The following is a 111,493-nucleotide window of genomic DNA, read 5'->3' on the forward strand; positions in this document are numbered from 1 at the left end:
TCTTGTCCGCCTGGGTGAAAAAGAACCCGCAGACCGTCGCCAGAAACACCCATTTGCCAAAGCCGATCAGCTCGGTCGCCGCCGCCTTTTCCCAGCGAAAACGGTTGCGCTCCCCCGGTAGGTAGCGATCGTTCAGCCAGACTTCGGCCAGTGCGCCCAGCACGCCGGAAATCACCAGCGCCCAGACCGATCCCGTCCACCACGCCAGCGCGATGGCGATCAGCACGCCGATGGCTTGGGTGCCCATGTCCAGCAGCGTCACGCGCCCCAGCATCAGGTGCCGGTTGGCGGTCACCATGCGCGTCGGACGAAAGCCGGTGATCAGCAGCGTCAGCGCGGACACGGGCAGCATCCACAACAGCTCTGGCTGGTCATAGAGCCACGCCATCGGCCACGCCAAGGCACAAGCCACCAGCCACAAGCCCGCCCCGCGCAGCACTTGGATCGTGTAAGCGGTGTTCAGGAAATCGCGGTCATCGCCGCGCTTGCTTTGCAGGATCGCGGGGGTCACGCCCACGTCCGAAAACTGCCCCAGCCCCATGAGGAAAACCTGCACCAAGGCCATCAGGCCAAAGGCTTCGGGGAAGAGCAGGCGCGTGAGGATCAGGTTCGACGCCAGCCGCACCACCTGCCCAAAGCCAAAGCCCCCGACGGTCAGCACCGAAGAGCGCAGCACCCGCGCGCCAAGGCCGCTGCCTTGGAACCTCGCCAGCGCGCTCATCGGCTGCGGCTCCAGCCTTGGGCCTTGTGGCGGGTGAGTTTGGAGGCAATCGCAACGCCGGTGTAGATGGCGAACCCCAGCGGGTCGCGGATTGCGAGGGAGAGTTTCTCGGACACGGGAAAGGGTGCCTTGTCGTCGTTTTTGGGCAAGTCGGGGTAGAGGTGCGCGATCTCATCGACCCCGGCGTCTTGGCGACGGCGCACCTTGATCAGGGCACGCAGCCCCTCGGCGATGGGCCAGTCGTAGGGTGCAGAGACCGAGACCCGTTCGACAGGCGCGAACTGCAACCGAGCAAAGGTATCGTCCGAGATGATCGGCGGGAAATCCCCCCAGCGAGCGCGCCCTGCGGCGTTCATAGCAAAGACCCCGCAGCCCGGAACCCCTTGACGCATAAAGGGAACTTGCCGCCAGATGCGGGCGTAGGCGCGACTGACCCAGCCCTTGGCGGTGATCACCAAAGTGCCGCTGGCATAGCGCGGCTGAGCCACGTCCAAGACCTGCAAAAGCTGCGCCAGCAGCCCCGGCGCGACGGTCACATCGGCGTCGAGATACACCCGCACCCGGCCCGTCGCCGCAGCGTCGCCGGCGTTCAACGCACCGGGCTTGCCGCCCTCCGCCAAGTCCAAAACCACCAGCTCCCATTCACGTGACGTGAATTGCGCGGCAAACGCGCGCGCCACAAGGGCCGTGTCATCGCTGCACCCGTTGGCCACCACGACCACCTGCACGCCGCCCGGCACCGGATCGGACGCCAACAACGCCAAAAGGCAGTCGCCAATCAGCGCCACCTCGTTATTCGCCGGAAGGATCACCGACACGGCCAGCGGCCCCGTCTGCCTGTCAATCGTCATACCCGTACCCATGAGGCCACACATTGGGAAAATCCAGCCTCTTACGCCCTCAAATATCTAGGTTAACTGTGGCCAAACAAGGGAAACCCTAAGAGTATTCCACGACAACTGCCCACTGCTCGGGCAGGGCTGCCAATTTCCAACCTGGGTGTTCCTACGTGTCGCAACCCTTGCGTATCGGATATATCGTTCCGCAGTTTCCGGGACAGACGCATATTTTCTTCTGGCGCGAGATTCAGGCGCTGGAAGCGATGGGCCATTCCGTACACGTGTTTTCCACCCGCAAGCCGCCCGCCGGGCTGATCGCGCACAGCTGGTCCAAGGCGGCGATGCGATCCACGACCTACCTCGGTACGATTGATCCGTTGCATGCGGGTATTGCCTTGGCGCGGTTGACGCCGCAGGGCCTGCCGGGGTGGATGCTGCGCGAAGGCGTGGGCTTTACCAAGGATGCGCTGCTGACGCTGGCCGCCGCCGAAAAGCTGCGCCGCCACGCCAAGCGCCTCAAGCTGGACCATATCCACGCGCATTCCTGCGGTCGGTCGGCCCTAATCGCCGCCTTTGCGCATAAGATGGGCGGGCCGCGCTATTCCATGACGCTGCACGGGCCTTTGTCCGATTACGGCCCCGGCCAGCGGTTCAAATGGGCAAACGCGTCGTTCGCGACGATCATCACGCAGAAAATCCTGGATGAGATTCACCAAGAACTGGCGGGCTCGCTGCCTGACCGTCTGCTGATCCGCCCCATGGGCGTCGATACCGAGGTGATGCGCCGCGACAAACCCTATGAGGCCCCCGAAAAAGGCCGCCCGATCAAGGTCTTTGCCTGCGGACGCCTGAACATCGTCAAAGGTCACCAAGACCTCATGTCCGCCACCCGCCAGCTGATCGACCAAGGCGTCGACGTGCGGGTCGAGATCGCGGGCGAAGACGACGACGGCGGCACCGGCTATCGCAAGGAACTGGAAGAGCACCTGAAAAAGCTGCGCTTGCAGGATCACGTCAAGCTGCTGGGGGCGATTGACGCGGGCGCTGTGCGGCAAAAGCTGCAAGAGGCGCATATCTTTGCGCTGGCCTCGTGGCACGAACCGCTGGGCGTCGCCTATATGGAAGCCATGAGCATGGGCGTGCCGACGATTGGCACCGATGCGGGCGGGGTGCGCGAGCTGATCCAGGACGGCTCGACCGGCTATCTGGTGGAACCGCGCAATCCCGGCATGTTGGCGCGCACGATCCGGACGTTGGCGAATGACCCCGACGCCCTGCTGCGCCTGTCCGCCGCGGGCCGCGCCCACATCGAAGAGCACTTCCGCGCCAGTCTGGGGGCCGAAACGCTGGTGAGTGAGATCCAGCGGCTGCGGGGGTAGGGGGTTATTGGACGGGGCCGGTTGGCAAGGCTGACTAATAGAACCTTGGGACGTTTCCGCTAGCTTTCCTGTTACTCGAAACAGAAAACCAATATGGCTTTCGGTTCGCCACTTATTGCGCGTTTATATCGCCAAGCTTTTCGATTTCGAGTATTCGCTCCGGCTGTGTCGCGAAACGCTCCATCAGACAGCAGTCAGTTCGCAATTTTTCCAAGTCAAATTTCGGATTTGCTATCTTGAATGCCCAAGCATCAAGAAAGGTCCGAGCGATGCCAGGGATTTCCCCCATACCAACAACGTCCAAATAACCGAAGAACGGATGAGCTCCTTGAATGAGCTGTTCGCCACTGAAGTGAACATGAACAAGGACAGGAACAGTCTGCGAACTGAGCAATTCTAACCCCGATTGATCATCAAACAACCGGCGCACTACGTGCTGATCGAACTCAGACCCGTGAGTCAAATAGTGGTCAAAACCATTCACGAGGCCTGATCTGGACAGGCTAGAATGGACTTGCCCTTGCCTTCTGCCTTGCTTTTCTTTCGGACCGACGTCATCGAGAACTTCAAGGAGCATATGCTGAATGGAATTCCATCTTGGATGGTGCGCTAGAATTCTTCTGAGACGCTGTTCTCGGTCACTCGCTACTAATGGGTGGAGCCCCGTATTTTGCACAGAGAAAATTTCCTCGGGCAACAATCTAGTCCCGTGGAACGAGCAAAACTCATGTGCCAAAATCCAGCTATGAATTTCGGTTGAAACGCTCTCGATATCCGAGTGGCGAACTAAGAAATCGCCCGCATCGTCTATATACTCGAATTTGGATGATGCTAGATTTTGCGTGACCTCCTCCCCCAACAGACGAACCACAAGGTCGCTGAAAGAGGCCTCCCAAGTTTCAAATTTATCGAAGTGAACTATCATGTTTTAGGTGATTTAAAGTAATTATTGGCCGCTTTGATTGAATGCCTATTGAGAGGCTTTGGCGCGTGTTTACAAATTCTCTGATCCAATTTTAAACTTCCCTATAGCACCGGAAAACCGGAGCTGCTTCCGGACGTTGCTCCCTTCGCCCCCAAAGCCCCCCTCACAGCCCCCCAGCCGCCACCACAGTCTGCAAGGCATCGCCAAAGACCAGCTCTTCGATGTCGGTCATCACCACCGTGCCGTCTGGGCCTTGGGCGATCAGGCGGCCCTCTTCGCGGCCAAAGGCGTAGGCCGTGCGCGAAAGGGGCAGCACCGCGCGGTCGCGGCCTTCGCCACCCGACAGGATGTCGCCGCCGCCCGAGGACACCAGCGTGTCGTTGCCCGACCCGCCGATCAGCACGTCTTCGGCGCTGGTGCCTTGCAGGCGCTGGTTGCCCCGCCCCGCCACGCGCGTGATGCCGTTGTCAAAGGCCGCAGGGTCGCGGTCTTCCCAGCCATTCGGGCCAGAGGCGTTGAACGCCATCAGCATGTCCCAGCGGGGGTTCTGGTCTTCGAGATAGCGTTTCGCGCCCCACGAGCCCCATTTCGTCGCCGGGGCCACGTCCACGAAGGCGTTGAACAGCGTGCCGCCTGCCTGCGTCCAGCCCGCCAGCAGCAGCTCATACAGCTTGGCCATTTCCGGCGTGTAGTTGAACTGGGTAAAGAAGTCCGACAGCCGTTCGTCGTCCACCTGCGCGCCGTGGCCCGACACATGCGTGCCGCCTTCGTACATCACGAGGTCCAGCCCGTGCCGCCGCGCAACCGCCGCGTGATAGGGGAACACCTCTTGGGTCAACTGCCGGAGCGAGCCTTCTTCGAGCGCAAGGGTCACCGGAGCGATGGCCGCTTCGAACCGCGTTTCCTTGACGAACTCGCGCAGGGCGACCCGTTTAAGCCCCTGCGCCTCGCCCGCCTCAACGGCCAGGGCTTCGGAACGGTCGAGCCAGTCGTTCATCCGCGCGGCCATGTCATCGCCGCCCATTTCATAGCCGAAATAGCCGGTCACCGCGTAGGCATCAAAGCTGTCCTTGGGAGAGCGGCCAAGGCGCAGATAGCCCAGAGGCGACATCAGGATGCTTTCCTCTAGCCCCGGCCAGCCGGAATGGGTGGCGACAACGCGGATCAGCCGATCTGTGTCCGTGCCGTAGACCTCTGTCCAGATGTCCATGACCTGCGCGGCGCGCATCCCGTAGAACTGCATCCAGCCGGTCTGCGAGCTGCCCCAGAGCGCGTCGGCCTGCGCCTCGGCCCATGCGGCCTGCGGAAAGATGCGGTTCCACACCTCGTTCGAGTATTCCACATAGGCGCGCAGGCGCGGGTCGAGGCCCGTTTTTACCAGTTGGGCGAACTGGCGGATGTAATCGTCATCGGCCATGTGGGGCATGTTGAACCACGGGTCCGCGCCGATGGTGTTGGCGAGGCGAATCATCACCTCGGGGGGGACACCCCATTGCACCCAAGTGGCGTCCTCTAGGCGCGGGCGTTCGTCCCATGTGGTGATGGGCGAGCCGTTGGTCAGCATCCAATCCATGAACCGCACAGAGCGCACGTCCTGAATGACCTCGATCCAATCGGGGTTGAACAGCGCGCCGGCCTCATGGAACGGAAGCAAATCCTCGCGCACGATGGTGATGTTGCGGATTGGCTCGGCGGCGTCGATCTCGGTCAGCTTGACGCCGACCAGCCCCTCTTCGCCGCCGGGTTCGTAGAAAAAGCCGATCTCTCCTTCGGTGTAGCGCACCCGCTTGGCACGCCCTTCGAGGCGGATCTTGCCCTTGCCCTCGTAGCGCAGCACGTATTGCCCGCGCAGCGAGTCGGACCCGGCGGGCTGGCCGGTGAGCAACACCGCCTCCAGCGACTCGACCCCTTCGGGGATGGACAGGGGCCAGCCGTTTTCGGACAGGTGCCCCCCGGCGTAGAGTTGTTCGGTGGTAAAGCCGCCCCATTGCCCCGGCAGGTGGCCGACCCAAGGCCGAGACGTCTTGAAGATGTCGATAAAGGGATGCTGCGTCGACCAGTCGGAAATGCCGTTCAGCCCCATCCCAAGCGCGGGAATGCCATCGGGGCGCACCCCGCGCGGCGGCAGGGCGACGGGCTGGCGCTGGGGCAGATCGTCGACTTCGGCCACTTCGGCGGCGATGGCCTCTGGCCCGGCGGCCTTGGCGGCCTTTAGCGCTTTGACCTCAGGCATGGCTTCCCAGATGGCTTGGGCAATCTGCGGGTACTTGGCAACCACGTCAGGGTGCAGGGTGATCGGCGGCTCGAACCCCTCGGGCGGCGGAGCATCAAAGATCGCCGCATAGGTCACCATCGCCGCCAGCAGATACAGCGTCGGCGTCCCGTGGGGGGAGTTATCGACATAAAGCGCCTCTGCGGGCATCCCGTCCAGCACCCCACCAGGGGACATCAGCCCCGACAGGATCGACGCCACCGGGATCAGCTGCACGCCGACCTCGGGGCGCGTGGTGTCCAGCCGGTCGATCACATCCTCGAACCACAGGTGATAGTCCCCGGTGTTGTACAGGTGATAGCGGGCCAGCGCCTCTGGCGAGGGCGGGAATTCGGCGGAAATCCCATCCATCGCGGCCCAGCCTTCGTAGAGGTAAACCTGCGAGTCCGGGCTTTCCTCGGCCAGCCAATCCACCAGACGGGTCATCGCGCCAAGCGGGCTCTCGCCCGTGGGGTTGTCGCCATCATAGGGCACGTCGGGCAGCTGGTACTGGATGAAATTCCCCGGCGTGATCACCACCGCGTCAAAGCCGCCATCGCCAAAGGCGCCCTGCCCCGGCCCCCAGACCCCGCGAATGCCCTCAAAGCCCCAGTTGGCCGAAGGCGGCAACCCGTCCACAAAGTTGCGCAAGAACCCCCACTGGCCATCCAGCCCAAGGGTCTTGCCCGCGCTGCGCGCCATCTGGTTCATCCAATGTGGCACATTGGTGTGGTCCGTCTCTTCGCTGAGATGGTGCACCAAGGAATTGCCAAAGACGTAAACCTTTGCCGCGTCCCGTTCGGCGCACGCCGGAACGGACACCAGCGCCAGCGCCGCCGCGCATAGCCACTTTTGGATCATCACACTGCCCTGTACTTGCCCGCCCGCAATATGCCCCAAAGCGCGCGCGGCGGCAAATCCCTGACGGCGCAGAGCGGCGAAAAAACTCTGATAAAGGTGGGTTTTCATTTACCGAATCCTGCGTATAGTGACGCCCATGTCCATGAGCCAACATATCGCTGACGATGCGCGCCTTTCGGCGTCCGTTGCGCTTGGCCTGACCCTACGCCTAACTCGCCTCTGAGCGCGTCCTGTTCTGGCGCGTGTGCTCAGAGGAGTTGCGATCGCGCCAGATCACCCGCAGTTTTTGAGTTAGGACACCCCATGACACCCGCAGTCTTTGCGTTTTCGCTGGCAAACGCGCCGCCGCGCGCCGTGGCGCTGGAAGCCCGCCTTGCGATGCGCTACCAAGCCGCCAAATCCGTGACCACCGACTTTCCGGGGGCCATCCCCCACACCGCTTTTTCCAAAGGACCGACCCGATGACCGACAGCAACCGCGTCTTGATCTTTGACACCACTTTGCGCGATGGCGAACAGTCGCCCGGCGCCACCATGACCCATGACGAAAAGCTCGAAATCGCCGAGCTGCTGGACGATATGGGCGTCGACATCATCGAAGCGGGCTTTCCCATCGCCTCCGAGGGCGACTTTCGCGCTGTCTCCGAGATCGCCCAGCGGTCCAAGAACGCGGTGATCTGCGGCCTCGCCCGTGCGCAATTTCCCGACATCGACCGCTGCATGGAGGCGATCAAGCACGCCGCCCAACCGCGCATCCACACCTTTATCGGCACCTCGCCGTTGCACCGCGCCATTCCCAACCTGTCCATGGACGAAATGGCCGAGCGTATCCACGACACCGTGACCCACGCGCGCAACCTGACCGACAACGTCCAGTGGTCGCCAATGGATGCGACGCGCACCGAGTGGGACTACCTCTGCCGCGTGATCGAAATCGCCATCAAGGCCGGCGCGACCACGATCAACATCCCCGACACCGTCGGCTACACCGCCCCGCGCGAAAGCGCCGACCTGATCCGCCGCCTGATCGAAACCGTTCCGGGCGCCGATGAGGTGGTCTTTGCCACGCACTGCCACAACGACCTTGGCATGGCGACGGCCAACTCGCTCGCCGCGGTCGAGGCAGGCGCACGCCAGATCGAATGCACCATCAACGGCCTTGGCGAACGCGCGGGCAACACTGCCCTCGAAGAGGTCGTGATGGCCATGAAGGTCCGCCACGACATCATGCCCTTCGACACCGGCATCGACACCCGCAAGATCATGCACATCTCGCGCCGCGTCGCGACCGTGTCGGGCTTTCAGGTCCAGCCGAACAAGGCCATCGTCGGCAAGAACGCCTTTGCCCACGAATCCGGCATCCACCAGGACGGGATGCTGAAAAACGCCGAAACCTTTGAAATCATGCGCCCCGAGGACGTCGGCCTTGCTGGCACCTCGCTGCCCTTGGGCAAACACTCGGGCCGCGCCGCCCTGCGCGCCAAGCTCAAGGACCTCGGCACCGAGGTGGGCGACAACCAGCTCAAGGACATCTTTGTCCGCTTCAAGGATCTCGCCGACCGCAAGAAAGAGGTCTTCGACGACGACATCCTCGCGCTGGTCTCTGCCACCACCGAAGGCGCGGACGCCATCCAACTGGTCAACCTGCGCGTGACCTGCGGCACCGTCCCCGCCGAGGCCGAGATCGAGCTGGAAATCGACGGCAAAGACCAGCAAGCCACCTCCGAAGGCGACGGCCCCGTGGACGCCACCTTCAAGGCGATCCGCGTGCTGCACCCGAACAAGGCGCGCCTGCAACTGTACCAAGTGAACGCCGTCACCGCAGGCACCGACGCGCAGGCCACCGTCTCGGTCCGCCTCGAAGAGGACGGCATGATCGCCACCGGCCAGTCGGCCCACACCGACACCGTGGTCGCCTCGGCGCTGGCCTATATCCAGGCGCTCAACCGCCTCGCCGTCCGCCGCGCCAAGGTCGGCCCCGGCGCCGACAAACGCGAAATCAGCTACAAAGAAATGTAAAACACCAAAACGCCCGGCCCCTTCCAAGGACCGGGCGTTTTCCATCTCAAAGGCGCCGCTCGCGGCTTCTTTTCTTTAAAAATATCCCGGGGGAGCCGCTCTGCGGCGGGGGCAGAGCCCCCTCCCTTTTCAGATGTCTCGCCTCTGGCGAGAAGGCAGCGCCCCCCCCTTTTTTCTACTTAACTCTTCTTCACAAACTTCGTCAGGATCACGATCCGCTGCCCTTCGACCCGGCCAGAGATATGCTCGGCATTGTCCGGCTCCAGGGAAATCTTGCGCACCGCCGTCCCCTGCTTGGCCGTGAACCCGGCGCCTTTTACCGGCAAAGCCTTGATCAACGTCACCGTATCGCCGTTCTGCAACACCGTGCCGTTCACGTCGCGGTGGACGATCTCATCACCCGAAGGCATCCCGGCCTCGGCCCATTCCTGCTCTTCCGGCTCCAGATAGGCCATCTCCAGCACGTCATTGGCCCAGGCCACGTTCAGCCCCTTGAGCAACCGCCAGGCCAAAACCTTTTCCGCAGGCACGGTCGACCAGATCGCTTCGTTCAGGCACTGCCAGTGCGGGCCATCGGTGGGGCCAGCCTCGGCCCCCTCGCGGCACACCGCGCACAGGGCGACCTCATCGTCCTTGGGGGCCACGGCAAAGGGGGTGGCGTCTTCGGCCTTGCACAGCGCGCACTGCGTCATGGGAACTCTCCTACAGGTATCCGGTTACCGCCCTTTAAAGCGCCCCAGCCCCCAGAGTCCATGCGACCCTTAGAACAAAAGCCCGACAACCAAGGGCGCAAGCACCGCCGTCAGCACCGCGTTCAGCCCCATCCCGATGCCGGAAAACGCGCCCGCCGTCTCGTGCACGCGAAAGGCATGGGCGGTGCCGATGCCATGCGCCGCCACCCCCACGGCAAAGCCGCGCGCCCGCCAGTCGGTCACCCCCAGCAGGTTCAGCATCGGCGTCGCCACGATCGCCCCCGTGATTCCCGTCAGGATCACCAAGACCGCGGTCAGGGTCGGCTGCCCGCCAATGGCTTCGGACACGCCCAAGGCCACAGGCGCCGTCGCGGACTTGGGGGCCAAAGACAGCAACGCCTGCCCCCGCACGCCCAAGGCCCAGGCAATCCCCAAGGCCGACAGGATCGCCACCAGCGACCCGGCCAGCAAAGCGGCCAGCATCGGCAACAGGCTCTGCCGCACGCGGGCGAGGTTGAAATACAACGGCAGGGCAAGCCCCACCGTCGCCGGACCCAGCATGAAATGCACGAACTGCGCGCCTTCGAAATAGATGGCATAGGGCGTAGCGGTCACCTTCAGGATCACCGCCAGCAAGATCACCGAGATCAGCACCGGGTTCGCCACCGGATGACGCCCCAAAGCCTCGGCCAGACGGTCGGCGATCACATAGGCCGCCAACGTCAGCGTCAACCAGAGCAAAGGCTCTTGCGCGAGGTACGACCACAGGGCAACGGCCTCAGTCATCGCCCGCCCCCGTCAGCCGCGCCACCAAAAGGAACGCGCCCACCGCCGCCAAGATCGCCAAAACCGTGCTGCCGACCAAGGCCACGGCCAGCCCCGCGCCATAGCTTGCAAAGGTATCCAGATGCGCGACGATGCCCACACCCGCCGGCACGAACAACAGCGACAGATGCGCCAGAAAGCCGGTCACCGTCTCGCGCATGAATTCGGCCAGACGGGGAAACACCAGCAAGGTGCAGAACAGCCCCGCCAGCCCGATCACCGGGCCGGGCACGGACAAGGACAACCCGCGCGCCAAACTCTCACCGAACAGCTGGAACCCCAGCAGAAGGGTCAGAACACGGATCACAGCATGGCCGGAACGACTTGGTCCGGCGGACGGTGACCATCGGCAAAGGTTTTCACGTTGATGATGACCTTTTCGCCCATCTCAAGGCGGCCTTCGTGCGTGGCAGAGCCCATATGCGGCAGCATCACCACGTTGGGCATATTGCGCAGCTCGGGGTTGCCCTGGATGCCGTGCTCATACACGTCCAGACCCGCCCCCGCCAGTTCCCCGGCTTTCAGCATCCGGGTCAGGGCGTTCTCGTCCAAGACCTCACCGCGCGAGGTGTTGATCATGATCGCCGAGGGCTTGAGCAGCCGCAGGCGGCGCGCATTCAGCAGGTGATAGGTGGACGGGGTCGAGGGGCAGTTGACGCTGATGATGTCCATCCGCGCGACCATCTGATCAAGGCTGTCCCAATAGGTGGCGTCCAGCGGTTCCTCCACCTCGGGGCGCAGGCGGCGCCGGTTGTGGTAGTGGATCTGCATCCCAAAGGCCGCAGCGCGTTTCGCCACCGCCTGACCGATCCGGCCCATGCCTAAGATGCCCAGCCGCTTGCCGCCCAGACGTGTGCCCAGCAGCGCGGTGGGCGCGTAGCCTTGCCACTCGCCGTTCTGCATCAGCGACAAGCCCTCTTGGATGCGGCGGGTGACGCCCAGCATCAGGGCCATGACGATCTCGGCGGTGTCCTCGGTCACCACGCCGGGCGTGTTCGACACCAGAATCCCCCGAGAGCGCGCCGTCTGCACGTCGATATGGTCAAAGCCCGCGCCAAAGTTGGCGATCAGCTTGAGGTTCGGCCCCGCCTGCCCGATCAGACCCGCGTCGATGGGGTCCGTCACCGTCGGCACCAGCACGTCGCACTCCTGCACGGCGGCCACCAGTTCGGCGCGGGTCATCGGCGTGTCTTCGTCCCGCAAGGTCACGTCGAACAACTCTTTCAGCCGCGTTTCCACCGGCTCGGGCAGGCGTCGCGTCACAACAACACTCAGACGTTTTGATGGCATCAAGGCTCTCCCGGTCTTTCCCGTTTGGGGCAGTTTCCGCTAGAGTGCGTCAGGACCGGACGGGACACAAGAACCCGGCGGGAGAAAATCAGGCAGGACATCGAGATGATCAGGAAAGCTTTTGCTTTTTCACTGGCCGTGACGCTGGGCGCTGTGACGGGCGCAAAAGCGCAGGAAAAAGGCCCGGTGACCAATTTGCCGCTGCCGCGCTACGTGTCGATGAAAGCGTCCGAAGGCAACGTGCGCCGTGGCCCGTCGCTGACCCACCGCATCGACTGGGTGTTCAAGCGGCGCGACATGCCTTTGGAGATTACCGCAGAACATGGCCACTGGCGGCGCGTGCGCGACCGCGATGGCGCGGGCGGCTGGGTGCATTACTCGCTGCTGTCGGGCGTGCGCACGGTGATCGTGGAACAGGACTTGCTGTCGCTTTATGCCCGCCCCGACCCGGACAGCGCGGTGCAGGCGCGGCTGGAGCTGGGCGTGATCGCGCGGCTGGGCGCCTGCACGCCGGAATGGTGCGAAATCGAGGCCGGCGGCTATGACGGCTGGGCCCCAAAGTCGCGCCTGTGGGGCGTCAAACCGGGCGAGATCCGCGAGTGACGCGGCCCTGACGCGGGCCGCATCGCGTTTCTACGCCGCCTCGTGCAGCAGGATCGCCGCTTCGGATTGCGACAGGTTGCGGCGGGCATAGGCGCCGTAGCTGTGCGGATTTTCCGCCAGATAAGGCAGCTGCTGCAACAAACGCGCGCGGTCGCCATCGGAGACGGTGGACAGCGCAGTGTTCGCCGGGTGAAAGCTCTCTGTCTCCACGCCGTTCGCGAACAGAACCTCGTGCCGCTCCAGCAGCATATGCACGTAAGTGACCTCTTTGACCTGCGTATCAAGGATCACCGAGTGCCCGTTCACCAGATCGCGGGCGGCCACCAAGACTTCGTTGGTGTTGAACAAGGCGCGGGCCACGACGCCGCGCACCACCATGCGATGCTCGGGCGAGACCAGCAGCTCGTCGTCCGGCTCTCCGATGCCAAAGGCCCCGGCGCGGATGCGGATCGGGCGCAGTTTCGGCATGGCAAACAGCCGCGCACCCGTCATCCGGCGCGAGCCGATCCAGCGGATTTCCTGCGCACCGTTGTCCTTGGTCTGGATCTTGTCGCCTTCGCGCAGGTCTTCGATACGGACCTGCCCGCTGGGGGTCAGGATCTGCGTGCCCGGCGTAAAGCAAATGACGCCGCTGGCCTGTTCGCCCGCAGCGGGGGACGCGACCGGATCGAGGTTGTGATGCACGACCCACAGGTCCTTGCCCTGCGGCGGAAGCGCGTCAAGGAACATCAGCAGGGGGCGTTGCCCCGGCCCGACTTCGATCAGTGTCACCGTGTAACTTTGCGACCCGTCGGTCACAACAAAACTGCTGTCTGCCAGAGGGTGTTCAACCTCGACATCCGTAAGAGTGGTTTTATGTGTCACTGCCGCCCCGACCAAGCGCCGCACCATACGTGCCGCCCTGCGCCGGATGTCGGCTTCGCCATCCGCCTGATCAAGCCGCAGGATCGACGACGGACCGTCAACCCGAACCGGCTTGCCGCGCCAGGACCAAGAGGCCCCGACGTTAAGTGCAGACAGGGGTGCGGCCTGAAGACCGTCTATGTCCGTCTGCGCCCAGGAGATGACGAACGTGCCTCGATAGCCCGTTCCCATGCCTGTATGCTCTGCCCTTGTTTTTATTTATTAACCGTACCTTAACAAAGAAAACGCAACTGTGAACAGGCGCTATGCTTTTAAGCGTGAAAAAGTTAACGCCTGTTTTGGCCCTGTGGCGGTTTTGCAACCGCAGGTGGTTCTGATTGGCGTCAGAAGTCCAGCTTCATCCGCACCGAGCCGACAACCTGCCCCTTGGGTTGCGCCTCGAATTCCTTGGACAGGTAGGTGACGCCGTAAAAGACGGTGTTGCGCTCGCCCTGCCAATGGACCCCGGCGCGCAGGCGGGTGCGCGTGTCGGTGGCGGTCACCTTGTTGGCGGGCAACAGCTCGGAGCTGTCCACATAGGCAAAGTCGCCGCCCAGCACGTAGCTGAAGCCTTGGATCGGCTGGGTCACGGTGCGGTAGCGCTGGCCGGTGATGGCATCGCGGACCAACAGCTCGCCCTGCCCGACGCCGCCGATGGTCACATCCGCGCCTACGCGCGCGAGGGTTTCCAGACCCCAGCGGCCTTCGACAAACGGGCGCACCACGGCTTGGCCGCCCAGCGGGATGGTCGTGGCCGCTTCGGTCACCAGCGTGGGATAGAACCCGTCGCCCACCTGATTGTCGGTCACTTGTTTCGACGCGGCGGTCACGCCCAGCCCGTCGTGCAGCGCGGTTTGCAGATCGCTCAGGCCGGTTTGCTGGCCCACGATGGCCAGATCGGCGCCCATCGCCATTTCCACCATGCCGCGCTGGAAATGCGTATGCGCGCCCAGCGTCCAGACCCCCGCATAGGGGCGGTCGGTCGGGTCGGGCGTGCGCAGGTTGGCCGGCGTCACCACCTGCCCGCCGATGCGATATTCCAAGATATCAAAGGGGCGGTCCGGCAGCATCCCGGTCCAGCCGTAGCCCACCACATGAGAGCCCGCCACAGAGCCCGTCTGCCAGCGGTCACTGGCGTCGCCATAAAGGTCGTTGTTCACAATGCGGCCATTGCCGAGCACTTCGCGCCCTTGGGCAGCGGCGTCAGACATGGGGGCGATCATGGCCAAAGCGGCCATGGCGATGACACGGATCATGTGCATCCTCGAAAATTAGCGTGCCCCCCCGGGCGCAGTCCCCCTTACCACGAAAAACGCCGCCCCTGATAGAGGGCGGCGCGTTGTGCTGTCAGCCTGTGGCAGGTTTGCCAGTTTTGCCAGTTTTGGTGTCAGTCGCGGAGATAGCCTTCGCGGCCGATGCTGTCGTAGGCCTCGAACCCCGCACGGCGCGCGTCGCGTTTCGAATAGACGTTGCGCAGGTCGGCCATGCGCGGGGTTTCCATCTTGCGCGCCATCTTTTTCAGGTCGAGCGCGCGGAATTCGTTCCACTCGGTCAGGATCACCAGCAGATCCGCCTTGTGCGCCGCCTTGTAAGGGTCTTCTTCCCAAGACACGCCGGGCAGCAAGTGCTCGCCCTCGCGCTTGCCCTGCGGATCGCAGACGCGGACCTTGGCCCCGCCGCCGACCAGCGCGGGCACAATCGTCAGGGACGGCGCGTCGCGCATGTCGTCGGTGTTGGGCTTAAAGGTCACGCCCAGCACCGCCACGGTCTTGCCGTTGAAAGAGCCGTCACACAGGTCCGTCAGCTTGTCGATCATCCGGCGCTTGACGTCCTCGTTCACCTTGATGACCGTCTCGACGATGGAAATGGGGCTGGCGTGTTCCTGACCGATGCGGGCCAAAGCCTTGGTATCCTTGGGGAAACACGACCCGCCATAGCCGGGACCGGCGTGCAGGAACTTGTTCCCGATGCGCCCGTCCATACCCATCCCCTTGGAGACGGATTTGACATCCGCGCCGACCTTTTCGCACAGCGCCGCGATCTCGTTGATAAAGGTGATCTTGGTCGCGAGGAACGCGTTCGCGGCGTATTTGATCATCTCGGCGGATTCCAGATCGGTGGTCACAATCGGGAAATCACGCAGGTAAAGCGGGCGATAGATGTCTTCCATGACCTGCGCGGCGCGATCGTTCTGCACGCCGACAACCACGCGGTCGGGCTTCATAAAGTCGTCGATCGCCGCGCCTTCGCGCAGGAATTCGGGGTTGCTCGCCACGTCGAATTCCAGCGACGGGTTCGCCTTGGCCACGGTCTGTTTGACCTGACGGTTGGTGCCCACGGGGACGGTGGATTTGGTGACGATCACCAGATAGTCGCTGGCGGCCTTGGCGATTTCCTCGGCGGCGGCCATCACGTAGGTCAGATCGGCGTGACCGTCGCCGCGCCGCGTCGGCGTGCCCACGGCGATAAACACCGCCTGCGCACCGTCAATGGCGCTGGCCAGATCCATGGTGAACGACAGACGCCCCGCCTCGACGTTCTTGGCCATCAAGGCATCCAGCCCCGGCTCGTAGATCGGCACTTGCCCCGCTTCGAGCATCTCGATCTTGCGCGGATCTTTGTCGACGCAGACCACTTCGTGCCCGAAATCGGAAAAACACACCCCAGACACGAGGCCCACATAGCCCGTCCCGATCATCGCGATTTTCATGGAAACTGCCCTTTGTCATCCGGTTTTGGCACCGTCTTTGCCCCCTGCGCCGCGATTGTCAACGAAGCGCGCAACATCGCGGCGACATGTTGCAGACAGGATGACACAGCGCCCATTCCCGAAAAAGGGAAAATGTCCGGATTTTTGGGGGATTTGCCCTGATGGGGGCGGGATCAGCAGCAGGGAAACTTGATCGAGGCGAGCACCTGGGCCTGCTCATCGGTTAGGCGTTTTGGCCAGAGGCGGCGCAAAAGGGCGATCATCGCGCGCCCTCCCGCCGCAGCCGGATCAGGTCCGCCAGAATCGACAGGGCGATTTCGTCGGGCGTGATGGCGTGGATATCGACGCCTGCGGGGGCCTGAACGCGGGCCAGCGCCTCGGGGGCGATCCCCTGCGCCATCAGTTTCTCGGACAGGTTGGCGAACTTGCGGCGAGAGCCGACAAAGGCGATGTGCCGCGCGCCCGAGTCCAGCGCACGGGCCAGCGCCAGCGCATCCCCCGCGCCCTGCGTCGCCACCACCACGAAGGGCGCGCCCTGCCAATGCGGGCCGTCGTCAAAGCCGATCTCGACGTGGTCCACCACCGGCAGGCTTTCGGGGGGCGTGTCCTTGACGCAAACGATCCGTTCGAAATCAAAGCGCTCGGCCAATGCGGCCAAGGCCTGCGCCACCGGCCCCGCGCCGCAGATGATCAGGCGATCCTTGGGCAGGACCGGCTCGATAAAGATGTCCAGCGCGCCTTTGGACGGACAGCCATTGCGGGCAAATTTAACGCCATCGCGTTCATCCCCCGCCGCGACGCCTTCGGCCTGGAGCAGCTCCTCTGGCCGGATCGACAGCAGCTGCGGCTGGCCCTGCCGGATGGCGTCGCGTGCCGCCCGCCCCACCGCGCCGCGCACGCAGCCGCCGCCCAGAAAGCCGACAACGATGGTCCCCTCGGCATCGACCAAGGCCTTGGCCCCCGGTTTCGCCGAGGTCGCCGCCATGGTCCGCACCACCGTCGCCATGACAAAGGCTTCGCCCCGCGCCTGTCGCCGGGTGCTTTCCTGCGCCAGCATCTGATCCATACGCCGCTCCGTCGTGAAATAGCTCATATCGCCCCCAGTTTGTCTTCTAACGCCGCCAGATCGCCCAAGGTGTTCGCCGCCTCGAACAGGTCGAGATAGGGCAAGGCCGCGGCCATCCCGCGCGCCACAGGTTCATACCCGCGCCAACCCTTGAGCGGGTTCAGCCAGACAATCCGGCAGCCGCGTTTGCGCAGGCGGGCCAGCGCCTCGGCCAAGGCTTCGGGCGGGTCGGTGTCGTAGCCGTCGGACAGGATCACCACCACGGATCGCCCATCCACCAGCCGCCGCGCATAGCCGCGCGCAAAGTCCTGCAACGCCCCGCCGATTCTGGACCCGCCGCCGATCCCCTGCGCCAGCAGCGTCACGCGATTGAGCGCGCGCATCGGGTCTTCGTCGCGCAAGGCTTCGGTGATCCGCACGAGGCGGGTGTGAAACAGATAGGCGTCCGAGGCCTCATCCGCCCGCATCAGCCCCGCCAGAAAGGCAAGGAACACGCGGGCATAGACCAGCATCGACCCCGACACATCGCATAGCGCCACGATCCGCACGGGCCGGTCCGGGCGCGTCCGCCGCGCCAGCCTGATAGGCACGCCCCCGGTCGCCACGGCCCGCCGGACCGTGCGCCGATAGTCCACCTGCTGCCCGCGCGTGGCCGCCTTGCGCCGCCGGGACCGCCTGTCGCGCAGCGCCTTTCCCAGCCGAATGGCCACCTGCTCGGCCTCGCGAATGTCTCCGAGATCAACCAGATCGCGCAGGTCTTTCTTCATCAGGTTCCGAATGTCGCTGGCGACCAGCTTGCCGGTGCCGTCGGCCTCGGCCTCTCCGCCGCCGCTGCCATCGGGCGTCTCGATCCGCCCGGCCCCCTCGGCCTGCGCACCCTCGCCCTTGCGGGTCGACCGCATCGTCTCATCCGCCTGCTGGTCGCTGGGCATGACGCGGGACCGCACCCGCCCCTCGGCCAGCCAATAGCTGTCGAACAAATCGTCAAAGCGCGCGACCTCTTCGGCGCTGCCACAGCACACCGCGCGCAACGCTGCCCGCGCCTGCCCGACATCGCTCGCCACCACGCTGCCAAGCGCGCGCATCCCCACGCCCGCCTCTGCCACGCCCAGCGCAAAGCCATTCTCGCGCAAATGCCCGAAAAACCCGGCCACACGCGCCGCTGGCCCCGGATCGCGCGCCGCAAAGCGCGTCACCCGGCTCATGCCGCCTTGCCCGCCAAACGCTGCGCCACCTCGGTCGGCACCGCCGCGCGGTCCCCTTCGGTCTTGAGCAAGGTCGCAAGCGCCGCCGACAGCGCCACAGGGTCCTCGGTCAAATCATTGATCCCCAAACCCGCCAAAGCCGCCGCGAAATCCAGCATCTCGGCCACGCCGGGGGCCTTTTCCAGCTCCTCGCGCCGCAATGCCTGCACAAAGCTCACGATCTGCCCAGCCAACGCGCTTTCGACCCCCGGACAACGCGCCGCCAGGATCGCAAGCTCGGTCCGCCGATCCGGGTACTCCACGTAGGCGTACAAACACCGCCGCCGCAGCGCATCCGACAGATCGCGCGTGCCATTCGCCGTCAGGATCACCAAGGGCCGCGTCACCGCCGCAATGGTCCCGAGCTCCGGCACGGTGATCTGAAACTCCGACAAGACCTCCAGCAAATAGGCCTCAAAAGCCTCATCCGCCCGGTCAATCTCATCAATCAACAAGACCGGAGCCAGCTCCTGCCGGATCGCCCGCAGCAAAGGCCGCTCCAGCAAATACGCCGCCGAGAAAATCTCCTCCTCCGACTTCCCCGCCTGGATCGCCAACAACTGCCGCTGATAGTTCCACTCGTAAATGGCCTGCGCCGCGTCCAGCCCCTCGTAACACTGCAAACGGATCAACTCCGCCCCGCGCCACGCCGCCAAAACCCGCGCCACCTCGGTCTTGCCAACCCCGGCCGCCCCTTCCAGCAACAAAGGCCGCCCAAGGCGCACCGCCAGATGCAAGGCCATGGCCAGGTCGTCCGAAGCCACATACCCCTGCGCCCGCAAACCCTCCTGAAGCTCGACAAACCCCATCTTCTTCTCTTTCCAAATATCCCGGGGGGTCTGGGGGGCAGCGCCCCCCAGCCGGTCGCCTGACAATGTCAGGCGAAATCACCCATGCAGACCAAGCCCATTGGCGATCTTCCAGATGCGCGCATGGTCATGCGGCATATGCGACTGCCGCAGCCCAAACGCCCGGAAGGCATCATGCACCGCGTTCGAGAACGCCGGGACAGAGCCAACATTCGGGCTCTCACCCACGCCCTTCGCGCCAATGGGATGGTGCGGGCTGGGCGTCTCGGTGAAGTCCGTCACATAATGCGGCGTCTCCCAGGCCGTCGGCAGGAAGAAGTCCATCAGCGTCCCGGTCTTGCAGTTGCCCATCTCGTCGTAGGCAATCTCTTGCCCCATGGCGATGGCCAGCCCTTCGGTGACGCCGCCATGGACCTGACCTTCGATCACCATCGGGTTGATCCGCGTGCCGCAATCGTCCAGCGCATAGAACTGGCGGATGCTCCACTCGCCGGTATCCACGTCGATATCCGTCACCGCGATATAGGCTCCAAAGGGATAGGTCATGTTCGGCGGATCATAATAGCTCACCGCTTCCAGACCCGGCTCCACGCCCGGGATCGCTTGGTTATAGGCGGCAAAGGCGATGTCCTTCATGGTCTTGAACCGCTCCGGCGCGCCTTTGACCACAAACCGATCCACGTCCCATTCGACGTCGTCGTCATGCACTTCCAGCAGGTAGGCCGCGATCATCTGGGCCTTGGCGCGGATCTTGCGCCCCGCCATGGCCGTCGCCGCCCCCGCCACCGGGGTTGAGCGCGACCCGTAGGTGCCCAGACCATAGGGCGCGGTGTCGGTGTCGCCTTCTTCAATGGTGATGCTGTCGGCGGGCAGACCAATCTCAGACGCCAGGATCTGCGCAAAGGTGGTCGCGTGACCCTGACCTTGCGAAATCGTCCCCAGCCGCGCAATCGCCGACCCGGTAGGGTGGATGCGGATTTCGCAACTGTCGAACATGCCCATCCCAAGGATATCGCAGTTCTTCACCGGCCCCGCCCCGACAATCTCGGTAAAGTGGCACAGCCCGATCCCCATCAGCTTGCGCGTCTTGCCAGCCTTGAAGTCTTCGACCATCTGCGCTTGCTCGGCGCGCAGCGCGTCATAGCCCACGGTCGCCAGCGCCTTGTCCCACGCGGTGTGGTAATCGCCGCTATCATACTCCCAGCCCAAGGCCGACTGATAGGGGAACTGGTCCTTGTTGATAAAGTTGATGCGCCGCAGCTCTGCCGCGTCCATCCCCAGCTCGATAGCCAAGACCTCGATCATCCGTTCGATGCAATAGGCGGCCTCGGTCACGCGGAAGGAACAGCGATACGCCACGCCCCCCCGGTGCCTTGTTGGTATAGACCCCGTCGACCTGCACATGCGCCACCGGGATGTCATAAGACCCGGTCACGATGTGGAAAAAGCCCGCCGGGAACTTGGTCGGATCGGCGCAGGCGTCAAAGGCCCCGTGGTCGGCGGTCACATGCACGTCCAGCCCGGTGATCTTGCCCTCTTTGGTGGCGGAGATGCGCCCCTTCATCCAGTAATCGCGGGCAAAGGCCGTCGCCATCAGGTTTTCCATCCGGTCTTCGACCCATTTCACCGGCACGCCGGTCACGATGGACGCCACGATGGAGCAGACATAACCGGGGTAGACGCCGACCTTGTTGCCAAACCCGCCGCCAATATCGGGGCTGATCACGCGGATATTGTGCTCTTCGATGCCGGACAGGATCGAGGCGACCGTGCGCACCACATGCGGCGCTTGGAACGTCCCCCAAAGGGTCAACTTGCCATTGACCTTGTCCATGCTCGCCACGCTGCCGCAGGGTTCCAGCGGGCAGGGGTGCGTGCGGTGGTAATAGACCATCTCCTCGGCCACCACCTCGGCTTCGTCAATCGCCTGATGGGTGGCGTCCTTGTCGCCTTCGGTCCAGGTGAAGATGTGGTTGTGATGGGTGCGCGCGCCATGTGCGCCCTCGGTTTCGTCCTTGATGTCCTCGCGCAGAACCACGTCGGATTGCAGCGCCTCAAAGGGGTCAACGAGCACCGCCAGGTCTTCGTATTCCACCTCGACCAGTTCCACCGCGTCGGCGGCGATATAGCGGTCCTTGGCGACGACAAAGGCGACTTCCTGCCCCTGGAACAAGACCTTGCCATCCGCCAAGACCATCTGCTTGTCCCCCGCAAGGGTCGGCATCCAGTGCAGGCCCAGCGGTTCCAGATCCTTGGCGGTCAAGACGGCGATCACACCGGGCAAAGCCATCGCGGCCTCAGTGTTGATACTGACAATACGGGCGTGCGCATAGGGAGAGCGGACAAAATCGCCGTGCAGCATCCCCGGCAGGTTGATGTCGTCGACGTAGTTGCCCTTGCCTTGGGTAAAGCGCGCATCCTCGACCCGCTTGCGCGAGCAGCCCAGACCTTTGAGCGCTTCGCGGCGTTCTTCGCGTTCGTCAATGTCCTTCATTCCGCAGCCTCCATGTTCGAGTGTCCTACCGCTTCGCTACTTGAGGACGTGTTGCCATTCATCTGGTCAGCGGCGGCCAGAATGGATTTCACGATGTTCTGATAGCCGGTGCAGCGACACAGGTTCCCCGCCATGCCAAAGCGCACCTCTTCCTCGGTGGGGTTCGGGTTTTCCTGAAGCAGGCGATGCGCGCGGGTAATCATCCCCGGCGTGCAAAAGCCGCACTGAAGCCCGTGATGCTCTCGGAACATTTCCTGAAGCACATGCAGCCCGTCGGGGTTGCCGAGGCCCTCAATCGTGGTGATCTCGGCCCCGTCCGCCTGCGCGGCCAGAACGGTGCAGGATTTCACCGATTTGCCGTTCATATCGACGGTGCAAGCGCCACAATGCGAGGTTTCGCAGCCCACATGCGGGCCGGTGATGCGCAGACGTTCGCGCAGGACATAGACCAGCAGCTCGCGCGGCTCGGCGGCGACTTCGTGGGTTTCCCCGTTGACGGTCAGCGTGATGATTTGTTTCGCCATTGGCTTTCCTCCCTCAGCCCCGGTCCCACGCGCGGGCAATCGCGCGCCGCAGGATCACCCCGGCCACATGTTTCTTGAACTCGACGGGGCCGCGGTTGTCCTCGCCCGGGTCGATGACGGCCAGCATCTCGGTCACGGCTTTGTCCAGCGCCTCGCCATTACAGGCAGAGCCCACCAGCGCCTCGGCAGAGGCCAGACATTGCACCGGCGTGTCGCTGAGGTTGGTCATGGCGATGGAGGCACCGGTGCAAGCGCCGCCCTCTTTGGTGAGGATCACGGCGGCGGCGGCGGTGGCATAGTCACCGATCTTGCGCTTTTGCTTTTCATAGGCCTGCCCGCCGATGGGGCACTGAAAGCGGATCGCGGTCAGGATTTCATCGTCCTCGCGGGCGGTCATATAAGCCGCCTCAAAGAAATCGCGCGCTGCGACCTCTCGGGTGCCATTCGGCCCGACAAGAGTGAACACCGCGTCCAAAGCCTGCATCAAGCCCGGCATATCGTTGCCCGGATCGCCGTTCGCCACGTTGCCGCCGACGGTGCCCATGTAGCGCACCTGCGGGTCGGCGATCTGCAAAGCGGCCTCGCGCATTATCGGCGCAAAATCGGCCAGCGCGTCGTCGGTGATCAGCTCGTGCTGGGTGGTCATCGCGCCGATGGTCACCGTGTCCCCGTCGATGCAGATGCCCTTGAGCTCGGCAATCGCCTGAAGGTCGATCAGGTGCGGCACCTCGGCCATGCGCAGCTTCATCATGGGGATCAGGCTGTGCCCGCCCGCCACCACGCGCGCCTCGTCGCCGTGTTCGGTCAAGATGGACAGCGCGGCCTGCACGCTGTCTGGCCTGTGATAGTCGAAACCTGCGGGGATCATCCCTCACCTCCCAATATGGACGTCATCGGCCCCCATGTGAGCGGTTACGGCAGCGGCGTGGCGAGGGATTCCTCCTGATATGCTTGGCGCATTTCACGAAATGCGAATGAGCTGCACGAAATGCGCATAGGCGGCGCGCGCTACCTTCACGCGTTGCACGAAGTTTCAGCGCAATCTAAGGGGGAGTTGGTTTGCCCGCCGGTTACATCCCCAGCGCCTCGCGCACATCGCGCAGGCGCGAGCGGCTGACCGGGGCTTTGGGCAGGCTGGCGGTGTTCTCGAAATAACACACACCGTTGTCCTTGCGCCGCTCAAAGCTGGTGACGTGGTCGCGGTTCACCAGATAGCTGCGATGGGTGCGCAAAAAGAGCGGCTTGGGGATGCGCTTGTCCGCCTCGGAGATCGACCACGGGCAAAACAGCCGCTCGGCCCCGGCGTAGAGGATGGTGTAATGCCCCTCGGCGCGAATGGCAGAGACCGCCTCGGCGTCGATGAAATGCGTGCGGGAGTCGGATTCGTAAGGCAGGCGCAGGCCGGGGGATGGCGCGGGCTCCGGAACCGGCGCGGGCTCTGGCGCGGCTTCGGGCGCAGAGCGATCCAGCCGCGTGGCAAAGGTCGCCCCCGACAGCAAGAACGCCCCCGAAAGCACAAAGGCCGAGATGGTGACGCCAAAGGCCAGCACGCCCTTGCTCATCAAGGGCACGATGGTTTCGGGGTCGGGATCGGCGACAAAACCCGTCCCCGCCATGGCGATGAAATGCACCGCGAAAACCGCCGCGCCAAAGGCCAGCGTCCCCAGCAGCAAGTCGCGCCGCGTGCGCTGCCGATAGCTGATCAGGAACGCCGCCACGCTAAAGGCAATGGACAAAGCCAAGGCCACCACAACCCCCAGCGGGCTATAAACGGGCGAGCACAGCTCCATCCCCGACATGCCGATGTAGTGCATCACCGGGATCGCCACCCCGACAATACCCCCGGCCAGGATGATCCGCCCCCGCGTGCGCGTGCCGAAATGCACGATCAACAGCGCCAGCCCCATGAGCAAGATCACCGTCAGCGCGGAAATCAGCGTCACCAGCGGGTCGAAATAAAACGCGATCGGCAGGTCCAGCCCCAGCATCGCAACAAAGTGCATTGACCAGATGCCCCACCCAAGGATCACCGCCGAGACCGAGACCACAACTTTGCGCACCGGCGCGCGCATCCCAGAGGCGCCCTGCGTCAGGGTCAGCCCCGAAAAGGCGGCGATCAGCGCAATCGCCAAAGACGCCAGCGCGTAGAATCCGTTGTGCGAGTAATCCAGCAAGAGGCCTCCCTTCCCCCAGCGGTCAGGGTGACTATACCCAGACCGGCACGGGGGTGTTAGCGGGTTTTTGGGACAGCCGCGTGAAGCTCGCAAGGCAATTGCAACCCTAAGCTGCGCATTTCGGGAAACAAAGCCTCAAAATTGGCGCAATTACCGGGCAGAGTATGGTTAACGCCCTGTTTCCTCAAAGCCGCCCCGCGCGGATGATTACGATTAATGCGCAGATTTTCCTACCAAACCCCGGCATTTGCCCGCAAAACCGCGGTTATGACCGATTTCAGCACTTCACGCTTTGGCCGCGTCCTTGGGCGCTTTACCGGGTTCACGCTTGTGTCCGGCATGGGCTGGGTTTTGGACTTTTGCGTCATGGGCACGCTGGTCCAACTGGGCAGCCCGGTGTTCTACGCCAACCTCGTCGGCGCGTTCTGCGGCGTGACCTTGGTGTATTTCATCGCGGGCTTCAAAATCTTTGAAAAGTCGCGCCCGCAGTCGCACGCCACGCTGCTCAGCTTTTACTGGCTGTGGCACGCCTGCGCGATTGCCGGGTCGTCGGCCTTGATCGCCTATGGCAGCACGTGGCTGATCCATATCGTGCCGGACACCGCCCTGCGGCCTCAGACCTTTGCCGGCCTTGGCGCGAAAATCCTGCTGACGCCGATTTCCATGGTCGGCAATTTCCTGTTCATGCGATTCCTGCTGGAATCGCGCAAACGAGACTAAAGCCATGAGCCGTATCCTCGTCTTTATTCCCGCCTACAACTGCGCGCCGCAGATCACCCGCGTGTTGCGCCAGCTTGACTCCCCCGAGGTCCAAGAGGTCATCGACGGCGTGGTGGTGGTCGACAACCGCTCACCCGATACCACGCGGCAGGCCGCCGCCGAAGGGCTGGCCAAGCTGCCGCTCGACACCGCTTTGCTGCACAATGACGACAACTATGGGCTGGGCGGCTCGCATAAGGTGGCGATCAACTATGCGCGCGAACAGGGGTACGATTTCCTGATCGTGCTGCATGGCGACGACCAAGGCGACATCGCCGATATCGTCCCGCACCTGAAAGCGTCCAAGCAGCTGGACCTTGATTTCTTTATGGGCGCACGGTTCATGAAGGGCTCGCGTCTAGAAGGCTATTCGACCCTGCGCACCGCCGCGAACGAGGTGTTCAACCTGATTTTCTCGTTCATCAGCGGGCGGAGGCTCTATGACCTTGGCTCGGGGCTGAACCTGTTTCGGGTCAGTGCCTTTGACGGCGATTGGCATCTGAAATACGCCGACGACCTGACGTTCAACTACTACCTGATCCTCGGCGTTGTGCGGCGCGGGTGCCGCTTGCGGTTCTTTCCGCTGACGTGGCGCGAGGACGATCAGGTGAGCAACGCCAAACTCTCGCGCATGGGCATCCAGTTGCTGCGGATCATCCTGTTCCGCATGTATCGCCCCAAGGCGTTTTTCGCGAATGATCACCGGGCGACCGCGCGCGACGCCTACCCAAGCACGCGGGTGGTGTGAGCACGCGCACCGGCATAAGGCGCGCCGCGCATATCGCGGTGCTGGCGCTGTCGCTGGGGGCGGCGGTGCTGTGGGTGTTGCCTTTGGTGCCTGACGTTTTCGCAGGCTGGCCGCTGGGCGCTTTGCTGGGGGCTGCGGCGCTGTACCTGCTGGCGCATGGGGTGCGGGCGGTGCGGCTGGCGGTGCTGGCGTCGCGGCTCTTGGCGATCTCGGGGCGCTCGTCCGCCTTGCTGCATTTCATCACCAGCCCCGCCGCGTTGGTCATTCCCTTCAAACTGGGCGAAGCGCTGCGTCTGCATCAACTGTGGTACCTCGGCCAAAGCCTGTCCGGCGCGGTTCTGGTGATCTTGCTGGAAAGGCTGTTCGACGGGGCCATGTTGCTGCTGCTCTTGGCGATTGCCTACCTGACTTACGGCACGCTGGGGACGGCAGCGATTGCACTGGCGGCGATCACCTCTTTGGCGGTCATCACGGCGGTTGTGGTCTTTGTCCTTGGTCCCAGCATCTTTGCCTCGTTGCAACGCTATATGGTGGTGCATCACCGTGACCCGCGCGTGCTGCGCGTTCTGCCGCATATCGACATGATGCGCTGGCTGACCCGCGACGGCGCGGGGATGTTGCGCGACCAAGGCGGCGTGCTGCTGGTGCTGTCCTTGCTGATCTGGCTGCTCGAAGTCGGCGCGGCCACGGCTCTGCTGTCCGGCGCGCCGGGGCTGCGGCTGATCGTCGAGGGCATCTTTAGCGCGGGCGGCGCGGGGCCGACGACCGTCTGGATGGCGCTGGGCGTGCTGGCGCTGGTCGCGGTCTGGCCGCTGGCCCTCTGGCGCTATCAGCCGCGTATCCCTGCGGAACCCTTGCGCTTTCGCCGCGCTGAAAAAGGACGTTTCACCCATGTCGACTGAGCTGATCGTGATCCTTGATGACCGCACCCCGCCCAGCGCATCGGTGCGCGCAGCCTTGGGCGAGGTGCGCTTTTCCGACATCCTGCGCCGTCGCCGCACCATGCGGGCCGAGCTGACGGACCTCGCGCAGGACGCCGGGGCCGAGGCGGTGGTGCATCTAAGCGATGACGAGCAGCGCGACGCCTTGGTCGCGCGCATCCGCGACGCGGGCGAAGGGGTGCTATACCTGCGTCTGCCGCTGTGCCTGCCGCCCACGCAGGCCGAGCCCTTGCGCGTCTTGATCCAAAAGGCGCGTTACGCGCTGGGCACCATGCTCGCCAGCCAGTTGCGCGACGATGAGGCCGCCGCCGTCCTGACCGGCCCCGATGCCATCGCCGTGCTGACCGCCCCCACGCCAGAGGCTCGCCGCGCCATTCTGCTGGGGATGCGCGACGCGCAGGCCAGCATCACCGACCACGCGCAATTCATCGACATTCGCCAGTCGCGCGGGCTGATGTACTACCTTTCCGGCGCGACCGAGCTGCGCCAGTTCAACGCCGCGCACCTCGACGGCACCGTCTTTCACAAGCAATCCGCCGATGTGGCCAAGATGCGCGCCGAGCACGGCTATTTCCACGTCGCCCCGCCCGAGCTGAAACGCTTTCTGCTGCCAACGTTCGGCTTCTGGGAAAAGGGCGATCAGGCCGGTTACCAGATGGAGCATCTGGCCATCCCCGACGCCGCCCTGCAATGGGTGCACCACGCCTTTACCCCCGCCGATTTCGACGCGCTGCTGGCGCAGATGTTCGACTTTCTCGGCACCCGCCCCGCCGCGCAGCCCGCCCCAGACATGGCCCGCGCGCAGATCCTGGACAAGCTGACCACGCGGATGGAGCGGTTCCTGACCCTGCCGCAGGGCCAAAGCTTGAACGCCCTGCTGGCGGCCTCCGGCCCCCAAGGCGACCTGCCGCAGATGATGGCGCGCGCCGTGCCGCTGATCGGGCGCGCCTTGCAGCGGACGCAGCACTTGCCGCAGGTGTTTTCCCACGGCGATCCGTGCTTTTCCAACGTGCTGTATGATCGGCGGATTGGCCTCATGCGCTTGATCGACCCACGCGGGGCTGTCGCCTTTGACGATGCGCTGATGCACCCTCTGTACGATCTGGCCAAGATCAGCCACTCGGTCCTTGGTGGCTATGACTTCGTCAACAACGGGCTGCACCGCGCCTGTCTGGACCGCGACCTGAAACTGCGGCTGGACTGGACGACCCAAGGCCCGCCGGATTGGGCCGGAAGCGCCTTCCGCGCGCATGTGGACAAGGTCGGGTACGACATCAAGGACGTGCGCGCCATCGAGCTGTCGCTGTTCCTGTCGATGCTGCCGCTGCACAGCGACCACCCCGATAAACTGCTGGGCTTTGCGTTGATCGCGGGCCGTATCCTGGAGGATCTGGAATGAAGGGCATCGCCGCGATCACCATGGCGGGCATGGGCAGCCGCTTTACATCGGCAGGCTACACCGTGCCGAAATACGAAATCGAAGCCTTGGGCCGTCCGCTGTTCGACTGGTCGATGATGGCTATGCAGGCCTATCGCGACGCGGGCTATGCCTTTTGGTTCGCCGTGCGCAAAGGGACCGGTGCGCCGGAGTATATCCGCAAACGCTGCGCCGTGCTGGGCATCGAGGTGGGCGAGATCATCGAGATCGACGGGCTCACCGACGGGCAGGCCACCACCGCGCTCATGCTGCTGGAGACCGCGCCGGACGATGTCCCCATGGCGGTGTTCAACATCGACACCTATGTGACCCCCGGCGCCATGACCCCGCCGACCCGCGGCGCAGGGCAGATCCCCTGCTTTCCCGGACCCGGAGAAGGCTGGTCCTTTGCCCGGCTGGATGACGCGGGCCGCGTGGTCGAGCTGCGCGAAAAGGTCCGCATCTCGGATCATGCCACCGTAGGGCTGTACTGGTTCGACTGCGTTGGGGCGTACCGCGATGCCTACGAACGCTACTTTGCCACAGGTGGCGAGGAAAAGGGCGAGCGCTACATCGCGCCGCTGTATAACCAGTTGATCCAAGACGGGGCCGATGTGAGGATCAGCCAACTGGCCTTTGAGGATGTGGGGATGCTGGGCACGCCCGACCAACTGGACGATTTCATCGCGAACCCGCCGCCCTCGGCGCGGGCGCTGGCCAAGTGATCCTGCTGTCCACATACGCCTTGGCGATTCTCTTCGCCGGGTTCGGGGCCTTGGCTTTGTCCGGCGGGCCGCGCAATGGCGCGCCGTTGATCGGGATGGCGGGCTTGGTCGGGGCGGCGCTGCTGATCGCCGCAAGCTGGCTGATGCCTCTGCTGATCTTCGACCACGAGACCTATCTGGGCGACCTCTGGACCGCCTTCGAGGGGGCGAACAAGGCGGCGTCTGGCCTCTCGTCGAGCAGCGACTACGTCTCGCCCATCGGGCCTATGTATGACTGGGTGTTCCGCGCCGCTCTGGCCTTGCGGCCTTTGACCGCGACGACGGTGCCACTGGCGAGCGCTTTGATGGCCTTGGGTGTGATGATCCTCGGGGTCGCGATCCTCTGGCGGCAGGTCAGCCTCGCGGCTTTGGGGATGGTCTTGCTGTTGGCGGTGGCCACGGTGGTCAGCCCGCGCGAAGCCGACACGCTCATCGCGCAGACCTCCATGAGCTGGCTTGCGCCCTATAACCGCTGGGCCTCTGGCCTTGCCGTTGTTCTAACCGTCGCGCTGTGCCTGCCTGCCAAGGGTCGGGGCGTGATCGGCGCGGCGCTGATCGGCGCAGGGATCGCGGGGCTGCTGCTGCTGAAGATCACCTACGGCGCGGCGCTGCTGGGGCTGGTGGTCATCGCGGTGATCCTGCGGACGCTGACCCTGTGGCACTTGGTGATCCTTGTCACCGGGCTGGCGGGGGCCTTGGCCGCAGCGGACGCCATGACCGGGCAAATCGCGCCTTACTTGGGCGATCTGCGCAGCGTTGCGGCGCTCGAGGCGAACGGGCTGCGCCCCATCCAACTGGTGCAGCAACTGGGCGAAGCGGCGCTGTGGGCCGGGGGCGCGATCTTGCTATACGCGGCGCTGTGCGGCGCGACGGGCCAAGCCATGCGCCTGCGCGCGGTGCTGCTGCTGGTGGTCGCGGCGGCCATGGGATGTGCGATCCTGATGCAGAACCACTGGCTCAGCGAAAGCGCGATCTACGCCGCGCTGCCGATCATCGCCGCCGAATGGACCAGCCTTTTGCACTCCGAAGACGACAGCCCCGAGATGCCGACGCCCCTTTGGGCCGGGCTGGCCGGGCTGTGCGTGGCCTTGTCGATGCTCTACCCGATCCGCGACGGCGGCACGGTGCTGGCGCAGGTGGTGCAGGCGCAGCGCTTTGCCCCCGATCCGGCCTTGGCGGGCACACCGCAGGCGGATTTCCTGCTGCACGAACGCTGGCGCTTTGACCCGACGTCCGGTCCGGCGCAGGACTACACCCGGATGATCGAAGCCTATCAGGCGCTTGACACCCTTGGCGCGGGGCTGCCGCAGACCGGGACCACGCTGGCGCTGAACTTTTCCAACCCCTTCCCGATGCTGCTGGGCAAACCGTCCCCCAAACGCGCGCCGATCTGGCTGCACGAGGGGCGGTCCTTCTCGGCGGACAGCTACATCCCGGCGGAAGAGATGTTCGACGGCGTGGATTTCATCGCCGTCGCGGTGGGCGAAGGCAGCGGCGAGGCGCTCTGGCAGATCTATCAGCCCTACATCGAGGCGCACTTTGAACGCGTGACCGAGCTTGACGCCTGGATGATCTGGGCGCGCTAGGCGCTAGTCCATCTTGAGCAGCGCGCGGACTTCCTCGGGCGAGAGCGACGCAAACTCGTCAGGCCGCAAAGCGCGGTCGTCCACATAGAACCCATCCGTCCCGCACCACGGCTTGCCGACGAAAATCTCGTCATAGGGAATGTCGTGCTTGGCCAGCCATTCAAGGATCACCGGCACCGTGTGGGCGGTGATCTTGCCCACGTTGCTTTGATGCGTGCGCATGTTGCGGGCGGTGTGGATGACGATCTCGAAGCCCATCTCTCGGTAAACGCGCAGCTGCGCCACCACGTCTAGGTTCGGCTGCACCGAGGCGTAGTCCCCCGTCCCCGGCACCGTCAACGTGCCGTCCAGATCCATGATGATCCGCTTCATCTGTCACTCCTTTGCGCCCCGCCCGGATCAGACCCCGCCCGGCCCAAGCCCGCAAGTCTGCCCGTTTCTTTCGCGTAACGCTGTGGCATTCGCGCCCCGCCGCCGCGCGGGGTTGTCAAAACCACCCACATGCGGGAAACATCCCCAAAGCCGGAGACACCCATGACCGATCAAAAACACCGCAGCCCGGCCAGTCTGGCCGAGACGGGGCGCACCTTGCCCATCTCGCTGCTGCGCGCCCGCGAAGCGGTGATGGATCAGTTCCGGCCCATGCTCAGCGCCCATGACATCACCGAACAGCAATGGCGGGTGCTGCGTGTCCTGCAAGAGGCGGGCGTCACCGATGCCTCGCACCTCGCGCAGCGGGCCTGCATCCTTGCGCCGTCGCTGACGCGGATGCTCAAGGCGCTGGAGGCGCGCGGGCTGATCACCACCGGGCGCGACCCGCAGGACCGCCGCCGCTGGATCATCGACCTGACCGAGGCGGGCAAGACCTTTATCGCCGGGATCACGCCGCAAAGCCGCAAGATCTATGACCAGATCGAAGAGCGCTACGGCGCCGAGCGGCTGAGCCGCCTGCTGGACGAGCTGGAGGCGCTGCAAGCCGCGCTGCCGCATGGCGGCTGAGACGCCCCGCCGCAAGCGCGACCCCGAGGGCGTCAAGCGCAACATCTTGGCCGTCGCCCATGCCGAATTCGCCGCCAAGGGGCTGTCCGGTGCGCGGATCGAGGACATCGCCGAGCGCACCAACACCTCCAAGCGGATGATCTATTACTACTTTGGCGACAAAGAGGGGCTGTACCTGCGCGTGCTCGAAGCCGCCTATCGCACCGTGCGCGCTGGCGAGGCCGAGCTGCCTTTGGACACCCTGCCGCCCATCGAGGCGCTGGAACGGCTGGTCAGCTACACCTTTGACCACCACGCCCAGAACCCCGAGTTCGTGCGGCTGGTGATGATCGAGAACATCCACAACGCGGCGTTTATCGCCCGCTCCGAGGTGATCCGGCAGACCAACAAGCCGGGGATCGACCGGCTGGACGCTTTGCTGGCGCGCGGCGTCGCGGCGGGTGTCTTTCGCCCCGGAATCACCGCGCTGGATCTGCATTGGAAGATCTCGGCGCTGAGCTTTTACAACGTGTCCAACCGCGCGACGTTCGCCAGCCAATACGGCGCAGAGGTGAACACCCCCGAAGGGCAGGACCGCCTGCGCGCGGGCGTCTGTGACATGGTCCTTGGCGCTGTGCTGACGCCGCAAGCGTGGGCGGCGCGTTAAAGCGGTTTCAGCGCGGGCACCGGCCCGAATTCAGGCTCTGACCCGTCGAAAATCGCCCCCGGCGCGGGGAAGCTGACCGGGCCGTTCGGGCTGTCGACCGTGACGCGGCGCAGGTGCGGATGCGCGCTGAGACCCGCCATGTCGTTGACGGTGGCAAAGGCGATGTTGGCCTTGGCCAGCGCACCCGTCGCCTGTTGCAGGCTGAGCCGCGCAAAGGCCTCGCCCACCCGCGCATCGGTGCGGTCTCGGTTTTCCACGCGCGCGAGGTTGGTGGCAAACTCGGGATCGGTGCCAAGCGCTTCATCCCCGATGAAGTCCCGCGCCAGCACCCGCCATTCGCGGTCGCTCTGAATAGAGATCAAGACCTGCGCGCCGTCCTGCGTGGTGAACACGCCATAGGGCGCAATCGACGGATGGGCGAGACCGACACGGCGCGGCGTCTGCCCGCCTTCGTGGCCCAGCAGCGGCACGGTAAGCCACTCGGCGATCACGTCGAACATCGACACGGTGATGTCCGCGCCCTGCCCGGTGATGCCCCGGCGAATGAGCGCCTCGAGGATGGCGGCGTGGGCGGTGGCCCCGGTGGCGATGTCCACGACGGAAACGCCAACGCGCGACGGTTCGGACGGCCCGCCGGTGATCGAACATAGACCCGATTCCGCCTGAATCAGCAGATCATAGGCTTTGCGGTCGGCCATCGGCCCCGCCGTCCCATAGCCGGAAATCGAGCAGGTGATGAGGCGCGGATTGGCCTTGCGCAGCTCTGCCGGATCGAACCCCAGCTTGGCCAAAGCGCCCGGTTTGAGGTTCTGGATCAGCACGTCGGCCTCTTCGAGCAACGCGGCCAAAGCCGCCTTGCCCGCCTCGGCAGACAGATCCAGCGTCACGGTTTCCTTGCCCCGGTTCAGCCAGACGAAATAGCTTGATTGCCCCTGCGCCACCGCGTCATAGCCACGGGCGAAGTCCCCCTCGGGGCGTTCGATCTTGACCACCCGCGCGCCCGCGTCCGCCAACCTTGCGCTGCAAAACGGCGCGGCGACCGCCTGTTCCACGGCAATGACCGTCAGCCCCTCCAAAGCCTTCATCAGAACGACCTCGGCATCCCGAGCACATGCTCGGCGACGTAGGACAGGATCAGGTTGGTCGAGATCGGCGCGACTTGGTACAGGCGCGTCTCGCGGAACTTGCGTTCCACGTCGTATTCGCAGGCAAAGCCGAAGCCACCGTGGAACTGCAAACAGGCGTTGGCCGCTTCCCAGCTGGCCTTGGCCGCCAGCATCTTGGCCATGTTCGCCTCGGCGCCGCAGGGCTGGCCCGCGTCATACAGGCGGCACGCCTCGTAGCGCATGAGATCGGCGGCGCGCACCTCGATATAGGCTTCGGCGATGGGGAACTGCACGCCCTGGTTCTGCCCGATGGGGCGGCCAAAGACCTCGCGTTCGGACACATAAGCCGTCACCTTGTCGGTGAACCAATAGCCGTCGCCAATGCACTCGGCGGCGATCAAGGCGCGCTCGGCGTTCAGCCCCGTCAGGATGTATTTAAAGCCCTTGCCCTCTTCGCCGATCAGGTTTTCCTGCGGGATTTCAAGGTTGTCAAAGAACAGCTCGTTGGTCTCGTGGTTGACCATATTGGCGATGGGCTTGACGGTCATGCCGCTTTGCATCGCCTCCTTGATGTCCACCAGAAAGATCGACAGCCCCTCGGATTTCTTGGTGCACTCGGCCAAGGGCGTCGTCCGCGCCAGCAGGATCATCAGGTCGGAATGCTGCACCCGGCTGATCCAGACCTTTTGCCCGTTGATGACGTATTTGTCGCCGCGTTTGACGGCGGTGGTTTTCAGCTGCGTGGTGTCGGTGCCGGTGGTCGGCTCTGTCACGCCCATGGATTGCAGGCGCAGCTCGCCGCTGGCCAGCTTGGGGAGGATGCGGGCGCGCTGTTCGTCGGAGCCGTGCCGCACCAGCGTGTTCATATTGTACATCTGCCCGTGGCACGCGCCCGAATTGCCACCCGCGCGGTTGATTTCCTCCATGATGACCGACGCTTCGAGCAGCCCAAGGCCAGAGCCGCCGTATTCCTCGGGGATCAGCGCCGCCATCCAGCCCTCGCGGGTCAGCGCGTCAACGAAGGCTTCGGGGTAGGCGCGGTCTTCGTCGACCTTGCGGTGGTATTCGTCGGGGAATTGCGCACAGAGCGCGCGGATGCCGTCGCGGATGTCTTGGAAATCGGTCTGCATGGGCGGCTCCTGAGTGGTTTATCGAGGGGTAAAGATGCGGGCGGACATGGGTTGGTCAAGCGCATAGCCGCCCTCTAGCGCGCGGGCGGTCTGGGCAAAGCGCTGGTGCAGGGCGTCGCGGTGGGCGGTGATCGCCTCGGCGCGGCTAGGGTCAACCGCCGTCAGCGTGGCGCAAAAGGCGTCGAAATCGGCGTAGCGTTCGGTGCGAGGGTAATCATAGGCCTTGATCAGGCGCAGCGCTTGAACCGCGTCCATGGCATCCTGAGCGGCGTGGCGGATCGCGGTCTCGTCGTCGACCACGGCGATCACGTGGGACAAAGCGCCCTCGGCGCGCGGTTCGATCACGATCAGGCGGCCATGGGGGCGCAGCACGCGGGCGGCCTCGGCCAGAGCGGCGGGCATAGCCGGCACCGGCACGTGATGCAGCGCGTTCACACAGACCGCGTGGTCGAATTGCGCATCATCAAAGGGCATCGCCTCGGCCCCCGCACGGGTGATCCCGGGGTCATCCGGCGCAAAGGGGTCAAGCCCCGTCCACGTCGCGCCAAGCTGCTGAAACCGCGCGGCCAAAGCGCCCTTGCCACAGCCGATGTCAAGGATTTGGGCCCCGGAAAGGTCGCCCAGTTCGTCTGTGATCACATCAAAAGAGGTGCGTGTCGTCATGGGACGTTTGTGGCAACGTCGCGGGCAAAAGGCCAGAGTGCAAGGGCGTAGATTCTGCAACTTTCCCCCAAAGGCCAGCGCCCAACAGACCGTCAAAAGCACGTTGCCTGAGGAACATCCGGCGCGTGCGGGGATGTTTGAACCCTCCAAAAGACGGCATTTCGCTCTTTGTATGACTCCGAAAGCTTTGCGTGCCCACATCCGTCCGCTTAACCCAACAACGCCCCGCCACCGCGCGCTTAAGCAGTCGATTGGCGTCGGGGCAGGCCTTGGACACGCTCGGTTTTTAAAACGTGACTCACCTACCTACACAAAAATCAGTGATTTATGAGTCTACTGAGATGCCGGGCTGACCTGTAGTTCGCGTTTTATACGCTCTGCTTTGCTCTTTTGAAGAACCGGCGTGCCATCTGGATTTACGACTTGATGGGGCGATGCGGCGTACCCAAAGCCCGTTTGATAGGTGCAGGGCGAGTCTGTCAGGACTTTACCATTTGTTCTTGCGGCGAGAATTCCGCATTGGCGAGGGCTGCACGCAGGGCATGCCATTGCTATGGCTTGGCTTGCAAAAAGCGTAGCAAACAGAGCTGTAGTGATTATTCGTGTGAATCGCTGCATCGGATTAACCTTAAATAATCAATTGGAAACAGCGGGTTTCGAGCTGAGTTTTTGTTTGAGAGCTGGGTCGATCTTACGAGCCGCAGTTCCTTCAGAATATGTGCCTTCTTTGCCATTGATAGAGCAATCTACGCCGCCCCAGCCATTGCCAGAGCATGATACACCATCGGCATCGCATGATCTCGAAATGACATGTGATCCATCTTGAGAAAAAATTGTGCAACGTCCTCCCCATGCTTTGCCGTCCTTGGCAAGCGCGAAAGGTGCCGATACGCCTAAAATCAATAGTGTCGTCGTAAGCAGGCTAAATTTCTTAAAGTGTGAAGGAAACATCCAAGACTACCCCTAATGTTACTGTGCGATGTGCCTTTCATTGCGATTAGGTGGGTTTGTTAATGCAATAATTGGCTGAAGGTACACCAACTCTGAACGGCGCATCATGCCACGTAAACGGAGGTATTCCTGACCCTAATTCGTGTCACAAGCGACCTGTCGTTGCAGTGCATCACAAGTTCAGGGGTGGACAAAAAGGTGGATACGCCACCCCCAGAAACCAAAAAAGCCACTAAGGACAATATCCTAGTGGCTTTTCATGGTGCCGCTGAAGGGACTCGAACCCCCGACCCCATCATTACGAATGACGTGCTCTACCAGCTGAGCTACAGCGGCACTCTGGTGGGCGACCCCATAGCACCGGGATCGCCCGAGGAAAAGGCTATTTTTTCGCCTCTTCCACGGTTTCTGCGTCCTCGACGACCACCGCATCTTCGGCCACGGGGGGCTCTGCCGCTGGCTCTTCGGCGGGGACGATGATGTCTGCCTCGGGCGCGGGCTCTTCGGACTTGTCCTCGATGGCCCCGACGATCAGCGGCAGCATGTCCGCGCCGGCGGGCAGGACCACCTCGGACTGCGGCGGGCTCTTCCACGACAGGGTGTCAAAGGCCGAGCAGTTGGTGCACAGCGGCGCCCATTGCGCGTGGATCGTGCCGCATTTCTCGCAGACCCACTGGGGTCCGCGCGGGGCGGTCAGCGCGCGCGCCAGCCAGCCACGGATCACCGTGTCGGACGCGCCTTCGCCCTTTTCGATGGCCGCCATGATCGCCAGAACGCGGGCGTCGGGGTTATCCTCGATCAGATCACCCAGCGACCGGCGCGCCTCGGGGAAGTCCTCGGCGGCGAGGTTGAGTTCCGCCTTGAGCAGCTTGGTCTCGCGGTGATCGGGGTTGATGCGCGTCAGCGGGACAAAGCGTTTGATCCGCTGGTCCGGCGTCTCGTTCGGCTCGATCTCTGCGAAAGCGGCGGCGAGGTCGGGATGCGGCGAGACTTCCCAGGCCTTCTTGATCACGCGCATGGCGTTGCGCTTGCGGTCGCGGGCGATGTAGGCGCGGGCAGCCATGGCGGCGGCGGGCACCAGATCGGGAGAGTTGCGGTTCGCCTCAATCGCGGCATCGGCGGCAGCTTGCGAGGCCTCGTTGTCCGAAATCTCGGCGGCAGCGGACAGCGCCAGAACCGCGTCGCGGCGGCGGTACACATCACGCGGCAGGGTGCCGGTTTTCAGCTTGGTCGCCAAGGTCTTGCGCGCGCCGTCCCACTGGTGCTTTTCGGCTTGCAGACGCAGCAGGGTATCCTGCACCTCGCCATGCTTGGGCTTGATCGCAAAGGCGCGCTCGGCCAGTTGCAGGGCGGTGTCGGTATCACCTGCCTCCAGCTTTTGGTGCATCAACCCGCGCACCCCGACAAAGCGGGTGTCGTCGCGTTTCAGCAGCCGCTTGTAGACCTCTTCGGCCTTTTTGCGGTCGCCGGACGCCTCGGCGGCCTGCGCGGTCAGCAGGTCGGTCAGCTCGGGCTTGTGCAGGTATTTCTCGGCCTTCTGCGCCTTGGCAATGGCCAGACGCCCTTCGCCAGAGGCCAGCGCCATCATACCTTCGGACAGCGCCTTGTAGCCCTTTTGCTCGCGGTTGCGGTCGAAATAGCGGCTCAGCGCGGTCTCGTCGCCGTTGATGAACTTGAGCGTGGCGATGACCAGCGCGAACAGCTTGAGGAACAGCCAGACCACGAGGATCAGCACCATGGCGGCGATGACCGATTGCAGCGGACCAAGGGTGAATTCCATCCCCGCCGCCTGAATGGTGAGGCCGCCAGAGCTTTCCATCAGGTAGCCTGCGCCCAGGGTCAGCGCCGCGACCAGCGCGACGAAAACTACGATCTTGATAAGTGACCAAAGCATGAATTCGTGACCCTTATTGCTGATTCAATTCTGTGGCGAGCGTGGCCGCAGCGGCCAGAGCATCGCGGCGCGCCTCGGCGCGGGCGGTCCAATCGGCCAGTTCGGCCTGACCTTCCGGCGGCAGCGCCGCAAGTTCGGTGAGCGCGGCATCCAGATCGCCGGATTTCACCGCCGCCTCGGCGCGCGACAGGACCGCATCGGGGTCGTCGCCCTCGCGCGGGGTGGTGGACCGGGCGCCCAGTTGTTTCTGAAGGAAGCTGCCAAGACCGCCATCGCCCTCTGCGGCGGGCAGCGCATCGCGCGAGGCGCGCAGGGCGGCGCGGGCCACATCCGGGAAGTCAGTCGCCAGAGCCGTGAGCGAGGGGATGCCTTCGCCCGCGTAATCGCTGATCGCGGCGGGGACCGACACGCCATTGGCGGTCAGGGTGCCCAGCGGCTCGGCGTAGGCTTTGCCCGCCTGCATCCGTGCGGTCAGATCGGCTAGAGCCGAACGGCTGGCGGCCAAGGATGCCTGATCCTGCGCGTTGGCCTGTGCGGCAAGCGCCTGTTCGGCCATGGCTTCCATCTCGGCCTGCTGCTGAGCCACGGCTTCGCGCTGTGCGGCGATGGCGGTGCGCAGGTCTTCGAGCTCGCGCTCATAGGCGGCGATGGCCTCGGGCGAGACGGCCTCTGCCAAGGGTTGCTTTTCCAGCGCGGTCATCCGCGAATCCATCGCGGCGAGTTGGTCGCCCATGTCGGTCAGCGTGGCGTCAAAGCCGGACAGCTGGTCGGTGATCGTGGCGACCGAAGTTTCCAGCCCCGACAGGTCGATGCCCTCGGCAGCGGCTTGGGCTGCGTCGATGCGATCCGACAGAGCGGTCAATTGCGCCGACTGGTCGGACAGCGCGGCGGACGTGTCGGCCTCGAACGTGTCGTCGCCGCCGGCCATAAAGCCGTACTGCGACGCGCCAAAGCCCACAGCCGCAGCGACAACGCCGCCCAGCAGCATGGGGACAAAGCCGCCTTTGCGCTCAATCACCTTTTCCTGCACCACGGTGGGGGCGGGTTCCGGGGTCGGCTCCGGCTCGGGCGTGGTGTCAGCGGCCAGAGTATCCTCGGCCTCGGAGGAGGCAGGCTCGGCGCTGTCGTCGGGCAAATCGGCCTCGGGGGCGGTGTCGTCGCCCAGCGAAGCTTCCTCGGCGGGCGCGTCGGCGGCAGGCTCCACAGCCTCTTCAGCCTTCACGTCATCCGCGTCCGGTGTCGCCTCAACCTCGGAGGCACCTTCGACGGTGTCGTTGTGCTGGGCAGGCGTGGTGTCCTCGGCGGTCTCGGCCCCGTCAACCTTTGCCTCATCAGCGTCAGGCGTTGCCTTAACCTCAGCAGCGCCAGCGACGGTGTCCGCCTCAGCAGCGCCAGCGACGGTGTCCGCCTCAGCAGCGCCAGCGACGGTGTCCGCCTCAGCAGCGCCGGCGACGGTGTCGTTTTGCTCGGGCGCGACGCTGTCCTCTGCGGTTTGATCGACCTTCACGGTCCGATTGGCCGGTTTACCCTGTCTGCGCTTTGCCACGTCTTACCACCTTTTCGACTCTCTGACCTAACGGCCAGATCAAACTTCCCTGCGCGCGTATTGTCCAGCAACGTCCAGCAACTGCGCCACCAATGGGAGCAGCGCCGACGACTCAGGCCGCGCGGCGACTTTCAATTCTGTTATATGAAGCCCCGAGACCGCCTTGACCACAGCTTCGCTCATAGCCGCGACAAGAAGCGGCGCTTTTATACTCATATTGCTTAACAATAGCCCAGTTCGGGGCGAGTAAACCGGGGCAACGATGGGAATATTTCCCCCGAACGCCTCTTGGGCCTCTGGCGTGGGGGGCAATTCGGGCTGGTCATAGACGATGGCGGTGCGGGTCGGAATGCCTGCCGCCGTCAGCCGCCCGGCCACATCGCCGCGTGAATGCGTTCCGCGCAGGTGCAGCAGCGGCGCGTCGGGGCGGATGTCCGTCAGCCAAGCGATCAGATCCTCGGCGTTACCATCGGCGCTACGCGCGCGCATCCCGGCCTCCGTCGCTGCCAGCGCCGTGGCCTTGCCGACCGTGTAGGCGGGCAGATCAACCGGGCCGCCAAGCCGGACATAGGCCTGAACCCCATTGGCCGAGGTAAAGATCACCCCGCGCGTATCGGTCATATCGTGCAAGGGCCCCGTCACCGTGATCCCGATCAGCGGCGAAATCACCGGGCGGAACTGACAGCCTTGGGCCTGCAACGCCTGCACCACGCGGCGCGAGGACGCCTCGGGTCGGGTCAGCAAGAGCACGGGCAGCCTGTTTGTCATCGACGCTCCGGGATTGTGGGGCAGCTTGTGGGGTGGTACTCGCTACGTCCATGCAACGCAATGGGAGCGCCTATGCCTGACCCGCTGATCCTTGGGCTGGAAAGCAGCTGTGACGATACCGCCGCCGCTCTGGTGCGCGGGCGCGAGGTGCTGGCCAGCGTGGTCATGGGGCAGAACGCCTTGCACGCCGCGTTTGGCGGGGTGGTGCCAGAGATCGCCGCCCGCGCCCATGCCGAGCGTCTGGACCTGTGCGTCGAGCAAGCCCTGGACGAGGCGCGGGTTGGGCTGGCGGACGTCGACGCGATTGCCGTGACGGCTGGGCCGGGGCTGATCGGCGGGGTGCTGTCGGGCGTGATGGTGGCCAAGGGCTTGGCCACGGGTCTGCGCAAACCGCTGGTGGGAGTGAACCATCTGGCGGGGCACGCGTTGACGCCCCGCCTAACCGATGGGCTGGAATTTCCCTACCTGATGTTGCTGGTCTCCGGCGGGCATTGCCAGTTCCTCGTGGTGCGCAGCGCGACCGAGTTTCGCCGTCTGGGCGGCACCATCGACGACGCGCCCGGCGAGGCCTTTGACAAGACCGCGCGGCTGCTGGGCCTGCCCCAGCCGGGCGGGCCGTCGGTCGAGGCCGAGGCGCTGAAGGGCGACGAAAAGCGCTTCCGCTTTCCCCGGCCTTTGCTGGATCGGCCCGGTTGCGATCTGTCGTTCTCGGGTCTGAAAACCGCGCTGATGCGCCAGCGGGACGCGATCACCGCCGACAAGGGCGGGATGACCGTGCAGGACCGCGCCGACCTCTGTGCCGGGTTTCAGGCCGCCGTCCGCGATGTCTTGACCGAGAAAACGCGCCGCGCGATTGCCCTGTATCTAGAGGAAAGCCCGTCGCAGCCCGCCTTGGCCGTGGCTGGGGGCGTCGCGGCAAATATGGCTCTGCGCGCCGGGTTAGAGACTGTTTGCGCCGAGAATGGCTTGGCCTTTACCGCCCCTCCGCTGCGGCTGTGCACCGACAATGCGGCGATGATCGCCTATGCGGGGTCGGAACTGTTTGCGCGTGGCGAAACCTCTGGGATGGACCTATCCGCGCGGCCCCGCTGGCCCTTGGACAAGAGCGCCGCGCCGCTGATCGGATCGGGCAAAAAGGGGGCCAAGGCATGATCGCTGTGCTGGGGGGCGGCGCGTTTGGCACCGCTTTGGCCGTAAGCTTGGCGCGCGATGGGCGCAACGTGGCGCTCTGGGCGCGGGACGCGAAGGTCGTCGCGCAGATCAACGACACGCACACGACGCCGCGCCTGCCGGGCGTGACCCTGCCGGACACGATCACCGCCACGACGGACCTAGACCGCGCGACCGGGGCCGACACCCTGCTGCTGTCCGTTCCGATGCAGACGCTCGGGACCGTGCTGGCGCAGATCGACGCGCCCTTGGCGGGCAAAGCCCTCGTGGCCTGCTGCAAGGGCATCGACATGCAAACCCTGGAGGGGCCGACCGCGATCCTGACCCGCGCCAAACCGCAGGCCATTCCCGCCGTTCTGACCGGCCCCAGCTTTGCCGCCGACATCGCGCGCGGCCTGCCCACGGCGCTGACGCTGGCCTGCAAGGGCGAGACGGGCGTGGCGCTGCAACACGCGCTGTCGACGCAGAACCTGCGCCTTTACCGGACCGAAGACCTGATCGGCGCGGAACTGGGCGGAGCGTTGAAAAACGTCATCGCCATTGCCTGCGGCATCACCATCGGCGCGGGGCTGGGCGATAGCGCCCGCGCGGCCCTGATGACGCGCGGCTTTGCCGAGATGACGCGCTTTGCCGTGGCGCTTGGCGGGCAGGCCGAGACGCTCGCGGGGTTATCCGGCCTTGGCGATCTGGCGCTGACCTGCACCTCTGAGCTGTCGCGGAACTACCGCTTTGGGCAGTCGCTGGGCCGGGGCGAGAGCTTTGACGCCAGCGTGACCGTCGAAGGCGCGTCCACCGCCCGCGCCCTTGCCACCATCGCGCAGGACCGCGCCCTGTCGCTGCCGATCTCTTGCGCCGTTGCCGCCCTTGTCGAAGGGCGCGCCAGCGTGGCAGACATCATCCAGAACCTGCTTAACCGCCCCCTAAAGGAAGAATAGACCATGCTGATTGCCCTCATTGCCAAAGACAAGAAAGGCGCGCTTCAGATCCGCAAGGACACCCGCGAAGAGCACCTCGCCTATCTCAAGGGCACCGGCGTCGTGACCCAAGCCGGGCCGCTGCTGGACGATGCCGAAGAGATGTGCGGCAGCCTTGTGGTGCTGGATGTGGCCGACATGGCCGCCGCCAAGGCCTGGGCCGAGAATGACCCCTACGCCAAGGCCGGCCTGTTCGAAAGCGTCGAACTGATCCAGTGGAAAAAGGTGATCTGATGCGCTTTTGGCTGTTCAAATCCGAACCCTCGACGTGGTCCTGGGACGATCAGGTCGCCAAGGGCGACGCGGGCGAGGAATGGAACGGCGTGCGCAACTATCAGGCGCGCAACTTTATGCGAGAGATGGCCGTGGGGGATCGCGGCTTTTTCTATCACTCGCAAAAGGAAAAGGCGGTGGTCGGCACGGTCGAAGTAATCGCCCCCGCCCACCCCGACAGCACCACCGACGACCCGCGCTGGGAGTGCGTCGACATCAAGGCGCTAACCCCGGCAAAAACCCCGGTGACGCTGGACGAAATCAAGGGCGACGAACGCCTGTCCGAAATGGCGCTGATCAAGCAATCGCGCCTGTCCGTGCAACCCGTCAGCGCCGAAGAATGGCGCATCATCTGCGCCAAGGCCGGGATCGCACTGGATTAACCGTCCGCCGGGGTCAGGATCGCAGGGTCGGGCTGGCCCAACCAGTCCAGCGCTTGCTGGCGGTTGCGGCTGACGTAAACCTCGGCCCATTCGGTGGTGTTCAGCACCTGTTCGTACATCCGGGACACGCCGAACAGCACATCATTGACCGCATGACAAGCCACGCGCAACTGGATGTTTTCACGCTGTAGACAGGCGACCGTCATCGCCCGAATGCGCAGAATGTCGGCAAAGACCAGCTCTGTATCGTGGCAATTCTTTGCGTCGATGAAACAATGCCCCGCCACGAACGGACGGCCCGGACGGGTGATTTCAGCCGTCAGGGTGATTGCTTCGCGGGTCGTAACGGTGTCGGTACAGGTGATGCAACACAGATCGTTTCCCGGATAATGGAGCACCGAAATCATCAATTGGCCTTCGTCTTAATTCACGGGTGAAGCAACTCAGGATCACCCACACACAACCACAAGCACTTCAAGCTGATCACCGCTACCTTTATACGGTGAAACTCGACAAATAACCCTATTATTTAATACATAGAGCTGCATTTAACGTAACGAAAAATGCGTGAATCCGTCATTATATCTGGTCGAAGGTCAAAAAAATGCGGGAGGTTCGGCCAAGACCAGAACCCCCCGCGACCCCACGTGCTCCCAAAACACCACACGTGAAACGGTTTTATCGGTTCCAGCCTCCTGGCTGACTTGATTTGACTGTAGCCCAGCCTGCGGCTGTGGACAAATCTATTGTCTGTACAATTTCACTCAAACCCAAGCGGGCAAAGAAAAAGCCCCCAAAACCGGGGGCTCTGGCGCTGTTATCCAAGGGGCGTTTTAGCCGTAGACGGCTTCCTTGCGGAAATGCTTGGTCAGCATGTAGTAGACCACGGCGCGGTACTTGTTGCGCTCGGATTTGCCGTAGGTTTCGATCACAGAGTTGATCGCATCCATCAGTTCCGGACCATCGGACAGGCCCAGTTTTTTGATGAGGAAGTTGTTCTTGACGGTTTCCAGCTCGGCCTCTTGCGAGGACGCAACGGTGGACGCGTCAGCGTTGTAGATGGACGGGCCGCAGCCGATGGTGACCTTGGTCAGCAGGTCCATGTCCGGCTCCATGCCGCACTTGTTCTTCAGATCGTCCGCGTATTTTTCGATCAGCTCGTCACGTTTGCCCATGATCGGCTCCCTCGCTTTTTGTCGGGCCTACCGCCCCTTTGATGGTCTGTTTGACGGCGTTTCGCCCTCGGGGCACATCGTTAACCACTCTGCGCGGCGGGGCAATGGAAAAAGACCGCTGCGATTCCCCTTAGCGGTGCTGGTCCAGTTCGGCCTGAATATCCGCAAGGGTCATGTCGCCGGGTTTCGCGCCCTTGGCCGCCAGCCGTTGCCCCAGCCGCACCATGGCGTCGTTCAGCGGGGTCGGCACGCCGTGCAGGCGGCCCAGCAAGGAAATCTCGCCGTTCATGTAATCCGTCTCGACCGAGCCTGTGTCGCGCAGCAGGCTTTGCGCGGTAGAGCCGCCCTGACGGCTCTCGCCGGGGACGTCCTTGACCTGCATGAACTCGGCGCGGCGCGGGTCGGTGCTGTTGGGCTCCCATGCGATGCCGGCGGCGGTGTAGACGGCCTCTGCCTCGGCTTGCAGGGGCTGGGTCATCTGCGCCAGCGCCGGGTCACGCCCGACAGCGGCCTGAAGGATATTCATCAGGTTCACCAAGAGCTTGCCATACTTGGCGCGCATCACATCGGCGCGGGCGTAGGCGGCAAAGCCAGAGGCGTCCAGCACAGCGGCCAGCGCCTCATCCGCCGCATCGACGCCGCTGGGATAGCGCCCGATATCGAGAATGCCAAAGCGCGGCGTGCCGTAGCTGACCACCTTGCCGGGTTCCAGATAGGTACCGGGCAGCATCACCGTGACCGCGTGGACATTGGGGAACACGCGCAGCGCAAGGCGTTCGTTTTCCACCCCGTTCTGAAAGCAAAAGATCGGCTGATCGGTCACCCCCGCATCGCGCAGGTCGGCAAGCGCGGCGACCGTGTGCTGGGTCTTCATACACAACAGGATCGCGTCATCGGGGCGAAAGTCGATCTCGGAGGGGTGCGCAACGCAGGGCATCTGCACCACTTCGTCCACGTCGGGCGTGCGCAGACGCAGGCCTTTGTCCCGGATCGCCTGCAACTGTGCGCCGCGGGCAATGCCCAGCACGTCTTGGCCTGCGCGCGCCAAGGCCGCCCCCACGACGCCGCCAATGGCGCCAACCCCGTACACGATGATCCGCATAGTCTTCTCCCCTGTTTGGGGCGAGCTTACCCAGCGACCGGGCAAAGAAAAAGGCCGGGGAAACGTGTCCCCCGGCCCTGATCGTTTCTGGCGAAACGCTTAGTAGCGGTAATGCTCGGGCTTGAACGGACCCTCGGGCTTGACGCCGATGTACGCCGCCTGATCCGGCGACAGCGACGACAGTTTCACGCCGATCCGCTCCAGATGCAGACGGGCGACCTTTTCATCCAGATGCTTGGGCAGGATGTAGACGCCGTTTTCGTAGTTGTCGCCGTTGTTATACAGCTCCATCTGCGCCAGCACCTGGTTGGTGAAGGACGCGGACATCACGAACGACGGGTGGCCGGTGGCGTTGCCAAGGTTCAGCAAACGGCCTTCGGACAGCAGGATGATGCGCGCGCCCGAAGGCATCTCGATCATGTCCACCTGGTCCTTGATGTTGGTCCACTTGTGGTTCTTGAGCGCGGCAACCTGGATCTCGTTGTCGAAGTGGCCGATGTTGCCGACGATGGCCATGTCCTTCATCTCGCGCATGTGCTCGATGCGGATCACGTCCTTGTTGCCGGTGGTGGTGATGAAGATGTCGGCCGAGGAAACGGCGTCTTCCAGCGTCACAACCTCGAAGCCGTCCATCGCCGCTTGCAGCGCGCAGATCGGGTCGACTTCGGTGACTTTCACACGGGCACCCGCGCCGCGCAGCGAGGCCGCCGAGCCTTTGCCCACGTCGCCGTAACCGCAAACGACCGCAACCTTACCGGCCATCATGGTGTCGGTGGCGCGGCGGATGCCGTCGACCAGCGATTCCTTACAGCCGTACTTGTTGTCGAACTTGGACTTGGTGACCGAGTCGTTGACGTTGATCGCCGGGAAGGGCAGCTGGCCGTTCTTTTGCAGCTCGTACAGGCGGTGGACGCCGGTGGTGGTCTCTTCGGACACGCCGATGATCTGGTCGCGGGTCTTGGTGAACCAACCCGGCGAGGCCGCCATACGCTTGGCGATCTGCTTCTTGATGACTTCTTCTTCTTCGGACTGCGGCACGGGGATGATGTCCTCGCCCGCTTCGGCACGTGCGCCCAGCAGAACGTATAGAGTCGCGTCGCCGCCATCGTCGAGGATCATGTTGGGGCCGTCTTCGAACAAGAAGGACTTGTCCAGATAATCCCAATGCTCTTCCAGGCTTTGGCCCTTGATCGCGAAAACCGGGATGCCCGCCTGCGCGATGGCCGCCGCGGCGTGGTCCTGAGTCGAGAAGATGTTGCACGACGCCCAGCGCACATCCGCGCCCAGATACGCCAGCGTTTCGATCAGAACAGCCGTCTGGATGGTCATGTGCAGCGACCCGACGATGCGCGCGCCTTTCAGCGGCTTTTCTTCACCGTACTCGGCGCGAAGCGACATCAGGCCCGGCATTTCCGTTTCGGCAATGTCCAGTTCCTTGCGGCCAAAGTCGGCCAGAGCGATGTCCTTAACAATGTAGTCTGCGGCCATAAATCCGTCTCCAATGCTACCATAGCTTGCGCTTGGGGTATCATTCCTTTTGATAGCAAGCAACGTGGATAAAATCCGCAGGCTAAGCGCAGCATTAAAGAGCAGAGCACCGATATGACCATTCCCGGCACACAGGCCACGAACCAATACGGGCGCTACCTGATCCCCAAGGGGCTGGAGGCGCGCCCCGCCGCGAAAAAGGCTTTGGCAGGCGCGGTTTACGAGCCGCAGACCATCGCCTTTATGCGCCGTCATGCGGGCGGCGGGGATGTGATCCATGCGGGCGCGTTCTTTGGCGATTTCATCCCGGCGCTGTGCGATGCCTTGGCCCCCGGCGCGCGACTGTGGGCTTTTGAGCCAAATCCGGGGAATTTTGCCGCTGCCCAAGAAACCATCGCCATGAACGATCTGGACAACGTGACGCTGACCCACGCCGCGCTGTCGAACCGCGCCGGGCAGCTGCTGTTCAAGACCAGCGACGAGAGCGGCAAGCCCTTGGGCGGGCTGTCGCAGGTGGTCGATGCCCCCGGCCCCGGCGTCGAACCTGTGCCCGCCCAGATGCTCGATTTCGCCGTGCCGATGGACCGGCACGTCTCAATCCTGCAACTGGATGTGGAGGGCCACGAAAAGCAGGCGCTCAAGGGGGCGTATCACCTGATCAACCGCTGTCAGCCGATCCTGATCCTTGAGTATCTCGGGCAGCAGCGTTGGCTGAACCGGACCTTTCGGGACGTGCCTTACGTGCAGATCGGCAAGCTGCACGGGAATTTCGTGTATGTGCCTCAGGGCTCTGGCATCACGCTGTGACCTGTTGTTAGACAGTACCATCAACCACAAGAGGCCCCCATGGCGAAAACTCCGCGCGCTTGGCAACGGATGCTGTCCGGTCGCAGGCTGGACCTGCTGGACCCCACCCCGATGGACATCGAGGTCGAGGATATCGCGCATGGCCTTGCCTTTGTGGCGCGGTGGAACGGGCAGACGCAGGGCGATTTCGCCTATTCCGTCGCGGAACATTCGCTGCTGGTCGAAGAGATCTTTGGCCGCATGGTGCCCAAGGCGACCCCGGCGCACAGGCTGATGGCACTACTGCATGACGCGCCCGAATACGTGATCGGCGACATGATTTCCCCGGTCAAGAACGCCGTCGGGCCCGCTTATGAAGAGCTGGACAAGCGGCTGATCGCGGCGATCCACATCCGCTTTGGCTTGCCCGCCGTGACGCCGGTGCGCCTGAAAAAGCAGATCAAGAAGGCCGATCTGGTCAGCGCCTGGATGGAAGCGGTGCAGATCGCGGGCTTTGGCCCTGCCGAGGCTGACAAGCTGTTTGGTGCGCCCGATGCCGCTCTGATCGAGGGGCTCGACATCCGGTTGCGCGCCCCAAAAGAGGTGCGCCGCGATTACCTGGCGCGCCACGCGGACCTGCTGGCGCAGCTGTGATCCAGATCACAGTCAAAGGCAATTGAGCGGCTTTTCCTAAAATTTGGAAACAATCTGCCGCATTTACGCCCCAATCCGCTGCGAAACCCAAGCCAAGCACCGAACGAAAGATTCGGCGGAAGAGCCAGGAGTTTTGTAGATGTTTCCTTCTAAGATTATTGCTTTGACCCTTTGTGTGGCCGTCACCAGCGGCTGTTCCACCCTGACGCCCAGCGTTACCCGCACCGATACGGCCGCTTTGACCGCAACGCAGGTCGCCCCCGGCCAGCGCGATGCGCAAATGCTGAAACAAACCGCCGCGCTCGAGGCCGCGACCCGTGATCTGGTCCGCAAAAGCACCGTGCAGGGCGCCGCCATCGGCGCGGTTGCGGGCTGCGGGCTGGCGGCGGTGACCGGCGCGGGCAAGAACCAGTGCCTCGGCGGCGCTTTGGCGGGCGGCGTGGTTGGCGCGGTCGTCGGCAACGCCCGCGGCAAGGCGCAGGTCGAAAAGCGGGTCGAGATCGTGTCGCTGTCGCGCGTGATGCCGTCTTTGCGGGATGCGGATGCGCAGATGAGCCTCGTGGGGCAAAACCTGCCGCAGATGCTGGCCGCGCAAGACGCCGAGATCGCCGCGCTGGACAGCCAGCTGGCCACCGGCCAGATCACCCGCGCAGCGCACGCCGCCCGCGTCGGTGAAATCCGCGAGGTTCGTGAAACAATCGCCGCCTCGCTTGATCTGAGCGCCGAACAGGCCCGCGAAGCGCACAACGCCCTGAAAGGGGCCGACGCGCAGGGCCAAGATGGTCTGGCGTGGTATCTGTTCAAAGCGCAAAAGCTTGAAAAACAGGCAGTTTCCGCCCGCGGGGCGATCTCTTTGCTGTGATTTCCGTTAACGCTTTTTTAACAAAGCGGAACAAACCCGCACCCTTGTGACCTTTCGACAACAAAAGGGTGCCCCAAGGTAAGGCAGGAAGCAGTATGCCCCATTCTTGCCTTATTTCACGCCCACGTTTGGGGCCAGTTTTCGTAAAAATGAGGTCTGCTATGTCTCGGTCTCACTATGTACTTGTTACCTTGTTGGCCCTTAGCGTTGCCGGTTGTGGCCGCGCCCCAGAGTCGATTGGCGCATCGCGCCACCAGAACTTTCTGCTGGATGCGCCCGTCGCGGACGCCTTTTGGCAGGAAACCCAACTGACCAAGGATGCCATCGCGCTAGAGGATATGATCCGCGAGATGACCGCCGCCGCGCGCAAGGGCGAGCCGGCGAAATGTGATGGCACATCGCTGTCCGACCCCAGCTTTGCCGGGTGCTCGGAAAGCCAGCTCAAGGGGCGTCTGCTGGGCGCTTTGCCCTTTGGCAGCAAGGAAGTGGATTCCGATAGCCTGTCCCCGGCGATGGCCGATGTCTTTACCCAGCTCGAAGCGGTGGACGACGGGATTGACCAGCTTTTGATCGCCCAGCGCGCCGAAACCGTGCGCCTGCGTCAGGAAATGACCCAAGGTGTGATCACAGAGCAGGTGTTCAACGCGCGGCTGGCCGAAATGGCCGACAATCGTCGCACCGTGGCCGATACGCTGGCGCTTGGGACGGATCGCGCGGCCAAGGCGCGGCTGATGCTGACCCGCGCGCAAGGCAAAGGGCAGGACGGGCTGTCGTGGTACGTCGCGTCCATGAAACAGGTCGAAGAGACCACCCGCGCAGGCCAAGCGCGCCTGATGGCGGCAGAGGGTTAAACCCCTGCCTTTCATGGGAAAACTGGCTTAGCGCGGGCTGCGCTTGGCCAGGATACGCTGCAAGGTGCGGCGGTGCATGTTCAGACGCCGCGCCGTTTCAGACACGTTGCGATCACACAGTTCATAGACGCGCTGGATATGTTCCCAACGGACGCGATCGGCGCTCATGGGGTTTTCCGGCGGCGGGGGCAGATCATCGCCCTTGGCCAACAGCGCGTTGGTGATGTCGGTGGCATCCGCAGGCTTGGACAGGTAGTCCGTCGCGCCGATCTTGACCGCCGCCACCGCCGTGGCAATCGCGCCATAGCCGGTCAGCACAACGATACGGCTGTCGGGGCGCTTTTCGCGCAGCACTTCGACCACGTCCAGGCCGTTGCCGTCCTCTAGCCGAAGGTCCACCACCGCGTAGGCCGGGGGGCGCGCCGTGGCGACAGCGGTGCCAGCGGCCACCGATCCGGCCATCTCGACGTCGAAACCGCGCTTTTCCATCGCCTTGGCAAGGCGGCGCAGGAACGGTTCGTCATCGTCCACCAACAGCAGCGACTTGTCTTCGCCCAGTTCATCGAAGTTCTGTTCCGCCAAAGGCTTACCTCCCGCCCATTCGCTTCGCGTGGGAGGCAGTATTAACCCTCAGCCAACCTGCGGTCAAATCCATATAAAGTCGGCCCCTGCGCGGGGTTACATGGCATCCATAAAGCACGCGACGCGGTCGGCCATCTGCTCGGGCGTGACCTCGCGGCGGAAGTATTCGACGAACCCCTGTTCCGGCAGGACGAGGTAGGTAAAGGTCGAATGATCCACGAGGTAATACTCGGGGTCGCCATCCTGTTTCTTGTAATAGGTACGATAGGCTTGGCTGGCGGCTTTGACCTGTTCCGCCGAGCCGGTCAGGCCGATCATCCGCTCGTGCAGGTTCTCGGCGAACTCCCCCACCTGCTTGGGCGTGTCGCGTTCCGGGTCGATCGAGATGAACACCGGAGTCACGCTCTTACCGCGCTCTGCCAGGATATCCACGGCCTCGACGTTGCGGGCGGTGTCAAAGGGGCAGACATCGGGGCAGAAGGTATAGCCAAAATACAGCAGCGACGGCTCTGTGATCACATCGGTGTCGGTGACGGTCACGCCATCCTTGTTCACCAGCTCGAACGGCCCCCCCAGATCGCCTGCAACCGCGCCCTGACGGCAATCATCGAACGGGTCGCCGCTGCTGCGCCCCAGCAGCGTGTCCAGCAACCCCGCCGAGGCGGCAAAGCTGCCCGCGAGGAAAACGGCCACCGTGCCGATGGCGATCCGGGAAAAGAGTTTGGACATCACGTGCCTCCTGCGTACAGCTTGGTGAGCGGGTGCCTATCAGGTAACAATCCTCTGGCCCAGAACAACAGGACAGAAACGCGCAGATGACGGAACGTGAACACAGCCTCTTTGGCGAGCTGATGGGGATCGAGCAACGCAGCAACTGGATTAGGCTGCGGACCATGATCCTGCTGCGGTGGGTTGCCATCGTCGGTCAGGTCAGCGCGCTGGTCGTGGCGCAGCGGATGTACAACCTGCAACTGGAGCTGGGCCTGTGTTACCTGGTGGTGGGCATCGCCATCGTCGGCAACCTGATCGCCATCTTTGTCTTTCCGGAAAACAAACGTCTTTCCGAGACAGAGAACTTTATGATGGTCATGTTCGACCTGCTTCAGATGTGCTTTTTGCTGTATCTGACAGGGGGGCTACACAATCCGTTCTCGCTGTTGGTGCTGGCGCCGGTCACGGTGTCCGCGACGGTGCTGTCGCTGCGGTCGACGATTATCCTGAACGGGACGGCCTTTGCGCTGGTGTCGGGGATGGTGTTCTTTCACCTGCCGCTGCGCACCGGCGAAGGCTTTATCCTGCGCATTCCCGATGTGTTTGTCTTTGGCCAGTGGGCGGCGATCACCATCGCACTGGTGTTCATCTCTGTCTACTCGCGGCGCGTCACGCGCGAGATGCACTCGATGTCCGACGCGCTGACCGCCACGCAGATGGCGCTGGCCCGCGCGCAAAAGCTGAACGATCTGGGGGGCGTGGTGGCGGCGGCGGCGCATGAGCTGGGCACGCCCTTGGCGACGATCAAGCTGACCTCGGCAGAGCTGGCCGATGATCTGGACGACCGCCCCGACCTGCGCGAGGACGCGCTGCTGATCCGCGAACAGGCCGACCGCTGCCGCGACATCCTGCGCAGCATGGGCCGCGCCGGCAAGGATGACCTGCACATGCGCCAGGCGCCCTTGGTCGAGGTCATCCGCGAGGCCGCCGAACCCCACGAAGGCCGCGGCAAGGCCATCGTCCTGGAGGACGGCCCCGGACCGGGGGGCGAGTATAACCCGCCGCAAATCCTGCGCCGCCCCGAGATCATCCACGGCTTGCGCAATCTCGTGCAGAACGCCGTTGATTTCGCACGCACCACCGTCTGGATCGAGGCGCTGTGGACGGACGAGGTGGTCTCTATCCGGATTCTCGACGACGGGCGGGGCTTTCCGCCGCATCTGCTGGGGCGCATTGGCGATCCGTTTATGCGCCGCCGCAAGACCGATGCCGACCGCAAGCAGCGCCCCGAATACGAAGGCATGGGCCTTGGGCTGTTCATCGCCAAGACCTTGCTGGAACGGTCCGGGGCCGAGTTAAGCTTTGCCAACGGCGCGGACCCCTACAAAGGCGGCGACGACAGCGGCAAACGCCGGGGTGCCATCGTAGAAGTTGTGTGGCCCCGTGGCAAAATTGTCCCGGATTTACACAAAGATGGTACATATCTGGGGGAAAATCAGCGATTCGAGCTGTAGCAATACAACTTAACGAGGTGTTAACCTTAACGAATTTACAGTTTCCCCCAAGACTCTTAAAGGGGCGTAAAAGTGAACGACAGTTTGGTCATGGCCGTAGGGGCGGGCGCGGGACTCGCCATGCTGATCGCTACTGCGGTGCTCTATTGGGGGGCGCTGCGCAAGGGGCGCGGCACCAAGACAGAAACCACCCGGCCCGATATGGTGATCTTGCTACGCGACGGTGAGGTGGTGGATTTCACCCCTGACGCGCCCGATATGCTGGATCAGCCCGACCTGTGCGGCCTGCTGTGGGACGATCTGCGGGGCGAATTCATCCGGCGCTTTCCCGAAACGCCCGACGATCTGCCGCAAGGCACGATGAAGCTGATCGCCCAGGACGATCCCGACACGATCCTGTCCATCAGCAGCACCGGCCCGCATACCCGCCTGTCGATCCAGAGCAAGCCGATCAACGCCGGGCAAATGCACCGGCTCGCGCGCGACCGGGGCCAGCTGGAGACGTTCCGCTATATCAGCCAGAACAACCCCAACCCGGTGTGGATCACCAACTCCGCCGAGGTGGTGACCTGGGGCAACTCCGCCTATTTCGAGCTGTGCGATCAGGTCGGCGAGCCCGGCGATGAAAGCTGCCCGTTTGACCTTGCCCCCGCCACCACGAATACGGCGCGCACCTCTCGGCTGAGCTTGCCGATCAACGACAACACGCGCCGCTGGTTCGAAGTGCTCTCGCGCCCGATCCCCGAGGGTTGGGTGCATTTCGCCACCTGCATCGACGGTCTGGTCGAGGCCGAAATGGCTCAGCGCAACTTTGTCCAGACCCTGACCAAGACCTTTGCCCATCTGCCCATCGGCCTTGCGGTGTTCAACCGCGACCGTCGCTTGGTGCTGTTCAACCCGGCCTTGGTCGATCTGACCTATCTGTCGGTGGAATTCCTGTCGTCCAAGCCGAACCTCTTCAGCTTTTTCGACCAGATGCGCGACAACCGCATGATGCCAGAGCCCAAGAACTACACCACGTGGCGCGAAAAGATTTACGACGTGATCTCTGCCGCCCGCGAGGATCGCTATAACGAGACGTGGAACCTGCCCTCGGGCCTGACCTACAAGATCACCGGGCGTCCGCACCCAGATGGGGCCGTGGCCTTTTTGATCGAGGACATCAGCGCCGAGATTTCCCTGACCCGCCGGTTCCGGTCCGAGCTGGAGCTAACGCAATCGGTGTTCGACTGCTTTGAGGACGCGGTGTGCGTGTTCTCGCGGCTGGGGGTTCTGACCTTTGCCAACGCCGCCTATCGCGACCTGTGGAAGGCCGACCCGGACGGCGCCTTTGCCGAGGTGACCATCGTCGACACCACCCGCGATTGGCAAAACGCCTGCGAGCCCGCGCCGATCTGGCCGGAACTGCGCGAGTATGTCCTAAGTCTTCAGGATCGTTCCCCATGGGAGGTGGACCTGCGCATGACCAACGGCCAGCAGCTGCGCTGCGTGATTGCACCGGTGGCCGCGGGCGCGACGATGGTGCGCTTTACCAAGGTGTCGCGGTTCTCGCCGCAGGTGGTGCGGATGAGAAACGACAGTATCGCCGCGACCGAGTGATCGCGGTTGCAGCGGGCGGTGGGGGCGGTATCTTTGCCGCATGACGCGACACCTCGATCTGACCCTGACCTCGCCCGAGCAGACCTCGGCCCTTGCCGCCCGCCTTGGGGCGATGTTGCACGCAGGCGACGTGCTGCTGCTGTCGGGCGAAATTGGCGCGGGCAAGACCCATTTTGCGCGCGCCCTGATCCAATCCTTGCAGGACACGCCCGAGGACGTCCCCTCGCCCACGTTCACGCTGGTGCAGGTCTACGACACCCCCGCCGGAGAGCTGTGGCACGCCGATCTGTACCGTTTGTCCTCGCCCGATGAATGCGTGGAACTGGGGCTGGCCGATGCCTTTGACGAGGCGATCTGCCTCGTGGAATGGCCCGACAAGCTAGAGGATCTGACGCCCGCCGCCGCGCTGTCCCTGAGACTGGCCGACAGGGCAGGCGATGACACCCGGCAGTTGACCCTGACGTGGACCGATCCGCGCTGGGACAGCCTCGTGGCGGCGCTGGTATGAGCGTGCTTTTCGACCCTAATCAGGCGGAAAAGGAGCCTTTGGCCGGCGATGCCTCGTCCCGCCGCTACACCCGTTTGCGCCATGGCGATCAAACCATGATGCTGATGCAAGACCCGGACGGAGACATCACGCTGTTTGCCCGTCTGGCGCGGCATTTGACCGGCCTCGGCCTCAGCGCACCAGTGATTTACGCGCGCGACACCGCCAAGGGGGAGATGCTGCTCGAAGACCTCGGCGACGGGTTGATCGCCCGCCTGTCAACCGACGCCGAGACGGAAAAGCGACTCTATCTCGCCGCAACAGACGCTTTGATCGCCCTGCACCAGCATCCCGCGCCGGCGGGCTTGACCGTCGCCACGCCGGACGTTCTGGCGCAGATGATCGACCTTGCCTTTACGCACTACTGCGACGCGCCCGATGCGCTGCCCACCGCCGTGGACGCGCTGCGCCCCGCGCTGGAACGCTACGCACAGCCCGCCGACGTGATGATCCTGCGCGACTACCACGCCGAGAATATCCTCTGGCTGCCGGACCGCACCGGCCCCGCGCGCGCCGGGCTGCTGGACTTTCAGGACGCCTTGCAGGGGCACCGCGCCTACGACCTGATCTCCCTGCTCGAAGACGCCCGCCGCGATGTGCGCCCCGCCACGGTCGTGGCCTGTATCAGTCACTATCTCACCGCAACTGGTCTGGCCGGGGGTGATTTCCGCGCATCGCTCGCCGTGCTGGGGGCGCAGCGCAACCTGCGGATCCTCGGGGTCTTTGCCCGCCTTGCCCGCACCCGCGGCAAGCCGCATTACATCGACCTGATCCCCCGCGTCTGGGGGCACTTGCAGACCGACCTGCGCCATCCCGCGCTGGCCCCTCTGCGCGCTGTGCTCAGCGCCCTGCCCCAGCCGACCCCGGACCACCTAGATAGGCTCAAAACATGCCCAACGCCGTAATGTTGTTCGCCGCGGGCTTTGGCACCCGCATGGGTTCCCTGACCGCTGACCGCCCCAAGCCGCTGATCCCCGTCGCCGGTCGCCCCCTCCTGGATCACGCCCTTGCGCTGACCGAAGGCCGCGCCCCCCGCGTCGTCAACGCCCATTACAAGGCCAAGATGGTGCAGGCGCATCTGGACGGCACGGACATCGCCGTTTCGGTGGAACGCCCCGATATTCTGGATACCGGGGGCGGGTTGCGCCACGCGTTGCCTTTGCTCGGCACCGACCCGGTCTTTACCCTCAACACCGATGCGGTGTGGCACGGGCCGAACCCGCTGGACCTGCTGGAAGCCGCTTGGGACCCGGCGCAGATGGACGCCCTGCTGCTGTGTGTGCCGCTGGCCCGCGCGGTGGGGCGCAAAACACCGGGGGATTTCACGCTGACCGACGGACGGCTGACGCGGCAAGGCGACCTCGTTTACACCGGCGCGCAGATCGTCAAGACGGACGCGCTGCACGACATCGCCGAGGACAGCTTTTCCCTGAACGTGCTGTGGAACCGGATGGCCCAGGACGGCCGTCTGCACGGCACGCCCTACCCCGGTCACTGGTGCGACGTGGGCCACCCCGAGGGCATCACGCTGGCCGAGGAGATGCTGAATGTTTGACACACCCGGCCCGCGCGTCTTTGGCCTTGCCCCCGGCGTCGACTTCCCCAAGGCGCTGGTCCAAGGCCTGCGCGCCCGCGTCCAAGGCCCGCCCGAGGCGATCGCCCGAGTCGAGCTCTACGTCAACACCACCCGCATGGCCCGCCGCCTGCGCGAGATTTTCGACGCCGGTCCCGCAAGCCTATTGCCCCAAGTCCGGCTGATCACCGACCTGACCGACCCGTTCACCCGCGCGCAACTGCCCGCCAAGGTGCCGCCCCTGCGCCGTCGCCTTGAACTGACGGGGCTGGTCTCGCGCCTGCTGGAAGCGCAGCCCGATCTGGCGCCGCGCTCTTCGCTGTTTGACCTGTCCGACAGCCTCGCCACGCTGATGGAAGAGATGCAATCCGAGGGCGTTTCGCCTGAAACAGTCTCTGACCTGGATATCACCGACCAGTCCGGCCACTGGCAGCGCGCCCTGTCGTTCTTCAACATCGTGCAGCACTATTTCAGCGGCGATGAGGCCCCCGATCCCAACGCCTACACCCGGATGGCGATGGAACTGCGGCTGAAGGCGTGGGCCGAAAACCCGCCCCAGCACCCGATCCTCGTGGCGGGGTCCACCGGCTCGCGCGGGACCTCGCATGAGTTCATGAAGGCGGTGTCCCAGCTGCCCCAAGGCGCGGTGATCCTGCCCGGATTCGACCCTGATATGCCTGACAACGTCTGGGATCAGCTGACCAACGCGCTGACCGGCGAGGACCATCCGCAGTTCCGTTTTGCCCGATTGATGCAGGATCTGGACCTGCGCCCCGCCGAGGTGCGCCCTTGGACCGACGCCAAACCGCCGAACCCCGCGCGCAACCAGCTGTTCTCTCTCGCGCTGCGGCCCGCGCCGGTCACGCACCAATGGCTGTCCGAAGGGCCTTCGCTGCCCGACCTGCCCGAGGCGACCGCCGATCTGACCCTGATCGAGGCTCCCTCGCAGCGGGAAGAGGCTCTGGCGATTGCCCTGCGCCTGCGCCAAGCCGCTCAGGATGGCACCCGCGCCGCCTTGATCACACCTGATCGGATGCTGACGCGGCAGGTGACCGCCGCGCTGGACCGTTGGAACATCCTGCCGGACGATTCCGCTGGCACCCCGGCGCAGCTGTCGCCCCCCGGTCGCCTCCTGCGGCATGTGGCGGCGCTGTTTGACCAACCTTTGACCGCCGAGGCGCTGCTGACCTTGCTCAAGCACCCGCTGACCCACATGGGCGCGGACCGCAACGCGCACAACATCAACACCCGCGATCTGGAATTGCACATTCGGCGCAAGGGGATGCCCTATCCTGCCGCTGATCTGCTGCGCGCTTGGGGGGCCGCGAACAAGCGCGAGACCTGGGCCGATTGGGTCGCCACCCAGTTCTGCGACCAAGAGACCGAGGGCAAGCGCCCCCTGCCCCACTGGCTCGACCGTCACATCGCGCTGGCCGAGGCGATCACCGCCGGGTCCACCAGCGACGACCCCAAGGAACTGTGGAACCGCGAAGCCGGGCGCGCCGTGCAAAAAATCGTTTCTAACCTGCGCGAAGAGGCCGGTTTTGGCACCGACATGTCCGCCCGCGATTACGCCGATCTGTTCGGCGCGATCCTCTCGCAGGGCGAGGTCCGCAACCCCGACACGCCGCACCCGCATATCCTGATCTGGGGCACGATGGAGGCCCGCGTCATGGGGGCTGACCTGTTGATCCTCGCGGGCCTGAACGAAGGCTCGTGGCCCGAGATGCCCGGCGCGGACCCTTGGCTGAACCGCAAGATGCGCTTTGATGCGGGTCTATTGCTGCCCGAAAGGCGCATCGGCCTGTCCGCGCATGACTTTCAACAGGCCGCCGCCGCGCCCGAAGTCTGGCTGACGCGCTCGGTCAAATCCGACGATGCGGAAACGGTGCCCTCGCGCTGGATCAACCGGATGATGAACCTCATGCGCGGCTTGCCCGACCGGCACGGCCCCGAAGCCCTGAAGGCCATGCAACAGCGCGGCCAGCGCTGGCTGTCCTACGTCGACGCCGCCGAAACGCCGATCAAGGCCGAACCCGAGCCGCGCCCCTCCCCCGCGCCGCCGACAGAGGCCCGCCCGCACTCGCTGAGCGTGACCGAAATCAAGCGCCTCGTGCGCGACCCCTACGCGATCTATGCCAAACACGTGCTGCGACTGCGCCCCTTGGACCCGCTGATGCAGGCGCCGGATGCCTTGATGCGCGGAATCCTCTTGCACTCGGTGCTAGAGGAGTTCGTCAAGGAAACAGTCTCTGATCAGGCGCAACTCACCCCGGAGGCGTTCATCGCCAAGGCGCGCGAGATCATCGACAACCCGGACAACGTCCCCTTTCCCACGTCGCGCGCCCTGTGGCTGTCGCGGATGCAGCGGATCGCGCAGTGGTTCACCGACACCGAAGCGCAGCGCCAGTCCGCCGCCTATCCCGCCAAGTTCGAGGTCCGGGGCGAGGCGCAGATCCCCTCGCTTGGGTTCACGCTGCGCGGCACCGCCGACCGGATCGACATCGACCAACGCGGCGGCGCGCATATCTACGACTACAAGACCGGCGACGCGCCCACCAAGAAACAGCAAGAGACCTTTGACAAGCAGCTGCTGCTTGAGGCGGCGATGGTCACCCGCGGCGCGTTCAAGGACATCGACCCGCGCCACGTGGAACGCGCGCTGTTCATCGCGCTCAACCCGCGCAACCCCCAAGAGGTCAGCGCCCCGCTGGAGGAAACCCCGCCCGATGCGGTCTGGGAGGAATTTGTGCTTCTGATCACCCGCTACATGCAGGCCGAGCGGGGGTACACCGCCCGCCGCGCCTTGATGACCGATAACGCCGCCGCCGACTATGACCACCTCTCGCGGTTTGGCGAGTGGGACGTGACCGATCTGCCCCAGCGCGAGGACTTGAAATGAAGCGCGACGCCGCAACACAGGCGCAGGTCGACGCCGCCCGCCCCGATCAATCCACGTGGCTCGCCGCCAACGCAGGGTCCGGCAAGACCCGCGTGCTGACCGACCGCGTGGCGCGGCTGCTGCTCGAAGGCGTCTCGCCCGAGCATATCCTGTGCCTGACCTACACCAAGGCCGCCGCAACCGAGATGCAGAACCGTCTGTTCAAGCGTCTGGGCGACTGGGCGATGCTGTCTCAGGACGGGTTGCACGCCGAGTTGGTCAAGCTGGGCGTGGAAAAGACCCTGTCGGATGCGTTCCTGCGCGATGCCCGCACGCTCTTTGCCCGCGCGATCGAGACGCCGGGGGGGCTGCGGATCCAGACGATTCACTCGTTCTGCTCGTCCCTGCTGCGGCGGTTTCCTTTGGAAGCCAAGGTCTCGCCCCAGTTCAAGGAAATGGAGGACCGCGCCGCCGAGCGTCTTCGCGCCGAGATCCTTGATCGCATGGCCGAAGGGCCGCAAGCGCCTCTGATCGGCGGCATTGTCCCCTATCTGACCGATGAAAGCCTGACCTCGCTCGTGGCCGAGTTGACACGGTTTAGAGACGTTTTTGCCACCAAAACCAGCCCCGCGCAGATCATGGCCGCCTACGGCCTGCCCGAGGATGCGGATGAGAATACCGCCGCTGGCGAAGTCTTTCTTGGCTCGGAAAAAGACCTGCTGAGTGCGCTGATCCCCTTCCTCAAAGAAGGCGGCAAGACCGACGCCACACTGGCCGACCACTTTGCACGGTTCACCGCGCCGGACGCCGCCGGGCTCGCCCTGATGCAAGAGGCGCTGCTGACGCAATCGGGGACGATCCGCAAAACGCTCGGCACCAAGAAGCCGCGCACCAACGCGCCGGACCTGTTCGAGCAGCTCGATCAGCTCGCCGCCCGCGTCGAAGCCGCCCGCCAGACGCAAATCGCCGTGCGCGCGGCGCGGCGGGACATCGCGCTTTATGCCTTTGCCCAGCATTTTGTCCCGGCCTATGAGGCCGAAAAGCTGCGCCGCGGTTGGCTGGATTTCGACGACCTGATCACCCGCGCCCGCGACCTGCTGTCCGATCCCAAGGTGGCGGACTGGGTGCTGTACCGCCTGGATGGCGGCATCGACCACATTCTGGTGGACGAAGCCCAAGACACCAGCCCCGTGCAATGGCAGGTGATCGAACGCCTCGCGCATGAGTTCACCAGCGGTGAGGGCGCGCGTCAGGACATCCGCCGCACGATCTTTGTCGTCGGCGATAAAAAGCAGTCGATCTACAGTTTCCAAGGGGCCGATCCGTCGGAATTCGACCGGATGCGCGACGATTTCGCCGAGCGTCTGGCGCGTACCGAAACGCCGCTGGCGTCGATGACGCTGAAATACAGCTTTCGCTCTGCCTCGCCCATCCTGTCGCTGGTGGATGCCACGTTCGAAGGCGCCGAAGCCTCTGGCTTTTCCGCCGACCAGACTCATGCCGCCTTCAAGGACCGGATGCCGGGGCGTGTCGATCTGTGGCCGCTGATCGACAAGGTCGACGACGACGAGGACGGCGACTGGTTCGAGCCTCTCGACCGCGTCGGCAGCACCCACCAGACGGTGATCCTCGCCCAGCGCATCGCACGGTTTATCCGCCGCACCATCGACGCCGGGCACCCCTTGCCCGTGGAACTGGGCTTTTCCGGCGAATACGAGGCGCGGCCCGTCCATGCGGGCGATTTCCTGATCCTCGTGCGCTCGCGGAACCGCCTGTTCAAGGAAATCATCCGCGCCTGCAAACAGGAAAACCTGCCCATCGCCGGGGCCGACCGGCTCAAGGTCATGGCGGAACTGGCGGTCAAGGACATCATCGCGCTGCTGTCCTTCCTCGCCACGCCCGAGGACAGCCTGTCGCTGGCCACCGCCCTGCGCTCGCCCCTGTTTGGCCTGTCCGAACAGCAGCTTTATGACATCGCGCGCAGTCGCATCTGGCACCGCGACGATGGCGAAGGGCCCAAAGAGCACGTCCGCCACCTGTGGGAAGAGCTGCGCGACCACCGCAAGGACGACTACCCGCAGGTGCTGGCGATCCTGCACGATTTGATGGGGCAGACGGATTTCTTGCGTCCCTATGACCTGATCGAACGCATCCTGACCCGGCACAAGGGCCGCCGCCTGCTGGTTGGCCGTCTGGGGCAAGAGGCCGAAGACGGGATCAACGCGCTGCTGGGTCAGGCGCTGAGCTATGAGCAGACCGACATCCCCTCGCTGACCGGTTTTCTTGAATGGGCGCAGTCCGACAACCTGGAAATCAAGCGCGCCCCCGACAGCGCCGGGGCGACGTTGCGCGTGATGACGGTGCACGGCTCCAAAGGCTTGGAGGCGCCGATCGTGATCCTGCCCGACACCACCGCGCCGCGAAACCGCTCTCGCGGCAGCCTGATGCGGGACGAACACGGCGTAACGTGGAAGCTGGGCAGCGATCTGCCCACACGCCAAAGCCTGACCGCCGAGGCCGCCAAGGAGAAAGAGGCGCAGGAACGCGACCGCCTTTTGTACGTCGCACTGACCCGCGCCGAGAAATGGCTGGTGGTCGCCGCTGCGGGCGAGTTGGGCAAGAATGGTGACGCTTGGTACGACAAGGTGCGTGCTGGCATGACCCGCCTTGGCGCACAGGAGACGATGTTCGAATTCGGCGATCTGGGCGCGGGCGAAGGCCTGACCTTGGGCCAATCTGACTGGTCGCATTTGACCCTAACCCGCCCCGAAACGCTTCGACATGCACGTCCCGACATCCCGCCGCACCTGCTGACGCCCGCGCCGGACCCCGCGCCCGTGGCCGAAACATTGAAACCGTCCGACCTCGGCGGGGTCAAAGCACTACCGGGGGCCGCGAACGACACCGAAGAGGTCGCGCTGCAACGCGGAACGGCGATCCACCATTTCCTCGAACTGCTGGCCCCTCTGCCTGCGGATACGCGCGAAGACGCCTCTCACCTGCTGCTGGACGACCTGCGCGATGACCCCGAGCTTGACCTTGTCACCGATCTCCTGGACCCGATCCGCCTTGAGGCGCTCACCGTCCTCCAAACCCCCGCGCTCGCGCCCTATTTCGACCCGAATGCGCTGGCCGAGGTGCCCATCACCGCGACGCTGCCGCGCCTTGGCCGCATCCACGGCGTCATCGACCGGCTCATCATCGCGCCGGACAAAGTCATCGCCGTCGACTTCAAATCCAACCGCACCACGCCGAAAACACCGGACAAAACGCCCGAAGCGCTCTTACGCCAAATGGGGGCCTACGCCGCAGCCCTCGCGCAACTCTACCCGGACAAAACCATCGAAACCGGCCTGATCTGGACCGCCACGGCGACCTATATGCCGCTGCCGCACGATCTCGTGACGCAAGCGCTGGAACGCGCCACGACACCTTGACCTCGGCTCGCCACATTCATACCTTCCCAGCCAACCCAAGCTGCCAACCTCAGGAGAGAGCCATGGCCACCGTTGCCGTCACCGACGCCACCTTCGACGCAGAAGTCAAAAACTCCGATGTTCCCGTTGTCGTGGACTTCTGGGCCGAATGGTGCGGCCCCTGCAAACAGATCGGCCCGGCTCTGGAAGAGCTCGCCGCCGAATACGACGGCAAGGTGAAAATCGCCAAGGTCGACGTGGACAGCAACCCCGCCTCCGCCGCCGCCATGGGCGTGCGCGGCATCCCGGCGCTGTTCATCTTCAAAGACGGCGCGCCGATCTCGAACCGCGCCGGCGCTGCCCCCAAAGCCGCCCTGAAATCCTGGATTGACGACTCGATCTGATCCAGACCAGATTCAGTCTCAACAAAGGCCTCGCCAAGCGCGGGGCCTTTTCTTTTGCCCCCCCGATCCCCCAGCTTCTTCTCTTGTCAAATATCCTGGGGTGAGGCCGCAGGCCGAGGGGCAACGCCCCTGCTCTCCCCCTCAAACCTTGCCACCCCGACCCGGCTCCCCCATATGTTCCCCTGAACCACAGGAGACACACATGAGCGACAACGACTTCCCCGGCTGGCACGGCACCACGATCATCGGCGTCCGCAAAGGCGGCAAGGTCGTCGTGGCAGGCGACGGACAGGTCTCTCTGGGCCAAACCGTGATCAAAGGCACCGCCCGCAAGGTCCGCCGCCTCTCTCCGGGGGGCTACGACGTGGTCTGCGGCTTTGCCGGATCGACCGCCGACGCCTTCACCCTGCTCGAACGGCTCGAAGCCAAACTCGAAGCCACCCCCGGCCAGTTGCAACGCGCCAGCGTCGACCTCGCCAAGGACTGGCGCACCGACAAATACCTGCAAAAGCTCGAAGCCATGCTGATCGTCACCGACGGGCGCGAACTCTATATCATCACCGGCGCCGGTGACGTGCTGGAACCCGAACACAACGTGGCGGCCATCGGATCGGGCGGAAACTACGCGCTGGCCGCGGCGCGCGCCATGATGGACAGCGACAAGGACGCCGAAACCGTCGCCCGCGACGCCATGCAGATCGCCGCCGATATCTGCGTCTACACCAATGGGAATCTCACCGTCGAAACCATCGACGCGTAAGAATTTTCCAAAATTCTTACAAATTTCTTGCAAGAAATTTGACCCCCGCAAGGATCGACCGAATGACCGACCTCACCCCCCGCGAAATCGTCTCTGAACTCGACCGCTTTATCATCGGCCAGACCGATGCCAAACGCGCCGTCGCCGTGGCTCTGCGCAACCGCTGGCGGCGCAAGCAGCTGTCCGAAGACCTGCGCGACGAAGTCTACCCCAAGAACATCCTGATGATCGGCCCCACCGGCGTCGGCAAGACCGAGATCAGCCGCCGCCTGGCGAAACTCGCCCGCGCGCCCTTTATCAAGGTCGAGGCCACCAAGTTCACCGAAGTGGGCTACGTGGGCCGCGACGTGGAACAGATCGTGCGTGACCTTGTGGACGCCGCCATCGCCATGACGCGCGAGCACATGCGCGAAGACGTCAAGACCCGCGCCCATGAGGCCGCCGAGGAACGCGTCATCTCTGCCATCGCCGGCGAGGACGCGCGAAGCGGCACGCGCGAGATGTTCCGCAAGAAACTCAAGGCCGGTGAGCTGGACGACACCATGATCGAGCTCGACGTGGCCGAGACCGCTTCGCCCTTTCCGATGATGGACATCCCCGGCCAGCCCGGCATGGGGATGATGAACCTCGGGGATCTCTTCGGCAAAGCCATGGGCGGGCGCACCACCCGCAAACGCATGAGCGTCGCTGAAAGCTATGACATTCTCATCGCCGAAGAGGCGGACAAGCTGCTGGACGACGAGCAGATCAAAACCCTCGCGCTGGAGGCGGTCGAGCAGAACGGCATCGTCTTCCTCGACGAGATCGACAAGGTCGCCGCCCGGCAAGAGGCCCGCGGCGGCGATGTGTCCCGCGAAGGCGTGCAGCGCGACCTGCTGCCCCTGATCGAAGGCACCACCGTCAGCACCAAACACGGCGCGGTCAAGACTGACCACATCCTGTTCATCGCTTCGGGCGCTTTTCACATCGCCAAGCCGTCCGACCTGCTGCCGGAACTGCAAGGCCGCCTGCCGATCCGCGTCAACCTGCAACCGCTGACCGAAGGCGACTTTGTCCGCATCCTGACCGAGACGGACAACGCGCTGACCCGCCAATACACCGCGCTGATGGCCACCGAAGAGGTCACCGTCACCTTCACCCCCGAAGGCATCGAGGCGCTGGCCAAGATCGCCGCCGACGTCAACAAGACGATCGAGAACATCGGCGCGCGGCGGCTCTATACCGTCATGGAGCGGGTGTTCGAGGAGCTGAGCTTTGAAGCGCCGGACAAGGCCGGGGCCGAGATCACCGTGGACGCCGCCTTTGTCGAGCAGCACCTGGGCGAGCTGACCCGATCCCAAGACCTGTCGCGCTACGTTCTGTAACGCATTAGCCCGCGCGGGACGCTGTTCTCGGGCGGGCATCCGGGCTATGTTGGCGCAAACATCGACGCCAACGGGACGCCCATGAAACGCTCTGCCATCAACCAGATCATCCGCGAGGCCGACACCTTTATCCGGTCCTTCGGGTTTGAACTGCCGCCCTTTGCTTACCTTACGCCAGACGCCCTGCGCGCCGCCGATCACAGCGAGATCAAGCGCCGCCGCATGGGCTGGGACATCACCGACTACGGCGCCGGGGATTTCGCCAAAATGGGGCTGTTCCTGTTCACCACCCGCAACGGCTTGAACGCAGACCTCGGCCAGCGCAGCGCCATGCTTTATGCGGAAAAGATTATGATCTCGCGGCAGGACCAGCTGTCGCCGATGCACCGCCATAATCTAAAGGTCGAGGATATCATCAACCGGGGCGGCGCGACCCTGACGCTGAAACTGTACAAAGCCGATGCCGAAGGGGGCATCGACCACAATGCCGAGGTGCGCGTCATGGTTGACGGAATGCCCCGCCACGTCGAGGCGGGTGGCTTGCTGCGCCTGAGCCCCGGCGAATCGGTGACCTTGCACCCTGACACATGGCACGCGTTCTGGGGCGAAGGCGGCGACGTGCTGATCGGCGAAGTCAGCACGGTGAACGACGACCTGACGGACAACATCTTTGCCAAGCCCATCGGCCGCTTTGCCACCGTCGAAGAGGACGAACCGCCGCTGCATCTGCTGGTGAGTGATTACGATAGGCTGCTTTAAAGGCGTCAGCGTGTGTCCCAGCTGTCTGCTAAAACCAAGTCTTTGGGCGCTCTATACGCGCGCCACCCCTACCAATAACTGTATCTGGGAATTGTGCATCACGTAGCATTTTCGGCGAAACATGTCGAATGGCAGAACAGGTCGCTTTATGCTTTTTCCCCGGGCTGGACTGTTCAAACCAACCCAGAACTACTTTCTTACCCAGTTCTTCCCGGACCATTCTCATCGGCTCCAGAAGATCTGTATCCTGAGAAAGGACCAGCGCGACATCGTAGGCATCACTAAACGCATCCAAAAGTAGATGCGATGCTAGGTTTACATCGGAGCCTTTTTCTTCCGTATCGAGGACTGTGACGTAAGTGCTTGGATCGGATTTCAATGGTCGTGTGATCGTTTTCGGAAGGAATTTACCCTTATGGATAGAAAGTTCAGGAATAGTCTTTAGGGCTCTGAGATAAGTTGACTGCCGCTGCGGGGCTTCTTCATCCCCCGCTCTAGGACTTATATCAGCTGTGAAATACCGGATTGCTTCAACAGTATCTTTTTTATCGAGAAGACTTTCAGCCAGAGATTTTAAATTGCACCACTTACAGTCGGTCCCTTTAAGGAGCCTATAATATAAATTGAACCCATCAACATATACTCTAGCACGCATGCCTGCCTCATTTTTCAGGCATTAAATACAGCAAGAGCCGCAAGGGCAAGCCCATTGCGACTCTTGAACTGGCAGACTTGCTGCCAGCCGGTACATTGAGAATGTAGTGCAGCGAATCGAATCCGTCAAGCCTTGAAGGACTCATATCGTTACAGATGTCAAGAAACAGTTTGTGGTCTAAATCGCTGAGACAACCATATCTTGCGTTACGCCATCCACCACCGTTCGGCCATCCGGCCATTGTCCATCTGCCACAGGTTGCCCACGGTCTCGGGGTTTTGCACCTTGGTCGACATGGCCTGCACGTAGTTCGCGAACATTGGCAGAACCAATCCGCCGTCCGTGTTCAGGATCTGCTGCATCTCGCCGTACATCTCGCGGCGCTTGGCGCTGTCCAGCTCGGCGCGGGCTTCGATCAACAGGTCCTGGAAGCGCTCTGAGTCCTCGCGGCCCCACTGGGTGTCGTTCCACGGCACACCTTCTTCGTAGGCGCTGGCGAACATCCAGTCCTCGGTGGCGCGGCCCGACCAGTAGCAGGCGCAGAAGGGCTTTTTCAGCCAGACGTTGGACCAGTAGCCATCGGCAGGCTCTTGGACCACGTTGATGTTGATGCCCGCCGCCTTGGCGCTGGCCTGGTACAGCTGGGCGGCGTCAACCGCGCCCTCAAAGGCCGCATTGGACGCCGACAGGTCGATATCAAGCGACGAAAGCCCCGCTTCTTTGAGGTAGAACTTGGCCTTGTCGGGGTCATAGGCGGTCTGCGCCATATCGGCGTTAAAGTACTGGTTGGCGGGGCCAATCGGGGTGTCGTTGCCGACGCGGCCATGGCCCAGCAGGATCTTGTCGACCATTTCCTGACGGTTGATCGCGAACTTCAGCGCGCGGCGCACGTTGACGTCGTTGAACGGCGCGACGTTCGTCAGCATCGGGAAGGTGTACTGCTGGTTGCCCGTCACCTCCTGGATGCGGACCATCGGGTTCGCCTTGAGCAGCGCCTCGGTCTTGAAGTCGATGCGGTTGATCACATCCACCTGACCGGTCATCAGCGCGTTCATCCGGGCCGTGTTGTCGTTGATCGCGATATACTCGATCTCGTCAAAGTGGCCGGCGCTGTCGCCCTTGTAGTGGCTGTCCACGCGGGTGGCGACCATGCGCACGCCGGGCTCAAAGCTCTGGACCTTGTACAGGCCGGTGCCGATGCCCTTGGCGATGGCCTCTTCGATCTGGCCTGCCGGGTACATCAGCAGGTGATAGTCCGCCAGCAGATAGGGGAAGTCGGCGTTCCCGGATTTCAGCGTGAACTGAACCTGCGTGTCGGTGATTTTCTTCATCTCGGTGATGGTTTCGACGATCGGCTTGGCCGCCGATTTCGCGCCATCGGCCACGTGCATCTGCAAGGACGCGATCACGTCGTCCGCGCCAAACGCCTTGCCATTGTGGAAGGTCACGCCCGAACGCAGGTTGAACGTCCAGGTCTTGGCGTCAGAGGTTGCCTCCCAGCTTTCGGCCAGCTCGCCCTTGAGAGAGCCGTCAGCGGCCACTTCGGTCAGGCTGTCGAACACCGCGCCCTGCGCCGAGGCGGTCATGAAGATGTCGGAATGGGTCCGTGCGTCCCAGCTGTCGGACGTGTTCGCCCCGCCGAGGCCCGCCCGCAAACGGCCGCCGCGTTTGGCTTGGGCGCGCAGGGGCAAGCCGCTGGCGGCCAGTACACCCGCAGCGGCACCGGTGGTCAAAAGACCGCGTCTCGTGATGCGTGTCATGTCAGTCTCCCTTGTCGTCTTGTGGCGGGTTAGCGCCTTATTGTGTTCCGTGTGTGACACGGCGAATCCTAGCATTCGTTACAGTAAAGCGCCTTTGCAGGCGCATCACAACTTGATCAGGTTCTAGTCCATCCGGGCCGTCGCCGCATCGCCGACGTTGTCCGCCCCGCGTTCGCGCAAAAGATCGCTCAGCCAGTCCGGGTCCATTTCCGGCACCGAGGACAGCAGCAGGTCGGTATAGGGGTGGTGCGGCGGGCGGAACATATCGGCCTTTGGGCCTTGTTCGACGACCGCGCCGTCCTTCATCACCACCACCTCGTCGGCGATGGATTTCACCGTCGCCAGATCGTGGGTGATGAACATGTAGGACAGGCCCAACTCGTCCTGAAGCCGTGCCAGCAGGCGCAGGATCCCCTCGGCCACCAGTTGGTCCAGCGCGCTGGTGACCTCATCGCAGATGATGAACTTGGGCTCGGCAGCGAGGGCCCGCGCGATGCCGACGCGCTGCTTTTGCCCCCCGGACAGCTCGGACGGCAGGCGGTCATAGTATTGATCGGCGGGCAGTTCGATCTGTTCCAGCAGGTCGGCCACGCGGTCGCGCTTGGCGCGCCCTTTCAGGCCCATGTAGAACTCGACCGGGCGGGCGATGATGTCGCCGATGGACTGGCGCGGGTTCAGGGCGGTATCCGCCATCTGATAGATCATCTGAACCTGCCGCAGCTGATCCTTGGACCGCTTGCGATAATCCAAGGGCAGCTCGGCCCCGTCCAGCTCGATCCGGCCCAGACGCGGCGGCAAAAGCCCGGTGATACAGCGCGCGGTGGTCGATTTGCCCGACCCGCTCTCGCCCACCACGGCAACGGTGCGCCCGGCGTGAATGTCAAAGCTGACATCGTGCAGCACGTCCATCTTGCCATAGGCCGCCGTGATCCCTTGGACGCTGATCACCGGGGTCGCATCGACTGCGGGCGCGGGCTTGGCCGGACGCTGGAATTCGCGCACCGCCCAGAGGCTTTTCGTATAGTCCTGTTTCGGAGCAGAGAGCATTTCCCGCGTCTCCGCTTCTTCGACCTCTTCGCCTTTGAGCAAGACCTTGATCCGGTCCGCCATCTGCGCGACCACCGCCAGATCGTGGGTGATGTAGATCGCCGCCGTGCCGAATTCCTCGACGATATTGCGGATCGCGGCGAGCACCTCGATCTGGGTGGTCACGTCCAGCGCGGTGGTCGGCTCGTCAAAGATGATCAGATCGGGGCGGCAGGACATGGCCATCGCCGTCATGGCGCGCTGCAACTGCCCGCCGGAAACCTGGTGCGGATAGCGAAAGCCGATTTCGTCGGGATTGGGCAGGCGCAGCTTGCGGTACAGTTCCATCCCGTCGGCCTCAGCCTCGGCGCGGGACATGACGCCGTGCTGCACGGGCGCTTCGGCGTGCTGGTCCAGAAGCGTGTGCGCGGGGTTGAAACTGGCGGCGGCGGATTGCGCCACATAGGCGATGCGCTTGCCCAAAAGCTGGCGTTTCTGCTCGGCGCTGGCGGCAAGCAGGTCGATGCCGTCAAAGCTCACGGCCCCCTCAGAGATCCGCACCCCGTCGCGGGTAAAGCCCATGGCAGCAAGGCCCAGCGTCGACTTGCCCGCGCCGGATTCGCCAATGAGGCCAAGCACTTCGCCCCGGTTCAGCGTCAGGTCCACGCCCTTGATGATGGGGGACCAGGCTTCGTCGCTGCGGCCGTCCATGCGGATGCCGCGCATCTGAACCAAGGGGTTGGTCATGGATGCTCCTGTTTGTTGAACTCAAAGCGGCGCGCCCGATCCCGAGGGGGGGTGCGGAACGCGCCCGCCCTGGGGGGCGGGGTCGGGCGCGTCGCGGGTCTGACGCCCCGCGGGGCATATCCTGAAAGCGCGCTCATTCCCTCAGCCCCGAGGACCGGTGCAACATCCAGTCCACCACAAAGTTCACCGCCACCGTCAGCAGCGCAATCGCCCCCGCTGCCAGCAACGGCGCGCTGGCCACCTGCGGCGCAAAGGCGGCGTAGTTGATAAAGGCCGAGAGGTCTTTGACCATCGTCCCCCAGTCGGCCAGAGGCGGCTGGATGCCAAGCCCGAGGAAGCTCAGCGCGGAAATCGTCAGGAACACGAAACAGAACCGCAGGCCAAACTCGGCCAGCAGGGGCGCGGTGGCGTTGGGCAGGATCTCTCGGAAAATCAGGTAGCCGAGGCCTTCGCCCCGCAGCCTGGCCGCCTCGATGTAGTCCATCACCACGATGTTCATGCCCACGGCGCGCGACAGGCGGAAGACGCGCGTCGCGTCGATCACCGCGATGATCACCACCATCGCCGCCGTCAGCCCAGCGCCCGACACCCAAGCCGAGGCCACGGTGATCAGCAACAGCGAAAAGATCAGCGACGGGATCGCCATGAGCACATCGACCGCGCGGGACAGGACTTGGTCCACCCAACCGCGCAGGGTCGCCGCCAGGAACCCAAGGCTCGCCCCCAGCACAAAGGCCAAGACCGTCGTGGCAAAGGCAATCCCCACGGTGTTCTGCGCGCCATAAATCAGACGGCTGAGGATATCGCGCCCGATCTGGTCGGTCCCCAGCGGAAAGTCAGGATTGCCCCCCATGGCCGGATTGCCCCCCGGCACCACGTTGGCGGCGGCAAAGACCTCTTCCTGACCATGCGGGGCCAGAACGGCGGCGAAGATCGCCACAAAGGCATAGATCGCCACGACGAGGATGCCATAGGCGGCGGTCAGCGGCATCTGCCGGAACAGCTTGCGCGACCCTTGCGTCCCGACCAAGCGCCCCAGCAGGCGAAAGAGAAACGCCGCCACGGCGGAGACCGCAAAGAAATGCACCGCCCAGTGAAAGAACATCACCGAGGCGCGCGGCACCCCTTGGTCGTTCATCGCCGGTTGCAGGTACAGCCAGACGCCCGCACCGATCAGCGCCACCGCCAAGGCAAAGCCAAAGGCCACCGCATAGGGCATATCGCGGAAATACGGCTTGCCCGTCAGGCGCTGCCCGATGAAACGGAACAGCCAGCCCGCGACGGCGACAGCAATAAGGGCAATCAAAACGCTCATTTCGGATGCCTCAAACGCGGGTTCGTCAGGATCGACAGCACGTCAGCGGCCAAATTCAGCAGGATATACGCCCCGGCAAAGATCAAGCAGCAGGCCTGCACCACCGGGATGTCCCGGTTCTTGACCGCGTCGACAAACAGCTGCCCGATGCCCGGATAGACAAAGACCACCTCGACCACGACCACCCCGGTGATCAGATAGGCAAGGTTCAAGGCCACCACGTTGATGATCGGCGCCAGCGCATTGGGCAGCGCGTGTTTGACGATCACCCGCAGGGGTGAGACGCCCTTCAGACGCGCCATTTCGATATAAGGCGACGCCAGCAAGTTGATGATCGCCGCCCGCGTCATCCGCATCATATGCGCCGTAACAACCAAGGTCAGCGTCAGCGCAGGCAGCAGCGTCGCCATCAGGCGATCCTGAAACGCGATGCCTTGGTAAACGTTGGAAATCGCCGGCAGGATCGGGTTTAGCACCGCGAGGAACAGGATCAGGATGTAGGCGAGGAAGAATTCCGGCGAGGAAATTGACGTCAGGGTCGAGATGTTTACCGCCTTGTCAAAGACCGAGTTGCGATACAGCGCCGCCAAGACGCCCAAGGTCACCGCAAACGGCACCGCAATCGCCGCCGTCACACCCGCAAGGAACATGGTGTTGCCAAAGCGCGGCGCGATCTGGTCGGCGACGGTTTTCAGGTTCGCCCCGCCCATGTTGCTCTGGAAATTGAGCTGCGCATAGCTGACGCCCAGATTGCCTTGCAGCATATCCCCAAGCCAGACGAAGTATCGCGTGACGGGGGGCTGATCGAGGCCAAGGTCGCGGCGAATGGCGGCGATGGCTTCGGGCGTGGCGCTCTGGCCCAGAATCGCCTGCGCAAAGTCGCCCGGAAGCATGTTGACCGCCGTGAAGATCACGATGGACACAATGAACAGCGTCAGCAGCCCAAGGGCCAATCGCTGGAGGATGATTTTCAGAACTGGGGGCACGAACCCTGTCGATCTCCGTTTTTATTGACTCGAAAGTTAACAAAAACGCGTTTCATGTAAACCTTTTGTTTTCCGCAATCTGATCCATGATGCGCACCAGCTCAGAACTGATGCCTGGCTCGGACAGCGCGTGACCGGCGTTTCGCACCATCCGCAGATCGCTTCCGGGCCATGCCTTGTGCAATTCCCACGCGCGCTGCGGCGGGCAGATCATGTCATAGCGCCCCTGCACGATATAGCCGCCAATATCCTGAATCTTCTCGATATTCTTGAGAATCCAGCCGTCTTCCTCAAGGAAGCCCGCATGGGTGAAATAGTGATTCTCCAGCCGTGCAAAGGCCCGCGCGTAATCGCCCGGCGTCTCGCCCCCATGGCCATTGGAATAGACCGACGCCAGCGCGTTTTCCCACGCGCTCCACGCTTGGGCATATTTCGTCTCGACCCGCAGATCGCCCGAAAACAGGCGCTTGTGGTAGGCCGCGATCATGTCGCCGCGCTCTTCTTCGGGGATCAGATCGGCAAAACGCTTCCACGTTTCGGGCCAGAATTGCCCCGCGCCGCCGCCATAGAACCAGTCCAATTCGACCTGGGTCATCATGAACACGCCGCGCAGCACAAGGTCCATCACCCGCTCGGGGTGGCTGATCGCGTAGATCAGCGCCAGCGTCGCCCCCCACGAGCCACCGAAGACAATCGCCTCTTCGATGCCCAGCTCTTCGCGGATCGCCTCGATGTCGCCGACCAAATCCCACGTTGTGTTCTCGACCACGCTGGCAAAGGGGCGCGAGCGCCCGCAGCCGCGCTGGTCATGCAGGATCACGCGATAAACCTCGGGGTCGAAATAGCGCCGCATTGCTGGCGAACAGCCGCCCCCCGGCCCGCCATGCAGAACAAACACCGGAATCCCCTCGGGATTGCCGCTTTGCTCGACATAAATGCGATGCCCCGCAGATCGCGTCATCATCCGCTGGTCGAACGGGTCAATAGGAGGATAGAGATACTGCACTGCGCGCTTTTGGCTCGGGATTTTGTCCATACCCACACTATATTGCGCGAAGAAGCGAAAAGACCATGAGGAAAGTCATGACCACCACCGTCGACGCATCCGAGATCGCCAAATTCGAAGCCATGGCCGCCGAGTGGTGGGATCCCAACGGCAAGTTCAAGCCGCTGCACCTGATGAACCCGGTGCGGCTGGACTATATCACCACGCAGATCGCCGGAGAGTTTGACCGCCAGCTGGGCACCGACCAGCCGTTCAAGGGGTTGCGCATCCTCGATATCGGCTGCGGCGGCGGTCTGCTATGTGAACCCATGGCGCGCCTCGGTGCTGAAATTATAGGCGTCGATGCCGCCGAAAAGAACATCCCCGTCGCCCAAGCCCACGCCGCGCAGTCGGGCCTGCAAATCGACTACCGCCACACCACCGCCGAAGCCATGGCCGCCGCGGGCGAACAATTCGACGTGGTCCTCAACATGGAAGTGGTCGAGCACGTGGCCGACCCTTTGGCTTACTTGACCGCCTGCCAGCAACTGCTGAAACCGGGTGGGCTGCACCTGTGCTCGACCATCAACCGCAATCCCAAAAGCTTCGCCATGGCCATCGTCGGCGCCGAATACGTCATGCGCTGGCTGCCCAAGGGCACCCACGAGTGGAACAAGTTCATCACCCCCGATGAACTCTACGACCTGATGACCCGCGCAGGCCTCACCCCCGTCGACCGCAAAGGCTACGTCTTCAATCCCATCACGTGGAAGTGGACCATCTCCGACCGCGATCTTAGCGTGAACTACGTCACCGCCGCCCTGAAACCAGAGTAACCCGTATGCTGATTCCCGAAAACCACAGCCTCTTTGCGATCGACATCCATTACGACGTGCCGATCGAGCAGATCGAAGAGCATCTCGACGCCCACATGGACTTCATCGCAAAGGCCCGCGCCGACGGCTTCCTGCTCGCCGCAGGCGCTCAGGTGCCACGCACGGGCGGCTTTATCGTTGCCATCGCCCCCGACCTGCAAACGGTCGAGGCCCGCATGGCCACCGATCCCTTTACCAAAGCCAACCTCGTGACCCTGACGATCACCCAGTTCAAACCGGGCACCGTCCACCCGGCCCTAGCAGATCTCTGACCCACCCTTCTTCTCTTTGAAAATATCCCGGGGGAAAGCCGCAGGCTCGGGGGCAGCGCCCCCTACCGCCCTCTATTCCTCTTCCAACCGCAGCCGCAGATCGCGCAACACCGGCAAAGCCGCGCGGACCTTGTCCTCACCCAATTCGCCCATCATCTCGCCAATCATCGGCGTAATCGCCGCCAAGGCCGCCTCTCGCGCAGACAAGCCCGCAGGCGAAATCGAAACCAGCTTTCGCCGCGCGTCGTCCCAGTCCGGGCGAATGTGCACATAGCCCGCCATTTCCAGCTTGGACAGCGTGTTGGTCATCGCCCCGCGCGTCACGTGAAACGCCTTTGCCAGCTGCGCCGGAGTCTTCTCCCCCCCCCGCGCCAGGTTGTTCAAAACCGAGAAATGAGAAATCTCCATCCGGTTCGGCAGCACCTTGGTCAGCCGCGCGCGCAGCAACTGGTCCGCCGTCAACAGCTCGGAAAACAGCGAAATCGCCAGTGCATTCTCGGTCATAGCGGCCCCTCAAAACTGCGGTCATGGGTCAAGGACGGCACCTTGGCGCGGGCGTCCGCCACCGCCGCCATGTCCAGATCGACGATGAACACCCCCGGCTCTGTGCCAGCGTCCAAGACAACCTCGCCCCAAGGCGACACCACCATGGAATGCCCATAGGTCCGGCGGCTCTTGCCCGTCTGCGCCGAGTGCAACCCCGTCTGCGCCGCCGCCACAACCCAAGACCCGGTCTCGATCGCGCGGGCTTGCAACAGGGGTTGCCAATGCGCCGGGCCAGTTCCGGGCGAAAACGCCGCTGGCACAGACAAGACCTGCGCGCCCCTTCGCGCCAAAGCGCGGTACAGATAGGCAAAGCGCACGTCGTAACAGATCGACAGGCCCAAGGTGCCAAAGGGCGTCGCCGCCAAGACCGCTCGATCCCCCGGCGCATAGCCCGAGGATTCGTTATACGTCTCGGTTTCCGACACCTGTACGTCGAACATGTGCATCTTGTCGTAGCGCGCGGAAATCTCTCCCTCGGGCGAGATCGCAACGCAACGGTTGGCAAAGCGCGCCTCGGGCGGCTCGGATTTCACCGCAACACAAGCCACGATCCACAGGCCCGTCTCTCGCGCCGCCGCGCGCATCCCGGCGAGGAAGGAATCCTCGCTCTCGGGGCGCAAAACCTCGGCCTGATGGGCGCGCGACATGGACACGCAGTTGGCGACCTCGGGCAGAAAGGCAACCTCGGCCCCCTGCTCTGCCGCCTCGCGCAGCATGTCCGTCGTCGCAGACAGATTCTGCGCGACGTCATCGCCCGAGGTCATCTGAAGCAGCGCGGCGCGCATTACCCCGCCAGCAAGGAATCCAGCTTCCCCGCCCGCTCCAGCGCATAAAGGTCATCGCAGCCGCCCACATGAATCTCGCCGATGAAAATCTGCGGGACAGTGTGGCGGCCATTGGCGCGGTCCATCATCTCGGACCGGCGCTCTGGCTCTTGTAGCACGTCGATCTCGGTAAAGTCGACGCCTTTCTGGGTCAGCAACCGCTTGGCCGCATGGCAAAAACCGCAAAGCGGCGACGAATAGATCTCAACAGGTTGCATGGCGTGTCCTTTCGGGGGTCTGCCCCGATACATAAGAAACTACGCGTCTTTTGCAACGCGTGCCAACACGGACACGCATACCTCTGTTGCACCTGCCGCAAGGCACGCCTCGGCGCAGGCCGCCAGCGTCGCCCCCGAGGTCATCACGTCGTCGACCAACAATACGGGCCGCCCTTCAACCATACGCGTGCGCCAGGCGGGCACGTTGATCTTGCCCTGAAGGGTTTCGAACCGTTCATTTCGGTCTTTGCCATCCAGCGACGGTGTCGCCTCCCGCCGCTCCAAGGCATCCGGGCACCAGTCAATCCCAAGTTCGCGCGCCAGATGCTCGGCCAACAAAGCGGACTGGTTGTACCGCCGCCGCAGCAGCCGATGCAGATGCAAAGGCACCGGCACCGCAATCATATCGGGCCGCAGCAAATCGCGAGACCGGCGGGCCATCCATTGGGCCGCCGGGCGAGCAATATCCTGACGATCGCCGTGTTTCAGCGACAGCACCAGCCGCCGCCCCGTATCGGCATAGACCAGCGCCGCACGGCCATGGGTCCAAGGTCGGGGAATATTAAGACATTCATCGCAATGCTCGGCATGATCCGAACTGCCCGGCAAAGGCACCCCGCACAGATCACAGCCCAACCCCGCGATAAACGGCGTATCGCGCCAGCACTCGGCACACAGGCCAAAGTCACTTTCCACCAAACCGCCGCAAGACAGGCACCGTGGCGGATAGACCAAATGCACCAAGGTTTGCATCCGCGCCGCCCAGAAACTATCTGCTCTCATATGACCGAAACACCCCGCTTGACCGACCGCACCGCTCTTGACCGAAACCGCGCCCGCGCTTTGCGCGACCCGGCCCTGTTCCTGCACGAAGCAGCACGGGACGAGGCGGAGGATCGGCTCGCAATGGTTAACAAAACCTTTACGGATGCGGCGGTGGTGACGCCTTTCCCGCAGGTGTGGCAAGGATGCCTGCCCGGTGCGCGGATCGTCCCCGACACAGAGGTTCTGGACCTGACCGAAGGCGCGCATGACCTGGTGATCCACGCGCTTGGGCTGCACTGGGCGGACGATCCGGTGGGGCAATTGATCCAATGCCGCCGCGCGCTGCGCCCCGACGGGCTGCTGATCGCGCTGAGCTTTGGCGGGCAGACGCTAAGCGAGTTGCGCAGCGTGCTTGGCCAAGCCGAGATCGACATCACCGGAGGCCTGTCCCCGCGCGTCGCCCCCATGGCCGAGATCCGCGACCTCGGGGCTTTGCTGCAGCGGGCGGGCATGGCCTTGCCCGTGGCGGATAGCGCGCCGCTGACCGTGACCTATGCCAGCGCGCTGCACCTGATGCGCGATCTGCGCGCCATGGGCGAGACCAACGCCCTGTACGCCCGCCTGCGCCGCCCGACCCGCCGCGCGGTCTTGCTGCGCGCCGCCGAGCTGTACGATCAGACCTATGGCCAAGACGGGCGAATCCCCGCGACGTTCGAGATCATTACCCTGACCGGTTGGGCGCCCGACGCCTCGCAGCCGCAACCCTTGCGGCCCGGATCTGCGGCACATCGGCTCGCCGAAGCGCTTGGGACCCAAGAAAACACGCTCAAGGATTGACGCATTCGCTGGGCGCGATACTTACCTGCGGATCACGAGAAGGAGAGCAGAGATGCTGGACGCGACAAACGCCGTACGACCGACCCATGCCCCCGCCGACCACCCCAAGGTGAAGCCCGCCAAGGTGGGTGTCCTTCTCGCGAATCTGGGCACGCCGGACGCGACCGATTACTGGTCCATGCGCCGCTACCTGAACGAGTTCCTCAGCGACAAGCGCGTCATCGACTATCCGTCATGGAAATGGCAGCCGCTGCTGCAGCTGATCATCCTGACGAAACGGCCGTTTTCGTCCGGCGCGGCGTACAAGTCGATCTGGAACACCGAGAAAGACGAATCGCCCCTGATGACGATCACCAAACAGCAGACGGCGGCGATCGCGGCGCAGATACAAGAGGCCTACGGCGATCAGGTGATGGTCGATTTCTGTATGCGCTACGGCAACCCCTCGACCAAATCCAAGGTGCAGGAGATGGTCGACGCCGGGTGCCACAAGATCCTGTTCTTCCCGCTCTATCCGCATTACGCGGGCGCGACCTCTGGCACCGCCAACGACCAGTTCTTTCGCGCGTTGATGGATCAGGCGTGGCAGCCCACCGCCCGTGTCGTCGACCCGTATTTTGAGCATCCGCTGTATATCGAAGCGCTCGCCCAGTCGGTGGAAAAGGCCTATGCCGCCGCCGAGAAAAAGCCCGAACTGCTGGTGGTGTCCTACCACGGGATGCCCAAGCGTTACCTGATGCAGGGCGACCCGTACCACTGCCAGTGCCAGAAAACGACGCGCCTGTTGAAAGAGCGGCTGGGCTGGGAAGACACGCAGATTCGCACGACCTTCCAGTCGGTCTTTGGCCCCGAAGAGTGGCTCAAGCCCTACACCGTCGAGGAAGTCGCGCGCATCGCCAAGGACGAAGGCATCAAGAACATCGCGGTCTGCGCGCCGGCGTTCTCGGCTGACTGCATCGAGACGCTGGAAGAGATCAACGAAGAGATTCGCGAGAGCTTTGAACACGCTGGGGGCGAGGATTTTCTCTATATTCCCTGCCTCAACGACGATCCCGCACATGTCGACGCGCTGACAACGGTGATCAAGGAAAACCTCGGGGGCTGGGTGTAACACCTGCCCCGCGCGCAACAGCAAAAATTTTAAGCAAAATTTTTGGGCGCTCAGACGGGCTGTTTCGTTTTGAGACAGTCCGTTTTTCTATGCCTGATGGTCGCCGGTCCCGACACGCAAGCCCAACCCCCAGACACGAAAAAAGGCGGCACCGTCGCGCCGCCTTTTCTCTATTCTTAATACAACTAGAATTAGTTGTTTGCAGCAGCTGCCACGATTGCGATCAGCAGCAGCGGGATCAGGATGCCAGCTGCGGAAGACGACTGAGCGGTTTCTTCAACAACAACGACGGGCTCCATGACCACGTCGTCTTTTGCGTAGGAACCGGCCATTGCGGTCGAAGCTGCACCAGCGAAAGCGGCTGCGAGAACGATTTTTTTCATAGTCTATACTCCAGATATTTGGCCGCTATGCAGCGCATAGCAGACACCCAAGACTTACCTCGTGAGTCTGTCAAAGCAGCTTTTACGGGGGTTTGCAATTGCTTCTTAACCACAGGTTTCGCGGCCCCGACACCTTGTCGTCAAATAAGCAACACTTGGGTGCCCACTTTGGCCATCCCGTAAAGCTGTGCGATATGCTCATTATAAAGGCCGATGCAACCGTTCGAAGAGCGGCGCCCGATCTTGCGCGTGTCATGTGTACCGTGGATACGGTAATATTGCCAGCTTAGGTACAGCGCGTGCGTCCCAAGCGGGTTATCCGGGCCGGGGCCGACGTAATCGGGCCACTCTGGGTTGCGGATTTTCATCGACGGGGTGGGCCGCCATTCGGGGCCTTCGACCTTGCGCACGACACTGGTGCGCCCGCGGCGGGTGAGATCTTCGGTCAGGGGCACAGAGGACGGGTACAAATGATAGGTGCCGTTCTCTTCCCAGAAATGCAGCGCCCGGCTGGAGATATCCACCAGCACCGCGCCCTTGTTCAGGTTGTTGAAATACGGCTGCCAGTCCAGCGTCCGAAAGCTGGAGATGTTGCGGCGCACAACCGAGGTCAGGTCACGTTCCACTTCGGTGGTTGCGCCGTCGTTCACGTCCTGCGCCAAGGCCGGCGTCCCCACCATCGCGGCAGAGCCCGCAAGGAACGCGCGACGCGAAAAGCCTGTCGATTTGGTCATGGTGGAACCCTTCTTAGCCCGATTATCCCATAAAAGGGCATAATATGACCCGAAAGCCTCAGTCGCAATTCAAACACGCGTGTCGGGGCGTGCTCACGCCGATGTGGGTTTGATTGGCAACGCCTCTGGGTGTAGGCCATGGATAAGTTACCGAATTCGAGAGCAGCTTTTATGAACCGTCGTACTTTTCTTGCCATGGCGTCGGCGCTGGCGATCACCGCTTGCACCACGACCCCGACCGAAGTTCCGAACAAGCTGGGCCCGGACGGCAAGCCTTTGCCGCGCCTCTATCGCATCGGACCGGGGGATCGGGCCAAAATCCAGTACCGCCTGCTGGATTCGGTGAACGCGCTGCGGCAAGCGGCGGGCGCGCCTGCGCTGTCGTTGGATTCGAAACTCAACGCCGCCGCCGCGACCCATGCGCGCGATATGTCGGTGCAGAACCGCCCCTGGCACTTTGGCTCTGACGCGTCCTCGCCCATCGACCGGGTGGCGCGCGTTGGCTATCAGGGGCGTCTGGTCGGTGAGACGATTTCCGAGACCTACGAGACCGAGCTGGAAACACTCGCCGCCTGGATGGAAGAGCCGTCGACCCGCACCGTGATCCTTGATCCCTCTGCGACGGACGTGGGCTTTGAGTGGTTCCAAGAGGACAACGGCAAGATCTGGTGGTGCATGGTGCTGGGCGCGGCTGGTGGCGCGCCGGTGGTCACCTCCTCGCTGCAATAACAACGTCCAACCTGCAAGAATCGCAATCGCCGGGGCCGCAATCCCGGCGATTTTTGCATTGCAGAGGGGGCGAACATCGCCACGGCCCGTACAAGGGCGATTCACCCAAGCCCCTGACATGAAAAACAATTAAAGGATGTAATCTGATAACATCCCCGCCGTTATGGCATAGCGAGCGGGTTTCCCGGCATGTGGTTGGCACTGAACAACACGTAAAAAGGAAATGTTCTTATGATTACCCAGTTCAAAGCCATCGCATTGATCACTCTGACCACCGCCTCTTTTCAGGCGACCACGGCCCAAGCGGCAGACCTGACAACAGCCCAGGTTCAAGCGCAGGCCACCGCCATGTCCGGCTGTCAGGTCGAGCCTTGCCCGACCACCCACACCATTCCTCTGCCCAAGGGCCGCGTGGCCCCGCTCGATGCGCAGGATGACATCAGCGAAGAGCTTGACGCCGAAGAGACCATCCGCTGGCCGCGTTGGCGCAACGGCTGCAAGCGGGGCGGTTTTGGCAAAGTCACTTGCCCCAAGTGGAAGTAACACCCGAACACGGACCAGCCCTGCCTTCGCGGCGGGGCTGTTTCACGCCAATTACGGATTGATCTGGATGGGCGTGCCGTTTTTCACCATCGCGTAGATGTCCTGCATCTCGGCGTTGGTCACGGCGATACAGCCCGCCGTCCAGTCGCGCCCGCCCTTGCGGTACTTCCATGGCCGACCGTGGATAAAGATATCGCCGCCGGGGTTCTTGCCCATCGCAGCGGCCTCGGCCCGGTCATTGGCGTTGGGATAGGACACACCGATCGACAGGTGAAACTGCGAGTTCGGGTTGCGCCGGTCGATCAGGTAATTGCCCTCGGGCGTCTTGCCGTCGCCGCGCACCTTTTTGTCGCCATCGGGCGCAAAGCCCAGACCGATGTCATAGGCTTCCAGCACCTCGGAGTGGTGCAAGAGATACATCCGCCGGTCGCCCTTGTTGACCACGACCTGCGTGACCTCTGGCCCGTTGTAGGTCTTGAACTTGCTGCACGCCGTCACGCTTAGCCCCAGCGCGATCAGCACCATTACCCTGAAAAACCGCATATCTGCCCTCTGATTTTTGAGGGCAGTCTATACCGGATTCGCCCCGCCGGGGAGGTCACGTTTTCGCCAGTCAGCGCTTTTCCTGTAGCAGCTTTTCGATGGCCTCCAGCCGGGTCATCACCTCATCGCGGTAGGCGTCGGTGCGCTGGCCGTCCTCTTCGTGGTGGGCGTCCTGCATCGAGTTGACGATCAGACCCACCAGCAGGTTCACCACCGCAAAGGTCGTCACCATGATGAACGGCACAAAGAACGCCCAGGCGTAGGGGTAGACCTCCATCACTGGGCGCACGATGCCCATGGACCAGCTTTCCAGCGTCATGACCTGGAACAGGGTGTAGGCCGCGCTGCCGAGGTCGCCGAACCACTCGGGAAAGGCGTCGCCGAACAGCTTGGTCGCCATGACCGCGCCGATGTAAAAGATGATCGCCATCAGCAGGAACACGCTACCCATGCCGGGAAGCGCGGTGATGAAGCCTTCGACCACGCGGCGCAATCGCGGTGCAACAGAGACGACTCGCAGCACCCGCAGGATGCGCAAGGCCCGCAGAACGCTGATGCCTTGGGCGGACGGGATGTAGGCGATCCCGACGATGACAAAGTCAAAGATGTTCCAGCCGCTGCGAAAGAAACGCCCGCCGCGCGCGATCAGCTTGGCCACGATCTCGGCGGTGAAAATCGCCAGACACAGCGCGTCGAGCGTGTGGATCAGCCCACTCCAGCGCGCCATGATCGCGTCCGACGTTTCCATCCCAAGGATCACGGCGTTCAGCAGGATCACCGCGATGATGGTGTTCTGCACCTTGGGTTGGTCGAGAAAATCCCCAAGACGGGTGCGATAGTTCATGGATCAGTCCTTGGTCAAAGCGGCGACGAGTTCCAGATGGGTAGACCAACGGAATTGGTCAACCACCCGCAGATCGGTGACGCGATAGCCCGCTTGCAGCAGCCGCGCGGTGTCGCGGGCAAAGGTCACGGGGTTGCACGAAACATGGGCGATGCGCTTGACCTTTGACTTGGCCAGCTGTTCCACCTGCGCTTCGGCCCCGGCGCGCGGCGGGTCGATGACCACGCCGTCGAAACGGTCCAGCTCATCCGGCAGCAGCGGGTTGCGAAACAGGTCGCGCGCGGTGCTGGTGACGTGTTTCAGCCCCTGCGCATTGCGCCAGCCGTGGTCGAGCGCCTTGACCATCGGTTTCTCGCCTTCAAAGGCGTGGATTCGAGCCTGTTCCGCCAGAGGAAGCGCAAACGTCCCGCAGCCCGCGAACAGATCAGCGATGCTTTTTGCGCCTGCCATGGCGTCGGTGACCGCTTGCAACAAGGCCGCCTCGCCCGCCAAGGTCGCCTGAAGGAACGCGCCGGGGGGCGGCACCACCTGCGCCTTGCCGAACTGGTGGTAGGGCGGCAGGCGGGTGAGCGCTTCGTCGTCCCAGGTCACGCGCGCAAGGCCGTATTCGCGGGCGATGTCGGCCAGCTTGCTGCGCAGCTCGGTGTCGATCTCTTTGCCGCCTTTGACGGACACGTCCAGCCCGCCGAGCGAGTCCGTTACGGTGACGGACAGCTCGCCCTTGCGCGAGGCGCCCAAGACCGCCAGCGCCTCGACCATCGGCAGGGACGCGGCGAGTTTCGGCGTCACCAGCTGGCAGTTCGGCACGGCGATCACCACGTCGCTGCCCTTGCGGTGAAAGCCCGCCAGAGCGCCCTTTTTGGTGCGTTTCGCAGAGAACGCGGCGCGGCGGCGCGACTGCGGCGGAGAGGTATGAACAGAGCCTATTTCGGCGGAAATGCCCTGTGCGTCCAGCGCGCGGCGCACCACGTCCAGTTTCCATTCCGTGACAAAATCGTCAGAGGCGTGCTGCAACTGACACCCGCCGCAGGACTTGGCGTGGCTACACGGCGCGGACACGCGGGCAGTGGACGGCGTGACGATGCGCGGCGCGGCCATCACGCCGTTTTCAACCGCACCCTCGACCACTTCGCCGGGCAAAATGCCGGGGACAAAGATCGGGCCGGGCGCGATCCCGTCGCCCTTGTGCCCCAGCCGTTCGACCGTCACTTGTTCCACGTGTGTCATGCTTTGCGCCCGCCGTTTGAATGCTTTGGCGTGTCATAACGGCAGGGCGGGCTTTGCGCTAGGCTACTCTGCCGCCTCACCCAGGAAACCGCCCGACTGCCGATCCCAATAGCGCGCATACAGGCCACCCTTCGCCAGCAAAGCCTCATGGGTGCCTTGCTCGACAATCCGGCCAGCGTCCAGCACGATGATCCGGTCCATCTGCGCGATGGTCGACAGGCGGTGCGCGATGGCGACCACGGTTTTGCCCTGCATGACGGTGGTCAGCGCGCCTTGGATTTCGGCCTCGACCTCTGAGTCGAGCGCGCTGGTGGCCTCATCCAGCACCAGGACCGGCGCGTCCTTGAGGATCGCCCGGGCAAGCGCGATGCGCTGGCGTTGCCCGCCGGACAGCTTGACGCCCCGTTCGCCCAGCCGCGCGTCATAGCCCTGCCGCCCCTTGTGGTCCTTGAGCGCAAGAATGAAATCGTGGGCCGAGGCGCGGCGGGCGGCCTCATACACCTCTTCGTCCGTGGCATCGGGGCGACCGTAGCGGATATTCTCCATCGCAGAGCGGTTGAACATCGCCGCCTCTTGCCGGACCACCGAGATGGCCCGCCGCAAAGCGCCTTGGGTGAGGTCGCGAATGTCGTCGCCGCCCAGCCGGATTCGACCCTGTTCCACCTCATAGAGCCGTAGCAGCAGGGACACCGCAGTCGTCTTGCCCGCGCCAGACGCCCCGACAAGCGCGACCTTTTCCCCTGCCGCGATGTGCAGATCAAAGCGGGTCAAAGCCGCCTGATCCCCGCCATAGGCAAAGCCGATCTGGTCGAAATCCACCGACGCCCCGCGCGCCTGATCCAGCGCATCGGGCCGGTCAAGGATCGCGTGCGGCGGGGTCAGCGTGGCGATGCCGTCCTGCACCTCGCCGATGTTGGTGGAAATCGACATGGCCGTGCGCCCAAGCCGGTTGGTCAGCATCGACAGCCGCGTCGTCAGCATCGCCGTCATGGTGATATCCCCGACCGAGGCGCTGCCCACACTATACAGATACAACGAGGCAAGGATCGCCGACAGCGGCAGCATCCCGCCAAGGGTCATCAGGCCAACGCGAAAGATCCCCGCGATCAGCCCGAACTCCAGCGAGCGCTCGCGGAAGTCGGCCAGCGTGCGCCGGGTCGCGTCGTCTTCGCGGTCGTCATGGGCGAACAGCTTGACCGTGGCGATGTTCGTCAGCGTGTCGACGATCTGCCCGCTAACCACGGTGCGCGCCCCGGCGCGGGCCTGCGCGCGGGCTTGGACACGGGGGATCACCTGCCACAGAAAAGTGATATACAGCACCGACCAAAGTGCAAAGATCGCCAGCAGTTTCGGGTCTATTCCAGCCAAAAGGATAAAAGTCCCGATGAACATCGCCGCCGCGTAGACCAGCACGTCGGTGACCTCGTTCACCACATCGCTCAGCGCGCGGGCGGTCTGGTTGGCCTTTTGGCTGATGCGCCCGGCAAAGTCGTTGTCAAAGAACGCCAGCGCGTGCCCCAGCGTATAGCGGTTGACCCGCGACAGGATCAGCGGGAACAGGTTCGGCCCGAGCAGGATGCTGCCGGTCGCGGCATCGAAGATATAGACCAAGGGCCGGATCAGCAGGAAAAACGCCAGCCCGAAAAGGATCAGCGCGGCGTACGGCCCCCAGAACGCACCGGGGCCTTGGGCGGCGGCTTGGTCCACGACCCAACCGGCAAAGCGGGCCGAAATGACCTCGGACACGCCAGTGAAGATGGTGATGAAGATGGTTAATAAGATCGCCTTTTCCGCGCCCTTCAACGCCCAGCGGGCAAAGGGCCAAGCGCCCTGCGGCGGCGGTCCTTCGGCGGGGGCGAAGGGGTCGATCATGTTCAGGATGCGGCGGATCATGCGTCGTCCTCTGTATCTTGGCCCAGAAAGCCACCCGACTGATGCGACCACAGGCGTGCGTACAGACCGCCCTGCGACAGCAGCGCCTCATGCGGGCCAGCCTCGACAATTCGACCCTGATCCAGCACAAGAACGCGATCCATCTGGGCAATGGTCGACAAACGGTGCGCAATGGCGATAACGGTTTTTCCCTCCATCATGCCGTAAAGCGTTTCTTGGATGGCGGCTTCGACCTCTGAATCCAAGGCCGAGGTCGCCTCGTCCAGCAGCAGGATCGGCGCGTCCTTGAGGATCACCCGCGCGAGGGCGATGCGCTGGCGCTGCCCACCGGACAGCTTGACGCCGCGCTCGCCGACATGGGCGTCATAGCCACTGCGGCCTTCGCTGTCTTGCAGGGTCTGGATGAACGCGTGGGCCTGCGCCTTGGTCGCGGCTGCGATCATCTGCGCCTCGGTCGCATCGGGGCGGCCATAGAGGATGTTCTCGCGGATTGACCGATGCAGCAAGGCGCTGTCCTGCTGGACCATGCCGATGTGCTGGCGCAGGCTGTCTTGGGTGACGTGCGCGATGTCCTGACCATCGATCACGATGCGCCCGCCGTCGGGGTCGTAAAAGCGCAGCAGCAGCTTGACCAGGGTCGACTTCCCCGCGCCGGACCGCCCCACAAGACCGATCTTTTCACCCGGTTGGATGGTCAGATCGACCGCCTCCAACCCGCCGGTTTCGCGCCCATAGTGGTGGGTTAGAGACTGAATCTCGACCCGCCCCTCGGTCATTTCCAGCGGTTTCGCCCCCGGCGCATCCAGCAAGGCAATCGGCTGGGCAATGGTCTGCATTCCCTCTTGGATCACGCCCAATTCGCGGAACAGCGACGTGGTCGCCCACATGATCCAGCCGGTCATGGCGTTCAACCGCAAGCCCAAAGCCGTCGCCGCAGCAACCGCCCCCGCCGAGGCCGTCCCCTGCATCCACAGCATCAAGGCCAGCCCGACCACACCGACGATCAGCAGCCCGTTAATCACGTTCAAGGCCATATCCATGACGGTATAGAGCCGCATTTCGCGCTGAAAGGTCTGGCGCGCATGCTCGATCGCCTCTTGCCCATAGGCCAGCTCGGCCTCGTGGTTGGCGAACATCTTGATCGAGTGGATGTTGGTGTAGCTGTCGACGATCCGACCGGTGAACTGCGACCGCGCATCGCTGGAGGCCTTGGACGCGGGCGACACATTGCGCACGGTCCAGCGGATCAGCAGGCCATAGAGCACGATCCAAATCGCCAGCGGGATCATCAGCCGCGGGTCCGCCTCGCCCAGCAGGACCAGCGCGCCGACCACATAGGCCAGCGAAAAGGTGATGGCGTCGAACACTTGAAAGGCGACCTCGCCGGTGGCGGGCGGGGTCTGGACAATGCGGTTGGCGATGCGCCCGGCAAAGTCGTTTTCGAACCAGCCGACGGATTGGCGCAGCACATGAGCGTGCGCTCGAAACCGCACCAGCGTGCCAAGGTTGGGCATAATCGTGTTGTTGATCAGCGCCACGTCTACAACATGTAGCAAGGGCCGCAGGATCAGAACAAACAGGCCCAGCGCGATCAGCACCCCGCCGTAGTTGTTCCAAACGGTCTGCGGATCTTGCGCCAACAGATCGACAACCCAGCCCATAGCCCAGATCAACCCCACCTCGACCGAGGCCACCGCGATCGACATGAGCGCCGCCAGCACAAAGATCCCGCGAAAGGGTTGCGTGTATTGCAGCAGGAACGGCAACAGGCGCTGCGGCGGCGTGTCGTTGGCCGCATACTCCGTGTAGGGATCGACCAGATTTTCAAAGAAACGAAACATGGTGGCTTTCTCGGGCGGGCCCCGGGACTCAGGCAATGACTACAGGCCCGAGAGTAGCGCCGCTTTGTCCAAGGTAAACCCCGAGGCGATCCAACGCGCCTCGAGCGCTTTCAGCGTCTGCCCCAAGGCCGCGCCCTGCACGGCGGGCATCAGGTCGGCGGCCTTGACGGGGAACTGCGCATCAGCGGCGGCGTCGATGGCGCCAAGCGCGTCGATCTGCGGGGGCATCTCGAAACTCGCGGCCCGCAAGACCATCACATCGCGGGCCATCTGGGCAGAGTGGCGATAGGCGATCTCTGGCAGGCTATCGGGCGCACCGATCAGTCTCTGATACGCCTCAAGTTGGCGCTGTTCGTTTTTGGACAGGCGCAAGCGCGCGCCGTCATAGAACCCAATCCCGGCAAGGCGGCGCATGGCACAGGGGCGCAGGCCCAGCGCCTCTTCGTGCAGGATCAACGGCCCGAGCGGTTTGCTGACCGCGCCGGGTAACACGTGAGCCAAAACGCCGGTCTGCTCCATCACCGCAACGGCGAACAGCGGGTCGGGCGCGCGCAGAAGCTTGGTCAGTTCCGCGCCGACACGCTCAGCCGACAGGATATCCAGACCATCAAGGTTCGCGGAAATCGCGGCCAGCGCCTCTGGGTCCATGCCCTGCGAAGGGTCGGCGTACCACGCGCTAAAGCGGAAAAACCGCAGGATACGCAGGTAATCCTCGCGGATGCGGGTCGTCGGATCCTGGATAAAGCGAAAGCGCCGCGCGTGCAGGTCCGGCAAACCGCCCAGCGGGTCGACCAGCGCGCCGCGCCGATCCGCGTAGAGCGCATTCATGGTAAAGTCGCGGCGCACGGCATCCTCGGCCACGTCATCGGCAAAGCGCACGGCGGCGCGCCGGCCATCCGTCTCTATGTCGGCGCGAAAGGTGGTGACTTCGTAACCTTCGCCGTCGCAAACAACCGTGATTGTGCCGTGCTCGATCCCGGTGGGGACGGGCTTCAACCCCGCCTCTTTGGCCAGAGCGATCACCGTTTCCGGGCGCGCATCGGTGGAAATGTCAACGTCGGCCACAGGCTCGCCCAGCAACGCGTTGCGCACGCAGCCGCCCACCGCATAGGCGACAAAGCCCGCCTCTTCGAGCATTGCCATCACGGTTTGTGTGCCTTGGGCGGTTAACCAATCGCCGGTGACGTCGGTCATGCCTGCACCCGTTCGGCCAGCCCGCGCAGAATGCGGGCGGTCGCGCCCCAGATGTAATAGGGGCCAAACGGCGCCGTGTAGTAATACCGCCGCTGCCCGCGCCAACGCCGATGCTGGACGCTAAAGCGCGCGGGATCGGTGATATGGGTGAAAGGCGTGGCAAAGACTTCGTCCACCTCGCCCGGCTCGGGGATCGGAGTAAAACGGTCTCTGATCAGGCCCAAAACCGGCACCATGCTAAAGCCGGTCACCGTCTCGTGGCTGGGCAAAATCCCAAGGATGTCCACCAAGGACGGGTCAAGCCCGACCTCTTCACGCGCTTCCCGCAGGGCGGCGGCGGTGGCGTCGGCGTCGCCGGGATCGACCTTGCCGCCGGGAAAGGCGATCTGGCCGGGGTGGTGTTTCAGCCGCGACGAGCGCTTGGTCAGCACCAGTTCCAGCCCGTTCGGGCCGGGTTGAAAGGCACAAAGCACCCCGGCGGGGCGCAGCGGACGTCCCTCGGGCAGCTTGATTTCAGGGTTAAGATCAAAGTCCGAAGAGGCGGCGGCGTCCTGCGCCACCGCCCGCTTTAGCAGGGTGATCTGCTCACTTATCATCCGCCTCAAACCCCACCGTGGCCGCGTCGAGCACATAATGCGCGCCGCAGAACTGGCAGTCGGCGGTGACTTTGCCGTCTTCGGTCGTCATGTGGCCAATGTCCTTGGCCGAGTAGATCGACAGGCTCTGGCGGACGCGATCTTCGGAGCAGGTGCAACCAAAGCGGATCGGCTGGGCCGGGTAGACGCGCGGCTGTTCCTCGTGAAACAGGCGGATCAGCAGCTGGTCCGGGGACACGGACGGACCGATCAGCTCGAGCTCTTCGACCGTGTTCACGTGCATGTTCACGCGGGTCCAGTTTTCCTTGGCGTCTTCGGCGACCACGTCGTCCGGTTGCAGCAGACCCGCTTCGCCGGACCCGCCGTCCTGGGCGTGCGGCGAGGCCTTGGGCATGTGTTGCAGCATGATGCCACCCGCGCGCCAATGTTCCGGCTGGCCGGGTTCGCGCGACTTGCCGTAGGACAGCGCAAAGGTGGTCGGCAGCTGTTCGGACTGCGCGAAATAGGCGGCGGCGCAGTCGGACAGGCTATTGCCGGCGATGGGCGTGATGCCCTGATAGGGCTGCATCCCGGTGCCCTGGTCGATCAGGATCGCAAAGTAACCGCTGCCCAGCTGCTGGAACGGCGTGGCATCGGTCACCCGCTCGGCGTCATAGCTGGCGTAGGCACGGATGCGCGCGGGCTGCCCCTCTTCGTCGGGGCCGTAATAATCGGTGGCGATCATCCGCACCGGGCCGTTGGTCTGCACCTGCAAGGACAGCTTCCAGCGCAGCTTGATCGTCTGGCCGATCAGCGCGGTCAGCAGGGCCATCTCGGCCACGAGCGCCTCGACGGGTTCGGGGTAATCGTGCTGTTTGAGCACACCGGACAACACGCCATCAAGCCGCGCCACGCGGCCGCGCATGTCCGAGCGATCAAGCTGAAAGGGCAGGACGGTGTCGTCCCAGGCGAGTTTTGTTCCAAGGCTCATGGGGTTTCCTTATCTGCCGAGGGCTGGCAATAGCCGTGCATATAGGGGTTCCCGCCGCGCGCGGAAAGGGGCAGTGTGCCCACAAAGCAAGAGGGCAGGCCATGACACCACGTTTCGGAGACGCGCCAGAAAGCGGCAGACGCTATGTCACGCGGCCCGGCGCCTATGTGATCTTGCCGCGGGCGGGGTCGCTGCTGCTGACCTATCAATCGCATCCCTATCCCGAATTCCAACTGCCCGGCGGCGGTATCGACCCGGGCGAAGGCCCGATTGAAGCGCTGCACCGCGAGGTGTTCGAGGAAACCGGCTGGCGCATGACGCGGCCCCGGCGGCTGGGCGCGTTCCGGCGGTTCACCTTTATGCCCGAATACGAGATTTGGGCCGAAAAGGTCTGTCTGATCTATACGGCGATGCCCGTGCGCCCGCTTGGCCCCCCGACCGAGCCGCATCACGTGCCCACCTGGATGCCCGTGGCAGAGGCCGCAGAGCGGCTGGGCAACCCCGGCGACGCGGCCTTTGTCCGGCGCTTCGCGCGGTCATCGCGGCGGTAGCACGTCGAATTCCAGCAACGCGGCAGAGACATCATCGCCAAGGCTTTTGCTGTCGAGCATCCCTTCGGTCAGGCGCCAGAACATGTCTTGCAGCAGGTCCGGCCCCTGCCCCGCCGCGGCGCTGTCCTTGAAGATGCGCACCAGACCGTCCTCGCCCAGCATCTTGCCGTTCTTCATCACCGCCTCGGTGAAACCGTCGGAATACAGCAGCAACAGATCGCCGCTGCGCATGGTAAAGGCGTGCTGGTCATAGGTCACCTCGTCGATCAGACCGATGGGCAAGCCCCCCTCGCCGAGGAATTCCACCTCGCCATTTGCGCGCAGCAAGAGCGGGTGAGAGTGCCCCGCCTGCACCATCCGCATCTCGCCGCTGCGCAGATCGGCGGCGACATAGGCCATGGTCAGGTATTCCTCGACCCCCGGATCGGCGGCCAGACGCTGGTTCAGCATTTGCCCGGTCAGCGCCGGTTCGCGCATTTCGTAAACTTCGTCGGATTTTTTCGCCAGCGCCACGTTTTGATCGGGGAAATTGGACGACAGGTAACCGGCCACCCGCGCCGTCACCATCGCCGAGGTGATTCCGTGCCCGGACACATCGATACTATACAGGCCCAATTTGTCGTCGCCGGGCTTGAACATGCCCACCAGATCGCCGCCCACATGGCCACAGGGTTGCAGCAGCAAGCTGACCCGAGAGGTCGCCAATTCCAGCATCCGTTCGGGCACCAGAGACTGTTGAATGGTGCGCGCCTGCCGCAGATCCTTGTCGATGGCTTCGTGAATTTCCTGTAGCTCGGCCAGCGCCTCGGACACCTCGCGGTTTTTCTCGGAAAGCTGCCGTTCCATGGACACCACACGCTCCCCCGCATTGATCCGTGCGCGCAACTCGTGGGCGTTCACAGGTTTCGTCAGGAAATCGTCCGCCCCGGCGTCAAGCCCTTGGGCCACCTCGTTTTTCTCGCTCTTGGAGGTGAGCAGGATAAAGTATCCATAGCCCTCACGTTTCAGCGCCCGGAACTGGCGGCACAGTTCCAGCCCGTCCATCCCCGGCATCATCCAATCGGACAGCACCAGATCGGGCTCCTTTTCGGCGCAGATCTGCAACGCCTCGGGGCCACTTTCGGCCTGCAACACCTCGAACCCCCAGCGGTTGAGCATAGAGCTCATGATCCGCAGCTGTAGACGGCTGTCATCCACGATCAGAACGCGCCGGATTGCTCCGGTCAGCGTGTCATGGCTGTCCACGGGGTCCACTTGCACCTTTCCGACCTATTCCTCTGATAAACGCGCCTTTGATACGTCGGTAACAGGGCACCCCTTAACGCATACTGAAAGCTAAAAATGAGCGGAAATTCAGTTGGGCTGAAAGGTCTTGTTCACCCCCTTGGCCTAGCCTGTGCACAGCAGGAGGTGTTCCATGATTGATTGGTCACGTGTCGAAGAGCTGGTGGATGAAATCGGGGCCGAGGATTTCGGCGAGGTGGTTGAGCTTTTCCTCTCCGAAGTGGAAGGCGCGATTGCCGCGTTTGAGGCGGCCGAGGGCAATCCCGTTGTCGCCGAAGAGCAGTTGCATTTCCTGAAGGGCGCGGCGTTGAACTTGGGGTTCGAGACGCTGGCACAGCTGTGCCTAAAGGGGGAAAAGGCCGCTGCGGCAGGCCGTGCCGATGTGGTGAGCCCGGCAGAGGTGCGTGAGGTCTATGAAACCTCGCGCGATCAGTTTCAGGCGGATTTGCCCAATCGACTGGCGGCTTAGATTTTGCGGTGCAAATCCGCGAGGGTCTGCGGCACCCCATCCGCGAACGCCTCGCGGCGCAGGCGGCGCATCCCGGCAATCCAGCGATCCATATCCTCGGCGCGGCGACGGGCAAAGATCGCCGCTTCGGGATGCGGCAGGATCAGGAAACGGTCCTTATGTAGGCCATCCATCAGCGCGTCGGCCACGTCTTTAGCGGTCAGGACGCGGTCGTTGGGCAGGCCCTCGGGCGCGTCGATATCGTAGCCCAACAGGGGCGTCGCCACATAAAGCGGACAAACGACCGAGACGTGGATGCCTTGGTCGCCGTGTTCAATGGCAAGGCTCTGCGCCAGACTGACGGCGGCGTGTTTCGTCGCCGAATAGGGCGCATCGCCGATTTGCGACAGCAGCCCCGCCGCCGAGGCGACGTTGACCAGCCAACCGCGCCCGCGCGCGATCATCCCCGGCAGGACCAAACGGGACGCGCGCAGATGCGCCATAACGTGCAAGTCCCAGCTGTCCTGCCACTGCGCGTCGGGGGCAGAGGTCGGGCCCTCCACCGCGCCGCCGGCAAATCCGGCGTTCGACACCAGCATGTCGATCTCGCCCAGCGCGGCCTCTGCCGCCGCGATCATCGTCTCTATCCCTGCCGGATCGCGCAGATCGCAGGCCAGCGCGGCGCCGCCAATCTCGGAGGCCACCGTGTGCGCATTGCCCAAATCCAAGTCGACAACACAAACGCGCACCCCCTGCCCCGCCAGAGCGCGCGCAATCGCGCGGCCAATGCCTTGGCCCCCGCCGGTGACAATCGCGGTGCGCGCATCCATCATATGACGAAATTCGCCAGGACTTCGTCCTCGGTGATGTCTGAGTAGGTGTAGCCCAGCGCGTCAAGGCTGGCATAAAGCCGGTCAAAATTCTCGGGCCGCTTGGTTTCGATCCCGATCAGCACAGAGCCAAAGTTGCGCGCGGACTTTTTCAGGTACTCGAACCGGGCGATGTCATCCTCGGGGCCGAGCAGCTCCAAAAAGCCTTTCAACGCGCCGGGGCGCTGGGGCAACCGCAGGATAAAGTATTTCTTCACGCCGGAATAGCGCTGCGCCCGTTCCTTGACCTCGGGCAGACGCTCGAAATCGAAATTCCCGCCAGAGGTGATGCAGACCACGGTGCGCCCGCGAATGGCTTGGCCGAGGTCTTTCAAAGCGTCCACCGACAGCGCGCCCGCCGGTTCCAGAACGATGCCTTCGACGTTGAGCATTTCAAGGATGGTGGTGCACAGGCGGTCTTCGGAGATGGTCAGCGTGTTCGCGACGCCCACCCCGCGCAGGCGGTCAAAGGTCCGCTCGCCAATCTTGGCCACGGCGGCGCCATCGGCAAAGGTGTCGACGCGCGGCAGGGTCACGGGCTTGCCCGCCTCTAGCGCCGCGCGCAGACAGGCGCCCCCGGCGGGTTCCACAAAGGTGTAGTTCGGCGTGTTGCCGAAATAGGACAGCACGCCCGACGACAGGCCGCCGCCGCCCACCGGGATCACCAGATGGTCAGGCACACGGCCCAACTGCTGTTCGATCTCGACGGCGACGCTGGCCTGACCTTCGATCACGTCGTCATCGTCGAAGGGCGACAGGAAATAGCCCCCCTCGGTGCCGCAGAACTCTTGCGCGGCGGTCAGACACTCGTCGAAATAGTCCCCGATCAGGCGGATTTCGACGAACTCACCGCCAAACATCTTGGTCTTTTGGATTTTCTGCTGCGGCGTGGTGACGGGCATAAAGATCACGCCCTTGACCGCGAATTGCCGACACATAAAGGCCACGCCCTGCGCGTGGTTCCCCGCCGAGGCGGCCACAAACAGCCCTTCGCCCCGATGCTTGCGCATGGCGTTGAACGCCCCCCGCAGCTTGTAGCTGCGCACCGGCGAAAGGTCCTCGCGCTTGAGCCAGATATCGGCGTCAAAGCGCTGGGACAGGTGGTCATTGCGCAACAGCGGCGTCTGCGGGAAAACCTCGCGCATGGCTGTTTCGGCGGCGCGGGCGTTATCTTGGAAATCAGTCATGCCCAAGCTGTGACGCAGCCCGCGCGTTCGCGCAAGATCAAGGCCCGCGCATTCGCGCAAAATCAAGGAATCTCGCGGCCTTCGATATATACGCCATACAGCGTCGTCAGAACGGTCATCGACATCATCGCGATGAACCAGTTCGCCCCAAGCAGCCAAACCAGCCCCGGCAAGGTAAACACCCCGCCCAGAATGCTCGTCGGGATTTGCACCACGAAAATCGTGCCCACCAGCAGGATCGCCAGCGCCACCAGCGCGCCCCAATCCTCGGCGGTGGTGTTCCAGATCTCGGTCAGGACAAGACGGCGCCCCATCGCGCCCGCGGGCAGGATCATCGCAAAGCGCAGCGCCAAAAAGGCCAGCGCCGCGAGATAGGCCAACATGCCAAACATCGTGGCAAAGGGCAGCGCCAACAGCAAAAGCGTCAGCGGGATCAGCAACAACAGCCCCGCCAGCAGCATCACCAGACCGATCAACAGCATCCGCCCCACGTAGCCCAGCACAAGCCGACCGTGCCACGGGGGGATCACGCCTCCGCTCAGCTCTCCGGTCAGGACATAGCGGTGCCACGCCACCGCCATCCAGGCGCTACTGACCACCGACAGCATCAGCAGCCCGAACAGCGGCATCACCATATCGGCGGGCAGCTGCGGCATCCCCATCTCGTCCAGCGGCATGGGGTTGGCGAACAGATAGAACTGCGGTGCCATCTGGATCAGGAACAGCACGCCGGTCACCTGAAGGGCGGTGCCGAGGTTCTCCCAGATCATCCGGAACGAATGGCGGTACATGCGCCAACTCTTCATGCGTGCTCTCTCCTGCCGATTTTTCCCACATGGCTACCACGCAAGCGCCCCGCGTCAACGGGCTATCCTTGCAGATAGGCGCAAAACCCGCTAACCCCGCCGCAACATCTGACAGAGGAATCCTATATGTCCGCGCCCAAGAAAGTCGTCCTGGCCTATTCCGGTGGCCTCGACACCTCGATCATCCTGAAATGGCTGCAAACCGAATACGGCTGTGAGGTTGTCACCTTTACCGCCGATCTGGGCCAAGGCGAAGAGCTGGAACCCGCCCGCGCCAAGGCAGAGATGCTGGGGATCAAGCCCGAGAACATCTACATCGAAGACATCCGCGAAGAGTTCGTGCGCGATTTCGTGTTCCCGATGTTCCGCGCCAACGCGGTCTATGAAGGTCTGTATCTGCTGGGCACCTCGATTGCCCGCCCGCTGATTTCCAAGCGTCTGGTCGAGATCGCCGAGGAAACCGGCGCCGACGCCATCGCCCACGGCGCAACCGGCAAGGGCAACGATCAGGTTCGCTTTGAACTGTCCTCGGCGGCGCTGAACCCCGACATCAAGTGCATCGCGCCGTGGCGGGAATGGGACCTGTCCTCGCGCACCGCTCTGCTGGACTTTGCCGAAAAGAACCAGATCCCGATCGCCAAGGACAAGCGCGGCGAAGCGCCCTTCTCGGTGGATGCGAACCTGCTGCACACCTCGTCCGAAGGCCGCGTGCTGGAAGATCCCGGTGAGGTCGCGCCCGAATACGTGCACCTGCGCACCGTGAACCCGGTCGACGCGCCGAACACCCCCGAAGAGATCGAGATCACCTTTGAAAAGGGTGACGCGGTTGCGATCAACGGTCTGGCCATGTCGCCGGCCACCGTGCTGGAAACGCTGAACGAATACGGCCGCAAGCACGGCATCGGCCGTCTCGACTTTGTCGAAAACCGTTTCGTGGGCATGAAGTCGCGCGGCGTTTATGAAACCCCCGGAGGCACCATCCTGCTCGAAGCGCACCGCGGCATCGAACAGATCACGCTGGACAGCGGCGCGGGTCACCTCAAGGATTCGATCATGCCGCGCTACGCCGAGCTGATCTACAACGGCTTCTGGTTCTCGCCCGAGCGCGAGATGCTGCAGGCGCTGATCGACAAATCCCAAGAGCACGTCACCGGCACCGTCAAGCTGCAACTGTACAAAGGCTCGGTCCGCACCATCGCGCGTTGGTCCGATCACTCGCTCTATTCCGAAGCGCATGTGACCTTCGAGGATGACGCCGGTGCCTATGACCAGAAAGACGCGGCAGGCTTTATCACGCTGAACGCCCTGCGCCTGCGCTTGCTGGCCGCGCGGAACCGCCGCCTCAAGTAATTCCTGCCCCATTGGCAGATCAAAGGCCCGCCCGATGTGGTGGGCCTTTTTGTTGTCTGCCTGTTGCAAAATGACCGTAACGTCGCGATTGACGTAATAAAATTACCCCGTCTAAATTGGTTGAAAAACGGGAGGGATTCATGGCTCTGACGGAGATCGCAGAGAGAATGCAACGCGGGCTGGACAAGCGGCCCTTGGACCAGATCGTCAAGTTCGATTGCCGCGAAGCAGGCTCTATTACGCTGAAAAACGGGCGTGCGCATCTGGCGGACCTGCCTGCCGATTGCACGATTCACATCTCTGCGGCGAACCTGGGCAAGTTGATGGACGGCAAGATGAACCCGATGGCGGGATTCGCCATGGGCAAGATTCGCGTGTCCGGCGATATGAGCGTTGCTATGAAGCTGGGGCAGCTTCTGGGCTGATCTTGCGCGCGGCCATCTTTTCGTAATGCGGCATGGCCTCAAACGCCAGATCTAGCGCGCGGCCTGTCAGCTCTGGCAATGGCCCCTCTGGCCCGGCGAACCCCGTGCTGGCATGAACCGAGGCGTACCAATGCGGCGCCCAGACCCCGTCATAGGGCTTTGGCCCGGCTGGCCAGTTCAGCATCGCGTCGTCAAACGGCAGGTCCAAAGCGGCGCAAAGCTGGCGCAGCATCCCCTCGGGGTTGTCGCGAATATCGGCGCTGTCGATCACCACGGGCGTTTGGCCCAAGCCGCAAACGTGATCGTACAGCTCGGCCTGCGCGGCAAAGCCGATGTCCTCGGCGGTGGCCTGCGGATAGCCCTTGATAAAGCTCGCCACCACACGCGCCGGATGCCGGATCAGAAAGACGTTCACGCAGTCGGCCATGAAATCACGCGGGATGCCGTCGATCATGTGTTGGCACATATGCTTGTGATAGGAATGCTGCGGGTCGGGCTGAAGCAGGCTCTGTTCCACCTCGATTGCGCTTTGCGGACGGCTGATCTTGATCTCTCCGGCCATGGGGTGTTGCAACTTGGTCAGCCGCAAGTACGGCCCATAAAACGGCTCGTCGATGCAGGTCATGTCGGCGCGATTGCCAAAGCTATACATCATCGCCGTCGACAGATTGCGCGGCCCGCTCCACATGGCGATCTTCATTGTGTGACAAGCTCCTTGTAGAGCGCCCGAATCCGTTTCGTCACAGGCCCCATCTGCCCGTCCCCGATCTGCCGCCCGTCGATCTCGCCCACCGGAGTCTGTGCGCCGAACGTCCCGGTCAAAAAGGCTTCGTCCGCGCCATAGGTGTCCACCAGCGAGTAATTGCGCTCGAACACCGGGATATCGTTGGCGCGGCACAGGTCGATGACCTTGGCCCGGGTGATTCCGTTCATGCAGTAATCGCCGGTGCTGGTCCAAACCGCCCCCTTGCGCACGATGAAAAAGTTACAGGCGTTGGTGGTGTTCACAAAACCATGCACGTCGAGCATGAGCGCTTCGTCCGCGCCTGCCTTTTCCGCCGCGATACAGGCGAGGATGCAGTTAAGCTTGGAATGCGAGTTCAGCTTGGGGTCTTGGGTCATCGGCAGCCCGCGAATATGCGGCACTGTCGCAAGACGGATCGGGCGTGGGATCGAGGGCTTGGAATGCTCCATGATGATGACGATCGTCGGCCCCTGCGTGGACAGCGCCGGATGCTGGAAGGGGCGCGATTTCACCCCCCGCGTCACCATCAACCGCGCGTGGGCGTCGGTGGTCATGCCGTTGGCGGTTTGCGTCTCTAACACGGCCTGAAACAACGCGTCGCGCGTCATGCCAATGTCCAGATCAATGGCCTTGGCGGCCTCGAATAGACGGTCCAGATGCTCATCCACAAAGGTCCAGCGTCCGTCGTACAGTCGCAGCCCTTCCCAGACGCCGTCGCCCAGCATGAAGCCTGAATCAAAGACGCTCACCACGGCCTCGGCGCGCGGTTTCAGCGTGCCATTGACCCAGATCTGCACCGTCTCGTTGCGCGCATCTTCCTGCGCCTGATGTGTCGTGACCTTATCCATGGCCCGCACGCTAGGCCCGCGCGGAGGGTCACGCAAGCTCACCTTGTGGTGAGGCCCCTTACGCAGTGGAAAACTTAGCGTACCCTGCCTGAAAACTGGAGGGTTCCATGAAACGATTGATGATGGCGGCGGCTCTGCTGCTGGGGTTCGGCGGCGCGGCGCAAGCGGCAGAGATCACCGTGGCAGGCGGCTGTTTTTGGTGCGTCGAGGCGGATTTCGAAAAGGTGCGCGGCGTGTCCGAGGCGGTGTCGGGATTTACCGGCGGCAGCGTCGCGAACCCGACTTATAAACAAGTGACGCGCGGCGGGACTGGACATTATGAGGCGGTGCGGATCACCTACAACCCCGCGCAGGTGTCCACCCGGCAGCTGTACGACCTGTTCTTCCGCTCGATTGATCCCACCGACGCGGGCGGGCAGTTCTGCGACCGGGGCGACAGCTATCGCACGGCCATTTTCGTCTCTAACCCGGCAGAAAAGCAAGCCGCCGAAGCCGCAAAATCCGCAGCAGAGGCGCAGCTTGGCCGCAAAATCGTAACGCCGATCCTCCAAGCCAAAGCGTTCTACGACGCCGACGCATCACATCAGGATTACTACAAGGGCAACGGCCGCGTGGTCACCCGCTTTGGCATCATCAAGCAAAGCGACGCCTACAAACGCTATCGCAACGCCTGTGGACGCGACCAACGGGTGCGCGAGCTGTGGGGCAATGAGGCGCCGTTTGCGGGCTGATCAGGCCACGTTAGGGTCGAATCTATGCACATCCCGCAGGTCGGGGATCACGTCGGCGGTCCCCTGCCGCGTCACCATCAGGGCGGCGGCCTTGGTCGCCAGGGTAATCGCCTGCGCCATGGGCAAACCGCGATCCAGACCCGCCAGCACGTAGCCGGTAAAGGTGTCCCCCGCCCCGGTGGTGTCCACGGGTGTAACGGGCAGAGCGGCGAAGTGCTTAATCTCGCCCTTGCAATACCAACGGCAGCCGTCCCCGCCCAGCGTCACGATCACGTCGCGGATGGGCAATGCCTCGGGGGCGAGGCCGGTGGCTTGCTGTAGCTGCTCGGCTTCGACCTGGTTCAGGAAGAGCAGATCAAGGTAGGGCAAGACCGCCTGCACGGCTTTCGCATCAAAGGGCGCAGCGGCGTAGGCCACCCGCATCCCCTTGGACTGCGCCATGCGCGCGCCCTCGGCCTGCAACACCGTTTCATTCTGCGTGACAAAGTAGTCGCCCTCTTCGGCTTGCGCCAAGGCAGAGATCAGCCCGGCGGTCGTCAAAGCAGCATTTGCGCCGGGATAGAGAATGATTGCGTTCTCGCCATCGTCATCCACGGCGATGATTGCATGACCCGTCGGCTGGGCCAAAGTCTCGATATGGCGGGTGTCGACGCCGAACTCTGTCAGACGCTCAACCGCCCAAGCGCCATCGGCCCCAACCGCGCCGATATGGGTGCAGCGCGTCCCGGCGCGCGCGGCGGCCACGGACATGTTGGCCCCTTTGCCGCCCAAGCCCCGCTGGAACGACGTCGAGGCCAAGGTTTCCCCCGGCCCCGGCAAATGCGGCACCCGGTAAAACAGGTCCGCGTTGATTGATCCAAGGTTAAAGACAGTCATGCCAAGGCCCGCAGCTAGGGTGAAGTTGCCCCCACCCTAGCGCAGAACTTAGCCGACTTTACAGGCCGCAAGAATCGCCATGTTCAGAATGTCGTTCGCCGTGGCGTTGGTCGAACAAATCTGGATGGATTCGTCGACACCCGCGAGGATCGGCCCGATCACCGTCGCGCCCGCCATTTCCTGCATCAGCTTGACCGAGATCGAGGCCGAGTGCCGCGCCGGCACCACAAGAATGTTCGCCGGGCCGGTCAACCGCTGGAAGGGATAGGGCTCTTGCGCCTTGGTGTTCAGCGCCACGTCGACGGTCATCTCGCCTTCGTACTCGAAGGTCACGCCGCGTTTGTCCAGCACGCGCGGGGCGATGTGCATCTTTTCGGCGCGCTCGGACACCGGGTAGCCAAAGGTCGAGAAGGACACAAAGGCCACGCGCGGCTCCAGCCCCAAGTGCTTGGCGACACCGGCGGCGCGCTCTGCGATGTTGGCCAGATCCTCTTCGTTGGGCCATTCGTGCACCAGCGTGTCCGAAATCAGCACGATCCGCCCCTTGTGCAGCAGCGCGGTGACCCCGGCGGCACCCGCCTTGGCATCCGCGTCAAAGACGTGGTTGATCAGCTCCATCACGTGGGCGGACTTGCGCGTCGCCCCGGTGATCAGCCCGTCGCCGTGCCCATGCGCCAGCATCAGCGCCGCAAAGACGTGACGGTCGCGCGCGGCCAAACGGTGGATGTCCTGACGGTCCATCCCCTTGCGCTGCAAACGGCTGTAAAGGAAATCCTTATAGGTGTCCAAGTGCCGCGAATTGCGGGCGTTCACCACTTCAAGCTCGCGCACTGCATCGCCAAGGCCCGCCTCTTCGAGCTTTTTCTTGACGTCATCCTCGCGGCCCACGACCAAAGCTTTGCCCAGACCGTTGCGCTGGTACATGACGGCGGCGCGCAACACGCGCGGATCGTCGCCCTCGGCAAAGATCATGCGCGCCTGAGCGGCCCGCGCCCGCGCGTTGATCGACCGCAGGATCGAGGCGGTCGGGTCCATGCGGGTCATCAGGCCCGTGGTGTAGCCTTCCATATCGACGATCGGGCGACGCGCCGCGCCGGTGTCCATCGCCGCTTTGGCGACGGCGGGCGGGATGCGATAGATCAGACGCGGGTCGAACGGCGTCGGAATGATGTAATCGCGGCCAAAGCTCAGCGCCTTGCCATAGGCCAGCGCCACCTCGTCCGGCACGTCTTCGCGCGCGAGTTCCGCCAAAGCCTGCGCGCAGGCAATCTTCATCTCGTCGTTGATGGCGCGGGCGTGCACGTCTAGCGCGCCACGGAACAGGTAGGGAAAGCCCAGCACGTTGTTGACCTGGTTCGGGTAGTCCGAGCGGCCCGTGGCGACGATGGCATCGGCGCGCACCTCGTGCGCCTCTTCCGGCGTGATCTCGGGATCGGGGTTCGCCATGGCGAAGATAACCGGGTTATCCGCCATGTTAGAGACCATTTCCTGCGTCACAGCCCCCTTGGCGGACACCCCAAGGAAGACGTCCGCGCCCTTCATTGCGTCTTCAAGCGTGCGCAGATCGGTGGCAACGGCATGCGCCGATTTCCACTGGTTCATGCCTTCGGTACGACCCTGATAGATCACGCCCTTGGTGTCGCACATGATGCAGTTTTCGTGCCGCGCGCCCATGGATTTGATCAGCTCAAGGCACGCGATCCCCGCTGCGCCCGCGCCGTTCAGCACGATCTTGCAGTCTTCGATCTTTTTGCCGGAAATGTGCAGCGCGTTGATCAGACCGGCGGCGCAGATCACGGCGGTGCCGTGCTGGTCGTCGTGAAAGACCGGAATGTCCATTTCCTCTTTCAGGCGCTGCTCGATGATAAAGCACTCGGGCGCCTTGATGTCTTCGAGGTTGATGCCGCCAAAGGTCGGGCCCATCAGGCGCACGGCATTGCAGAACTCGTCCGGGTCCTCGGTGTCCAGCTCGATGTCGATAGAGTTCACGTCGGCAAAGCGCTTGAACAGCACGGCCTTGCCTTCCATCACCGGTTTCGACCCTAACGCGCCCAGATTGCCCAAACCCAGCACCGCGGTGCCGTTGGAAATCACCGCCACGAGGTTGCCCTTGTTGGTGTAGTCATAGGCCAGCTCGGGATGCTCGGCGATGTCCTCGCAGGGGACGGCCACGCCGGGGCTGTAGGCCAGCGACAAATCGCGCTGGGTGGTCATGGGGACGGTCGCCTGGACCTCCCATTTGCCGGGGGTGGGTTCGAGGTGAAAGGCAAGCGCCTCTTCGCGGGTGATCTTAACTTTGGCCATCTGTCGTCCTGCCGTCGGAATTCTGGTTTTACCTGTGGGTCAGCGCCCTTATTGTCACGCCAAACCGTCAGGGGAAAGATACGTGAGCGCTAACAAAGGAAATAAAAGTACCGTCACACCGATGATGGCGCAATATTTGGAAATCAAGGCACAATATCCGGACGCTCTGCTGTTCTATCGGATGGGTGATTTCTACGAGATGTTCTTTGACGACGCGGTGGCGGCGTCCGAGGCGTTGGATATCGCGTTAACCAAGCGGGGTAAACACGACGGCGACGACATTCCCATGTGCGGCGTGCCGGTGCACGCGGCCGAGGGGTATTTGCTGACGCTGATCCGCAAGGGGTTCCGCGTAGCCGTAGGCGAGCAGCTGGAATCGCCCGAAGAGGCCAAGAAGCGCGGCTATAAAGCTGTGGTCAAACGTGACGTGGTGCGCCTGGTGACGCCCGGCACCCTGACCGAAGAGTCGCTGCTTGAGGCGCGCCGCCACAACTTTTTGGCCGCGTTGGGCCGGGTTAGAGACGATTGGGCGCTGTCGTGGTGCGATATTTCCACCGGCGCGTTTCACGTGATGCCCTTAGCGCAAGCCCGGATCGGCGCAGAGCTCGCGCGCTTGGCGCCGTCGGAACTGTTGGTCTCCGAAGGGGTCGAGGACGAGTTGCGCGAAGTCTTGGGCGACCTTGGGTTCGAGCCCACGGTCCTTGGCGCGGCATCTTTTGATTCGACGGCGGCCGAGGGGCGGCTTGCGACCCTGTTCGGCGTGAAATCGCTGGCGGGTTTCGGCAGCTTTGAGCGCGCCGAGCTGTCGGCTATGGGCGCCTTGGTCGATTACCTGGACATCACGCAAAAGGGGCGCTTGCCGCTGTTGCAGCCCCCGCGCCAAGAGGCGGTCAGCCGGTTGATGCAGATCGACGCGGCGACAAGGCGGAACCTGGAGCTGACGCACTCTATGCAAGGCGGGCGCGCGGGGTCGCTGTTGTCGGTGATCGACCGAACGGTGACGGCGGGCGGCGCGCGTCTACTGGAACGGCGGGTCTCGTCGCCCTCGCGCGAGTTGGATGTGATCCGCGAGCGGCTGGACGCTGTGCGCTGGGGCGTCGAAGGCACGTGGTCCGATACCTTGCGCGAGGCGCTGCGCCGCGTGCCCGATCTGGACCGCGCCTTGTCGCGTCTGGGTCTGGATCGAGGTGGTCCGCGCGATCTTGCCGCTGTCAGGAACGCCTTGGCCGAGGCCGATACCGTCTCTGGGCGGCTCGAAGGCGTCGACCTTCCAGAGCTTTTGGGCCGGAGTAGAGACTGTTTGACCGGTCACGACGCCCTTTTGGACCTGCTCGAAGCCGCCTTGATCGCCGAGCCGCCGTTGATGGTGCGCGACGGCGGCTTTATCGCGCCGGGGTACGACGAGGCGCTCGATTCCGCCCGCGAGCTGCGCGACGAAGGGCGTGGCATCATCGCCAAGATGCAGGGAGAATACTCCCAAGAGACCGGCATCGGATCGCTAAAGATCAAACATAACAACGTCTTGGGCTACTTTATTGAAGTGACCGCCACCCACGCCGACAAGATGCACACCCTTGGCGATCGGTTCATCCACCGTCAGACCACGGCGAACCAGGTGCGCTTTACCACCGTGGAGCTGTCCGAGCTGGAAACGCGGATCCTGAACGCCGGGGCCGAGGCCCTGGAGATCGAAAAGCGTCTCTATGACACCTTGAAAGCCGCAATTCTGGATGTGGCCCCTGCCCTTTCGGAACTGGCTTTGGCGCTGGCGGAATTCGATCTGGCGCTTGGATTGGCGGAACTGGCGCGCTCGCGCGATTGGTGCCTGCCCACTGTCGACAACAGCCGCGCGTTTCACGTGGAACGTGGTCGCCACCCGGTCGTCGAGGCAGCGCTGCAAAAGGCGGGTGAGCCGTTCATCGCCAACGATTGCGACCTGAACGCCAGCGCAGACCGTGCCAGCGTCACCCTGCTGACCGGCCCCAACATGGCGGGTAAGTCGACCTATCTGCGGCAGAACGCGCTTATCGCGCTGCTGGCGCAGATGGGCAGCTATGTCCCGGCTGAACGCGCGCATATCGGTCTGGTCAGCCAGATCTTTAGCCGCGTCGGCGCGAGCGACGATCTGGCGCGAGGCCGCTCGACCTTTATGGTCGAAATGGTCGAAACCGCCGCGATCCTCAATCAGGCGGACGAGCGCGCCTTGGTGATTCTTGACGAGATCGGGCGTGGCACGGCGACCTATGACGGGCTCAGCATCGCTTGGGCGACGCTGGAGCATCTGCACGAAGTCAACCGCGTGCGCGGCCTGTTCGCGACGCATTACCACGAGATGACCGTGCTGGCGGGCAAGCTGGAGGGCGTCAAGAACGCCACCGTCGCCGTCAAGGAATGGGAGGGCGACGTGATCTTCCTGCACGAGGTCAAGGACGGTGCCGCCGATCGCAGCTACGGTGTTCAGGTCGCGCAGCTGGCGGGCCTGCCCAAGCCGGTGATCGCGCGGGCGCGCGCGGTTCTTGAGGCTTTAGAGAAAGGTGAACGCGACCGGACCTCGCCCAAGGCCTTGATCGACGATCTGCCGCTGTTCAGCGCCGCCGCGCGAGAAGAGCCTAAGCCAGAGCAAAAAGGCCCGTCCGCGGTGGAACAGAGACTGTCGGGCATCAATCCTGACGATCTGTCCCCGCGCGAAGCGCTACAGGCGCTTTATGAGCTCAAGGGACTGGTCAGCTAAGACAATCGTTAAACGTGAAACAAAAAAGGCGGGGAAATTCCCCGCCTTACGTCGTTTTGTGAAGGTAAAACCTTAACCCGGCATCGAGCTGACACCGACCTGCGCCGGACGCAGCAAACGGTCGTTCAGCAAAAAGCCCTCGGCGGAAACCTGGATGATGTCGCCGGCCTTGGTACCGGGCAGCGGAGCTTCGAACATCGCTTCGTGTTCCTTGGGGTCGAACCGGTCACCGACCTGCGGGCTGATGCGCGTCACGCCGTGGCGGTCAAACACGTTCAGCAGCTCTTTGAGCGTCAGTTCAACACCTTCGACCAGCGCATTCGAGGCCTCAGCCCCCTCTTCCTTGGCTGCGGCCAGTGCGCGGTTCAGGTTGTCATACACAGGCAGCAAGTCGCGGGCGATGCGTGTGCCGCCATAGGCGTTTGCCTCTTGGCGATCCTTGGCGGCACGCTTGCGGGCGTTTTCCGCGTCAGCCAGCGCGCGCATGAACTTGTCTTTGTACTCGTCCCGCTCGGCGCGCAGCGAATCGATTTCGATGGCCTCGTCATCCATCTCTTCGGTCTCGTATGCTTCGGCCTCGGCGGCTTCGATATCGTCCAGGAACTCGTCTTTGTTCTCTGCCATGTTTCACCTCTAGCTCCGGTCGGTGATAAGCTTGCCGACCAGTTGTGCGGTATAGTCCACGATCGGAACGATCCGACCGTAATTGAGGCGCGTGGGACCGATGACCCCAACCGCGCCGATGATCTTTCGGTCTGCGTTCATATATGGAGAGACCACCAGAGAGGAACCCGAAAGAGAAAAAAGTTTGTTCTCAGAGCCGATAAAAATGCGCACACCTTCGCCTTCGTCGGTCAGTTCGAGAAAGTCGGCAATGTCCCGCTTGCGTTCTAGGTCATCAAACAGCGTGCGAATGCGGTCGAGGTCTTCTTCGGGGACGTCTTCGCCCAAAAGATTCGCCCGGCCACGCACGATGAGTCGCTCTGATGTGTTGCCCTCGCCTTCCCAGACGGCGATGCCGGAATCGATCAGTTCGGCGGCGAGCACGTCGATTTCCTGACGGCGCCGTTGGATTTCCGTGCGCATGACGGTGCGCAACTCGGACAGGGTGCGCCCTTCGAGCAGAGCATTCACAAAATTCGCCGCCTCGCGCATCGACGACGGCGTCTGCCCCGGCGGAGGCGTAAAGACGCGGTTTTCCACATGCCCGTCGGCAAAGACCAGCACCACAAGCGCGCGGTCAGCGGCGAGGCTGACAAACTCCATATGCTTCAGGGGCGCTTCGTGTTTGGGCGTCAAAACCAGCGACGCGCCTTGCGTGACACCAGACAAGGCAGAGCCGACCCGGTCCAACAGCCCGCCAACGTTGTCAGAGTTCGACCCCATCGTCTCGTCCAGCTTGCGCCGGTCATCGTGGTCCAGATCGCGCACCTCTAGCAAGCCATCGACGAACATCCGCAGCCCCATCTGTGTCGGGATGCGCCCGGCGGACACATGGGGACTGTCGAGCAAACCGAGGAATTCGAGATCCTGCATCACGTTGCGGATCGTCGCGGCAGATACCTTTTCCGACAGGGTGCGCGTCAGGGTGCGCGACCCCACCGGCTCGCCGCTTTCCAGATAACCTTCGACCACGCGACGAAACACCTCGCGCGAGCGGTCATTCATTTGCGTAAGCAGTTCTTTGGCCTGTGTCATGTCTCGCCTCTTAGGAGGTCATTAAAGACGCTTGAGCAGGATCGTCAATCGGGGTTGCACCGTAGTGGGTCCGGCGTCTATCCCAAGGCCCAACAGACAAGAGGATACGCCATGAGACCTTCGGGACGTAATTTAGACCAAATGCGCGAAGTTTCAATCGAGACGAACGTGATCAAACATGCCGAGGGCTCTTGCCTGATCAAGATGGGCGACACCCACGTGCTGTGCACCGCCTCGCTGGAGCCGCGCGTGCCGCCATTCATCAAGGGCTCGGGCCAAGGTTGGGTCACCGCCGAATACGGGATGCTGCCCCGTTCGACCACGTCGCGGATGCGGCGCGAGGCGACCTCGGGCAAGCAAGGCGGGCGCACCGTGGAAATCCAGCGTTTGATTGGCCGCGCCCTGCGCGCAGGCGTTGATCGCAATGCCTTGGGCGAGCGTCAGATCACCGTCGACTGTGACGTGATCCAAGCCGATGGCGGCACCCGTTGCGCGTCGATCACCGGCGGTTGGGTCGCCCTGCGTCTGGCGGTGAACAAGCTGCTCAAGGCCAAGGACATCGTCACCGATCCGCTGATCTCGCCGGTGGCGGCTGTGTCCTGTGGCATCTACGCCGGTCAGCCGGTGCTGGATCTGGACTACCCCGAGGATTCCGAGGCGGGCGTTGACGGCAACTTTATCCTGCGCGCCGATGGCTCGTTGATCGAAGTGCAGATGAGCGCCGAAGGGTCTGTCTTTTCCCGCGCCCAGATGGACCAACTGATGGGTCTGGCGGAAAAGGGCGTGAACGAACTGGTCGCAGCACAGTTGGCAGCCACCGCATGACCCGCAAGTTCACGGACAAGAAACTGCTGATCGCAACCCACAACGCGGGCAAGCTGGAAGAGTTCAAAGCTCTTCTGGCCCCCCACGGGATCGAGGTTGTCGGCGCGGCGGATATGGATCTGCCCGAGCCGGTCGAGGACGGCACCACCTTTGTGGAAAACGCCCGGATCAAAGCCCACGCGGCGGTCAAGGCGACTGGCATCCCTGCCCTGTCCGACGACAGCGGGATCGAGATCGACGCGCTGGATGGCGCGCCCGGTGTTTACACCGCCGATTGGGCCGAAACCGGCAAGGGTCGCGATTTCATCATGGCCATGGGCAAGACCCACGACCGCCTGCTGGAAACCGGCAAGCCCCAGCCCTGGACCGCGCGCTTCTGCTGCACGCTGGTGCTGGCTTGGCCCGACGGTCACGACGAAGTCTTTCCCGGAACGGTCGAAGGCACGGTTGTCTGGCCGATGCGCGGCGCCGAAGGTCACGGCTATGACCCGATCTTTCAGCCCGACGGGTTCGACATCACGCTGGGCGAAATGCCCGCCGAGCAAAAGAACCAGATCAGCCACCGCCGCAACGCGCTGGCCAAACTGATGCAGGGCTGCTTTGACGGATAACTGGCAACGGGGCGGCTTTGGGCTTTATGTCCACTGGCCGTTCTGCGAGGCGAAGTGCCCCTATTGTGACTTCAACTCTCATGTGGTGCGGGAGATCGACCAAGTTCGATGGGCCCGCGCGCTTTGCGCCGAAATCCGGCGCGTCGCCGAGGCAACACCGGGCCGTGTGTTGACCTCGGTTTTCTTTGGCGGCGGGACACCGTCGCTGATGTTGCCCGAAACGGTGGCGGCGGTTTTGGACACCGCGCGGGACTGCTGGACCTGGGCCAACGACATCGAGATCACGTTGGAGGTCAACCCCTCTTCGGTCGAAGCGGGCCGGTTCCGGGGGATCGCCGAAGCAGGCGTGAACAGGGTCTCTTTGGGTGTGCAGTCCCTGCGGGACGACGACCTGCGCCGGCTTGGCCGATTGCATGACGTGGCCGAAGCCAAAGCCGCCATCGAGGTGGCGCAGAGCGTATTCAACCGCGTCAGTTTCGACCTGATCTACGCGCGCCAAGACCAAGCCCTAGACGCATGGCGCGATGAGCTGACCGAGGCGTTGGCTATGGGCGTGTCCCATCTGTCGCTCTATCAGCTGACCATCGAGCAAGGCACCGCCTTTGGCGACCGCATGAACGCGGGCCGACTGCGCGGTCTGCCGGACGAAGACCTGTCCGCCGATATGTACGAAATGACCCAAGAGCTTTGCGATGCCGCCGGGATGCCCGCCTACGAGGTGTCGAACCACTGCGTCCCCGGCATGGAATCTCGGCACAACCTGATTTATTGGCGGTACGGGGATTGGGCAGGTGTTGGTCCCGGCGCGCATGGTCGCCTGTCCCTGCCCCAGCGTGTCGCCAATGAAGCGTGGAAGATGCCCGGTAAATGGCTGGCCGAGGCCGAAGCCGGCAACGCCGATCAGGTGTCTCGCGTTCTAGATCCCCAAGAAATTGCGGGTGAATACCTGATGATGGGGCTGCGTATTCCCGAAGGTCTAGATTTACAGCTACTGCGGTCTTGGGATCCGCTGATCGCGCCGGATGCGGCGATTGACGGGCTGATCGACATGGGGCTGGTCTGGAAAAACGAAACGACCCTCGGGGTAAAACCAGAGGGCCGTCTTGTTCTGAATTCGATTGTAAAAGAGCTTCTGCCTTAACGGGCAGAGCTCAACACGCCGCAGAGCAGATCAAGCTCTTCGAGTGTTTCATAAGAGATGCTGATCCGGCCCTTTTCCTGCCCCGGCTTGTGATCAATCGAAACTTTCATTCCCAAAGCTGCCGTCAGATCGCCTTCGAGCGCGCGGGTATCCGCGTCTTTTTCCGTGCTGGCTTTGGGTGCAGCAGTGCCGATTTTCGGAGCGGGCGCGGTGACACCCTTGGCGAGGCGCTCGGTTTCGCGCACCGACAGACCCTTTTCGACCACGGTCTTGGCCAGCTCTTCGGGGTTCGTCGCGGTGATCAACGCGCGCGCATGACCCGCGCTCAGCGCCCCATCGGACACCAATGTCTGAATGCTGTCCGGCAGGTTCAGCAAACGCATGAGGTTCGCAATATGCGAGCGGCTTTTGCCCAGGGCTTCGGCCAGCTTTTCCTGCGTGTGGCCAAACTTGAACATCAGCTGTTTGTAGCCCGCCGCCTCTTCGATCGGGTTCAGATCGGCGCGCTGGATGTTTTCGATGATCGCGACTTCGAGCACTTCGGTGTCGTTGAATTCACGCACCAAAACGGGCAGTTCGTGCAACTGCGCCATCTGCGCCGCGCGCCAACGCCGTTCACCCGCAACGATTTCAAACTGGCTCTCATCCCGAGGATTCACCCGCACGATCAGCGGCTGGATCACACCCTTGGTCTTGATCGAGTTCGCCAGTTCTTCAAGCTGCGGCTCGGTGAAAGTGCGGCGCGGCTGATCCGGGTTCGGCACGATGTTTTCAATCGGCACCAAACGATCCGGACGGCGCGGCGCATCGGGCTGGCGCTGCTCTTCGACCGGGTGAACGTCCGCCATCAAAGCGGACAAACCGCGACCCAAACCCCGACGCTGATCTTTTTTCTCTGCCATGTTTGCCTCTTTTTCTGAGCCGCGTCAGGCGGCGAGTTTTTCGTTTTTCTTCATCAATTCGGCGGCCAAGGCACGATATGCAGCCGCCCCTTTGGACGACGTGTCATAGCTAAGCACCGGCATCGCGTAAGACGGCGCCTCGGACAAACGCACGTTCCGAGGAATAACCGCCGAAAATACCAGATCGCCAAGGTTATCCCGCGCATCCGCTTCGACCTGTTGGGACAGGTTGTTGCGGGCGTCGTACATCGTCAGAACAATACCTTCGATGCGCAAATCCGGGTTCGCCGATTGGCGAACCTCGCGGATGGTCAACATCAGCTGCGAGAGCCCTTCGAGCGCAAAGAATTCGGACTGCAAAGGTACCAAAACCGAGTGCGCCGCGACCATTGCGTTCACAGTCAGAAGGTTCAACGACGGCGGGCAATCAATCAGGATGTAATCAAAGGCGTAGGCATCCATCCCACGCTGACGCAAAGCATCGTGCAGCAAAAAGCTGCGCTTTTCGTTCGAGATCAGTTCCATATCAGCCGAGCTGAGATCCACGGTCGCCGGGATCAGAGACAGGTTTTTGGTGCTGGTTTTGAGGATCACTTGGTCCAGCGCAATGTCTTCAAGGATGAATTCATAGGTTGTGTATTCGCGGTCCTCCGGCTCGATCCCAAGCC

General features: G+C 63.4%; 109 protein-coding genes, 1 tRNA gene and 1 pseudogene (2 of these 111 cut by a window edge). 46 read left to right on the forward strand and 65 right to left on the reverse strand.

All coding sequences use genetic code 11. From position 1 onward, the window contains the following. Nucleotides 1-721: the 5' portion of an oligosaccharide flippase family protein gene (locus tag B9A11_RS08465; RefSeq protein WP_058247965.1), read on the reverse strand. It extends 647 nt beyond the left edge of the window; 721 of the gene's 1,368 nt are visible here — the first part of the coding sequence; it begins with the start codon at nt 719-721; its stop codon lies beyond the left edge, outside the window. Further along, the gene (locus B9A11_RS08470; RefSeq protein WP_058247966.1) at nt 718-1,572 is read right to left on the reverse strand and encodes a glycosyltransferase; all 855 of its coding nucleotides are present in this window, start codon (nt 1,570-1,572) and stop codon (nt 718-720) included. Before B9A11_RS08470 ends, B9A11_RS08465 begins: the two co-directional genes overlap by 4 nt. A 158-nt stretch (nt 1,573-1,730) precedes the next feature. Between B9A11_RS08470 and epsE the strand changes: the two genes are divergently transcribed. Beyond that, on the forward strand, nt 1,731-2,939 hold the full coding sequence (epsE, locus tag B9A11_RS08475; RefSeq protein ID WP_234988777.1) for an exopolysaccharide biosynthesis GT4 family glycosyltransferase EpsE: 1,209 nt from the start codon (nt 1,731-1,733) through the stop codon (nt 2,937-2,939). A gap of 112 nt (nt 2,940-3,051) precedes the next feature. Here epsE and B9A11_RS08480 read toward each other — a convergent pair whose 3' ends face one another. Together B9A11_RS08480 and B9A11_RS08485 are read right to left on the reverse strand one after the other, a co-directional pair. After that, a complete protein-coding gene (locus B9A11_RS08480) occupies nt 3,052-3,864 on the reverse strand; it encodes a hypothetical protein (RefSeq protein WP_058247967.1) in 813 nt (270 codons plus the stop codon). A 163-nt stretch (nt 3,865-4,027) separates the two neighbouring features. Continuing rightward, nucleotides 4,028-7,084 (reverse strand): calcium-binding protein, encoded by a 3,057-nt coding sequence (locus B9A11_RS08485; protein ID WP_306345505.1) that lies wholly within the window; start codon nt 7,082-7,084, stop codon nt 4,028-4,030. Between the two features lie 195 nt (nt 7,085-7,279). Between B9A11_RS08485 and B9A11_RS21375 the strand changes: the two genes are divergently transcribed. Together B9A11_RS21375 and B9A11_RS08490 are read left to right on the forward strand one after the other, a co-directional pair. Further along, nucleotides 7,280-7,441, forward strand: coding sequence for a hypothetical protein (locus tag B9A11_RS21375; RefSeq protein ID WP_159452484.1), 162 nt, complete (start codon nt 7,280-7,282; stop codon nt 7,439-7,441). Continuing rightward, entirely contained in the window at nt 7,438-8,994 is a 1,557-nt protein-coding gene (locus B9A11_RS08490; protein WP_058247968.1) for a 2-isopropylmalate synthase, read from the forward strand. The genes B9A11_RS21375 and B9A11_RS08490 overlap by 4 nt, the downstream gene beginning before the upstream one ends. Nucleotides 8,995-9,173: 179 nt before the next feature. Here B9A11_RS08490 and B9A11_RS08495 read toward each other — a convergent pair whose 3' ends face one another. The 4 genes from B9A11_RS08495 to B9A11_RS08510 all read right to left on the reverse strand — a co-directional run bounded on the left by B9A11_RS08495 (nt 9,174) and on the right by B9A11_RS08510 (nt 11,801). Next, nucleotides 9,174-9,686, reverse strand: a complete 513-nt coding sequence (locus tag B9A11_RS08495; RefSeq protein ID WP_058247969.1) for an alkylphosphonate utilization protein — start codon at nt 9,684-9,686, stop codon at nt 9,174-9,176. Nucleotides 9,687-9,755: 69 nt separating this feature from the next. Then, nucleotides 9,756-10,472: an LrgB family protein gene (locus tag B9A11_RS08500; protein ID WP_058247970.1), complete on the reverse strand. Its 717-nt coding sequence runs from the start codon at nt 10,470-10,472 to the stop codon at nt 9,756-9,758. Continuing rightward, entirely contained in the window at nt 10,465-10,818 is a 354-nt protein-coding gene (locus B9A11_RS08505) for a CidA/LrgA family protein (protein ID WP_058247971.1), read from the reverse strand. The genes B9A11_RS08500 and B9A11_RS08505 overlap by 8 nt, the downstream gene beginning before the upstream one ends. Continuing rightward, on the reverse strand, nt 10,815-11,801 hold the full coding sequence (locus B9A11_RS08510) for a 2-hydroxyacid dehydrogenase (RefSeq protein WP_058247972.1): 987 nt from the start codon (nt 11,799-11,801) through the stop codon (nt 10,815-10,817). The genes B9A11_RS08505 and B9A11_RS08510 overlap by 4 nt, the downstream gene beginning before the upstream one ends. A 105-nt stretch (nt 11,802-11,906) precedes the next feature. Here B9A11_RS08510 and B9A11_RS08515 point away from each other — a divergent pair, with 105 nt between their 5' ends. Then, nucleotides 11,907-12,404 carry an SH3 domain-containing protein gene (locus tag B9A11_RS08515; protein ID WP_083499867.1) on the forward strand — a complete coding sequence of 166 codons (498 nt, stop codon included), beginning with the start codon at nt 11,907-11,909 and terminating at the stop codon, nt 12,402-12,404. 30 nt (nt 12,405-12,434) lie between these two features. Here the strand turns inward: B9A11_RS08515 and B9A11_RS08520 are convergent, their stop codons facing one another. The 10 genes and pseudogenes from B9A11_RS08520 to B9A11_RS08565 all read right to left on the reverse strand — a co-directional run bounded on the left by B9A11_RS08520 (nt 12,435) and on the right by B9A11_RS08565 (nt 24,328). Next, a complete protein-coding gene (locus B9A11_RS08520) occupies nt 12,435-13,499 on the reverse strand; it encodes a Hint domain-containing protein (RefSeq protein ID WP_058247973.1) in 1,065 nt (354 codons plus the stop codon). Nucleotides 13,500-13,651: 152 nt separating this feature from the next. Then, entirely contained in the window at nt 13,652-14,563 is a 912-nt protein-coding gene (locus tag B9A11_RS08525; RefSeq protein ID WP_058247974.1) for a lipid A-modifier LpxR family protein, read from the reverse strand. 131 nt (nt 14,564-14,694) lie between these two features. Continuing rightward, on the reverse strand, nt 14,695-16,017 hold the full coding sequence (locus B9A11_RS08530) for a UDP-glucose dehydrogenase family protein (protein WP_058247975.1): 1,323 nt from the start codon (nt 16,015-16,017) through the stop codon (nt 14,695-14,697). 259 nt (nt 16,018-16,276) lie between these two features. After that, nucleotides 16,277-17,110 carry an XdhC family protein gene (locus B9A11_RS08535; protein ID WP_234988779.1) on the reverse strand — a complete coding sequence of 278 codons (834 nt, stop codon included), beginning with the start codon at nt 17,108-17,110 and terminating at the stop codon, nt 16,277-16,279. Further along, a complete protein-coding gene (locus B9A11_RS08540) occupies nt 17,107-18,288 on the reverse strand; it encodes a vWA domain-containing protein (RefSeq protein WP_058247976.1) in 1,182 nt (393 codons plus the stop codon). Before B9A11_RS08540 ends, B9A11_RS08535 begins: the two co-directional genes overlap by 4 nt. Then, nucleotides 18,285-19,136 (reverse strand): AAA family ATPase, encoded by an 852-nt coding sequence (locus B9A11_RS08545; protein ID WP_058247977.1) that lies wholly within the window; start codon nt 19,134-19,136, stop codon nt 18,285-18,287. The genes B9A11_RS08540 and B9A11_RS08545 overlap by 4 nt, the downstream gene beginning before the upstream one ends. 78 nt (nt 19,137-19,214) lie before the next feature. Beyond that, nucleotides 19,215-21,630 (reverse strand): annotated as a pseudogene (locus B9A11_RS08550) (aerobic carbon-monoxide dehydrogenase large subunit). Continuing rightward, nucleotides 21,627-22,154: a (2Fe-2S)-binding protein gene (locus B9A11_RS08555; RefSeq protein WP_058247978.1), complete on the reverse strand. Its 528-nt coding sequence runs from the start codon at nt 22,152-22,154 to the stop codon at nt 21,627-21,629. The pseudogene B9A11_RS08550 and the gene B9A11_RS08555 overlap by 4 nt, the downstream one beginning before the upstream one ends. A 13-nt stretch (nt 22,155-22,167) precedes the next feature. Then, nucleotides 22,168-23,022 carry an FAD binding domain-containing protein gene (locus B9A11_RS08560; RefSeq protein WP_058247979.1) on the reverse strand — a complete coding sequence of 285 codons (855 nt, stop codon included), beginning with the start codon at nt 23,020-23,022 and terminating at the stop codon, nt 22,168-22,170. Between the two features lie 202 nt (nt 23,023-23,224). After that, nucleotides 23,225-24,328, reverse strand: a complete 1,104-nt coding sequence (locus B9A11_RS08565) for an MHYT domain-containing protein (RefSeq protein ID WP_058247980.1) — start codon at nt 24,326-24,328, stop codon at nt 23,225-23,227. A 267-nt stretch (nt 24,329-24,595) separates the two neighbouring features. On the opposite strand from B9A11_RS08565, the gene B9A11_RS08570 reads away from it, so the two are divergent. The 6 genes from B9A11_RS08570 to B9A11_RS08595 are packed head-to-tail and all read left to right on the forward strand — an operon-like array spanning nt 24,596 to nt 30,543. Then, a complete protein-coding gene (locus B9A11_RS08570) occupies nt 24,596-25,048 on the forward strand; it encodes a GtrA family protein (protein WP_159452485.1) in 453 nt (150 codons plus the stop codon). Nucleotides 25,049-25,052: 4 nt separating this feature from the next. After that, nucleotides 25,053-25,835: a glycosyltransferase family 2 protein gene (locus B9A11_RS08575; RefSeq protein ID WP_058247982.1), complete on the forward strand. Its 783-nt coding sequence runs from the start codon at nt 25,053-25,055 to the stop codon at nt 25,833-25,835. After that, on the forward strand, nt 25,832-26,737 hold the full coding sequence (locus B9A11_RS08580) for a lysylphosphatidylglycerol synthase domain-containing protein (protein ID WP_058247983.1): 906 nt from the start codon (nt 25,832-25,834) through the stop codon (nt 26,735-26,737). Before B9A11_RS08575 ends, B9A11_RS08580 begins: the two co-directional genes overlap by 4 nt. Then, nucleotides 26,727-28,175 carry a hypothetical protein gene (locus B9A11_RS08585; RefSeq protein WP_058247984.1) on the forward strand — a complete coding sequence of 483 codons (1,449 nt, stop codon included), beginning with the start codon at nt 26,727-26,729 and terminating at the stop codon, nt 28,173-28,175. The genes B9A11_RS08580 and B9A11_RS08585 overlap by 11 nt, the downstream gene beginning before the upstream one ends. After that, the gene (locus B9A11_RS08590) at nt 28,172-28,918 is read left to right on the forward strand and encodes a glycosyltransferase family 2 protein (RefSeq protein ID WP_058247985.1); all 747 of its coding nucleotides are present in this window, start codon (nt 28,172-28,174) and stop codon (nt 28,916-28,918) included. Before B9A11_RS08585 ends, B9A11_RS08590 begins: the two co-directional genes overlap by 4 nt. Continuing rightward, nucleotides 28,915-30,543, forward strand: a complete 1,629-nt coding sequence (locus B9A11_RS08595; protein WP_058247986.1) for a hypothetical protein — start codon at nt 28,915-28,917, stop codon at nt 30,541-30,543. Before B9A11_RS08590 ends, B9A11_RS08595 begins: the two co-directional genes overlap by 4 nt. A gap of 3 nt (nt 30,544-30,546) precedes the next feature. Here B9A11_RS08595 and B9A11_RS08600 read toward each other — a convergent pair whose 3' ends face one another. After that, nucleotides 30,547-30,915, reverse strand: coding sequence for an HAD family hydrolase (locus B9A11_RS08600; RefSeq protein WP_058247987.1), 369 nt, complete (start codon nt 30,913-30,915; stop codon nt 30,547-30,549). Nucleotides 30,916-31,077: 162 nt separating this feature from the next. Between B9A11_RS08600 and hpaR the strand changes: the two genes are divergently transcribed. Continuing rightward, nucleotides 31,078-31,542 carry a homoprotocatechuate degradation operon regulator HpaR gene (gene hpaR, locus B9A11_RS08605; RefSeq protein WP_143595839.1) on the forward strand — a complete coding sequence of 155 codons (465 nt, stop codon included), beginning with the start codon at nt 31,078-31,080 and terminating at the stop codon, nt 31,540-31,542. Further along, complete coding sequence (locus B9A11_RS08610) at nt 31,532-32,188, forward strand: TetR/AcrR family transcriptional regulator (RefSeq protein WP_058247989.1); 657 nt, start codon at nt 31,532-31,534, stop codon at nt 32,186-32,188. Before hpaR ends, B9A11_RS08610 begins: the two co-directional genes overlap by 11 nt. Here B9A11_RS08610 and B9A11_RS08615 read toward each other — a convergent pair. The 8 genes from B9A11_RS08615 to B9A11_RS08645 all read right to left on the reverse strand — a co-directional run bounded on the left by B9A11_RS08615 (nt 32,185) and on the right by B9A11_RS08645 (nt 40,246). Next, nucleotides 32,185-33,273 carry a CaiB/BaiF CoA transferase family protein gene (locus B9A11_RS08615; RefSeq protein WP_058247990.1) on the reverse strand — a complete coding sequence of 363 codons (1,089 nt, stop codon included), beginning with the start codon at nt 33,271-33,273 and terminating at the stop codon, nt 32,185-32,187. The two genes, B9A11_RS08610 and B9A11_RS08615, sit on opposite strands and share 4 nt — an antisense overlap. Further along, nucleotides 33,273-34,424: an acyl-CoA dehydrogenase family protein gene (locus B9A11_RS08620; protein WP_058247991.1), complete on the reverse strand. Its 1,152-nt coding sequence runs from the start codon at nt 34,422-34,424 to the stop codon at nt 33,273-33,275. The genes B9A11_RS08615 and B9A11_RS08620 overlap by 1 nt, the downstream gene beginning before the upstream one ends. Before the next feature lie 18 nt (nt 34,425-34,442). Then, a complete protein-coding gene (locus tag B9A11_RS08625; RefSeq protein ID WP_058247992.1) occupies nt 34,443-35,087 on the reverse strand; it encodes a class I SAM-dependent methyltransferase in 645 nt (214 codons plus the stop codon). A 636-nt stretch (nt 35,088-35,723) separates the two neighbouring features. Continuing rightward, nucleotides 35,724-36,038, reverse strand: coding sequence for a hypothetical protein (locus B9A11_RS21115; RefSeq protein ID WP_143595840.1), 315 nt, complete (start codon nt 36,036-36,038; stop codon nt 35,724-35,726). A gap of 260 nt (nt 36,039-36,298) precedes the next feature. After that, nucleotides 36,299-36,374 (reverse strand) — tRNA-Thr (locus B9A11_RS08630). 46 nt (nt 36,375-36,420) lie between these two features. Next, a complete protein-coding gene (locus tag B9A11_RS08635; RefSeq protein WP_058247993.1) occupies nt 36,421-37,932 on the reverse strand; it encodes a heme biosynthesis protein HemY in 1,512 nt (503 codons plus the stop codon). A 13-nt stretch (nt 37,933-37,945) separates the two neighbouring features. Next, nucleotides 37,946-39,478: a COG4223 family protein gene (locus tag B9A11_RS08640; RefSeq protein WP_143595841.1), complete on the reverse strand. Its 1,533-nt coding sequence runs from the start codon at nt 39,476-39,478 to the stop codon at nt 37,946-37,948. A 39-nt stretch (nt 39,479-39,517) separates the two neighbouring features. Next, a complete protein-coding gene (locus tag B9A11_RS08645) occupies nt 39,518-40,246 on the reverse strand; it encodes a uroporphyrinogen-III synthase (protein ID WP_058247995.1) in 729 nt (242 codons plus the stop codon). Between the two features lie 72 nt (nt 40,247-40,318). On the opposite strand from B9A11_RS08645, the gene tsaD reads away from it, so the two are divergent. From tsaD to B9A11_RS08665, 4 genes are read left to right on the forward strand one after another with little or no spacing between them, the layout of a single operon-like run. Beyond that, nucleotides 40,319-41,398, forward strand: coding sequence for a tRNA (adenosine(37)-N6)-threonylcarbamoyltransferase complex transferase subunit TsaD (gene tsaD / locus B9A11_RS08650; RefSeq protein WP_058247996.1), 1,080 nt, complete (start codon nt 40,319-40,321; stop codon nt 41,396-41,398). Further along, the gene (locus B9A11_RS08655; RefSeq protein WP_058247997.1) at nt 41,395-42,351 is read left to right on the forward strand and encodes an NAD(P)H-dependent glycerol-3-phosphate dehydrogenase; all 957 of its coding nucleotides are present in this window, start codon (nt 41,395-41,397) and stop codon (nt 42,349-42,351) included. The genes tsaD and B9A11_RS08655 overlap by 4 nt, the downstream gene beginning before the upstream one ends. 3 nt (nt 42,352-42,354) lie before the next feature. After that, nucleotides 42,355-42,624, forward strand: a complete 270-nt coding sequence (locus tag B9A11_RS08660) for a YciI family protein (RefSeq protein WP_058247998.1) — start codon at nt 42,355-42,357, stop codon at nt 42,622-42,624. Then, complete coding sequence (locus B9A11_RS08665) at nt 42,624-43,046, forward strand: EVE domain-containing protein (protein WP_058247999.1); 423 nt, start codon at nt 42,624-42,626, stop codon at nt 43,044-43,046. Before B9A11_RS08660 ends, B9A11_RS08665 begins: the two co-directional genes overlap by 1 nt. Here B9A11_RS08665 and B9A11_RS08670 read toward each other — a convergent pair. From B9A11_RS08670 to ahcY, 4 genes are all read right to left on the reverse strand, one after another. Next, entirely contained in the window at nt 43,043-43,453 is a 411-nt protein-coding gene (locus B9A11_RS08670; RefSeq protein ID WP_058248000.1) for a hypothetical protein, read from the reverse strand. The genes B9A11_RS08665 and B9A11_RS08670 overlap by 4 nt on opposite strands. 426 nt (nt 43,454-43,879) lie before the next feature. Continuing rightward, nucleotides 43,880-44,221 (reverse strand): DUF2853 family protein, encoded by a 342-nt coding sequence (locus B9A11_RS08675; RefSeq protein WP_058248001.1) that lies wholly within the window; start codon nt 44,219-44,221, stop codon nt 43,880-43,882. Between the two features lie 130 nt (nt 44,222-44,351). Next, the gene (locus B9A11_RS08680) at nt 44,352-45,323 is read right to left on the reverse strand and encodes a ketopantoate reductase family protein (RefSeq protein WP_058248002.1); all 972 of its coding nucleotides are present in this window, start codon (nt 45,321-45,323) and stop codon (nt 44,352-44,354) included. Between the two features lie 99 nt (nt 45,324-45,422). After that, entirely contained in the window at nt 45,423-46,811 is a 1,389-nt protein-coding gene (gene ahcY / locus B9A11_RS08685) for an adenosylhomocysteinase (protein ID WP_058248003.1), read from the reverse strand. A 114-nt stretch (nt 46,812-46,925) separates the two neighbouring features. Between ahcY and B9A11_RS08690 the strand changes: the two genes are divergently transcribed. The 4 genes from B9A11_RS08690 (at nt 46,926) to B9A11_RS08705 (ending at nt 49,964) form a co-directional block, all read left to right on the forward strand. Continuing rightward, nucleotides 46,926-47,618 carry an FkbM family methyltransferase gene (locus B9A11_RS08690; protein WP_058248004.1) on the forward strand — a complete coding sequence of 231 codons (693 nt, stop codon included), beginning with the start codon at nt 46,926-46,928 and terminating at the stop codon, nt 47,616-47,618. A gap of 39 nt (nt 47,619-47,657) precedes the next feature. Then, nucleotides 47,658-48,251 (forward strand): HD domain-containing protein, encoded by a 594-nt coding sequence (locus B9A11_RS08695; protein ID WP_058248005.1) that lies wholly within the window; start codon nt 47,658-47,660, stop codon nt 48,249-48,251. A 139-nt stretch (nt 48,252-48,390) separates the two neighbouring features. Next, nucleotides 48,391-49,113, forward strand: coding sequence for a hypothetical protein (locus B9A11_RS08700; protein ID WP_058248006.1), 723 nt, complete (start codon nt 48,391-48,393; stop codon nt 49,111-49,113). Between the two features lie 161 nt (nt 49,114-49,274). After that, complete coding sequence (locus B9A11_RS08705; protein ID WP_058248007.1) at nt 49,275-49,964, forward strand: hypothetical protein; 690 nt, start codon at nt 49,275-49,277, stop codon at nt 49,962-49,964. 27 nt (nt 49,965-49,991) lie between these two features. Here B9A11_RS08705 and B9A11_RS08710 read toward each other — a convergent pair whose 3' ends face one another. Both B9A11_RS08710 and B9A11_RS08715 read right to left on the reverse strand, forming a co-directional pair. Then, nucleotides 49,992-50,546, reverse strand: a complete 555-nt coding sequence (locus tag B9A11_RS08710; protein ID WP_058248008.1) for an ActR/PrrA/RegA family redox response regulator transcription factor — start codon at nt 50,544-50,546, stop codon at nt 49,992-49,994. 96 nt (nt 50,547-50,642) lie between these two features. Beyond that, the gene (locus B9A11_RS08715; protein WP_083499869.1) at nt 50,643-51,275 is read right to left on the reverse strand and encodes an SCO family protein; all 633 of its coding nucleotides are present in this window, start codon (nt 51,273-51,275) and stop codon (nt 50,643-50,645) included. Between the two features lie 86 nt (nt 51,276-51,361). On the opposite strand from B9A11_RS08715, the gene regB reads away from it, so the two are divergent. From regB to B9A11_RS08770, 11 genes are all read left to right on the forward strand, one after another. Then, on the forward strand, nt 51,362-52,771 hold the full coding sequence (gene regB / locus B9A11_RS08720; RefSeq protein ID WP_058248009.1) for a sensor histidine kinase RegB: 1,410 nt from the start codon (nt 51,362-51,364) through the stop codon (nt 52,769-52,771). Between the two features lie 72 nt (nt 52,772-52,843). Next, nucleotides 52,844-54,370 carry a PAS-domain containing protein gene (locus B9A11_RS08725; RefSeq protein WP_058248010.1) on the forward strand — a complete coding sequence of 509 codons (1,527 nt, stop codon included), beginning with the start codon at nt 52,844-52,846 and terminating at the stop codon, nt 54,368-54,370. A gap of 40 nt (nt 54,371-54,410) precedes the next feature. Then, nucleotides 54,411-54,878: a tRNA (adenosine(37)-N6)-threonylcarbamoyltransferase complex ATPase subunit type 1 TsaE gene (gene tsaE, locus B9A11_RS08730; RefSeq protein ID WP_058248011.1), complete on the forward strand. Its 468-nt coding sequence runs from the start codon at nt 54,411-54,413 to the stop codon at nt 54,876-54,878. After that, complete coding sequence (locus B9A11_RS08735; RefSeq protein WP_058248012.1) at nt 54,875-55,822, forward strand: aminoglycoside phosphotransferase family protein; 948 nt, start codon at nt 54,875-54,877, stop codon at nt 55,820-55,822. The genes tsaE and B9A11_RS08735 overlap by 4 nt, the downstream gene beginning before the upstream one ends. Then, on the forward strand, nt 55,807-56,472 hold the full coding sequence (locus B9A11_RS08740; RefSeq protein WP_058248013.1) for a nucleotidyltransferase family protein: 666 nt from the start codon (nt 55,807-55,809) through the stop codon (nt 56,470-56,472). Before B9A11_RS08735 ends, B9A11_RS08740 begins: the two co-directional genes overlap by 16 nt. Beyond that, the gene (gene addB / locus B9A11_RS08745; RefSeq protein WP_058248014.1) at nt 56,465-59,392 is read left to right on the forward strand and encodes a double-strand break repair protein AddB; all 2,928 of its coding nucleotides are present in this window, start codon (nt 56,465-56,467) and stop codon (nt 59,390-59,392) included. The genes B9A11_RS08740 and addB overlap by 8 nt, the downstream gene beginning before the upstream one ends. Beyond that, nucleotides 59,389-62,808, forward strand: a complete 3,420-nt coding sequence (gene addA / locus B9A11_RS08750; RefSeq protein WP_058248015.1) for a double-strand break repair helicase AddA — start codon at nt 59,389-59,391, stop codon at nt 62,806-62,808. The genes addB and addA overlap by 4 nt, the downstream gene beginning before the upstream one ends. A gap of 62 nt (nt 62,809-62,870) precedes the next feature. After that, a complete protein-coding gene (gene trxA / locus B9A11_RS08755; protein ID WP_058248016.1) occupies nt 62,871-63,191 on the forward strand; it encodes a thioredoxin in 321 nt (106 codons plus the stop codon). Between the two features lie 202 nt (nt 63,192-63,393). Further along, nucleotides 63,394-63,951, forward strand: coding sequence for an ATP-dependent protease subunit HslV (gene hslV, locus B9A11_RS08760; RefSeq protein ID WP_058248017.1), 558 nt, complete (start codon nt 63,394-63,396; stop codon nt 63,949-63,951). 62 nt (nt 63,952-64,013) lie between these two features. After that, nucleotides 64,014-65,315, forward strand: a complete 1,302-nt coding sequence (hslU, locus tag B9A11_RS08765) for an ATP-dependent protease ATPase subunit HslU (protein WP_058248018.1) — start codon at nt 64,014-64,016, stop codon at nt 65,313-65,315. An 81-nt stretch (nt 65,316-65,396) separates the two neighbouring features. Next, nucleotides 65,397-66,074: a D-lyxose/D-mannose family sugar isomerase gene (locus tag B9A11_RS08770; RefSeq protein ID WP_058248019.1), complete on the forward strand. Its 678-nt coding sequence runs from the start codon at nt 65,397-65,399 to the stop codon at nt 66,072-66,074. 28 nt (nt 66,075-66,102) lie between these two features. On the opposite strand, the gene B9A11_RS08775 is transcribed toward B9A11_RS08770, so the two are convergent. The 6 genes from B9A11_RS08775 to pip form a co-directional block, all read right to left on the reverse strand. After that, nucleotides 66,103-66,729, reverse strand: a complete 627-nt coding sequence (locus tag B9A11_RS08775; protein WP_083499870.1) for an NYN domain-containing protein — start codon at nt 66,727-66,729, stop codon at nt 66,103-66,105. A 206-nt stretch (nt 66,730-66,935) separates the two neighbouring features. Further along, on the reverse strand, nt 66,936-68,489 hold the full coding sequence (locus B9A11_RS08780) for an ABC transporter substrate-binding protein (RefSeq protein WP_058248020.1): 1,554 nt from the start codon (nt 68,487-68,489) through the stop codon (nt 66,936-66,938). Between the two features lie 123 nt (nt 68,490-68,612). Continuing rightward, nucleotides 68,613-70,262, reverse strand: a complete 1,650-nt coding sequence (locus B9A11_RS08785; RefSeq protein WP_058248021.1) for an ABC transporter ATP-binding protein — start codon at nt 70,260-70,262, stop codon at nt 68,613-68,615. 133 nt (nt 70,263-70,395) lie between these two features. Continuing rightward, nucleotides 70,396-71,577, reverse strand: coding sequence for an ABC transporter permease (locus B9A11_RS08790; RefSeq protein WP_058248022.1), 1,182 nt, complete (start codon nt 71,575-71,577; stop codon nt 70,396-70,398). After that, nucleotides 71,574-72,563, reverse strand: a complete 990-nt coding sequence (locus B9A11_RS08795; RefSeq protein WP_058248023.1) for an ABC transporter permease — start codon at nt 72,561-72,563, stop codon at nt 71,574-71,576. The genes B9A11_RS08790 and B9A11_RS08795 overlap by 4 nt, the downstream gene beginning before the upstream one ends. Nucleotides 72,564-72,615: 52 nt before the next feature. Further along, entirely contained in the window at nt 72,616-73,599 is a 984-nt protein-coding gene (gene pip, locus B9A11_RS08800; RefSeq protein ID WP_058248024.1) for a prolyl aminopeptidase, read from the reverse strand. A gap of 47 nt (nt 73,600-73,646) precedes the next feature. Between pip and ubiG the strand changes: the two genes are divergently transcribed. After that, nucleotides 73,647-74,384, forward strand: coding sequence for a bifunctional 2-polyprenyl-6-hydroxyphenol methylase/3-demethylubiquinol 3-O-methyltransferase UbiG (ubiG, locus tag B9A11_RS08805; protein WP_058248025.1), 738 nt, complete (start codon nt 73,647-73,649; stop codon nt 74,382-74,384). Between the two features lie 5 nt (nt 74,385-74,389). Beyond that, nucleotides 74,390-74,695, forward strand: a complete 306-nt coding sequence (locus B9A11_RS08810; RefSeq protein WP_058248026.1) for a YciI family protein — start codon at nt 74,390-74,392, stop codon at nt 74,693-74,695. A 72-nt stretch (nt 74,696-74,767) separates the two neighbouring features. Here the strand turns inward: B9A11_RS08810 and B9A11_RS08815 are convergent, their stop codons facing one another. From B9A11_RS08815 to B9A11_RS08830, 4 genes are read right to left on the reverse strand one after another with little or no spacing between them, the layout of a single operon-like run. Continuing rightward, nucleotides 74,768-75,199 (reverse strand): MarR family winged helix-turn-helix transcriptional regulator, encoded by a 432-nt coding sequence (locus B9A11_RS08815; protein ID WP_058248027.1) that lies wholly within the window; start codon nt 75,197-75,199, stop codon nt 74,768-74,770. Then, a complete protein-coding gene (locus tag B9A11_RS08820) occupies nt 75,196-76,026 on the reverse strand; it encodes a carbon-nitrogen hydrolase family protein (protein WP_058248028.1) in 831 nt (276 codons plus the stop codon). The genes B9A11_RS08815 and B9A11_RS08820 overlap by 4 nt, the downstream gene beginning before the upstream one ends. Continuing rightward, nucleotides 76,026-76,283: a glutaredoxin 3 gene (gene grxC / locus B9A11_RS08825; protein ID WP_058248029.1), complete on the reverse strand. Its 258-nt coding sequence runs from the start codon at nt 76,281-76,283 to the stop codon at nt 76,026-76,028. The genes B9A11_RS08820 and grxC overlap by 1 nt, the downstream gene beginning before the upstream one ends. Before the next feature lie 39 nt (nt 76,284-76,322). After that, on the reverse strand, nt 76,323-77,066 hold the full coding sequence (locus B9A11_RS08830) for a ComF family protein (protein ID WP_234988780.1): 744 nt from the start codon (nt 77,064-77,066) through the stop codon (nt 76,323-76,325). Between B9A11_RS08830 and B9A11_RS08835 the strand changes: the two genes are divergently transcribed. Then, nucleotides 77,067-77,885: a methyltransferase domain-containing protein gene (locus B9A11_RS08835; protein WP_058248031.1), complete on the forward strand. Its 819-nt coding sequence runs from the start codon at nt 77,067-77,069 to the stop codon at nt 77,883-77,885. Between the two features lie 52 nt (nt 77,886-77,937). Beyond that, the gene (gene hemH / locus B9A11_RS08840) at nt 77,938-78,996 is read left to right on the forward strand and encodes a ferrochelatase (RefSeq protein ID WP_058248032.1); all 1,059 of its coding nucleotides are present in this window, start codon (nt 77,938-77,940) and stop codon (nt 78,994-78,996) included. A 191-nt stretch (nt 78,997-79,187) separates the two neighbouring features. Here hemH and B9A11_RS08845 read toward each other — a convergent pair whose 3' ends face one another. Both B9A11_RS08845 and B9A11_RS08850 read right to left on the reverse strand, forming a co-directional pair. Further along, complete coding sequence (locus tag B9A11_RS08845) at nt 79,188-79,379, reverse strand: hypothetical protein (RefSeq protein ID WP_058248033.1); 192 nt, start codon at nt 79,377-79,379, stop codon at nt 79,188-79,190. 140 nt (nt 79,380-79,519) lie between these two features. Next, nucleotides 79,520-80,113, reverse strand: a complete 594-nt coding sequence (locus B9A11_RS08850) for a L,D-transpeptidase (protein ID WP_058248034.1) — start codon at nt 80,111-80,113, stop codon at nt 79,520-79,522. 171 nt (nt 80,114-80,284) lie between these two features. On the opposite strand from B9A11_RS08850, the gene dalA reads away from it, so the two are divergent. Further along, nucleotides 80,285-80,842, forward strand: coding sequence for a divisome-associated lipoprotein DalA (gene dalA, locus B9A11_RS08855; RefSeq protein ID WP_058248035.1), 558 nt, complete (start codon nt 80,285-80,287; stop codon nt 80,840-80,842). A 231-nt stretch (nt 80,843-81,073) separates the two neighbouring features. Then, entirely contained in the window at nt 81,074-81,385 is a 312-nt protein-coding gene (locus B9A11_RS08860; RefSeq protein ID WP_058248036.1) for a hypothetical protein, read from the forward strand. Between the two features lie 51 nt (nt 81,386-81,436). Here B9A11_RS08860 and B9A11_RS08865 read toward each other — a convergent pair whose 3' ends face one another. From B9A11_RS08865 to hslO, 8 genes are all read right to left on the reverse strand, one after another. Then, nucleotides 81,437-81,928 (reverse strand): L,D-transpeptidase family protein, encoded by a 492-nt coding sequence (locus B9A11_RS08865; RefSeq protein ID WP_058248037.1) that lies wholly within the window; start codon nt 81,926-81,928, stop codon nt 81,437-81,439. A 70-nt stretch (nt 81,929-81,998) separates the two neighbouring features. Further along, nucleotides 81,999-82,772 (reverse strand): ion transporter, encoded by a 774-nt coding sequence (locus tag B9A11_RS08870; protein ID WP_058248038.1) that lies wholly within the window; start codon nt 82,770-82,772, stop codon nt 81,999-82,001. 3 nt (nt 82,773-82,775) lie between these two features. Next, nucleotides 82,776-83,990: a class I SAM-dependent RNA methyltransferase gene (locus B9A11_RS08875; RefSeq protein ID WP_058248219.1), complete on the reverse strand. Its 1,215-nt coding sequence runs from the start codon at nt 83,988-83,990 to the stop codon at nt 82,776-82,778. A 72-nt stretch (nt 83,991-84,062) separates the two neighbouring features. Further along, complete coding sequence (locus B9A11_RS08880) at nt 84,063-85,892, reverse strand: ABC transporter ATP-binding protein (protein WP_058248039.1); 1,830 nt, start codon at nt 85,890-85,892, stop codon at nt 84,063-84,065. Then, nucleotides 85,889-87,733 (reverse strand): ABC transporter ATP-binding protein, encoded by a 1,845-nt coding sequence (locus tag B9A11_RS08885; RefSeq protein ID WP_058248040.1) that lies wholly within the window; start codon nt 87,731-87,733, stop codon nt 85,889-85,891. The genes B9A11_RS08880 and B9A11_RS08885 overlap by 4 nt, the downstream gene beginning before the upstream one ends. A 39-nt stretch (nt 87,734-87,772) precedes the next feature. Then, on the reverse strand, nt 87,773-88,927 hold the full coding sequence (locus B9A11_RS08890; protein WP_058248041.1) for a CCA tRNA nucleotidyltransferase: 1,155 nt from the start codon (nt 88,925-88,927) through the stop codon (nt 87,773-87,775). Beyond that, a complete protein-coding gene (locus B9A11_RS08895) occupies nt 88,924-89,523 on the reverse strand; it encodes an NUDIX hydrolase (RefSeq protein WP_058248042.1) in 600 nt (199 codons plus the stop codon). The genes B9A11_RS08890 and B9A11_RS08895 overlap by 4 nt, the downstream gene beginning before the upstream one ends. Next, nucleotides 89,513-90,493 (reverse strand): Hsp33 family molecular chaperone HslO, encoded by a 981-nt coding sequence (hslO, locus tag B9A11_RS08900; protein ID WP_058248043.1) that lies wholly within the window; start codon nt 90,491-90,493, stop codon nt 89,513-89,515. Before hslO ends, B9A11_RS08895 begins: the two co-directional genes overlap by 11 nt. Nucleotides 90,494-90,594: 101 nt before the next feature. Between hslO and B9A11_RS08905 the strand changes: the two genes are divergently transcribed. Then, on the forward strand, nt 90,595-91,044 hold the full coding sequence (locus tag B9A11_RS08905; RefSeq protein WP_058248044.1) for an NUDIX domain-containing protein: 450 nt from the start codon (nt 90,595-90,597) through the stop codon (nt 91,042-91,044). On the opposite strand, the gene B9A11_RS08910 is transcribed toward B9A11_RS08905, so the two are convergent. Beyond that, on the reverse strand, nt 91,030-92,304 hold the full coding sequence (locus tag B9A11_RS08910) for a PP2C family protein-serine/threonine phosphatase (protein WP_058248045.1): 1,275 nt from the start codon (nt 92,302-92,304) through the stop codon (nt 91,030-91,032). The two genes, B9A11_RS08905 and B9A11_RS08910, sit on opposite strands and share 15 nt — an antisense overlap. A gap of 157 nt (nt 92,305-92,461) precedes the next feature. Between B9A11_RS08910 and B9A11_RS08915 the strand changes: the two genes are divergently transcribed. Continuing rightward, nucleotides 92,462-92,797, forward strand: a complete 336-nt coding sequence (locus tag B9A11_RS08915) for an Hpt domain-containing protein (protein WP_058248046.1) — start codon at nt 92,462-92,464, stop codon at nt 92,795-92,797. Here the strand turns inward: B9A11_RS08915 and B9A11_RS08920 are convergent. The 3 genes from B9A11_RS08920 to B9A11_RS08930 all read right to left on the reverse strand — a co-directional run bounded on the left by B9A11_RS08920 (nt 92,794) and on the right by B9A11_RS08930 (nt 95,638). Then, nucleotides 92,794-93,609 carry an SDR family oxidoreductase gene (locus tag B9A11_RS08920; RefSeq protein WP_058248047.1) on the reverse strand — a complete coding sequence of 272 codons (816 nt, stop codon included), beginning with the start codon at nt 93,607-93,609 and terminating at the stop codon, nt 92,794-92,796. The two genes, B9A11_RS08915 and B9A11_RS08920, sit on opposite strands and share 4 nt — an antisense overlap. Then, entirely contained in the window at nt 93,606-94,832 is a 1,227-nt protein-coding gene (gene ilvA / locus B9A11_RS08925) for a threonine ammonia-lyase IlvA (RefSeq protein WP_058248220.1), read from the reverse strand. Before ilvA ends, B9A11_RS08920 begins: the two co-directional genes overlap by 4 nt. 62 nt (nt 94,833-94,894) lie before the next feature. Beyond that, nucleotides 94,895-95,638 carry a hypothetical protein gene (locus B9A11_RS08930; protein ID WP_143595842.1) on the reverse strand — a complete coding sequence of 248 codons (744 nt, stop codon included), beginning with the start codon at nt 95,636-95,638 and terminating at the stop codon, nt 94,895-94,897. 126 nt (nt 95,639-95,764) lie between these two features. Here B9A11_RS08930 and B9A11_RS08935 point away from each other — a divergent pair, with 126 nt between their 5' ends. Continuing rightward, the gene (locus B9A11_RS08935; protein ID WP_058248049.1) at nt 95,765-96,988 is read left to right on the forward strand and encodes an argininosuccinate synthase; all 1,224 of its coding nucleotides are present in this window, start codon (nt 95,765-95,767) and stop codon (nt 96,986-96,988) included. 140 nt (nt 96,989-97,128) lie between these two features. After that, nucleotides 97,129-97,413, forward strand: a complete 285-nt coding sequence (locus B9A11_RS08940; protein ID WP_058248050.1) for an SCP2 sterol-binding domain-containing protein — start codon at nt 97,129-97,131, stop codon at nt 97,411-97,413. On the opposite strand, the gene B9A11_RS08945 is transcribed toward B9A11_RS08940, so the two are convergent. Beyond that, a complete protein-coding gene (locus tag B9A11_RS08945; RefSeq protein WP_058248051.1) occupies nt 97,385-98,113 on the reverse strand; it encodes a sulfotransferase-like domain-containing protein in 729 nt (242 codons plus the stop codon). The two genes, B9A11_RS08940 and B9A11_RS08945, sit on opposite strands and share 29 nt — an antisense overlap. Further along, a complete protein-coding gene (locus B9A11_RS08950; protein ID WP_058248221.1) occupies nt 98,110-99,006 on the reverse strand; it encodes a D-amino acid aminotransferase in 897 nt (298 codons plus the stop codon). Before B9A11_RS08950 ends, B9A11_RS08945 begins: the two co-directional genes overlap by 4 nt. Nucleotides 99,007-99,113: 107 nt before the next feature. Here B9A11_RS08950 and msrA point away from each other — a divergent pair, with 107 nt between their 5' ends. Then, nucleotides 99,114-99,737 (forward strand): peptide-methionine (S)-S-oxide reductase MsrA, encoded by a 624-nt coding sequence (msrA, locus tag B9A11_RS08955; RefSeq protein WP_058248052.1) that lies wholly within the window; start codon nt 99,114-99,116, stop codon nt 99,735-99,737. Here the strand turns inward: msrA and B9A11_RS08960 are convergent, their stop codons facing one another. Continuing rightward, entirely contained in the window at nt 99,738-100,613 is an 876-nt protein-coding gene (locus B9A11_RS08960; RefSeq protein WP_058248053.1) for a ribokinase, read from the reverse strand. Between the two features lie 48 nt (nt 100,614-100,661). Continuing rightward, nucleotides 100,662-102,917 (reverse strand): NADP-dependent malic enzyme, encoded by a 2,256-nt coding sequence (locus B9A11_RS08965; protein ID WP_058248054.1) that lies wholly within the window; start codon nt 102,915-102,917, stop codon nt 100,662-100,664. 121 nt (nt 102,918-103,038) lie between these two features. On the opposite strand from B9A11_RS08965, the gene mutS reads away from it, so the two are divergent. Then, on the forward strand, nt 103,039-105,648 hold the full coding sequence (gene mutS, locus B9A11_RS08970; RefSeq protein ID WP_058248055.1) for a DNA mismatch repair protein MutS: 2,610 nt from the start codon (nt 103,039-103,041) through the stop codon (nt 105,646-105,648). 72 nt (nt 105,649-105,720) lie between these two features. Here the strand turns inward: mutS and B9A11_RS08975 are convergent, their stop codons facing one another. Both B9A11_RS08975 and hrcA read right to left on the reverse strand, forming a co-directional pair. Then, nucleotides 105,721-106,272, reverse strand: a complete 552-nt coding sequence (locus tag B9A11_RS08975; protein ID WP_058248056.1) for a nucleotide exchange factor GrpE — start codon at nt 106,270-106,272, stop codon at nt 105,721-105,723. Nucleotides 106,273-106,281: 9 nt separating this feature from the next. Continuing rightward, complete coding sequence (gene hrcA / locus B9A11_RS08980; protein ID WP_058248057.1) at nt 106,282-107,346, reverse strand: heat-inducible transcriptional repressor HrcA; 1,065 nt, start codon at nt 107,344-107,346, stop codon at nt 106,282-106,284. 111 nt (nt 107,347-107,457) lie between these two features. Between hrcA and rph the strand changes: the two genes are divergently transcribed. Genes rph through hemW form a run of 3 tightly spaced genes read left to right on the forward strand, consistent with a single transcriptional unit; the run spans nt 107,458 to nt 109,923 of the window. Continuing rightward, nucleotides 107,458-108,171 (forward strand): ribonuclease PH, encoded by a 714-nt coding sequence (gene rph / locus B9A11_RS08985; RefSeq protein ID WP_058248058.1) that lies wholly within the window; start codon nt 107,458-107,460, stop codon nt 108,169-108,171. Beyond that, the gene (gene rdgB / locus B9A11_RS08990; protein ID WP_058248059.1) at nt 108,168-108,782 is read left to right on the forward strand and encodes an RdgB/HAM1 family non-canonical purine NTP pyrophosphatase; all 615 of its coding nucleotides are present in this window, start codon (nt 108,168-108,170) and stop codon (nt 108,780-108,782) included. The genes rph and rdgB overlap by 4 nt, the downstream gene beginning before the upstream one ends. Beyond that, nucleotides 108,772-109,923 (forward strand): radical SAM family heme chaperone HemW, encoded by a 1,152-nt coding sequence (gene hemW, locus B9A11_RS08995; RefSeq protein ID WP_058248060.1) that lies wholly within the window; start codon nt 108,772-108,774, stop codon nt 109,921-109,923. Before rdgB ends, hemW begins: the two co-directional genes overlap by 11 nt. On the opposite strand, the gene B9A11_RS09000 is transcribed toward hemW, so the two are convergent. Beyond that, nucleotides 109,920-110,825 carry a ParB/RepB/Spo0J family partition protein gene (locus tag B9A11_RS09000; RefSeq protein ID WP_058248061.1) on the reverse strand — a complete coding sequence of 302 codons (906 nt, stop codon included), beginning with the start codon at nt 110,823-110,825 and terminating at the stop codon, nt 109,920-109,922. The two genes, hemW and B9A11_RS09000, sit on opposite strands and share 4 nt — an antisense overlap. Before the next feature lie 24 nt (nt 110,826-110,849). After that, nucleotides 110,850-111,493, reverse strand: the 3' portion of a protein-coding gene (locus B9A11_RS09005; protein WP_058248062.1) for a ParA family protein. 166 nt of this gene lie beyond the right edge of the window; 644 of the gene's 810 nt are visible here — the last part of the coding sequence; its start codon lies beyond the right edge, outside the window — the gene reads right to left on this strand; it ends in the stop codon at nt 110,850-110,852.

Origin of the sequence: Tropicibacter naphthalenivorans (assembly GCF_900176475.1) — a bacterium.
Taxonomy (GTDB): domain Bacteria; phylum Pseudomonadota; class Alphaproteobacteria; order Rhodobacterales; family Rhodobacteraceae; genus Tropicibacter; species Tropicibacter naphthalenivorans.

Excerpts from the sequence above, each read along its gene's own strand:
- B9A11_RS08930 (WP_143595842.1), bottom strand. The coding sequence starts at position 95,638 with ATGAAGAGTTGGCGCATGTACCGCCATTCGTTCCGGATGATCTGGGAG.
- hpaR (WP_143595839.1), top strand. The coding sequence starts at position 31,078 with ATGACCGATCAAAAACACCGCAGCCCGGCCAGTCTGGCCGAGACGGGG.
- B9A11_RS08680 (WP_058248002.1), bottom strand. The coding sequence starts at position 45,323 with ATGCGGATCATCGTGTACGGGGTTGGCGCCATTGGCGGCGTCGTGGGG.
- B9A11_RS21115 (WP_143595840.1), bottom strand. The coding sequence starts at position 36,038 with ATGTTTCCTTCACACTTTAAGAAATTTAGCCTGCTTACGACGACACTA.
- B9A11_RS08490 (WP_058247968.1), top strand. The coding sequence starts at position 7,438 with ATGACCGACAGCAACCGCGTCTTGATCTTTGACACCACTTTGCGCGAT.
- B9A11_RS08485 (WP_306345505.1), bottom strand. The coding sequence starts at position 7,084 with ATGAAAACCCACCTTTATCAGAGTTTTTTCGCCGCTCTGCGCCGTCAG.
- rph (WP_058248058.1), top strand. The coding sequence starts at position 107,458 with ATGAGACCTTCGGGACGTAATTTAGACCAAATGCGCGAAGTTTCAATC.
- B9A11_RS08830 (WP_234988780.1), bottom strand. The coding sequence starts at position 77,066 with ATGAGAGCAGATAGTTTCTGGGCGGCGCGGATGCAAACCTTGGTGCAT.
- B9A11_RS08520 (WP_058247973.1), bottom strand. The coding sequence starts at position 13,499 with ATGGGAACGGGCTATCGAGGCACGTTCGTCATCTCCTGGGCGCAGACG.
- B9A11_RS08890 (WP_058248041.1), bottom strand. The coding sequence starts at position 88,927 with ATGACCGACGTCACCGGCGATTGGTTAACCGCCCAAGGCACACAAACC.
- tsaE (WP_058248011.1), top strand. The coding sequence starts at position 54,411 with ATGACGCGACACCTCGATCTGACCCTGACCTCGCCCGAGCAGACCTCG.
- B9A11_RS08895 (WP_058248042.1), bottom strand. The coding sequence starts at position 89,523 with ATGATAAGTGAGCAGATCACCCTGCTAAAGCGGGCGGTGGCGCAGGAC.
- regB (WP_058248009.1), top strand. The coding sequence starts at position 51,362 with ATGACGGAACGTGAACACAGCCTCTTTGGCGAGCTGATGGGGATCGAG.
- B9A11_RS08705 (WP_058248007.1), top strand. The coding sequence starts at position 49,275 with ATGTCTCGGTCTCACTATGTACTTGTTACCTTGTTGGCCCTTAGCGTT.
- B9A11_RS08530 (WP_058247975.1), bottom strand. The coding sequence starts at position 16,017 with ATGAAAATCGCGATGATCGGGACGGGCTATGTGGGCCTCGTGTCTGGG.
- mutS (WP_058248055.1), top strand. The coding sequence starts at position 103,039 with ATGATGGCGCAATATTTGGAAATCAAGGCACAATATCCGGACGCTCTG.
- B9A11_RS08655 (WP_058247997.1), top strand. The coding sequence starts at position 41,395 with ATGATCGCTGTGCTGGGGGGCGGCGCGTTTGGCACCGCTTTGGCCGTA.
- B9A11_RS08820 (WP_058248028.1), bottom strand. The coding sequence starts at position 76,026 with ATGCGCGCCGCGCTGCTTCAGATGACCTCGGGCGATGACGTCGCGCAG.
- B9A11_RS08665 (WP_058247999.1), top strand. The coding sequence starts at position 42,624 with ATGCGCTTTTGGCTGTTCAAATCCGAACCCTCGACGTGGTCCTGGGAC.
- B9A11_RS08790 (WP_058248022.1), bottom strand. The coding sequence starts at position 71,577 with ATGAGCGTTTTGATTGCCCTTATTGCTGTCGCCGTCGCGGGCTGGCTG.
- B9A11_RS08945 (WP_058248051.1), bottom strand. The coding sequence starts at position 98,113 with ATGAAGATCGCCATGTGGAGCGGGCCGCGCAATCTGTCGACGGCGATG.
- B9A11_RS08525 (WP_058247974.1), bottom strand. The coding sequence starts at position 14,563 with ATGATCCGTGTCATCGCCATGGCCGCTTTGGCCATGATCGCCCCCATG.
- B9A11_RS21375 (WP_159452484.1), top strand. The coding sequence starts at position 7,280 with ATGACACCCGCAGTCTTTGCGTTTTCGCTGGCAAACGCGCCGCCGCGC.
- B9A11_RS08950 (WP_058248221.1), bottom strand. The coding sequence starts at position 99,006 with ATGGATAAGGTCACGACACATCAGGCGCAGGAAGATGCGCGCAACGAG.
- B9A11_RS08625 (WP_058247992.1), bottom strand. The coding sequence starts at position 35,087 with ATGACGACACGCACCTCTTTTGATGTGATCACAGACGAACTGGGCGAC.
- B9A11_RS08810 (WP_058248026.1), top strand. The coding sequence starts at position 74,390 with ATGCTGATTCCCGAAAACCACAGCCTCTTTGCGATCGACATCCATTAC.
- B9A11_RS08880 (WP_058248039.1), bottom strand. The coding sequence starts at position 85,892 with ATGATCCGCCGCATCCTGAACATGATCGACCCCTTCGCCCCCGCCGAA.
- B9A11_RS08695 (WP_058248005.1), top strand. The coding sequence starts at position 47,658 with ATGGCGAAAACTCCGCGCGCTTGGCAACGGATGCTGTCCGGTCGCAGG.
- B9A11_RS08915 (WP_058248046.1), top strand. The coding sequence starts at position 92,462 with ATGATTGATTGGTCACGTGTCGAAGAGCTGGTGGATGAAATCGGGGCC.
- B9A11_RS08885 (WP_058248040.1), bottom strand. The coding sequence starts at position 87,733 with ATGTTTCGTTTCTTTGAAAATCTGGTCGATCCCTACACGGAGTATGCG.
- B9A11_RS08870 (WP_058248038.1), bottom strand. The coding sequence starts at position 82,772 with ATGAACTATCGCACCCGTCTTGGGGATTTTCTCGACCAACCCAAGGTG.
- B9A11_RS08515 (WP_083499867.1), top strand. The coding sequence starts at position 11,907 with ATGATCAGGAAAGCTTTTGCTTTTTCACTGGCCGTGACGCTGGGCGCT.
- B9A11_RS08690 (WP_058248004.1), top strand. The coding sequence starts at position 46,926 with ATGACCATTCCCGGCACACAGGCCACGAACCAATACGGGCGCTACCTG.
- B9A11_RS08670 (WP_058248000.1), bottom strand. The coding sequence starts at position 43,453 with ATGATTTCGGTGCTCCATTATCCGGGAAACGATCTGTGTTGCATCACC.
- B9A11_RS08560 (WP_058247979.1), bottom strand. The coding sequence starts at position 23,022 with ATGATCCCCGCAGGTTTCGACTATCACAGGCCAGACAGCGTGCAGGCC.
- B9A11_RS08675 (WP_058248001.1), bottom strand. The coding sequence starts at position 44,221 with ATGGGCAAACGTGACGAGCTGATCGAAAAATACGCGGACGATCTGAAG.
- B9A11_RS08495 (WP_058247969.1), bottom strand. The coding sequence starts at position 9,686 with ATGACGCAGTGCGCGCTGTGCAAGGCCGAAGACGCCACCCCCTTTGCC.
- B9A11_RS08545 (WP_058247977.1), bottom strand. The coding sequence starts at position 19,136 with ATGGGGTTTGTCGAGCTTCAGGAGGGTTTGCGGGCGCAGGGGTATGTG.
- B9A11_RS08835 (WP_058248031.1), top strand. The coding sequence starts at position 77,067 with ATGACCGAAACACCCCGCTTGACCGACCGCACCGCTCTTGACCGAAAC.
- rdgB (WP_058248059.1), top strand. The coding sequence starts at position 108,168 with ATGACCCGCAAGTTCACGGACAAGAAACTGCTGATCGCAACCCACAAC.
- msrA (WP_058248052.1), top strand. The coding sequence starts at position 99,114 with ATGAAACGATTGATGATGGCGGCGGCTCTGCTGCTGGGGTTCGGCGGC.
- B9A11_RS08700 (WP_058248006.1), top strand. The coding sequence starts at position 48,391 with ATGTTTCCTTCTAAGATTATTGCTTTGACCCTTTGTGTGGCCGTCACC.
- B9A11_RS08570 (WP_159452485.1), top strand. The coding sequence starts at position 24,596 with ATGACCGATTTCAGCACTTCACGCTTTGGCCGCGTCCTTGGGCGCTTT.
- B9A11_RS08585 (WP_058247984.1), top strand. The coding sequence starts at position 26,727 with ATGTCGACTGAGCTGATCGTGATCCTTGATGACCGCACCCCGCCCAGC.
- B9A11_RS08540 (WP_058247976.1), bottom strand. The coding sequence starts at position 18,288 with ATGAGCCGGGTGACGCGCTTTGCGGCGCGCGATCCGGGGCCAGCGGCG.
- B9A11_RS08920 (WP_058248047.1), bottom strand. The coding sequence starts at position 93,609 with ATGATGGATGCGCGCACCGCGATTGTCACCGGCGGGGGCCAAGGCATT.
- B9A11_RS08620 (WP_058247991.1), bottom strand. The coding sequence starts at position 34,424 with ATGCAGACCGATTTCCAAGACATCCGCGACGGCATCCGCGCGCTCTGT.
- B9A11_RS08510 (WP_058247972.1), bottom strand. The coding sequence starts at position 11,801 with ATGCCATCAAAACGTCTGAGTGTTGTTGTGACGCGACGCCTGCCCGAG.
- B9A11_RS08975 (WP_058248056.1), bottom strand. The coding sequence starts at position 106,272 with ATGGCAGAGAACAAAGACGAGTTCCTGGACGATATCGAAGCCGCCGAG.
- B9A11_RS08775 (WP_083499870.1), bottom strand. The coding sequence starts at position 66,729 with ATGCGTGCTAGAGTATATGTTGATGGGTTCAATTTATATTATAGGCTC.
- ahcY (WP_058248003.1), bottom strand. The coding sequence starts at position 46,811 with ATGGCCGCAGACTACATTGTTAAGGACATCGCTCTGGCCGACTTTGGC.
- hemH (WP_058248032.1), top strand. The coding sequence starts at position 77,938 with ATGCTGGACGCGACAAACGCCGTACGACCGACCCATGCCCCCGCCGAC.
- B9A11_RS08500 (WP_058247970.1), bottom strand. The coding sequence starts at position 10,472 with ATGACTGAGGCCGTTGCCCTGTGGTCGTACCTCGCGCAAGAGCCTTTG.
- B9A11_RS08780 (WP_058248020.1), bottom strand. The coding sequence starts at position 68,489 with ATGACACGCATCACGAGACGCGGTCTTTTGACCACCGGTGCCGCTGCG.
- hrcA (WP_058248057.1), bottom strand. The coding sequence starts at position 107,346 with ATGACACAGGCCAAAGAACTGCTTACGCAAATGAATGACCGCTCGCGC.
- hslO (WP_058248043.1), bottom strand. The coding sequence starts at position 90,493 with ATGAGCCTTGGAACAAAACTCGCCTGGGACGACACCGTCCTGCCCTTT.
- B9A11_RS08470 (WP_058247966.1), bottom strand. The coding sequence starts at position 1,572 with ATGACGATTGACAGGCAGACGGGGCCGCTGGCCGTGTCGGTGATCCTT.
- B9A11_RS08845 (WP_058248033.1), bottom strand. The coding sequence starts at position 79,379 with ATGAAAAAAATCGTTCTCGCAGCCGCTTTCGCTGGTGCAGCTTCGACC.
- B9A11_RS08940 (WP_058248050.1), top strand. The coding sequence starts at position 97,129 with ATGGCTCTGACGGAGATCGCAGAGAGAATGCAACGCGGGCTGGACAAG.
- B9A11_RS08865 (WP_058248037.1), bottom strand. The coding sequence starts at position 81,928 with ATGCGGTTTTTCAGGGTAATGGTGCTGATCGCGCTGGGGCTAAGCGTG.
- grxC (WP_058248029.1), bottom strand. The coding sequence starts at position 76,283 with ATGCAACCTGTTGAGATCTATTCGTCGCCGCTTTGCGGTTTTTGCCAT.
- B9A11_RS08735 (WP_058248012.1), top strand. The coding sequence starts at position 54,875 with ATGAGCGTGCTTTTCGACCCTAATCAGGCGGAAAAGGAGCCTTTGGCC.
- B9A11_RS08850 (WP_058248034.1), bottom strand. The coding sequence starts at position 80,113 with ATGACCAAATCGACAGGCTTTTCGCGTCGCGCGTTCCTTGCGGGCTCT.
- trxA (WP_058248016.1), top strand. The coding sequence starts at position 62,871 with ATGGCCACCGTTGCCGTCACCGACGCCACCTTCGACGCAGAAGTCAAA.
- B9A11_RS08860 (WP_058248036.1), top strand. The coding sequence starts at position 81,074 with ATGATTACCCAGTTCAAAGCCATCGCATTGATCACTCTGACCACCGCC.
- tsaD (WP_058247996.1), top strand. The coding sequence starts at position 40,319 with ATGCCTGACCCGCTGATCCTTGGGCTGGAAAGCAGCTGTGACGATACC.
- dalA (WP_058248035.1), top strand. The coding sequence starts at position 80,285 with ATGAACCGTCGTACTTTTCTTGCCATGGCGTCGGCGCTGGCGATCACC.
- B9A11_RS08935 (WP_058248049.1), top strand. The coding sequence starts at position 95,765 with ATGTCCGCGCCCAAGAAAGTCGTCCTGGCCTATTCCGGTGGCCTCGAC.
- B9A11_RS08785 (WP_058248021.1), bottom strand. The coding sequence starts at position 70,262 with ATGACCAACCCCTTGGTTCAGATGCGCGGCATCCGCATGGACGGCCGC.
- B9A11_RS08555 (WP_058247978.1), bottom strand. The coding sequence starts at position 22,154 with ATGGCGAAACAAATCATCACGCTGACCGTCAACGGGGAAACCCACGAA.
- B9A11_RS09000 (WP_058248061.1), bottom strand. The coding sequence starts at position 110,825 with ATGGCAGAGAAAAAAGATCAGCGTCGGGGTTTGGGTCGCGGTTTGTCC.
- addA (WP_058248015.1), top strand. The coding sequence starts at position 59,389 with ATGAAGCGCGACGCCGCAACACAGGCGCAGGTCGACGCCGCCCGCCCC.
- B9A11_RS08600 (WP_058247987.1), bottom strand. The coding sequence starts at position 30,915 with ATGAAGCGGATCATCATGGATCTGGACGGCACGTTGACGGTGCCGGGG.
- B9A11_RS08960 (WP_058248053.1), bottom strand. The coding sequence starts at position 100,613 with ATGACTGTCTTTAACCTTGGATCAATCAACGCGGACCTGTTTTACCGG.
- B9A11_RS08575 (WP_058247982.1), top strand. The coding sequence starts at position 25,053 with ATGAGCCGTATCCTCGTCTTTATTCCCGCCTACAACTGCGCGCCGCAG.
- B9A11_RS08905 (WP_058248044.1), top strand. The coding sequence starts at position 90,595 with ATGACACCACGTTTCGGAGACGCGCCAGAAAGCGGCAGACGCTATGTC.
- B9A11_RS08635 (WP_058247993.1), bottom strand. The coding sequence starts at position 37,932 with ATGCTTTGGTCACTTATCAAGATCGTAGTTTTCGTCGCGCTGGTCGCG.
- B9A11_RS08615 (WP_058247990.1), bottom strand. The coding sequence starts at position 33,273 with ATGAAGGCTTTGGAGGGGCTGACGGTCATTGCCGTGGAACAGGCGGTC.
- B9A11_RS08965 (WP_058248054.1), bottom strand. The coding sequence starts at position 102,917 with ATGGCCAAAGTTAAGATCACCCGCGAAGAGGCGCTTGCCTTTCACCTC.
- B9A11_RS08770 (WP_058248019.1), top strand. The coding sequence starts at position 65,397 with ATGAAACGCTCTGCCATCAACCAGATCATCCGCGAGGCCGACACCTTT.
- hslV (WP_058248017.1), top strand. The coding sequence starts at position 63,394 with ATGAGCGACAACGACTTCCCCGGCTGGCACGGCACCACGATCATCGGC.
- addB (WP_058248014.1), top strand. The coding sequence starts at position 56,465 with ATGTTTGACACACCCGGCCCGCGCGTCTTTGGCCTTGCCCCCGGCGTC.
- B9A11_RS08535 (WP_234988779.1), bottom strand. The coding sequence starts at position 17,110 with ATGAGCTATTTCACGACGGAGCGGCGTATGGATCAGATGCTGGCGCAG.
- ubiG (WP_058248025.1), top strand. The coding sequence starts at position 73,647 with ATGACCACCACCGTCGACGCATCCGAGATCGCCAAATTCGAAGCCATG.
- B9A11_RS08590 (WP_058247985.1), top strand. The coding sequence starts at position 28,172 with ATGAAGGGCATCGCCGCGATCACCATGGCGGGCATGGGCAGCCGCTTT.
- B9A11_RS08610 (WP_058247989.1), top strand. The coding sequence starts at position 31,532 with ATGGCGGCTGAGACGCCCCGCCGCAAGCGCGACCCCGAGGGCGTCAAG.
- B9A11_RS08715 (WP_083499869.1), bottom strand. The coding sequence starts at position 51,275 with ATGTCCAAACTCTTTTCCCGGATCGCCATCGGCACGGTGGCCGTTTTC.
- B9A11_RS08480 (WP_058247967.1), bottom strand. The coding sequence starts at position 3,864 with ATGATAGTTCACTTCGATAAATTTGAAACTTGGGAGGCCTCTTTCAGC.
- pip (WP_058248024.1), bottom strand. The coding sequence starts at position 73,599 with ATGGACAAAATCCCGAGCCAAAAGCGCGCAGTGCAGTATCTCTATCCT.
- B9A11_RS08815 (WP_058248027.1), bottom strand. The coding sequence starts at position 75,199 with ATGACCGAGAATGCACTGGCGATTTCGCTGTTTTCCGAGCTGTTGACG.
- B9A11_RS08660 (WP_058247998.1), top strand. The coding sequence starts at position 42,355 with ATGCTGATTGCCCTCATTGCCAAAGACAAGAAAGGCGCGCTTCAGATC.
- ilvA (WP_058248220.1), bottom strand. The coding sequence starts at position 94,832 with ATGACTGATTTCCAAGATAACGCCCGCGCCGCCGAAACAGCCATGCGC.
- hslU (WP_058248018.1), top strand. The coding sequence starts at position 64,014 with ATGACCGACCTCACCCCCCGCGAAATCGTCTCTGAACTCGACCGCTTT.
- B9A11_RS08740 (WP_058248013.1), top strand. The coding sequence starts at position 55,807 with ATGCCCAACGCCGTAATGTTGTTCGCCGCGGGCTTTGGCACCCGCATG.
- B9A11_RS08645 (WP_058247995.1), bottom strand. The coding sequence starts at position 40,246 with ATGACAAACAGGCTGCCCGTGCTCTTGCTGACCCGACCCGAGGCGTCC.